Source organism: Mycobacterium sp. Aquia_213, from assembly GCF_026625985.1.
In the GTDB taxonomy this organism is placed as follows: Bacteria; Actinomycetota; Actinomycetes; order Mycobacteriales; family Mycobacteriaceae; genus Mycobacterium.
Window position 1 is genome coordinate 627,137 of sequence record NZ_CP113116.1, and the last position, 111,110, is coordinate 738,246.

At 64.6% G+C, this 111,110-nt stretch carries 119 protein-coding genes, 1 tRNA gene and 2 pseudogenes (2 of these 122 running past the window's edge); 68 read left to right on the plus strand and 54 right to left on the minus strand.

The window, feature by feature from the left end:
- The 7 genes in view from LMQ14_RS02950 to LMQ14_RS02980 are tightly spaced (at most 11 nt apart) and all read left to right on the plus strand, a layout consistent with a single transcriptional unit that may run on beyond the window.
- Window positions 1–115, plus strand: partial view of an MCE family protein gene (locus LMQ14_RS02950; protein ID WP_267733358.1) — the 3' portion only. 938 nt of this gene lie to the left of the window's left edge; 115 of the gene's 1,053 nt are visible here — the last part of the coding sequence; the start codon falls outside the window, past its left edge; its stop codon occupies window positions 113–115.
- The gene (locus LMQ14_RS02955) at window positions 105–1,169 is read left to right on the plus strand and encodes a virulence factor Mce family protein (protein ID WP_267733359.1); all 1,065 of its coding nucleotides are present in this window, start codon (window positions 105–107) and stop codon (window positions 1,167–1,169) included. Before LMQ14_RS02950 ends, LMQ14_RS02955 begins: the two co-directional genes overlap by 11 nt.
- A complete protein-coding gene (locus tag LMQ14_RS02960) occupies window positions 1,166–2,599 on the plus strand; it encodes a virulence factor Mce family protein (protein WP_267733360.1) in 1,434 nt (477 codons plus the stop codon). The genes LMQ14_RS02955 and LMQ14_RS02960 overlap by 4 nt, the downstream gene beginning before the upstream one ends.
- The gene (locus LMQ14_RS02965) at window positions 2,596–3,753 is read left to right on the plus strand and encodes a virulence factor Mce family protein (protein ID WP_267733361.1); all 1,158 of its coding nucleotides are present in this window, start codon (window positions 2,596–2,598) and stop codon (window positions 3,751–3,753) included. Before LMQ14_RS02960 ends, LMQ14_RS02965 begins: the two co-directional genes overlap by 4 nt.
- An 11-nt stretch (window positions 3,754–3,764) precedes the next feature.
- Entirely contained in the window at window positions 3,765–5,438 is a 1,674-nt protein-coding gene (locus tag LMQ14_RS02970) for a virulence factor Mce family protein (RefSeq protein ID WP_267733362.1), read from the plus strand.
- Window positions 5,438–6,148, plus strand: coding sequence for a mammalian cell entry protein (locus tag LMQ14_RS02975; RefSeq protein ID WP_267733363.1), 711 nt, complete (start codon window positions 5,438–5,440; stop codon window positions 6,146–6,148). Before LMQ14_RS02970 ends, LMQ14_RS02975 begins: the two co-directional genes overlap by 1 nt.
- On the plus strand, window positions 6,148–6,639 hold the full coding sequence (locus LMQ14_RS02980) for a mammalian cell entry protein (RefSeq protein WP_267733364.1): 492 nt from the start codon (window positions 6,148–6,150) through the stop codon (window positions 6,637–6,639). Before LMQ14_RS02975 ends, LMQ14_RS02980 begins: the two co-directional genes overlap by 1 nt.
- A gap of 3 nt (window positions 6,640–6,642) precedes the next feature.
- Here the strand turns inward: LMQ14_RS02980 and LMQ14_RS02985 are convergent, their stop codons facing one another.
- The 3 genes from LMQ14_RS02985 to LMQ14_RS02995 all read right to left on the minus strand — a co-directional run bounded on the left by LMQ14_RS02985 (window position 6,643) and on the right by LMQ14_RS02995 (window position 8,949).
- A complete protein-coding gene (locus LMQ14_RS02985) occupies window positions 6,643–7,221 on the minus strand; it encodes a hypothetical protein (protein ID WP_267733365.1) in 579 nt (192 codons plus the stop codon).
- 81 nt (window positions 7,222–7,302) lie between these two features.
- A complete protein-coding gene (locus tag LMQ14_RS02990) occupies window positions 7,303–8,784 on the minus strand; it encodes an alpha,alpha-trehalose-phosphate synthase (UDP-forming) (RefSeq protein WP_267733366.1) in 1,482 nt (493 codons plus the stop codon).
- Entirely contained in the window at window positions 8,785–8,949 is a 165-nt protein-coding gene (locus LMQ14_RS02995) for a hypothetical protein (RefSeq protein ID WP_090607062.1), read from the minus strand.
- Between the two features lie 594 nt (window positions 8,950–9,543).
- On the opposite strand from LMQ14_RS02995, the gene LMQ14_RS03000 reads away from it, so the two are divergent.
- The 4 genes from LMQ14_RS03000 to LMQ14_RS03015 all read left to right on the plus strand — a co-directional run bounded on the left by LMQ14_RS03000 (window position 9,544) and on the right by LMQ14_RS03015 (window position 13,381).
- Window positions 9,544–10,512, plus strand: a complete 969-nt coding sequence (locus LMQ14_RS03000; RefSeq protein WP_267733367.1) for a DivIVA domain-containing protein — start codon at window positions 9,544–9,546, stop codon at window positions 10,510–10,512.
- A gap of 109 nt (window positions 10,513–10,621) precedes the next feature.
- Window positions 10,622–11,557, plus strand: a complete 936-nt coding sequence (locus tag LMQ14_RS03005; RefSeq protein ID WP_267733368.1) for an enoyl-CoA hydratase — start codon at window positions 10,622–10,624, stop codon at window positions 11,555–11,557.
- A 172-nt stretch (window positions 11,558–11,729) separates the two neighbouring features.
- Window positions 11,730–12,575 carry an SDR family oxidoreductase gene (locus LMQ14_RS03010; protein ID WP_267733369.1) on the plus strand — a complete coding sequence of 282 codons (846 nt, stop codon included), beginning with the start codon at window positions 11,730–11,732 and terminating at the stop codon, window positions 12,573–12,575.
- A gap of 14 nt (window positions 12,576–12,589) precedes the next feature.
- The gene (locus LMQ14_RS03015) at window positions 12,590–13,381 is read left to right on the plus strand and encodes an SDR family NAD(P)-dependent oxidoreductase (RefSeq protein ID WP_267733370.1); all 792 of its coding nucleotides are present in this window, start codon (window positions 12,590–12,592) and stop codon (window positions 13,379–13,381) included.
- A 106-nt stretch (window positions 13,382–13,487) separates the two neighbouring features.
- On the opposite strand, the gene LMQ14_RS03020 is transcribed toward LMQ14_RS03015, so the two are convergent.
- Window positions 13,488–15,065, minus strand: a complete 1,578-nt coding sequence (locus tag LMQ14_RS03020; protein ID WP_267733371.1) for an LCP family protein — start codon at window positions 15,063–15,065, stop codon at window positions 13,488–13,490.
- A gap of 266 nt (window positions 15,066–15,331) precedes the next feature.
- Here LMQ14_RS03020 and LMQ14_RS03025 point away from each other — a divergent pair, with 266 nt between their 5' ends.
- Complete coding sequence (locus LMQ14_RS03025; RefSeq protein ID WP_267733372.1) at window positions 15,332–15,982, plus strand: DUF2510 domain-containing protein; 651 nt, start codon at window positions 15,332–15,334, stop codon at window positions 15,980–15,982.
- Window positions 15,983–16,004: 22 nt separating this feature from the next.
- Here LMQ14_RS03025 and LMQ14_RS03030 read toward each other — a convergent pair whose 3' ends face one another.
- Complete coding sequence (locus LMQ14_RS03030; protein ID WP_267735323.1) at window positions 16,005–16,247, minus strand: hypothetical protein; 243 nt, start codon at window positions 16,245–16,247, stop codon at window positions 16,005–16,007.
- Between the two features lie 85 nt (window positions 16,248–16,332).
- Here LMQ14_RS03030 and LMQ14_RS03035 point away from each other — a divergent pair, with 85 nt between their 5' ends.
- The gene (locus LMQ14_RS03035; RefSeq protein WP_267733373.1) at window positions 16,333–17,484 is read left to right on the plus strand and encodes a TDT family transporter; all 1,152 of its coding nucleotides are present in this window, start codon (window positions 16,333–16,335) and stop codon (window positions 17,482–17,484) included.
- A 457-nt stretch (window positions 17,485–17,941) separates the two neighbouring features.
- Here the strand turns inward: LMQ14_RS03035 and LMQ14_RS03040 are convergent, their stop codons facing one another.
- A complete protein-coding gene (locus LMQ14_RS03040; protein ID WP_324291098.1) occupies window positions 17,942–19,567 on the minus strand; it encodes a flavin monoamine oxidase family protein in 1,626 nt (541 codons plus the stop codon).
- A 25-nt stretch (window positions 19,568–19,592) separates the two neighbouring features.
- Here LMQ14_RS03040 and LMQ14_RS03045 point away from each other — a divergent pair, with 25 nt between their 5' ends.
- The 7 genes from LMQ14_RS03045 (at window position 19,593) to LMQ14_RS03075 (ending at window position 25,701) form a co-directional block, all read left to right on the plus strand.
- Window positions 19,593–20,468: an alpha/beta fold hydrolase gene (locus tag LMQ14_RS03045; protein ID WP_267733375.1), complete on the plus strand. Its 876-nt coding sequence runs from the start codon at window positions 19,593–19,595 to the stop codon at window positions 20,466–20,468.
- Window positions 20,469–20,591: 123 nt separating this feature from the next.
- Entirely contained in the window at window positions 20,592–20,807 is a 216-nt protein-coding gene (locus tag LMQ14_RS03050; protein WP_267733376.1) for a nuclear transport factor 2 family protein, read from the plus strand.
- Between the two features lie 79 nt (window positions 20,808–20,886).
- Window positions 20,887–21,531: a S1 family peptidase gene (locus LMQ14_RS03055; protein ID WP_267733377.1), complete on the plus strand. Its 645-nt coding sequence runs from the start codon at window positions 20,887–20,889 to the stop codon at window positions 21,529–21,531.
- Window positions 21,532–21,699: 168 nt separating this feature from the next.
- Window positions 21,700–22,164: a lipoprotein LpqH gene (locus LMQ14_RS03060; protein WP_267733378.1), complete on the plus strand. Its 465-nt coding sequence runs from the start codon at window positions 21,700–21,702 to the stop codon at window positions 22,162–22,164.
- Between the two features lie 50 nt (window positions 22,165–22,214).
- On the plus strand, window positions 22,215–23,147 hold the full coding sequence (locus tag LMQ14_RS03065) for an MAP_0585 family protein (RefSeq protein ID WP_267733379.1): 933 nt from the start codon (window positions 22,215–22,217) through the stop codon (window positions 23,145–23,147).
- A gap of 22 nt (window positions 23,148–23,169) precedes the next feature.
- Window positions 23,170–23,940, plus strand: a complete 771-nt coding sequence (locus LMQ14_RS03070) for an enoyl-CoA hydratase (RefSeq protein WP_267733380.1) — start codon at window positions 23,170–23,172, stop codon at window positions 23,938–23,940.
- A 126-nt stretch (window positions 23,941–24,066) separates the two neighbouring features.
- On the plus strand, window positions 24,067–25,701 hold the full coding sequence (locus tag LMQ14_RS03075; RefSeq protein WP_267733381.1) for a diflavin oxidoreductase: 1,635 nt from the start codon (window positions 24,067–24,069) through the stop codon (window positions 25,699–25,701).
- On the opposite strand, the gene LMQ14_RS03080 is transcribed toward LMQ14_RS03075, so the two are convergent.
- Complete coding sequence (locus tag LMQ14_RS03080) at window positions 25,702–26,307, minus strand: TetR/AcrR family transcriptional regulator (protein ID WP_267733382.1); 606 nt, start codon at window positions 26,305–26,307, stop codon at window positions 25,702–25,704.
- Window positions 26,308–26,378: 71 nt separating this feature from the next.
- Between LMQ14_RS03080 and LMQ14_RS03085 the strand changes: the two genes are divergently transcribed.
- The gene (locus tag LMQ14_RS03085) at window positions 26,379–27,794 is read left to right on the plus strand and encodes an ABC1 kinase family protein (RefSeq protein ID WP_267733383.1); all 1,416 of its coding nucleotides are present in this window, start codon (window positions 26,379–26,381) and stop codon (window positions 27,792–27,794) included.
- Window positions 27,781–28,980 carry a cytochrome P450 gene (locus LMQ14_RS03090; RefSeq protein ID WP_267733384.1) on the plus strand — a complete coding sequence of 400 codons (1,200 nt, stop codon included), beginning with the start codon at window positions 27,781–27,783 and terminating at the stop codon, window positions 28,978–28,980. The genes LMQ14_RS03085 and LMQ14_RS03090 overlap by 14 nt, the downstream gene beginning before the upstream one ends.
- A gap of 28 nt (window positions 28,981–29,008) precedes the next feature.
- Here the strand turns inward: LMQ14_RS03090 and LMQ14_RS03095 are convergent, their stop codons facing one another.
- The 4 genes from LMQ14_RS03095 to LMQ14_RS03110 form a co-directional block, all read right to left on the minus strand.
- Entirely contained in the window at window positions 29,009–29,416 is a 408-nt protein-coding gene (locus tag LMQ14_RS03095; protein ID WP_420714655.1) for an ATP-binding protein, read from the minus strand.
- 130 nt (window positions 29,417–29,546) lie between these two features.
- Window positions 29,547–29,987, minus strand: a complete 441-nt coding sequence (locus tag LMQ14_RS03100; RefSeq protein WP_267733386.1) for a response regulator — start codon at window positions 29,985–29,987, stop codon at window positions 29,547–29,549.
- 115 nt (window positions 29,988–30,102) lie between these two features.
- Window positions 30,103–30,564, minus strand: a complete 462-nt coding sequence (locus LMQ14_RS03105) for a hypothetical protein (protein ID WP_267733387.1) — start codon at window positions 30,562–30,564, stop codon at window positions 30,103–30,105.
- Window positions 30,565–30,681: 117 nt separating this feature from the next.
- Complete coding sequence (locus LMQ14_RS03110) at window positions 30,682–30,996, minus strand: hypothetical protein (protein ID WP_267733388.1); 315 nt, start codon at window positions 30,994–30,996, stop codon at window positions 30,682–30,684.
- Between the two features lie 244 nt (window positions 30,997–31,240).
- On the opposite strand from LMQ14_RS03110, the gene LMQ14_RS03115 reads away from it, so the two are divergent.
- Window positions 31,241–32,041 (plus strand): DUF732 domain-containing protein, encoded by an 801-nt coding sequence (locus tag LMQ14_RS03115; RefSeq protein WP_267733389.1) that lies wholly within the window; start codon window positions 31,241–31,243, stop codon window positions 32,039–32,041.
- Window positions 32,042–32,229: 188 nt separating this feature from the next.
- Here LMQ14_RS03115 and LMQ14_RS03120 read toward each other — a convergent pair whose 3' ends face one another.
- Window positions 32,230–32,673: a hypothetical protein gene (locus LMQ14_RS03120; RefSeq protein ID WP_267733390.1), complete on the minus strand. Its 444-nt coding sequence runs from the start codon at window positions 32,671–32,673 to the stop codon at window positions 32,230–32,232.
- A gap of 113 nt (window positions 32,674–32,786) precedes the next feature.
- Window positions 32,787–33,272, minus strand: a complete 486-nt coding sequence (locus LMQ14_RS03125) for a redoxin domain-containing protein (RefSeq protein WP_267733391.1) — start codon at window positions 33,270–33,272, stop codon at window positions 32,787–32,789.
- A 90-nt stretch (window positions 33,273–33,362) separates the two neighbouring features.
- Between LMQ14_RS03125 and LMQ14_RS03130 the strand changes: the two genes are divergently transcribed.
- The 6 genes from LMQ14_RS03130 (at window position 33,363) to LMQ14_RS03155 (ending at window position 38,042) form a co-directional block, all read left to right on the plus strand.
- Window positions 33,363–33,995, plus strand: coding sequence for a TetR/AcrR family transcriptional regulator (locus LMQ14_RS03130; RefSeq protein ID WP_267733392.1), 633 nt, complete (start codon window positions 33,363–33,365; stop codon window positions 33,993–33,995).
- Between the two features lie 332 nt (window positions 33,996–34,327).
- Complete coding sequence (locus LMQ14_RS03135; RefSeq protein WP_267733393.1) at window positions 34,328–34,819, plus strand: hypothetical protein; 492 nt, start codon at window positions 34,328–34,330, stop codon at window positions 34,817–34,819.
- Window positions 34,820–34,860: 41 nt separating this feature from the next.
- Window positions 34,861–35,301, plus strand: a complete 441-nt coding sequence (locus tag LMQ14_RS03140; RefSeq protein WP_267733394.1) for a hypothetical protein — start codon at window positions 34,861–34,863, stop codon at window positions 35,299–35,301.
- A 91-nt stretch (window positions 35,302–35,392) separates the two neighbouring features.
- On the plus strand, window positions 35,393–36,256 hold the full coding sequence (locus LMQ14_RS03145) for a deaminase (protein ID WP_267733395.1): 864 nt from the start codon (window positions 35,393–35,395) through the stop codon (window positions 36,254–36,256).
- A 173-nt stretch (window positions 36,257–36,429) separates the two neighbouring features.
- A complete protein-coding gene (locus tag LMQ14_RS03150; RefSeq protein WP_267733396.1) occupies window positions 36,430–37,041 on the plus strand; it encodes a hypothetical protein in 612 nt (203 codons plus the stop codon).
- On the plus strand, window positions 37,041–38,042 hold the full coding sequence (locus tag LMQ14_RS03155) for a nucleotidyl transferase AbiEii/AbiGii toxin family protein (RefSeq protein WP_267733397.1): 1,002 nt from the start codon (window positions 37,041–37,043) through the stop codon (window positions 38,040–38,042). Before LMQ14_RS03150 ends, LMQ14_RS03155 begins: the two co-directional genes overlap by 1 nt.
- 136 nt (window positions 38,043–38,178) lie before the next feature.
- On the opposite strand, the gene LMQ14_RS03160 is transcribed toward LMQ14_RS03155, so the two are convergent.
- The 4 genes from LMQ14_RS03160 to LMQ14_RS03175 all read right to left on the minus strand — a co-directional run bounded on the left by LMQ14_RS03160 (window position 38,179) and on the right by LMQ14_RS03175 (window position 40,564).
- The gene (locus LMQ14_RS03160) at window positions 38,179–39,129 is read right to left on the minus strand and encodes a hypothetical protein (protein WP_267733398.1); all 951 of its coding nucleotides are present in this window, start codon (window positions 39,127–39,129) and stop codon (window positions 38,179–38,181) included.
- Window positions 39,126–39,485, minus strand: a complete 360-nt coding sequence (locus tag LMQ14_RS28125; protein WP_324291099.1) for a helix-turn-helix domain-containing protein — start codon at window positions 39,483–39,485, stop codon at window positions 39,126–39,128. Before LMQ14_RS28125 ends, LMQ14_RS03160 begins: the two co-directional genes overlap by 4 nt.
- Window positions 39,486–39,667: 182 nt before the next feature.
- Window positions 39,668–40,159 carry a helix-turn-helix domain-containing protein gene (locus tag LMQ14_RS28130; protein WP_324291100.1) on the minus strand — a complete coding sequence of 164 codons (492 nt, stop codon included), beginning with the start codon at window positions 40,157–40,159 and terminating at the stop codon, window positions 39,668–39,670.
- A 36-nt stretch (window positions 40,160–40,195) separates the two neighbouring features.
- Window positions 40,196–40,564, minus strand: coding sequence for a helix-turn-helix domain-containing protein (locus LMQ14_RS03175; protein WP_267733399.1), 369 nt, complete (start codon window positions 40,562–40,564; stop codon window positions 40,196–40,198).
- Window positions 40,565–40,859: 295 nt separating this feature from the next.
- Here LMQ14_RS03175 and LMQ14_RS03180 point away from each other — a divergent pair, with 295 nt between their 5' ends.
- From LMQ14_RS03180 to LMQ14_RS03195, 4 genes are all read left to right on the plus strand, one after another.
- Complete coding sequence (locus tag LMQ14_RS03180) at window positions 40,860–41,261, plus strand: hypothetical protein (RefSeq protein ID WP_267733400.1); 402 nt, start codon at window positions 40,860–40,862, stop codon at window positions 41,259–41,261.
- Window positions 41,262–41,277: 16 nt separating this feature from the next.
- Window positions 41,278–42,483 carry a PfkB family carbohydrate kinase gene (locus tag LMQ14_RS03185; RefSeq protein ID WP_267733401.1) on the plus strand — a complete coding sequence of 402 codons (1,206 nt, stop codon included), beginning with the start codon at window positions 41,278–41,280 and terminating at the stop codon, window positions 42,481–42,483.
- A gap of 4 nt (window positions 42,484–42,487) precedes the next feature.
- A complete protein-coding gene (locus LMQ14_RS03190; RefSeq protein ID WP_267733402.1) occupies window positions 42,488–43,141 on the plus strand; it encodes a 7-cyano-7-deazaguanine synthase in 654 nt (217 codons plus the stop codon).
- 149 nt (window positions 43,142–43,290) lie between these two features.
- Window positions 43,291–43,926, plus strand: coding sequence for a nitroreductase family protein (locus LMQ14_RS03195; protein ID WP_267733403.1), 636 nt, complete (start codon window positions 43,291–43,293; stop codon window positions 43,924–43,926).
- A gap of 71 nt (window positions 43,927–43,997) precedes the next feature.
- Here LMQ14_RS03195 and LMQ14_RS03200 read toward each other — a convergent pair whose 3' ends face one another.
- Entirely contained in the window at window positions 43,998–44,768 is a 771-nt protein-coding gene (locus tag LMQ14_RS03200) for a hypothetical protein (protein ID WP_267733404.1), read from the minus strand.
- Between the two features lie 34 nt (window positions 44,769–44,802).
- On the opposite strand from LMQ14_RS03200, the gene LMQ14_RS03205 reads away from it, so the two are divergent.
- From LMQ14_RS03205 to LMQ14_RS03220, 4 genes are all read left to right on the plus strand, one after another.
- Window positions 44,803–45,210, plus strand: coding sequence for a TetR/AcrR family transcriptional regulator (locus LMQ14_RS03205; protein WP_267733405.1), 408 nt, complete (start codon window positions 44,803–44,805; stop codon window positions 45,208–45,210).
- Between the two features lie 73 nt (window positions 45,211–45,283).
- The gene (queD, locus tag LMQ14_RS03210) at window positions 45,284–45,685 is read left to right on the plus strand and encodes a 6-carboxytetrahydropterin synthase QueD (protein ID WP_267733406.1); all 402 of its coding nucleotides are present in this window, start codon (window positions 45,284–45,286) and stop codon (window positions 45,683–45,685) included.
- 2 nt (window positions 45,686–45,687) lie between these two features.
- Window positions 45,688–46,449, plus strand: coding sequence for a 7-carboxy-7-deazaguanine synthase QueE (locus LMQ14_RS03215; RefSeq protein ID WP_267733407.1), 762 nt, complete (start codon window positions 45,688–45,690; stop codon window positions 46,447–46,449).
- A gap of 55 nt (window positions 46,450–46,504) precedes the next feature.
- A complete protein-coding gene (locus LMQ14_RS03220; RefSeq protein ID WP_267733408.1) occupies window positions 46,505–46,678 on the plus strand; it encodes a hypothetical protein in 174 nt (57 codons plus the stop codon).
- Window positions 46,679–46,907: 229 nt separating this feature from the next.
- On the opposite strand, the gene LMQ14_RS03225 is transcribed toward LMQ14_RS03220, so the two are convergent.
- The 4 genes from LMQ14_RS03225 to LMQ14_RS03240 all read right to left on the minus strand — a co-directional run bounded on the left by LMQ14_RS03225 (window position 46,908) and on the right by LMQ14_RS03240 (window position 49,005).
- Window positions 46,908–47,336: a hypothetical protein gene (locus LMQ14_RS03225; protein WP_267733409.1), complete on the minus strand. Its 429-nt coding sequence runs from the start codon at window positions 47,334–47,336 to the stop codon at window positions 46,908–46,910.
- Window positions 47,337–47,593: 257 nt separating this feature from the next.
- The gene (locus tag LMQ14_RS03230) at window positions 47,594–47,818 is read right to left on the minus strand and encodes a hypothetical protein (RefSeq protein WP_267733410.1); all 225 of its coding nucleotides are present in this window, start codon (window positions 47,816–47,818) and stop codon (window positions 47,594–47,596) included.
- Between the two features lie 31 nt (window positions 47,819–47,849).
- On the minus strand, window positions 47,850–48,080 hold the full coding sequence (locus LMQ14_RS03235; protein WP_267733411.1) for a hypothetical protein: 231 nt from the start codon (window positions 48,078–48,080) through the stop codon (window positions 47,850–47,852).
- A 163-nt stretch (window positions 48,081–48,243) separates the two neighbouring features.
- On the minus strand, window positions 48,244–49,005 hold the full coding sequence (locus tag LMQ14_RS03240; RefSeq protein WP_267733412.1) for a YfbU family protein: 762 nt from the start codon (window positions 49,003–49,005) through the stop codon (window positions 48,244–48,246).
- 323 nt (window positions 49,006–49,328) lie between these two features.
- Between LMQ14_RS03240 and LMQ14_RS28135 the strand changes: the two genes are divergently transcribed.
- From LMQ14_RS28135 to LMQ14_RS03255, 3 genes are all read left to right on the plus strand, one after another.
- The gene (locus LMQ14_RS28135) at window positions 49,329–50,213 is read left to right on the plus strand and encodes an anti-anti-sigma factor (RefSeq protein WP_324291101.1); all 885 of its coding nucleotides are present in this window, start codon (window positions 49,329–49,331) and stop codon (window positions 50,211–50,213) included.
- Between the two features lie 99 nt (window positions 50,214–50,312).
- On the plus strand, window positions 50,313–50,714 hold the full coding sequence (locus LMQ14_RS03250; protein WP_267733413.1) for a hypothetical protein: 402 nt from the start codon (window positions 50,313–50,315) through the stop codon (window positions 50,712–50,714).
- 307 nt (window positions 50,715–51,021) lie between these two features.
- On the plus strand, window positions 51,022–51,612 hold the full coding sequence (locus LMQ14_RS03255; RefSeq protein WP_267733414.1) for a recombinase family protein: 591 nt from the start codon (window positions 51,022–51,024) through the stop codon (window positions 51,610–51,612).
- Between the two features lie 547 nt (window positions 51,613–52,159).
- On the opposite strand, the gene LMQ14_RS03260 is transcribed toward LMQ14_RS03255, so the two are convergent.
- Window positions 52,160–52,450: a hypothetical protein gene (locus LMQ14_RS03260; RefSeq protein WP_267733415.1), complete on the minus strand. Its 291-nt coding sequence runs from the start codon at window positions 52,448–52,450 to the stop codon at window positions 52,160–52,162.
- A gap of 219 nt (window positions 52,451–52,669) precedes the next feature.
- Window positions 52,670–52,933, minus strand: a complete 264-nt coding sequence (locus LMQ14_RS28250) for a hypothetical protein (protein ID WP_420714656.1) — start codon at window positions 52,931–52,933, stop codon at window positions 52,670–52,672.
- A 189-nt stretch (window positions 52,934–53,122) separates the two neighbouring features.
- Here LMQ14_RS28250 and LMQ14_RS03265 point away from each other — a divergent pair, with 189 nt between their 5' ends.
- Window positions 53,123–53,818, plus strand: coding sequence for a hypothetical protein (locus LMQ14_RS03265; RefSeq protein WP_267733416.1), 696 nt, complete (start codon window positions 53,123–53,125; stop codon window positions 53,816–53,818).
- A 159-nt stretch (window positions 53,819–53,977) separates the two neighbouring features.
- A complete protein-coding gene (locus LMQ14_RS03270) occupies window positions 53,978–54,223 on the plus strand; it encodes a hypothetical protein (RefSeq protein ID WP_267733417.1) in 246 nt (81 codons plus the stop codon).
- Between the two features lie 490 nt (window positions 54,224–54,713).
- Here the strand turns inward: LMQ14_RS03270 and LMQ14_RS03275 are convergent, their stop codons facing one another.
- Complete coding sequence (locus LMQ14_RS03275; RefSeq protein ID WP_267733418.1) at window positions 54,714–56,540, minus strand: hypothetical protein; 1,827 nt, start codon at window positions 56,538–56,540, stop codon at window positions 54,714–54,716.
- Window positions 56,541–56,794: 254 nt separating this feature from the next.
- Here LMQ14_RS03275 and LMQ14_RS03280 point away from each other — a divergent pair, with 254 nt between their 5' ends.
- Window positions 56,795–58,237: a hypothetical protein gene (locus LMQ14_RS03280; RefSeq protein WP_267733419.1), complete on the plus strand. Its 1,443-nt coding sequence runs from the start codon at window positions 56,795–56,797 to the stop codon at window positions 58,235–58,237.
- A gap of 329 nt (window positions 58,238–58,566) precedes the next feature.
- On the opposite strand, the gene LMQ14_RS03285 is transcribed toward LMQ14_RS03280, so the two are convergent.
- From LMQ14_RS03285 to LMQ14_RS03310, 6 genes are all read right to left on the minus strand, one after another.
- Entirely contained in the window at window positions 58,567–60,315 is a 1,749-nt protein-coding gene (locus LMQ14_RS03285; protein ID WP_267733420.1) for a phospholipase D-like domain-containing protein, read from the minus strand.
- A gap of 2,217 nt (window positions 60,316–62,532) precedes the next feature.
- Window positions 62,533–63,735 carry a hypothetical protein gene (locus LMQ14_RS03290; protein WP_267733421.1) on the minus strand — a complete coding sequence of 401 codons (1,203 nt, stop codon included), beginning with the start codon at window positions 63,733–63,735 and terminating at the stop codon, window positions 62,533–62,535.
- A gap of 80 nt (window positions 63,736–63,815) precedes the next feature.
- On the minus strand, window positions 63,816–64,217 hold the full coding sequence (locus LMQ14_RS03295; RefSeq protein ID WP_267733422.1) for a DUF2510 domain-containing protein: 402 nt from the start codon (window positions 64,215–64,217) through the stop codon (window positions 63,816–63,818).
- Window positions 64,214–64,603, minus strand: coding sequence for a DUF732 domain-containing protein (locus tag LMQ14_RS03300; protein WP_267733423.1), 390 nt, complete (start codon window positions 64,601–64,603; stop codon window positions 64,214–64,216). The genes LMQ14_RS03295 and LMQ14_RS03300 overlap by 4 nt, the downstream gene beginning before the upstream one ends.
- 57 nt (window positions 64,604–64,660) lie before the next feature.
- Complete coding sequence (locus LMQ14_RS03305) at window positions 64,661–64,876, minus strand: hypothetical protein (RefSeq protein ID WP_267733424.1); 216 nt, start codon at window positions 64,874–64,876, stop codon at window positions 64,661–64,663.
- Window positions 64,877–64,938: 62 nt separating this feature from the next.
- Complete coding sequence (locus LMQ14_RS03310; RefSeq protein WP_267733425.1) at window positions 64,939–65,211, minus strand: hypothetical protein; 273 nt, start codon at window positions 65,209–65,211, stop codon at window positions 64,939–64,941.
- A gap of 143 nt (window positions 65,212–65,354) precedes the next feature.
- On the opposite strand from LMQ14_RS03310, the gene LMQ14_RS03315 reads away from it, so the two are divergent.
- The 4 genes from LMQ14_RS03315 (at window position 65,355) to LMQ14_RS03330 (ending at window position 68,767) form a co-directional block, all read left to right on the plus strand.
- A complete protein-coding gene (locus LMQ14_RS03315; protein WP_267733426.1) occupies window positions 65,355–65,606 on the plus strand; it encodes a helix-turn-helix domain-containing protein in 252 nt (83 codons plus the stop codon).
- Window positions 65,607–66,069: 463 nt separating this feature from the next.
- Complete coding sequence (locus LMQ14_RS03320) at window positions 66,070–66,384, plus strand: DUF2563 family protein (protein ID WP_267733427.1); 315 nt, start codon at window positions 66,070–66,072, stop codon at window positions 66,382–66,384.
- Window positions 66,366–68,132: an alpha/beta hydrolase gene (locus LMQ14_RS03325; protein ID WP_267733428.1), complete on the plus strand. Its 1,767-nt coding sequence runs from the start codon at window positions 66,366–66,368 to the stop codon at window positions 68,130–68,132. Before LMQ14_RS03320 ends, LMQ14_RS03325 begins: the two co-directional genes overlap by 19 nt.
- Before the next feature lie 143 nt (window positions 68,133–68,275).
- The gene (locus LMQ14_RS03330) at window positions 68,276–68,767 is read left to right on the plus strand and encodes a hypothetical protein (RefSeq protein ID WP_267733429.1); all 492 of its coding nucleotides are present in this window, start codon (window positions 68,276–68,278) and stop codon (window positions 68,765–68,767) included.
- A 366-nt stretch (window positions 68,768–69,133) separates the two neighbouring features.
- Here LMQ14_RS03330 and LMQ14_RS03335 read toward each other — a convergent pair whose 3' ends face one another.
- Both LMQ14_RS03335 and LMQ14_RS03340 read right to left on the minus strand, forming a co-directional pair.
- Window positions 69,134–70,291 (minus strand): hypothetical protein, encoded by a 1,158-nt coding sequence (locus LMQ14_RS03335; RefSeq protein ID WP_267733430.1) that lies wholly within the window; start codon window positions 70,289–70,291, stop codon window positions 69,134–69,136.
- Window positions 70,292–70,681: 390 nt separating this feature from the next.
- Window positions 70,682–71,041 (minus strand): hypothetical protein, encoded by a 360-nt coding sequence (locus LMQ14_RS03340; RefSeq protein ID WP_267733431.1) that lies wholly within the window; start codon window positions 71,039–71,041, stop codon window positions 70,682–70,684.
- A gap of 386 nt (window positions 71,042–71,427) precedes the next feature.
- Between LMQ14_RS03340 and LMQ14_RS03350 the strand changes: the two genes are divergently transcribed.
- Window positions 71,428–72,117, plus strand: a complete 690-nt coding sequence (locus LMQ14_RS03350) for a helix-turn-helix domain-containing protein (RefSeq protein ID WP_267733433.1) — start codon at window positions 71,428–71,430, stop codon at window positions 72,115–72,117.
- A complete protein-coding gene (locus tag LMQ14_RS03355; RefSeq protein ID WP_267733434.1) occupies window positions 72,101–73,276 on the plus strand; it encodes a tyrosine-type recombinase/integrase in 1,176 nt (391 codons plus the stop codon). The genes LMQ14_RS03350 and LMQ14_RS03355 overlap by 17 nt, the downstream gene beginning before the upstream one ends.
- Here LMQ14_RS03355 and LMQ14_RS03360 read toward each other — a convergent pair.
- Together LMQ14_RS03360 and LMQ14_RS03365 are read right to left on the minus strand one after the other, a co-directional pair.
- A tRNA-Thr gene (locus LMQ14_RS03360) sits at window positions 73,253–73,324 on the minus strand. The genes LMQ14_RS03355 and LMQ14_RS03360 overlap by 24 nt on opposite strands.
- 28 nt (window positions 73,325–73,352) lie before the next feature.
- A complete protein-coding gene (locus tag LMQ14_RS03365; protein WP_267733435.1) occupies window positions 73,353–74,078 on the minus strand; it encodes a hypothetical protein in 726 nt (241 codons plus the stop codon).
- A 157-nt stretch (window positions 74,079–74,235) separates the two neighbouring features.
- Here LMQ14_RS03365 and phoP point away from each other — a divergent pair, with 157 nt between their 5' ends.
- On the plus strand, window positions 74,236–74,955 hold the full coding sequence (phoP, locus tag LMQ14_RS03370; RefSeq protein WP_267733436.1) for a two-component system response regulator PhoP: 720 nt from the start codon (window positions 74,236–74,238) through the stop codon (window positions 74,953–74,955).
- A 35-nt stretch (window positions 74,956–74,990) separates the two neighbouring features.
- Window positions 74,991–76,467, plus strand: a pseudogene (locus tag LMQ14_RS03375) (sensor histidine kinase).
- 130 nt (window positions 76,468–76,597) lie between these two features.
- Here the strand turns inward: LMQ14_RS03375 and LMQ14_RS03380 are convergent.
- From LMQ14_RS03380 to LMQ14_RS03420, 9 genes and pseudogenes are all read right to left on the minus strand, one after another.
- Window positions 76,598–76,843 (minus strand): annotated as a pseudogene (locus LMQ14_RS03380) (HIT family protein); the annotation flags it as partial.
- Between the two features lie 17 nt (window positions 76,844–76,860).
- A complete protein-coding gene (locus LMQ14_RS03385; protein WP_267733437.1) occupies window positions 76,861–77,277 on the minus strand; it encodes a ketosteroid isomerase family protein in 417 nt (138 codons plus the stop codon).
- Window positions 77,278–77,299: 22 nt separating this feature from the next.
- A complete protein-coding gene (locus LMQ14_RS03390) occupies window positions 77,300–78,427 on the minus strand; it encodes an NDMA-dependent alcohol dehydrogenase (protein ID WP_267733438.1) in 1,128 nt (375 codons plus the stop codon).
- Between the two features lie 154 nt (window positions 78,428–78,581).
- Entirely contained in the window at window positions 78,582–79,124 is a 543-nt protein-coding gene (locus tag LMQ14_RS03395; protein WP_267733439.1) for a nuclear transport factor 2 family protein, read from the minus strand.
- Window positions 79,125–79,129: 5 nt separating this feature from the next.
- Window positions 79,130–79,345, minus strand: a complete 216-nt coding sequence (locus tag LMQ14_RS03400) for a ferredoxin (protein ID WP_267733440.1) — start codon at window positions 79,343–79,345, stop codon at window positions 79,130–79,132.
- A 14-nt stretch (window positions 79,346–79,359) separates the two neighbouring features.
- Window positions 79,360–80,712, minus strand: a complete 1,353-nt coding sequence (locus LMQ14_RS03405) for a cytochrome P450 (RefSeq protein WP_267733441.1) — start codon at window positions 80,710–80,712, stop codon at window positions 79,360–79,362.
- Window positions 80,713–80,766: 54 nt separating this feature from the next.
- Window positions 80,767–81,591: an SDR family oxidoreductase gene (locus LMQ14_RS03410; protein WP_267733442.1), complete on the minus strand. Its 825-nt coding sequence runs from the start codon at window positions 81,589–81,591 to the stop codon at window positions 80,767–80,769.
- Window positions 81,591–82,811: a cytochrome P450 gene (locus LMQ14_RS03415; protein ID WP_267733443.1), complete on the minus strand. Its 1,221-nt coding sequence runs from the start codon at window positions 82,809–82,811 to the stop codon at window positions 81,591–81,593. The genes LMQ14_RS03410 and LMQ14_RS03415 overlap by 1 nt, the downstream gene beginning before the upstream one ends.
- Window positions 82,812–83,447 (minus strand): TetR/AcrR family transcriptional regulator, encoded by a 636-nt coding sequence (locus tag LMQ14_RS03420; protein ID WP_267733444.1) that lies wholly within the window; start codon window positions 83,445–83,447, stop codon window positions 82,812–82,814.
- Window positions 83,448–83,670: 223 nt separating this feature from the next.
- Between LMQ14_RS03420 and LMQ14_RS03425 the strand changes: the two genes are divergently transcribed.
- Genes LMQ14_RS03425 through LMQ14_RS03440 form a run of 4 tightly spaced genes read left to right on the plus strand, consistent with a single transcriptional unit; the run spans window position 83,671 to window position 87,197 of the window.
- Window positions 83,671–85,137: an aldehyde dehydrogenase gene (locus LMQ14_RS03425; RefSeq protein ID WP_267733445.1), complete on the plus strand. Its 1,467-nt coding sequence runs from the start codon at window positions 83,671–83,673 to the stop codon at window positions 85,135–85,137.
- An 18-nt stretch (window positions 85,138–85,155) separates the two neighbouring features.
- Window positions 85,156–85,905, plus strand: a complete 750-nt coding sequence (locus LMQ14_RS03430; protein WP_267733446.1) for an SDR family oxidoreductase — start codon at window positions 85,156–85,158, stop codon at window positions 85,903–85,905.
- Window positions 85,902–86,759 carry an NAD(P)-dependent oxidoreductase gene (locus LMQ14_RS03435; protein WP_267733447.1) on the plus strand — a complete coding sequence of 286 codons (858 nt, stop codon included), beginning with the start codon at window positions 85,902–85,904 and terminating at the stop codon, window positions 86,757–86,759. The genes LMQ14_RS03430 and LMQ14_RS03435 overlap by 4 nt, the downstream gene beginning before the upstream one ends.
- Window positions 86,760–87,197, plus strand: a complete 438-nt coding sequence (locus tag LMQ14_RS03440) for a carboxymuconolactone decarboxylase family protein (protein ID WP_267733448.1) — start codon at window positions 86,760–86,762, stop codon at window positions 87,195–87,197. It begins immediately after the preceding gene.
- 9 nt (window positions 87,198–87,206) lie between these two features.
- On the opposite strand, the gene LMQ14_RS03445 is transcribed toward LMQ14_RS03440, so the two are convergent.
- Window positions 87,207–88,301, minus strand: coding sequence for an aldo/keto reductase (locus LMQ14_RS03445; RefSeq protein WP_420714603.1), 1,095 nt, complete (start codon window positions 88,299–88,301; stop codon window positions 87,207–87,209).
- A gap of 73 nt (window positions 88,302–88,374) precedes the next feature.
- Between LMQ14_RS03445 and LMQ14_RS03450 the strand changes: the two genes are divergently transcribed.
- Both LMQ14_RS03450 and purD read left to right on the plus strand, forming a co-directional pair.
- Window positions 88,375–88,782, plus strand: a complete 408-nt coding sequence (locus LMQ14_RS03450) for a MarR family winged helix-turn-helix transcriptional regulator (RefSeq protein ID WP_267733450.1) — start codon at window positions 88,375–88,377, stop codon at window positions 88,780–88,782.
- A gap of 25 nt (window positions 88,783–88,807) precedes the next feature.
- A complete protein-coding gene (gene purD, locus LMQ14_RS03455; RefSeq protein ID WP_267733451.1) occupies window positions 88,808–90,076 on the plus strand; it encodes a phosphoribosylamine--glycine ligase in 1,269 nt (422 codons plus the stop codon).
- Here the strand turns inward: purD and LMQ14_RS03460 are convergent.
- Window positions 90,073–91,656, minus strand: a complete 1,584-nt coding sequence (locus LMQ14_RS03460; RefSeq protein WP_267733452.1) for a gamma-glutamyltransferase family protein — start codon at window positions 91,654–91,656, stop codon at window positions 90,073–90,075. The genes purD and LMQ14_RS03460 overlap by 4 nt on opposite strands.
- Window positions 91,657–91,684: 28 nt before the next feature.
- Window positions 91,685–92,602 carry an alpha/beta hydrolase-fold protein gene (locus tag LMQ14_RS03465; protein ID WP_267735325.1) on the minus strand — a complete coding sequence of 306 codons (918 nt, stop codon included), beginning with the start codon at window positions 92,600–92,602 and terminating at the stop codon, window positions 91,685–91,687.
- Window positions 92,603–92,663: 61 nt separating this feature from the next.
- Between LMQ14_RS03465 and LMQ14_RS03470 the strand changes: the two genes are divergently transcribed.
- Window positions 92,664–93,281: a TetR/AcrR family transcriptional regulator gene (locus LMQ14_RS03470; RefSeq protein ID WP_420714604.1), complete on the plus strand. Its 618-nt coding sequence runs from the start codon at window positions 92,664–92,666 to the stop codon at window positions 93,279–93,281.
- 4 nt (window positions 93,282–93,285) lie between these two features.
- Here LMQ14_RS03470 and LMQ14_RS03475 read toward each other — a convergent pair whose 3' ends face one another.
- Window positions 93,286–94,032: a DUF429 domain-containing protein gene (locus LMQ14_RS03475; protein WP_267733453.1), complete on the minus strand. Its 747-nt coding sequence runs from the start codon at window positions 94,030–94,032 to the stop codon at window positions 93,286–93,288.
- A gap of 80 nt (window positions 94,033–94,112) precedes the next feature.
- On the opposite strand from LMQ14_RS03475, the gene purB reads away from it, so the two are divergent.
- Both purB and LMQ14_RS03485 read left to right on the plus strand, forming a co-directional pair.
- On the plus strand, window positions 94,113–95,531 hold the full coding sequence (gene purB, locus LMQ14_RS03480) for an adenylosuccinate lyase (protein ID WP_267733454.1): 1,419 nt from the start codon (window positions 94,113–94,115) through the stop codon (window positions 95,529–95,531).
- A complete protein-coding gene (locus LMQ14_RS03485) occupies window positions 95,528–96,787 on the plus strand; it encodes a cytochrome P450 (RefSeq protein ID WP_267733455.1) in 1,260 nt (419 codons plus the stop codon). Before purB ends, LMQ14_RS03485 begins: the two co-directional genes overlap by 4 nt.
- Window positions 96,788–96,796: 9 nt before the next feature.
- Here LMQ14_RS03485 and LMQ14_RS03490 read toward each other — a convergent pair whose 3' ends face one another.
- Window positions 96,797–97,414 (minus strand): hypothetical protein, encoded by a 618-nt coding sequence (locus LMQ14_RS03490; protein WP_267733456.1) that lies wholly within the window; start codon window positions 97,412–97,414, stop codon window positions 96,797–96,799.
- A 57-nt stretch (window positions 97,415–97,471) separates the two neighbouring features.
- Between LMQ14_RS03490 and LMQ14_RS03495 the strand changes: the two genes are divergently transcribed.
- Both LMQ14_RS03495 and LMQ14_RS03500 read left to right on the plus strand, forming a co-directional pair.
- Entirely contained in the window at window positions 97,472–98,365 is an 894-nt protein-coding gene (locus LMQ14_RS03495; RefSeq protein ID WP_267733457.1) for a phosphoribosylaminoimidazolesuccinocarboxamide synthase, read from the plus strand.
- Window positions 98,362–100,512, plus strand: coding sequence for a S9 family peptidase (locus LMQ14_RS03500; protein WP_267733458.1), 2,151 nt, complete (start codon window positions 98,362–98,364; stop codon window positions 100,510–100,512). The genes LMQ14_RS03495 and LMQ14_RS03500 overlap by 4 nt, the downstream gene beginning before the upstream one ends.
- On the opposite strand, the gene LMQ14_RS03505 is transcribed toward LMQ14_RS03500, so the two are convergent.
- A complete protein-coding gene (locus tag LMQ14_RS03505; RefSeq protein ID WP_267733459.1) occupies window positions 100,441–100,887 on the minus strand; it encodes a DoxX family protein in 447 nt (148 codons plus the stop codon). The genes LMQ14_RS03500 and LMQ14_RS03505 overlap by 72 nt on opposite strands.
- A gap of 93 nt (window positions 100,888–100,980) precedes the next feature.
- On the opposite strand from LMQ14_RS03505, the gene LMQ14_RS03510 reads away from it, so the two are divergent.
- Complete coding sequence (locus LMQ14_RS03510) at window positions 100,981–101,544, plus strand: TetR/AcrR family transcriptional regulator (protein WP_267733460.1); 564 nt, start codon at window positions 100,981–100,983, stop codon at window positions 101,542–101,544.
- Between the two features lie 6 nt (window positions 101,545–101,550).
- Here the strand turns inward: LMQ14_RS03510 and LMQ14_RS03515 are convergent, their stop codons facing one another.
- Window positions 101,551–103,191 (minus strand): DHA2 family efflux MFS transporter permease subunit, encoded by a 1,641-nt coding sequence (locus tag LMQ14_RS03515; RefSeq protein WP_267733461.1) that lies wholly within the window; start codon window positions 103,189–103,191, stop codon window positions 101,551–101,553.
- 226 nt (window positions 103,192–103,417) lie between these two features.
- On the minus strand, window positions 103,418–105,037 hold the full coding sequence (locus LMQ14_RS03520) for a DHA2 family efflux MFS transporter permease subunit (protein ID WP_267733462.1): 1,620 nt from the start codon (window positions 105,035–105,037) through the stop codon (window positions 103,418–103,420).
- Window positions 105,038–105,267: 230 nt separating this feature from the next.
- On the opposite strand from LMQ14_RS03520, the gene LMQ14_RS03525 reads away from it, so the two are divergent.
- Both LMQ14_RS03525 and LMQ14_RS03530 read left to right on the plus strand, forming a co-directional pair.
- Window positions 105,268–105,972, plus strand: coding sequence for a DUF2334 domain-containing protein (locus tag LMQ14_RS03525; RefSeq protein WP_267733463.1), 705 nt, complete (start codon window positions 105,268–105,270; stop codon window positions 105,970–105,972).
- A 49-nt stretch (window positions 105,973–106,021) separates the two neighbouring features.
- A complete protein-coding gene (locus tag LMQ14_RS03530) occupies window positions 106,022–107,689 on the plus strand; it encodes an FAD-binding dehydrogenase (protein WP_267733464.1) in 1,668 nt (555 codons plus the stop codon).
- A gap of 3 nt (window positions 107,690–107,692) precedes the next feature.
- Here LMQ14_RS03530 and LMQ14_RS03535 read toward each other — a convergent pair whose 3' ends face one another.
- Entirely contained in the window at window positions 107,693–108,331 is a 639-nt protein-coding gene (locus tag LMQ14_RS03535; RefSeq protein ID WP_267733465.1) for an MBL fold metallo-hydrolase, read from the minus strand.
- A gap of 32 nt (window positions 108,332–108,363) precedes the next feature.
- Here LMQ14_RS03535 and LMQ14_RS03540 point away from each other — a divergent pair, with 32 nt between their 5' ends.
- The 3 genes from LMQ14_RS03540 to purQ all read left to right on the plus strand — a co-directional run bounded on the left by LMQ14_RS03540 (window position 108,364) and on the right by purQ (window position 110,016).
- The gene (locus LMQ14_RS03540; RefSeq protein ID WP_267733466.1) at window positions 108,364–109,041 is read left to right on the plus strand and encodes an ATPase; all 678 of its coding nucleotides are present in this window, start codon (window positions 108,364–108,366) and stop codon (window positions 109,039–109,041) included.
- Window positions 109,042–109,105: 64 nt separating this feature from the next.
- Window positions 109,106–109,345 (plus strand): phosphoribosylformylglycinamidine synthase subunit PurS, encoded by a 240-nt coding sequence (gene purS / locus LMQ14_RS03545; RefSeq protein ID WP_267733467.1) that lies wholly within the window; start codon window positions 109,106–109,108, stop codon window positions 109,343–109,345.
- A complete protein-coding gene (gene purQ / locus LMQ14_RS03550) occupies window positions 109,342–110,016 on the plus strand; it encodes a phosphoribosylformylglycinamidine synthase subunit PurQ (RefSeq protein WP_267733468.1) in 675 nt (224 codons plus the stop codon). The genes purS and purQ overlap by 4 nt, the downstream gene beginning before the upstream one ends.
- Here purQ and LMQ14_RS03555 read toward each other — a convergent pair.
- A protein-coding gene (locus LMQ14_RS03555; protein WP_267733469.1) for a WS/DGAT/MGAT family O-acyltransferase crosses the window boundary here: on the minus strand, window positions 109,987–111,110 show its 3' portion. Its footprint extends 298 nt past the window's final position; only the last 1,124 of its 1,422 coding nucleotides appear in the window; its start codon lies off the right edge, out of view — the gene reads right to left on this strand; the stop codon is at window positions 109,987–109,989. The two genes, purQ and LMQ14_RS03555, sit on opposite strands and share 30 nt — an antisense overlap.

The window sequence follows — 111,110 nt, forward strand, 5'->3', positions numbered from 1 at the left end:
CATCTACTTCTGCTCCGTGACGATCAAGATCAACGGGCCCGCCGGCAGCGATATCCGTCTGCCCCTGGGGGGCCAGGTGGATCCAAGCGTAGGGAGGTGCGCTTTTGCCAAGTAATGCCAAGCGCGAACGTGACCCGCTGCGCACCGGGGTCTTTGGTGTGGTGCTTGTTTTCTGCGTGGTGTTGCTCGCATTCGGCTACGCCAACCTGCCGTTCTGGCCGCAGGGCAAGGTCTACGACGCTTACTTCAGCGACGCCGGCGGCATCTCGCCCGGCAACTCCGTTTACGTGTCGGGCTTCAAAGTCGGCAAGGTGCAGGCTGTGGGTCTGGCCGGCGACAGCGCGAGGGTGACGTTCTCGGTGGATCGGCATGTCGCGGTTGGTGATCAGTCGCTGGCCGCGATCCGCACCGACACCATCCTTGGTGAGCGCTCGATTGCGGTGAGTCCCGCGGGTCATGGCAAGGCAACCACCATTCCGCTGAGTCGCACGACCACGCCGTACACGCTGGCCGGAGCGCTCGAGGATTTGGGGCAAAGCGCGAATAATCTGAACAAGCCGCAGTTCGAGCAGGCGTTGAACGTTCTCACCGACACGCTGCACGGCGCCACCCCGGAACTGCGCGGCGCGCTGGACGGGGTGACGTCGCTATCCCGCACGCTGAACCGCCGGGACGAGGCGCTGCAAAGCCTGCTGGCCCATGCGAAATCGGTGACTGGTGTGTTGTCGCAACGCGCCGACCAGGTCAACAAGTTGGTCGACGACGGCAACGAGTTGTTCGCCGCGCTCGATGAGCGCCGCGCCGCGCTGGGACAATTGATCTCGGGTATCGGCGGTCTCTCGAGCCAGCTTTCCGGCTTCGTCGCCGACAACCGCAAGGAGTTCGGCCCCGCCCTGAGCAAGCTCAACGATGTACTCAGTAACCTCAACGAGCGCCGCGACTACATCACCGAGGCGATCAAGCGGCTGCCCACCTATGCGACCGAACTCGGCGAGGTGGTTGGTTCCGGGCCCGGATTCAACGTCAATGTCTACGGTGTGATCCCGGCGCCGCTGCTGGCGACGATGTTCGACTTCTTCTATCAGCCGGGCAAGCTGCCGGCCAGCCTCTCCGACTACCTGCGCGGGTTGATCCAGGAACGCTGGACCATCCGACCAAAGTCGCCATGATCCAGCGAATCGCCGGCAGCCGCGGGCTGCGCTACACCACCATCATCGCGCTGGTCGCGGCGCTGGTGGGGGGCGTGTATGTGCTTACGTCGCAAGTCAATAACCGGACCATCGTCGGCTACTTCGCATCCGCGGTCGGGCTGTACCCCGGCGATCAGGTTCGTATCCTCGGCGTCCCGATCGGCAAGATCGACTCGATCGAGCCACGGCCGTCCGACGTCAAAATCACGATGACGCTGCCCAAGGACGTGAAGGTCCCGAAGGACGCCAAGGCCGTGATCATGTCGCCGAACCTGGTGGCGGCGCGGTTCATTCAGCTCGCCCCGGCGTACACCGGCGGAGCGGTGCTGCCCGATGGCGCCAGCCTCGACCTGAACCGCACCGCGGTGCCGGTGGAATGGGACGAGGTCAAGGAAGCGCTGACCCAACTTGCCGTCTCGCTGGGTCCGACGACCGGGTCGATGCAGGGACCGTTGGGCGCGGCGATCAATCAGGCCGCGGACACGTTCGACGGCAAGGGCGAATCGTTCCACAACGCACTGCAGCAGCTTTCGCAAGTCGCTGGGCGACTGGGGGATTCGCGCAGCGATATCTTCGGCACGGTCAAGAACCTGCAGGTCCTGGTCAACGCGCTGTCGGCGAGCAACGACCAGATCGTGCAGTTCGCCGGAAACGTCGCATCGGTATCGCAAGTCCTCGCCGACAGCTCGCGCCATCTGGACAACACCCTGGGCACGCTCAATCAGGCGCTCTCGGACATTCGCGGATTCCTGCACGAGAACAACTCGACATTGATCGATACGGTCAACCAGCTCAACGACTTCAGCAAGACGCTGAGCGACCAGAGCGACAACATCGAACAGGTGCTGCACGTCGCGGGCCCGGGTATCGCCAACTTCTACAACATCTATGACCCGGCGCAGGGCACGCTGAACGGTCTGTTGTCGATACCGGAGTTCGCCAACCCGGTGCAGTTCATCTGCGGCGGCTCTTTCGAAACCGCAGGCGGGCCAAAGGCACCCGACTACTACCGGCGCGCCGAGCTGTGCCGCGAGCGGCTGGGTCCGGTGCTGCGCCGGCTGGCAGTGAACTACCCGCCGGTCATGTTCCACCCGCTGAACACAATCACGGCGTACAAGGGTCAGATCATCTACGACACCCCGGAGACCCAAGCCAAGGCGCAGACGCCGATCCCGCAGCTGACCTGGGTACCGGCTCAGGGTGTCCCGCCGCCGGCCGTCCAGAACCCGGCCGATCTGCAGGCGCTGCTGGTGCCGACGGCCCCGCAGGCCGGCCCGCCGCCGGGGGCACCGGCTGGCGCGCCAGCACCCGCTCCGGGTCCAAGCCCCGGCTCCGCGTTCGGGCCATTGCCGGGTCCGGCGCAGGGACCTTCTGCCGGGCTGCAAAATGGTCAGGGGTCCGGCGGATGAGTCGAATCTTGTTGCGCGGTGGCGCATTGGCGGCGGGCAGCGTGCTGCTGGCCGGCTGTCAATTCGGTGGCCTGAATTCCCTGTCCATGCCGGGCACCGCCGGTCACGGCAGTGGCGCCTTCTCGATCACGGTCGAAATGCCCGACGTGGCGACGTTGCCGCAGAACTCACCGGTCATGGTTGACGATGTCACGGTCGGCAGTGTGGCCGGTATCGCTGCCGAGCAGCGTGCCGACGGATCATTTTATGCCGCAGTGAAATTGGCACTGGACAAGAACGTCGTGCTGCCGGCCAACGCGACCGCGACGGTGGCGCAGACCTCGTTGCTGGGTTCGCTGCACATCGATCTGGCCGCGCCCAAAGGCAAGCCGGCGACCGGCAGGCTCGTCAACGGTTCCAAGATCTCGGAGTCCAACACCGGCCGGTTCCCCACCACCGAAGAGGCTTTCTCGGCCCTCGGTGTCGTGGTCAACAAGGGCAATCTCGGTGCGCTGGAAGAGATCACCGACGAGACCTACCAGGCCGTGGCCGGCCGGCAAGGCCAATTCTCCGGCTTGATCCCCCGGCTGGCGGAATTGACGTCGGGACTCAACCGGCAGGTCGGCGACATCATCAACGCGGTCGACGGTTTGAACCGATTTTCCGCGACGCTGGCGCGCGACAAGGACAACCTGGGCCGGGCGCTGGACTCGCTCCCTGAAGCGCTGAAGGTGCTCAACAAGAACCGGGAACACATTGTCGACGCGTTCGCTGCGCTGAAGAAGTTGGCGACAGTCACCTCGCACGTGCTGTCCAAGACGAAGGTGGACTTCGCCGAAGATCTCAAAGGTCTGTATTCCGCGGTGAAGGCGCTCAACGACAACCGAAAGAATTTCGTCACGTCGCTGCAGATATTGCTGACGTTTCCGTTCCCCAACTACGGCATCAAGCAAGCCGTGCGCGGCGACTACCTCAACGTGTTCACCACGTTCGACCTCACCTTGCGCCGGCTCGGCGAGACGTTCTTCACCACGTCGTATGCACTTGATCCGAACATGATGCACATGGGCGAGATCCTCAACCCGCCCGACTTCTTGACCGGGGAACTGGCGAACCTGTCCGGACAGGCTGCCGACCCCTTCAAGATTCCGCCCGGCACGGCTTCGGGACAGTAGGGGCGGCGCGGATGATTGACAGACTCACCAGGATTCAGCTCTGGATATTCGCCGTGATCACCGTGATCACACTGACCATCATGGCGATCTTCTACCTGCGCCTGCCCGCGACTTTCGGCATCGGGACCTACGTGGCGAATGCCGACTTCGTCGCGGGCGGAGGCCTTTACCAGAATGCCAACGTCACCTACCGGGGCGTCGCGGTCGGCAGGGTGGAGTCGGTGGCGCTGAATCCCAATGGCGTCACCGCCGAAATGCGGCTGAACAGCGGCACTCCCATTCCGTCGAACGTCACCGCCACCGTGAAGAGTGTGTCGGCTGTCGGTGAGCAATACATCGACCTGGTGCCGCCGAAGGATCCGGCATCGACCAAGTTGCACAATGGATCTCGCATTGACCGGGCTAACACCCGGATCGGCCAGGACGTCGCCGATCTGTTGAAGCGGGCCGAGACGCTGGTCAACAGCCTCGGTGACACCAAGTTACGGGAGCTGTTGCACGAGACGTTCCAGGCGGCCAACGGGTCGGGGCCAGAGTTGGCTCGGCTGCTCGAATCGGCCCGATTGCTGGTGGACGAGGCCAACGCCAACTACCCGCAAGTTTCGCAGCTGATCGATCAGGCAGGCCCGTTCCTGCAATCCCAGATCCGCGCCGGCGGCGACATCAAGTCGCTGGCAGATGGGTTGGCGCGGTTCACTTCCGAGGTGCAGCACGCCGACCCGCAGCTTCGTTCGACGCTGGCGACCGCACCGGACGCCATCGACGAGGCCAACACCGCATTCTCCGGCATCCGCCCCAGTTTCCCCGCGCTGGCCGCCAGCCTCGCGAACCTGGGCCGGGTCGGCGTCATCTACCACAAATCGATCGAGCAACTCCTGGTCGTGCTGCCGGCGCTGTTCGCCGCGATCATCACGATGGCGGGCGGCCCACCTCTTGACGAGGGCGGCAAGCTGGACTTCAAGCTTGATCTGAACGACCCGCCGCCGTGCGCCGTCGGCTTCCTGCCGCCACCGCTCATGCGGACGCCGGCGGATGAGACAGTGCGCGAGCTGCCAAGAGACATGTACTGCAAGGTGGCTCAGAACGATCCCAGCACCGTGCGTGGCGCGCGCAACTATCCCTGCCAAGAATTTCCCGGCAAACGGGCACCGACGATTCAGCTATGTCGCGACCCGAAGGGCTATGTCCCGGTCGGCCGTAACCCGTGGCGCGGTCCGCCGGTCCCGTACAACACGCCCCAGACAAACGGGCTGAACACGTTGCCGCCCAACAAGTTCCCATACATTCCGCCGGAAGCGGAACCGGATCCCGGTATTCCGATCGTCGGGCCGCCCCCGCCCGGTGTGGTGCCCGGCCCGGGCCCCCTGCCCAACAAGCAGCCCGCTTTCGATCCGCCGCCGCCGAACGACAGTGGGCCCCCGCCGGGCAACCCGTCATGGATGCCGCCGGGCGTCCCCCCGGTACCGCCCCAGATCCCGTTTCCGAAGTGGCTGCCGCCGCCGGCCGGTGGTGCGCCGGCGCCGGGTCCGCAACCGCAATCCAGCGGCACCGCGTACACCACTTATGACGAAAGCACCGGAGCATTCCGGGATCCGGCAGGAGGCACTGGTATCTTCGCGTCCGGCGCGAACACGTCCAGCGCCGAGAATTGGGTAGACCTGATGCTTGATCCAAGGCCGATGTAGTGGCTTCTGCAGTTGGTGGCGAACAATCCCCGGCACCGCGGGCCCGTCGTCGGGCATCGCGGGCGGCAGGCCCGGCGAAGAGTGAGTCGAGCGCGCCCACCGAGGTTGCGCTCGAGGCTCCAGCGGAGCCCAAGAAGCAACCGGCCAAACGCGTCAAGACCCTCAAGTCGATCAAGCCGCCACCGCGGCGCCGGCCGAATGGGCGCCTGGTCGGCTGGATTTCGTTCGCCGCCGCGCTGCTGGCGATTGGTGCGCTGGCCGGCTGCCTGACCGCCCTGGTCGTTTCGCAAAGCCACGCCGAGGCGGGGCAGGCCCGCGATCAACGCTTCGTCGACACCGCCACGCAGACGGTGCAAAACATGTTCAGCTACAAGCAGGACAACGTCGATGACAGCGTGAACCGGTTTTACAACGGCACCAGCGGCCCGCTGCGCGGCATGCTCGGCGCCAACAACAACATCGAAAACCTCAAGGCCCTGTTCCGCTCCACCAACGCGACATCCGAGGCAGTGATCAACGGCGCGGCTCTGGAAGGCATTGACACGGTTACCGATAACGCCTCGGTGCTGGTGTCGGTGCGTGTCACGGTGGCCGACATCGACGGTGTGCACAAGCCGTCCATGCCGTACCGGCTGCGGGTCATCGTGCACGAAGATGAGCACGGGCACATGACGGGTTACGACCTGAAATACCCCGACGGGGGCAACTGATGCGGTGGCGGCGGTGGCTGATCGCCGCCGCGGGATATCTCGCGGTCGTCGGCGTTGTCGGGTTATCCGCGGCGGCCGGCTGGTTCTACTGGGAACGGGTGGAGATCCGCGGCGAGCAGACGGCACGGGCGGTGCTACCGCAGCTGGCCGCCAGAGAGGTGCCCGCGGTCTTCGCCTACGACTACCAGACCGTCGAACGCAGCCTGGCCGATGCGTATCCGATGCTGACGCCCGACTATCGCCAAGAATTTCAGAAGAGCGCCAACGCGCAGATCATTCCGGAGGCCAAGAAGCGCGAGGTGGTCGTCCAGGCCAATGTCGTTGGGGTCGGGGTCATGTCGGCCAAGCGGGAATCGGCGTCGGTGATGGTGTACATGAACCGGACGGTTACCGATAAATCACGGCAGCCGCTCTACGACGGCAGCCGGTTGCGGGTGGACTTCAAGAAGATCGGCGACAAATGGCTGATCTCTTACATCACGCCGATCTAGCCGTCAGTAGCAGATCGCAATGTTGTTGCACTGCATGGGATAACGCTGGATCGGGCTGGGTGGCGGCCCGGTCATCTGCAGCGAGAACGGTGTCTTTTTCATCGTCGGTTCCAGGCCGCAGACCGCACCGTGCATCGTGGTGTGGGTGCCGCTCATTGTTTCGTCGCTGAAGGCCCAGGTTTCGGTGGTGGGTGCGGTGCCGCCGCCCGGACAGGAGACACCGTCTGCCTTGTCGACGCCGAATTTCCATAGCATGCTGGACATCCGGGCTCGGCCGCTGAAGTTCTGCAACTTGTCGGCGGCGGATATCTTCTGATCCGTCGCACTCACGACGTTGAGCGCACATTGCATCGCGAAAACGATCGGGTCGGAATAGTCGTTCATGTTCCGGGTTCCCGACGGCTGATCGCATATTGCCGTGACGGTCCAGGTAACCCCCGAGACACCCGCCTCGTTGTAGGCGTAGTTGCCGTCCGCCGGCGGTCCGATCGCGCGCGCCGGATTGCCCGACTCCAGCGCGATTCCTATTGCGACAGCTGAGAAGACGCCGGCTCCTGCGGCCAGCGCGCGACGCATTTTCACAGTGCCCTCCCTTCCGGCCTTCTCTTGACGCTGCATCGAGTATCACAGCGTTTCGGCGCCAACACCATGGGTCGGTCGCCGCTATTTCGTGCCCGGCGGGTGCGCCTCGACGAGGGCATCGAGGAATGACCGCGCCCAGCGGTCGACGTCGTGAGCGAGCACCTGGCGCCGCAACGACCGCATCCGGCGGCGGCCCTCGTCAACCGGTTGGTTGAGCGCCGCCTCGATCGTGTCCTTGACGCCCTCCAGGTCGTGCGGGTTGACCAGGTAGGCCTGCCGCAATTCGGCTGCGGCGCCGGTGAATTCGGATAGAACGAGCGCACCGCCGAGATCGCTGCGGCAGGCGACGTACTCCTTGGCCACCAGGTTCATGCCGTCCCGCAGCGGGGTAACCAGCATGACGTCGCTGGCCACGAAGAACGCGATGAGTTCGTCGCGGGGAACCGCGCGATGGATGTAATGCACCACCGCGTGGCCGACTTCGGCGTATTCGCCGTTGATGTGGCCGACTTGGCGTTCGATGTCGTTGCGCAGAATCTGGTAGCTCTCCACGCGTTCGCGGCTGGGCGTGGCCAGTTGGACCAGCACGGTGTCGTCGCGTTTGACGCGCCCCTCGGCGAGCAGCTCGGAAAAGGCTTTCAACCGAACGTCGATGCCCTTGGTGTAGTCGAGCCGGTCGACGCCGAGCAGGATCTTGCGCGGGTTGCCCAACTCCGCGCGAATCTCTTTGGCGTGGCGCCGGATATCGCGGCCGCGGGCGGTCTGATCGAGCGCACCGGAATCGATGGAGATGGGAAACGCGCCCACCCGCACCCGGCGATCCTTCAGCTCGACCTCGCCGAACCGCGACCGCACGCCGACGGCTCCGCGCGAGGTGTTGGCGCCGATCAGTTGTCGGGCCAGGAACAGGAAATTCTGCGCGCCACCGACCAGATGGAATCCGACCAGATCGGCACCGAGCAAGCCTTCGATGATCTCGGTGCGCCAGGGCAACTGCATGAACAGCTCTACCGGCGGGAACGGGATGTGCAGGAAGAAACCGATGGTCAGGTCCGGCCGCAGGGTGCGCAGCATCTTCGGGACCAGCTGCAACTGGTAGTCCTGCACCCACACCGTCGCACCCTGGGCGGCGGCGCGGGAGGTGGCCTCGGCGAAGCGTTGGTTGACCTCGACGTAGCGATCCCACCATTCGCGGTGGTAGATCGGCTTGACGATCACGTCGTGGTACAGCGGCCACAGCGTCGCGTTGGAGAAGCCCTCGTAGTACTGAGCGACGTCGTCGGCCGACAGGCGCACCGGGTAGAGATCCAGTTCGTCTTGGGTGATGGGCTCGTCGTCGACGTCGACTTCCTCGTCGACAACCCCCGGCCAGCCAACCCATGCGCCACGGCGGCGGCGCAGCAGCGGCTCCAAGGCCGTCACCAACCCCCCGGGGCTGCGCTTCCAGGTTGTGGAGCCGTCGGGAAGCCGTTCCAAATCAACCGGTAGCCGATTGGCGACCACCACAAAGTCGGAATTCCCGAAGTGTGCGGTCTTCGAGCTTTGGCCTCCCCTGGGAGCCATTTATGCGTCGAGTTTCGCCGGTCCAATACCGAGCATGGACAAGAAAACGCGGCACTCGTCGGCGTCGTTCGCGTAGGCGGCGACGACTCGCCTGGCCTGGTTAGCGGTGCTGTCGGCAAGCGGCTCGACATCGCCGATTTCGCCAGGATCAGATTTTGTAGGCATAGGACAACTCTATGCGACGCCGATATTCGCCCGCAGCCGTCCGCTGCGGCGCGGGGTTGGCCCGGCCCCGGAACCCGGTTTGTCCGTTCCGCGCACCTGGCCGAAACCCAGGCGCGGTCAGTTGTTCATGCAAAGAACTGGAATTGTTAACAAATGCCGAATTTTCCCGCGGTTGAGATGGGGTCGCCGGCATCGCGCCCTATGGCCAAGCAGACCGTGGATTTAAATCGAAGATTCCCATTCGGCGGACTCCCTGTGGTGATTCCGTGGGGCGTCCTGGCGAACGTTTGCGGTGGCCCCGGCGCCGGGCGTCCGGTGGGGTCGGTGCCACTCCCAATTCAATGGTCGGGTAACGCCTCTAGATGGGTCAACGGCACGGTGATCATGGTTGCGACGTGGAAAGACGCCATTACCCGGTGGTGCCAGGGGGTCGCTTCGGGGTAGCCTGCTGGGGGCCGCACCTGTCTGTCTACTGACTGATGTCCAGTTGTTCAAAGGCAAACCAGGATGTCATCGCGACAAAGGCATTATCCTAAGCCGCAGTGCGCCGTGTTTTGGCGTTGCGCTGACGTCTAAGACTTCGGGAGAAGAACAATGGCTCTCACGCCGGCCGATGTTCACAATGTCGCGTTCTCCAGGGCGCGCATTGGTAAACGTGGCTACAGCGAGCAAGAAGTCGACCTGTTCATCGACCTGGTTGAGCAAGAGCTGATTCGCCACATCGAAGAGGACGCCGAGCTCCGTCACCGCAACGCCGAGCTGCGCAACCGGGATGGTGGGCTTAAGAAGCGGGAAGCCGAACTTGCCCAGCGGGAGGCCGTCCTGCACGAGCACGAAAGCGAAGTCCGCAGGCACGAAGTGGAAATTCGCAAGCACGAAGACCAGATTCGCCACCAGGAAGCCCAGCTCGCCCACCGGGGAACGCCCCTTCCGCAGCAGGTCGCTCAGCTTCGCCATCGGGAAGCCCAGGTCGCGCAGCGCGAGGCCCAATTCGCCCAGCACGAGGCCGAGGTCGCCCAGCACGAAGCCCAGCTCGCCCAGCGGGAGTCCGAGCTGCGCCGCCGGGAGGCCGAGCTCAACCAGTGGCATTCCGAGCTTCGTCAGCAGGAAGGCGAGCTCGAACAGCACGAAGCCCAGCTAGCCGAGCGGGAAGCGGAGATCGAACACCACGAGGCCGAACTGCACCAGCTGCTGGACCAGCCGCACGCGGTGGCCTCCGGCGCGGAGGCCTCGAGCGGCCAGGTGGCGCGACAGCAATTGCGCGCAGTGCCGCCGGTCGCGGTCAACGGGGCCGCCCACCTGGAGGAGACGCGGACGGTCGCCGCGGTGCACGGGCGCCATGACATGGAGCGGATGGCGATCCGCGCGGTCACCGACACGCTCGGCAATACGCTGACCGAGACCGTGCACGAGCGGACCCGCCGCGACGCCACCGCGGCCGTGGCCTCCGAGGAGCCCACCGAACTCGATCGGTTGAAGGAAGAGAACGCGGAACTGGCCCGTTCCCTGGGCTTGCTCAAGTCCGCCGCCGCGCTCCTCGCGGCCGCACTCGAACGGCCCTAACTCGGCCGGCTGTAGCCCGGCCCGCGGCGACCAACCCAACTCGAAGCCGCTTACACACTCGCCGTAATGTGTAAACAAGGCGGATTCAACGACGAGCGAGGTAGGCCGAATGACAGTGTCCAAGGAAGCCGACGCCGCGGCGGCCAATGCCAGCGCCAACGAGCTGGTGGCCTACGAGACCCTCGATGAGGGTCGCATCGCGCGGATTTGGCTGAACCGGCCCGAGGCCCACAATGCGCAGAGCCGCGGCCTGCTGGTTCAGCTCGACGAGGCGTTCGGGCGGGCGGAGGCCGACGACACCGTGCGCGTGGTGATCCTGGCGGCGCGCGGCAGGAACTTCTCCGCCGGCCACGATCTCGGCTCCGAGCAGGCGCTGGCCGAACGCGCGCCCGGGCCGGGGCAACACCCGAGCTTCCGTTCGCACGGCGCGACCTACGAACCGATCATGGAAAAGCTGTACCACCAGGAGTGGCACTTCTTCTTCGAAAACACTTGCCGCTGGCGCGATCTGCGCAAGATCACGATCGCCCAGGTGCAGGGCAACGCGATCTCGGCGGGCCTGATGCTGATCTGGGCGTGCGATCTGATCGTCGCCGCCGACAACGCGAAGTTCAGCGACGTAGTCGCGGTCCGGCTCGGCATGCCGGGCGTCGAATACTATGCTCACCCTTGGGAATTCGGGCCGCGTAAGGCCAAAGAGCTACTGCTGACCGGTGATTCGATCGACGCGGACGAAGCACATCGGCTGGGTATGGTTTCCAAGGTCTTTCCGGTCGACGAATTAGAGGAAAAGACACTGGAATTCGCGCGGCGCGTTGCCGAGCGGCCCACGATGGCTTCGCTGTTGATCAAGGATTCGGTCAATGCCGCTTCCGACGCGATGGGTTACACCGAGGCGCTGCGGCACGCATTCCACGTCCACCTGCTGGGCCACGCACACTGGGCGGCGTTCAACGAGAACAGGTGGCCGGTCGGTCAGCCGCCGCACGTCGAGGACTGGCGCGACGCGAAGCCGACGAAGGTCGCTCGCCGCGATACGCCGTAGCCGACCCCTGCCCGGGCGATCGCCAATCTGCCCGCCCCCAGCGATAAGACCCGATTGTCGCTGAGAGGCGGGCACTTCGGTGTCCCGCCTAACGAGACTGGGGGTAGCGATATTCGGGCCGGGGTCGCATGCTTCTATAGCTAGAACCTGTTCCAGTTTGAGAGGGTCTCGCGTGCAGCTATCTTTCGAAGACCGGACGTATGTGATCACCGGCGGCGGCAGTGGCATCGGTAAGGGTGTGGCCGCCGGGCTGGTCGCGGCCGGGGCCTCCGTCATGATCGTCGGTCGCAATGCCGACCGCTTGGCGGGCGCCGTCGAGGAGATCGAGCCGCTGGCCGCCAAAGCCGGTAAAGGCGGCGCGATCCGCTACGAGCCCGCCGACGTCACCAACGAGGACGAGGTGTCCCGGGCGGTCGACGCCGCGACGGCCTGGCACGGGCGGCTGCACGGCGCGGTGCACTGCGCGGGCGGCTCGCTGACCGTCGGGCCGATCACCCACACCGACTCGGAGGCGTGGCGCAACACCGTCGACCTCAACGTCAACGGCACCATGTACGTGCTCAAGCACGTCGGGCGTGAATTGGTGCGCGGCGGTGGCGGATCGTTTATCGGGATCTCGTCGATCGCGGCCAGCAACACCCACCGGTGGTTCGGGCCCTACGGCGTCACTAAGTCCGCGATCGACCACATGATGATGCTGGCCGCCGATGAACTCGGGCCGTCGTGGGTGCGGGTCAACAGCATCCGCCCGGGCTTGATTCGCACCGATTTGGTGGACGCCGCGGTGCTTCAGTCGCCGGAGATCAGTGGCGACTACGCCCTTTGCACGCCGCTACCCCGCGCCGGGGAGGTCGAGGACGTCGCCAACCTGGCCATGTTCTTGCTCAGCGACGCGGCCACCTGGATCACCGGACAGTGCATCAACGTCGACGGCGGCCACATCTTGCGCCGCGGCCCGGACTACTCCTCGATGATGGTGCAGATGTTCGGCGAGGACGCGCTACGCGGAGTGGTCTAACCCAGGAGAAGCAGATGAACAGACTCGAGGGCAAGCGGATCCTGGTGACGGGCGCCGCATCGGGGATCGGCCAGGCCACCGCGTTGCGGTTGCTGAGCGAGGGCGCCAGCGTCGTGGCCGCCGATATCTCGGCCGACGGTCTGAGTAACACCCAGGCCAGCGCCGACGCGGCAGCGACAGCGCAGCGGCTCACCACGATGCCGCTCGACGTCGGCAATGAGGATTCGGTGATCGACGGCGTGTCCTTGGCGGTCGAGCAGCTCGGTGGCCTGGATTCCCTGGTCAACGCGGCAGGCATCCTGCGCTCCTGGCACACCCACCAGACCACCCTCGACCAGTGGAATCAGATCATCAACGTCAACCTGACCGGTACGTTCCTCGTGGTCCGCGAAGCGCTGCCGTCGCTATTGGCGAATTCGCGCAGTGCGATCGTGAACTTCAGCTCGACCTCGGCGTCTTTCGCCCACCCTTATATGGCGGCCTACGCCGCGAGCAAGGGCGGAATCCAGGCCTTCACCCATTCCCTGGCGCTGGAATATGCGAAGGAAGGTCTGCGGGCGGCGTGTGTGGCGCCGGGCAGCATCAAGTCCGGGATCACCGATGCCACCGGCGGATATATCCCGAAGGATGCGGATTGGTCGCTGTTTCCCCGGCTGATGCCGATCCTGCCGACCACGACGGAATCCAGCGGTGCGGGGATGGCCGGACCCGAAGCGGTCGCCGGCGTGATCGCGATGCTGGTGTCCGACGACGGAGCCTGGATCACGGGCACCGAGATTCGGATGGACGGCGGCACGCACGCCTAGTTGGACGGCGGCGACCCTCTGCGCCCGGCTTCGCCGCGCTTGAGATCGCCGCTAGTTGGACGGCGGCGACCCTCTGCGCCCGGCTTCGCCGCGCTTGAGATCGCCGCTAGTTAACGCAGGGCACCCCGCCACCGTCGATCGGTTTGCCCTGATCGGGTGTCGGGTAGGTGCTGGTGCCGTAGCCCGAATAGGTGCCGCTGCTCTTGCTCGACGTCGTGGTGGTTGACGACGAAGACGTTGAGTAATCGTCCATGGATGCGTCGATCGTCGGCATCGAGTAGTTGGTGTCGACGGTCACGCGGATGTGCCCGGGCTGCAGACTGGAATCCGGTTGTTTGGGTGTATCCAGGCCGAGCAGGCCAGCGATGTTCTGGGCGTCGGATTCTGCGCCCGCGCCGTACTGGATGGTCGAGGTGTTCGGATCAAACCAGGTACGGTCGCGGGCTTGAACCGAGGTGTAGCCGTACTTTTTCAGCGCGTGCGACACCTGGCTGGCCAGACCGCTTATGCTGCCGACGTTGACCACGTCGACGTCGGTGGACGGATTCGGCTTGGCGGCCGTCGTCGGCGACGAGCTTGTCGAACTGTCGACGCCGATCGCCGATGCGACCTCGGCCTTGATCGCGACAGGGTCGATGATGTTGACGTCTTGACCGTTGATGTTGTCGTAGCGGACCACCGGCAGCGTCCGGAACTCCACTTGGTTTGCCGCCGCGCTACCGGCGATTTCGCCGATCCGGCGGAACATGTTCTCGTCCCAACCGCCCGACAGCACAACGTCTTTGCGCGCCACCGCCATCAGGCTCTTCATCTTGTCCAGGTTGGTGAAGGTGCCCGCATCTTGCAGCTCACGCATGACCGACGAAATGAATGCCTGCTGCCGATGGGTGCGGTCCAGGTCGCCGTTGTCCAGGCCATGACGTTGCCGGACGAAGGCCAGTGCCTCCGAGGCATCCAGCCGTTGCGGCCCGGCGGGGAAATCGGCGCCGGAGTAGGAGTCATAGACGGCGTGGTTGAGGCAGACGTTCACCCCGCCCAGGCTTTGCGCCAGATCGTAGAAGCCCGCCAAGTTGACCTCAGCGAAGTAGTCGATCGGAACCCCGGTCAGGCTGCGCACCGCGCGCAAGGTCGCCGCCCGGGCCGCTTCGCGGCCTTTCGTCTCGAGTTCTTTTTGAGTGCTCGCGCCCTGATTGGCGAGCTTCTGGGCGACGTACTGCTTGGTGAGGCCGTACGCCTCCTTGATCTTGATGTGGTTGTACCCCGGAACACCGTTGAACGGCACCCAGTCGTCGCGGGGGATCGAGAAGGCGACGACTTTGTTGTCGGCACCGACGTGCACGAGTATCAGCGTGTTGGTGTTGTAGCCGCCGTCATCGGAGTCGCCGGCGTGCAGCTGCTTGAGGATCGAATTGGGGAGGTCGTTGCCGTCCTGGTCTTTTCGCGAGTCCAGCCCGATCAGCAGGATGTTCATGTTGTCGCCGCTGGATCGCGGATCGTCGGGGCTCAAGGCTTCCGAGACGGTGATGCCGCCCAGCGCCCCGTGCGCGACGTAGTACCCCGCGCCGGTCATCAACACCGCCGCGGTGGACACCAGCGTCATGAACGCCCGCGTCACCCCTCGGCGGAGTGGCGACGGTTGGCGAACCGCTCGATGGCGGCGATGCGCGCCGCCGGAACGTGCCATCAGAAACCTTGACCCTTCACCCGCGCACCACTGCGCACCGCATCAGCGGTTTGCGGTGATGGGGCGAAAAGCATGAGGTCAAGTATGCGGTAGCTTGCTGTGAAGCCCCCAATTAGGACCGCTGCGAACGGCTCAGTGTGGCCCTTCTCACGCCGGGGAATCGCCCGAATCGCCACCCGCAATCTTCCCTCTACCAGCATGTTTTGGCTAGGATGCCCCGAGCTTGGGGTCCGCGGGCGTCGCGGACCTCCTCTCAGGAGGAGAACATGGCCGACGAGATCGATTCCGACTCGTCACCGGACGGAGACAAACACGCGGACAATCCCGATCCGCAGGTGCCTGAGCACGGCTTACGGCGGGCCTGGCAGCAGATCCCACCAGGCCTACGGACGGTAATTCCCCTGGTTTTGCTGGTGGCCGCCGTGATCGTCGGCTTCTACAACTGGGTGCGGCCGTCGGGCGACGATTGGTCGCACCTGCCGAGCCGACTTGTTTGCCAGGTGCAATCCGGAACCAGGCCGCCGCCCGCGATCACCGTCGCCTCGGTCGGTGTCACTCATCCCCGGACCAACGTGCTCCAGCTCGAGGCGCACTTCGCTCAACCGCTGCCGGCGTCGCCGGGCTTCCAAATGACTTACCGCCTCGCAAACAACGGCACGGCGTTTGCCGTGCTGAACCAGCGACAGGACAGCGACGACTTGGCGATCCGCAACGTCCGGGGTGACGGTGCGGACATCCGGACGGATCTCGGCACGCACGCCCGGCGGACGGCGCCCGACACCATCGAGATGACGCTGAACCTATCGAAATTCGGTTTCGACAAAGACTTCGTGAATCCAGCGCTCACGGTTTCATCTCAGCTCGACGTGCCGCCCGCCGAGCCCGTGACCTACGCGTTGCAGATTTGCCACGGCTAACGAAAGTTGTTGCGGCAGAGGGTTAGTTGACCCGTTCGAGGTCTTCGCCCGAATGGTAGTAGATCCGGATATTCGATCCGGTGACGATTTCTGCGAGGTATACGCCGAGCGGTTCAACCTCGTAGTAAAAGTGAACGTAGCCCTGCTTATCCAATGTTGTGGCACAGGTGAGGCCCGGCGCACCGCACCGTTGCTTGGTCGGAAGCGCGAGCACACCGATTGCCAGCATGACGATGATCCCGATCACGATTGGGGCTTTGTTCAAGGTGCGCCTCGTTTGCACGGAATACGTCACCGAAGGAGTGTAAGCGCAACATTGAGCAATCCCGGGGAAGTAGGGTCTGTCAGCTATGACGCGTGCAACCCCTGACAACCCACCGCGGTCGCATACTCGGGTCGAGGTGCTCGGCAATATCGGGCCCAACTGGTTTGCCTCGGTAATGGGAACGGGAATCGTTGCTATCGGCGGTGCGACGCTGCCGTTCCACGTGGTGGGGCTGCGCGCGTTCGCGGAAGTGGTGTGGGTGATCGCCGCCGTGCTGCTGGCGGTGCTGATCGTCTTGGTGGGTAGTCACTGGCTACGCCACCCGACGGTCGCGCGCGGCCATGCCCGCAATCCGCAGATGGCCCATTTTTATGGCGCCGCACCCATGGCGCTGATGACCGTCGGCGGCGGAGCGATGGTGGTCGGCCGGGATCTGATCGGCGCGCGCATTGCCGTCGACCTGGACTGGGTGCTGTGGACCGCGGGCACTCTCGGCGGGCTGTTCACCGCGGTCTCCATTCCGTTTCTGATGTTCACCCAGCACGACGTCGAACCCGACGCGGCATTCGGCGGCTGGCTGATGCCCGTCGTTCCGCCGATGGTGACCGCGGCGATGGGAGCGCTGTTGCTGCCGCACATAGCCGCGGGCACCGGCCGTCAAACCATGCTCTATTTCTGTTACGCGATGTTCGGGTTGTCGTTGCTGGCCTCGTTCAACATCATCGCGATGATCTGGAGCCGACTCGTGCTGTACGGCACCTCGGGCACCGCGCGGGTGCCGACGCTGTGGATCGTGTTGGGTCCGCTGGGCCAATCCATCACGGCCGCAGGACTTCTCGGGACGGCCGCGGCGCACGGCTCCATCGACCACGACGTGGCCGAGGACATGAACACATTCTCGATCCTGTACGGAGTTCCGGTGTGGGGCTTCGCGGTGTTGTGGATCGCATTGGCCACCGCGCTCACCGTGCGCACCCTGCGCCGCGGGATGCCGTTCGCCCTGACGTGGTGGAGCCTGACGTTCCCGGTCGGCACCTTCGTGACCGGGACTTCGCAGCTTGCCGCTCACACGCACCTGCCCGCCTTCAGAGTGGCCGCGGCCATCGCCTACGCCGGTCTGCTCTTCACCTGGTTGCTGGTGGCCATCCGTACCACGCGGGGCAGCCTGCGCGGCAATCTGCTCAAGCTGCCGCCGAGTAGTACGCCAATCAAGGCCCACAAGGAGCAGGTGTCCTGAGGTTCAGGGACTTCCATCAGGTTTCGCGGGCGCCAGTTGTTGGCGATGAAACTTCTTGCGGTGAGCCCGTTTCCGGGCGGCGAAGTCGATCCATCAACCGGCGCCACTGGTTTCGCAGCCACCGCCGCACCCGGCTAAGGCGGAAGCGATCGGGGTAGGCGACCCCGAGGACGATGATGGCTAGGGCGAACACGCCTTCCACGATCAGGGGATGGCCCAGTCGCTGCTCAGCCAGTAGAGATGCTTGCCTACGAAGCCTGAATCTTTACTCTCCTTATCGCCGAACAGCCATATAGCCACGCACTTCATTGACGGTGCAATCGCCAGCAGGACAACGGCCAGCGATAGCCGGGCAAAAACCAACGTGCGTACTGCAAAGGTGTCACCGGACCCCGCATCGAACTGGTGAGCGCGTGATGAAACCGTTCATCGAATACTGGTAGTCGACGGCCGGAACCTATTCGGCTGCAAGCACTTCGGCGGCTGCGCGCTCGCCCGATTGCGCCGCGCCGCTGACACAGTGATACGAGTACGTGGACGTATCGACACCCGCCCAGTGCACGCGTCCAACCGGCTCGCGTACCGCCGGGCCGAATCCGGACCCCGTCCAAACGCCCGGCCCCATGCAACCGGCGAAATCCCCGCGCGTCCATTCGTCCATCGACCAGTTGAACTCGAAGTAGGAATCGGGCTCCGGGTTCTGCGGCAATACCGCCGGGAACGTGATCCGCTCCGAGAGCTGCGCGCCGTCCGCTCCGAATCGATGCGACATTTCCTTTAGCACTTGCGCTTTGCGCTCCGCCCGGGTCAACCGATTGAAGTCGCGCGCCTTGTCGCCGGCAATGAAAACGCTCATCAGTCCGGGCTTGTCGCTGGTCTCGTCGAATGCGCTTTCCCGCGCATTGGGGCTGTAATCGCCGGCGTAGATGGAGATCGATTCGCCGACCAGCCCACGCTTGCGCCAGAACGCCTCGTCGTAAACGAGCCAGATCTTCCAGAAGGAACCCGTCGGCACCCGGTGCTGCAACTGAGCGCGGTCCGGCGGCAGTATCGGATCGAAACCGATGAAGTTCGTCATCGAGATATTCGTCGCGACGACGACGCGGCGCGCCCGCACGCTGACGTTCTCCGCGCTGACCGTGACTCCGCTTGCGTCCTGGGTGATCTGGCGGACCGGCGACCCGGTGTGGACGCTATCCGGATCCAGCTTGGCCACGATCCGATCGGCTATCTGCCGCATTCCGCCGCGGACCCGATATTGCTGCGCTTGTCCCGGGGCCTGGCCACTCATGTTGAACAGCTTGCTCCGGTAGGTTTTCAGCACGAAAAGCCAATGCAGGAGCGAACATGCACCGAGTTCGACACCCGTGTATCCGACGATGGCGGCACCCAGGAGCGCCTTTGCGTCCTTGGTGATGATGTTCAGGTCGAACCACGACTGAACGGTCATCTGGTCGGCTTCACGCGTCGTGCCGGGTCCCAGACTGACCGTGAACGGAAACTTGATGTCGTCCCACGGTGCCTCGGGATCGACGACCTCGGACATCTTTTCCATGCTGAGGATGGCCTTGCCCAAATCCAATTTCGCGGGCATGGATATCGGAGGCAACGCTTTGAGCGGATTGGAATCGTGGGCGTCGTACTCGTGGACCTTGTTCGAGGAATCCACAAATATCGTCTTGCCTTGGTCGTATTGCGCGTACACCTCGACGTCGAGTTCGTCCATCAGCCGCCGGATATCGGGCTGCGCCTGCGCGTCGGCCACCCATTGCCCGCCGATCTCGAACAAGGTGCCGTCCGAGAGCTGTGCACTCCAGGTGCGACCGCCGATGCGCGGCGAGGCCTCGAGCACCGTCACGGAGTGGCCTGCTCGATGAAGGCGGTATGCCGCGGTTAGCCCGGCGTATCCCGCACCGACGACACAGAATTCGGATTCAAGCTCAGACATCGCTGTCCTCTCGCCGCTTGAGGGTCGACCGGAAAACTGTACGCGGACCAGGTGGTTAGCGGATGAAGTTTGCGAGTGTTCCCGACAAACGCTGACGCGGGCGTAAATGCGAGTATCCCCAGGCGGCAACGACATAGCGAGGTCGTCTTATCATCTCCTGATGACGACGGCTCCTGAACAGTTCTCCACCTCGGGGATGGGCGGCATTCGTATCGCCGCTGACCGGCAGGGCGATCCGCTTTCGCGGGCGGTGGTGTTCCTGCACGGCGGGGGGCAGACCCGGCGTTCCTGGGGCCGTGCGGCGGCCGCGGTCGCCAATCGCGGCTGGCAAGCCGTCACGATCGATTTGCGCGGTCATGGCGAGTCGGACTGGTCCAGCGAAGGCGACTATCGCGTCGTCAGCTTCGCCGCCGATGTCCAAGAGGTGCTGCGGGGCCTGCCCCCGAAACCGGTGCTGGTGGGCGCCTCGCTGGGCGGATTCACTTCGATGCTGCTGGCGGGGGAGATCTCGCCCGGCATCGCCAGTGCCGTCGTTCTTGTCGACATCGTTCCCAACATGGAGCAATCGGGGGCGAATCGCATTCACAGCTTCATGTCCGACCGGGTGGAATCCGGCTTCGCCTCACTTGAGGAAGTCGCCGACGCGATCGCCGAATACAACCCCCACCGCCCCCGGCCGACCGATCTCGACGGCTTGACCACCAACCTGCGCCGTCGCGGCGATCGCTGGTATTGGCACTGGGATCCCCAATTCATCAGTGGCACCGCGGCTTTCCCGCCATTCGAGGTCACCGACGCCGATCGCATGCACACCGCCGTCGAGGCGATCCTGCGCAGCGGTGTGCCCATGCTCCTGGTTCGTGGCCAAGTGAGCGACCTGGTCAGCCAGGAGCGCGCCGACGAATTTTTGGCGCGCTTTCCTGAGGTCGAGTTCACCGATGTCCACGGTGCGGGGCATATGGTCGCCGGCGATCGCAACGACGTGTTCGCCGGAGCCGTGCTGGATTTCCTGTCCCGCCACGTCGACGCGGGATAACTTCGCTGCCGTTTGAGAAGTGCGCCCGGCCATTGCGAACCTCCTGTTACGGTCCCTAATATTTGTTCCGAAGAATCGCCGTCGGCGTCACTGGATCGTCGGCACAACCGAATGGGATGGCCGATGACGACCGACGCCGAACTGCGTGACCGGGTGGCCCGCCTGGAAGCCCGAGCCGAGATCTTCGACTGCGTGCAGCGCTACGCACGGGGCATCGATCGACGTGATCGGGAGCTGCTGCGCTCGGCTTATCACGACGATGCGGTCGCCGCGCACGACCGCAGAGATCCGCCCTATGACCGGCCACTGTCGGCGACCCGGGGGGGCGCAAACCCGTAACGGCGGTCCGCCGCCCCTCTGACCAGCTACAAGTCGCCTTCGGCTGGTAGCATCCTGGCCCGACATAGAGGAGAGCGGCGTGGTTATAGCGCGGTTGCAGGGGTTGGGGTTGTCCGTTGCCTTGATGGCGGCGGCGACGATGTTCGCGAATACGGCTGCGGCAGAGGCGCCGCCGACGCCGGGCGTGCAGCTCGAAGATGAAAGCGGAAAGTGCACAGCGGGTTTCGCGGCCCAGGGCGATGATGGCAGCTATTACTTGCTGACCAGCGGGCACTGCGACGCGCACGACGGTTCGACGTGGACCTACGGCGCGAGCGTCCCGCTCGGAACGATCACCGCCAGTGAGAAAGAAGGCGACAAGCGCGACGCCGCCATCATCCGCCTCAACCCTGCCGTCGGTGTGCCGACCGGTGGTGTCGGCGGTTTGATGGTGCGAGATGTGTTGGGCAGCAGCCAACTTAAGGTGGGTACGCCCTTTTGCAAGCTGGGGGCGGTTACGGGGGAGACCTGCGGCACGATCACCAGCATCGACGGCGACGTGGTCGAAGCCAGCGTGTTTAGTCTGGGGGGCGACAGCGGCAGTCCCGGCTACGTGAAGAACGACGACGGCAGCGTGAGCGCGGTCGGCATCTTGATGTCCTCGCCCGAGGGTGACGACAACACCACGTACTTCACCCTCGTGCAGCCGCTGCTGGGCAAGTGGGGAATCCACCTCCTGCCCTGACGGGTGCCGCGCCGTCGGCCGCGGGAAACCACGGTTTCGCCGAGCTCGGTAGTGGGTACAAGCCGGACCGGTGTCTTGCGTACGGACCGGCCCTGCCCGGTAGGGTCCGTAGGTGTTGACAGCGGCGAACGTGAAGGTAGCGGCACCAGCAACACGAAGGAGTGGGCGGTGAAACGTGAGATCGTGATCGGCGCGGCGGGCGTGGCCATGGTGGTCGCAAGCTGTGTCGGCTGTTCGAGCAACAAGTCCAACACCGGTGCATCGGGTACGGCAGCGGCACCGGCCGGCCCCCAGGTCATCGTGGACGGCCAAAAGCAGAACGTCACCGGCGCGGTCACTTGTACGCCGGCCGGTGACAACATCAACATCGGCATCGGTGATGCCTCCGCGGGCGTGGGCGCGGTGATCAGCACCGCCAACCCGCCCATCGTGCACGCGGTCGGGCTGGGCAACGTCAACGGCATCGCCCTCGGCTATTCCGATGCCGCGCCGAACCAGGCCAGCAACGCCGGGGCCGCGGTGGACGGCAAGACCTACGCGATCAAGGGCACCGCAACCGGGACCGACATGACGAACCCGGATCAGCCGCAGACGATAACCAAGCCTTTTGAGATGGACCTGACCTGCCCGTAGCGCGGGCCAATGAGACGTCGTCGGGGCCGAACCCCAGAGGAGACGCAGCTATGTCTAAGAAGCGTGTCAGCGCGATAGCGCTCGCGGCGGGGCTCAGTATCTCGGCGTTGAACCCGGGATTCGCGAGTGCCTTCCCACTCGACCCACCGCCGCCGTGCCCGGGCGGCAACTGCCACGGTGGTCCCGGCGGGCCCGGTGGTGGACCGCACAGCCCGGAAGCGCCGGCAACCTCTGTCGCGCCGGCATCCACGGCGGTTCCGCAGACCACCGCCGCGCCGCAGACCACGGCCGCCCCTCAGACGACGGCCGCGCCGCAGACCACCGAGCAGCCGAGTCCGCACACCACCGCGCCGCAAACAACCGCGAGTGCGCCGACCACGACCGCACCTGCCACGCAGACCACGACGCCGCCGGTCACCCAAACGACGACGCCGGCCGAACAGACCACAACGCCGCCGAGCTCACACACGACGACGCCGGCCGAACAAACGACCACTGCCCCGAGCTCCCAAACCACGACGCCGGCGGGCAGCCAAACCACCTCGCCGTCCGGACAGCGGCCCACCCGGACCGTGGTCGCGCCGAGCACTCAACCTCCGCACGAGCCCTACCAGCCGCGTGGCACCTACCTGACGGCCACCGCCGAGATCGGCGGTCCGATGGACTCGTCCGTCGGCTTCAGCATCGTCGGCCACGGGGCACCGCCTCCGCCGCCGCCGCGGGGCTGGGGCTGGAACGATGGTCCGCCTCCGGGCCACCCGCCGCCACACTGGCAAGGCCCGCCGCCTCCGGGTGGCTGGGACGGACCGCCGCCTGCCGGTGGCTGGAACCGCCCGTGGGCCGGGCCGCCGCGTGACGTGGTGTATGCCCGCTCCAACTTCTCGCCGTTCGCCTACAACACCTTCACCGTCGTTCCGGTCTTCAACTGGCAGTTCGGCGGCTGGGGTTACTGGTTCTTCGGCGTGTGGATTCCGCTTTACTGACGACCACAGCGAAATCCCGTAGTTGGAACGACGATTCGTCAGGCTGGGCCGCGACGGCGGCCTGGTCACCGTCGAGCTGATCAATTCCAAGACGCTCAACATCTTGGGTAGCGGGGCCATCGAGGAACTGACCCAGGCATTCCGCTTGATCGGCCACGACGGCGACGTCCGGGTCGTGGTGTTGCGCGGAGCGGGTGAGCAGGCATTCATCGGCGGGGCCGACATCAACGAGATGGTCGATCTGGATCGGTCCACCGGCGAGGTTTTCATCCGGCGCCTCGCGGGCTTGTGTGAGGCGATTCGCGAATGCCCGGTGCCCGTCGTCGCCCGGCTCGCGGGTTGGTGCCTCGGCGGCGGCCTGGAGGTCGCGATCTCCTGCGATCTGCGAATCGCGGAGTCGGGGGCTAAATTCGGGATGCCGGAAGTGGCCGTCGGGATCCCATCGGTTATCCACTCGGCCTTGTTGCCCGCGCTGATCGGGGCCTCGCATGCGGGCTGGCTATTGCTGACCGGCGAGACGATCGACGCGGAGACGGCGGCCGGTTGGGGGCTTGTCCATGAGGTCGTCGCCCCCGAAGAACTCGACCGTCGCATCGCCGACCTCACGACGAAACTCAGTGGCTTCGGCACGTCCGCGGTCCGCCAACAAAAGCGCCTGCTCAACAAATGGTTCGACATGACCGTTCATGGGGCGATCGAGGACAGCGTCGAGCAGTTCGGTCTGGCATTCCTGACCGGCGAGCCCCAGCAGCACATGCGGGCGTTCCTCTCCCGCAAGCGCGACAAGAGTTAGTCCCCGCGTCCGCTGACCGTGGGTGTGCCGTGGTCAAGGTTGTTGCGGCACTCGTTCCGAAAAACTAAGGTAAGCCTAAGCTTATGGAGACGGTGAGTCTCGCGCGCGACGACAACGGGAGCGATCATGACTTCTCAACCGGAATTCTCGCTGGTTGTCGGCTACGGCAGTGACATGGGCAATGCCGAGGATGCCGCCATGACGTTTGCCGAAGCGGTCGAAGAGGCCCTCGGCATCAGCGCCGCCGCAATCGAACTCAACCAGGTCGAGCCGGCCGACCTGCAGTCGGCGACTCACTTCGTCGTCGTGTGTTCGACGTGGGGCGAGGGCGAGTTCCCGGACAACGCCTCGTTGTTCTGGGAGGCGATCAGCGCCGAGGGGGCCGAGCGGCTTGAGCATTTGAGGTTCGCGGTGCTTGCCCTCGGTGACACCGGATACGAGCAGTTCTGCAACGCTGGGCGGCTCCTCGACGAGCAACTGGGCGCCCTGGGCGGCATCCGGCTGATGGACCGAGTCGATGTCGACGGCGTCTATGTGGCCGAGGCCGAGGCGTGGACGAACGATCTCGTCAAGCTGCTGGTGGCCGGCCGCACCGATCCCGCCCCCGCGGTGGTCGTCAGCGTGCCGGAGGTGCTCCCGGCCGACAATGCCGAACAGGCCCGCCGCGATCGCAGTCAACCGCTTTTTGATGCGCGCATCGTGGTCAACCGACTGCTCACCACAGCCGAGTCCGACAAGGAGGTCCGCCACTACGAGGTGGACCTGTTCGGTTCCGGGATCGCTTACGACACAGGCGATTCCATCGCTGTGCATGCCAGCAACGATCCGATCCTCGTCAACGCGATCCTGAGCGAGCTCGGCGTGGGCGCCGACCATGCCGTCATGGGCTATGACGAGCGGCTCGGGACGCTGCTCGCCGATCACCTGGAGATCCGGACACCGTCGCGAGCGCTGCAGACATTGGTCGCCTCCCGAACTCCGGACGCGGCCAGCGCGCTGGGCCCCGAAGCCGTTGCCGGGCCGGGCTCTTGGTGGTACGGCAAGGACGTGCTCGACCTGATCAGGCTGGGCGAGCTGACCGTCGATGAAGTCGTCGACACCCTGCGCCCACTTCAGTCGCGCGACTATTCGATCGCGTCGAGCCCGCTGGTGCATCCCGACCAGGTGCACCTGACGGTGGCGTCGGTGCGCTACACGGTCGGAGATCGCCGGCATGGCGGCGTGGCCTCGACTTTCCTGGCGGACCGCGGCGACACGGTACGGGTTCACCTGCGGCCCAACCATTCCTTCCGCCTGCCCGCGGCCGACGTGCCCATCATCATGATCGGTCCGGGCACCGGCATTGCACCGTTTCGCGGGTTCCTGCAGGAACGGCAGGCCGTCGGCGCGTCGGGCCGCGCGTGGTTGTTCTTCGGGGACCGCCGGCGCGGCTGCGATTACCTCTACGGCGACGAGCTCGACGCGTTCGTCGCGTCCGGCACCCTCACCCGACTCGACTGCGCGTTCTCCCGTGACGGGGCGGCCGGAGACCCGAAACAGTATGTGCAGCACCGCATGTGGGAGAACTCAGCGGATATCTTCAGCTGGCTACAGGACGGCGCATACGTGTACGTGTGCGGGGACGCCGAACGAATGGCCAAGGACGTCGACGCGGCCCTGCGCGGCATTGTGGCCCGCGGCGGCGGAATGGACGACGCCGCCGCGCACGCGTATGTCAACGAGCTGATGAAGAACCATCGCTATCTGCGCGACGTTTACTGATCAGTCGCCGCTGAGCGCCCGGATGCGCGCGGCCAGCACCTCGGTCCACTCGGCGAGGTAGTGATCGTCGGGCACTCGCGTCTCGGACTGATGAAACAGGCAGGTCGCGAAGCGGGCACCGAGGACACCGTTCACGCCGAGCGCGGCCAAAATCTTGGCCTGTTGTTGCGCGATCGTGGGTGCCCAGGCGGTAATCCACTCTGCCAGTTCGGCATTGAGGGTATCGACGAGGGCGGCATAGGCGGTGTCCAGGCGGGCGGATCGACCCGCGGAGGTGCGCGCTGCGATCTGCAGGAGTTCGATTTCTTCGTCGATGACCGAGAGCAAGTACCTGCCCAGGACGGTCAACTCGGCGTGCATGTCGCCGAGGCCCGCGAAAAGGCTGCGAATGTCGTGCATGGCGTGGCGGCGGTCCAGCTGGCGATCGATGCCGGCGTTCAGCAGCTCTTCTTTGGATTTGAAATGGTGATACAGGGCTCCAGAGCCGGCTGCCAAGCCGGCGGCGGCTTCAATCTGGGAGACACTGGTCGCATCGAATCCCTTGGCACTGAAAAGCCGCATGGCCTCGCCGACCAGCCGGTCCCGTGTTGACGCGGGTGTCGTCATTGACCCCTCCAAAGTGATCACTTACCTTGTACAAGGTACCACTTTAATAGCCAGGATTGGGTGAAGGCCGAATGCCGCATCACGACGGCCCGCTCCCGCAGGGCAGGATCCACCGCACCATGCCGTTGGTGGGCTTCACCGCGAGGGCCGCCGGCGGCCGACTTGTCGCGGGATTGCGAGAGCGCGCGGGGGACGACGGCGCGGTCGAACGGTTCCACGAACGCACCGCCGAGCGCTACACCGAATTACTCGGGCATTCCAAGGGTGTCCTGATGAAGCTCGGCCAGATCATGTCGATGATCGACACCCGTGCGCTGGGCACGGGCGGGTTCTGGCCATATCAGAGAGCCATGAGCCGGCTGCAGGCCGACGCTCCGCCGATGCATCCCGACCTGGTTCGTGAAGTCCTCGACGCCGAACTCGGTTCAGCCGTCCACCAGTTCGCGGACTTCACCGATGAGCCGATCGCTGCCGCGTCGATCGGTCAAGTGCACCGCGCGGTCTTGCACGACGGTCGCCAGGTTGCCGTCAAGATCCAGTACCCCGGTGTGGGTCAGGCAATCCGCGATGATCTGGCCAATACGGAGTTGCTGGCGACGTTTGTGCGGTTCTTCACGTCGGCGTCGGGAGTGAAGCCGGATGTGCGGTCGGTGGCGCGCGAGGCGGCGCGGCGGATTTCCGAAGAGATCGACTATCGTCACGAGGCAGCCAGCATTGCGGCGTTCGGTGAACTCTATCGGGGCCACCCGTTTATCCGAGTTCCCGACGTCATTCCCGGCGCGTCCACCGATCGGGTGCTGACGATGACCTACCTCGACGGGATGGACTGGGCGCAAGCACAACAGGCCGATCAGGATCTGAAAAACAGCTGGGCAGAGGCCATCCTGCGTTTCAGCCAAGGAAATTTCCGGCACGCGAACCTGCTGCACGCCGACCCCCACCCAGGGAACTACCGATTCAGCAATGATGGCACCGTCGGTTTCGTCGACTACGGCTGCGTGAAGGTCCTGCCCGAACGGCAGCGCTGGCTCTGGGTCGCCATGATGCGCGCCTTGATCGAGCGCCGCAAACTCGACTACCGCGACCTCATGGTGCAGGCCGGCTTCCTCACCGCCGACTCCGACCTGACCGCTGATGAGCTACATCTCTGGCAGTCGGAAATGCTCTATGAGGTCATCGCGGCGCCCCAGCCGGCCACCTACACGCCCGAGACGATGGCACGCACCATGCACGGCTTGCTCGACCTGCGTAACGTCGACCATCCCCTGAACCGCATGCGCGCGCCCGACGATTACGTGTTCAGCCCACGCCTCCAACTCGCCATCTTCAGTGTGTGCGTTGGCCTGCGTGCGACCCTGCCGGCCCGGTCGATCATCGACGACATGGACGGCGTAGCGAAGCCGGTGACTGAAATGGGCAAGCTGCACCACGCCTGGGTCCGCGAGCGCCGTCTCCCGTCGGCATTGGGCCGCCATGACCATCCCTGACATCCCTGACATCCCGGCGACGGCACGGTTGCCGTGGGACGCGGCGGACCCTTTCTCATACTACGAACACCGACGACGCCGTGAGGGCGACGTGGTCTGGGAACACGGGATGAGGGCGTGGCTAGTCCTCGGCTATCAGCCCGTGCAACAGATCCTCTCCGGTGCCGGCTGGACGAGTAGCCCGTTGGCGAACGCCAACACCCGGGATGTCCTTCCGGCCGTCGATCGAGATACGTTGCGCAGCAACATCTTATTCAACGACGGCGCGGATCATCAGCGGCTGCGCGATTCGGTTCGCGACGTCTTCACTCCCGCATTTATCGCTGGTCTCCACGAAGGCATCGAAGCGATCGCGACGGAAACGATCGACCTCATACCCGCCGGAGTCGAGTTCGACTTCATGACCGAAATCGCATCACCGCTACCGATCGCTGTCGTCGCGGCCTGGATGGGTCTCGATGTCGACACGGCGCGGCTGCTCGGTGAAGAATCGCCGGCGATCAGCCGGATGATCAATGACGTCGGGGACACCAGCGCCGTCGAAGCCGGAACAGCGGCCTTCGCGGCGCTGCTCGCCGAGCTTCTCCCGCTGGCGGCCGACCGCCGTACCCACCGCCGCGACGACCTGCTCGGTTATATCGCGGCCGACCCGAACCTCGAACTCGACGACGTCGTCACCACCGCGGCGATCATCGGTGTCGCCGGACATCAGACAACAGCAAACCTGCTGGGCGCAGCCATGATTCGCCTCTTGAAGCCCAGGCCCAACGGTGTGCGTCCGGTCGACACCATCGACACGGTCGACGATCGACTTGTCAGCGAGTTGCTGCGCCTTGACGGACCCGTGCAAGCGGTGGCGCGCACCGCCACGCTTGACCAGATTGTGGGCGGTGTTGCCATCCATGCCGGCGAACCGGCCGTCGCCGTCATCGCCGCTGCGAACCGCGATCCGGAGGTATTTAGCTGGCCCACCAGGCTTCAAGTGGACCGTCCCGGACCCGCGCCGCTGACGTTCGGCTTCGGATCGCACTACTGCCTGGGCGCCGCGCTCGCCCGACTGGAAATTGCCGTTGCGCTGCAACATATCCTGGCGCGCCGCCCGGTGCTTTGTGGCGATCCGATTTGGCAGGCCACCCCGGGTCTTCGCGGACCAGTACGCGTGTCGATTGCCTTCGAGGACGGCTAAAACCTGTGTGCTGTCGCCGGCGTCGAAGTCAATGTTCTTGAAGTGCAGAATAATTGAGGCACACGGTGGTGCCGTCAGGGTCAGCGTTGATGGTGCAGTGGTCCGCCAAGGCATGCATCAACATGATGCCGCGCGACGCGCGAGGGTCCCGAGGTTGATGCGGCGAAGGGCGATGCCAGGTTCCGCGATCGCTGACGCACACGCTGATGGTCTGTGCGGCGGGGTCGTAGCCGGCCTGAAGTCTCATGGTGCCGACCGCATGCTGGGCGCTGTAGGCGTGTTCAACGCAGTTGGCCAGAGCTTCGTTGACGCCGAGAATGATGTCCCCGCTGACCTCTGGCGACGCGTGTGGCAGCTCCCGCAACCAGCTTTGCAGGGTATGGCGCAACTGGCACGCGGTCGCGGCATCAGCCGCGCCCGCACAACTCAGTTGCACCGCGGAAACCGGGGGAACCTCAACGCTCATAAGCCCTCGCATACCCCGTCGATCCCGGAAAAAACCAAGGCCGCGTATCGCTTTCACCACAGATGAATAGACGCGCTGAGACCCGTTGGAAATCGCAAGGCTAGCGACGTGGTGGGAGCTGCACGATCCGGACGAAGAAGTTGTCGATCTGGCGGATAGCGGCCATGTACTGGTCGAGGTCGACAGGCTTGGTGACGTAGGCATTGGCGTGCAGGTTGTAGCTGTGCAAGACATCTTCTTGCTCCGACGACGTGGTGAGTACGACGATCGGGATGTCTTGCAGGTCAGGGTCTGATTTGACGGTTTGCAAGACCTGGCGGCCGTTGAATTTGGGCAGGTTGAGATCCAACAAGATGAGATCGGGCCTTGGCGCGTCGCGGAATTCGCCACGCCGGTAGAGGAAATCCAATCCCTCGGCCCCATCACGGGCGACGTGGAGATTGTTGGCGATCTTGTGATGCTCGAACGCTTCTCGCGTGATCAACTCATCGCCGGGGTCGTCTTCGACGAGCAGGACGTCTATCGGATGAGGCGATGTCATCGGGGGGATCCACCTTCCGGGCGGGCGACGTTCAAGGAACGTGTCTTGAAAGGTGGAGTACCCCTTGGCAATAGGTACTAATCAGGCTGTAGCGCGTTGCTCATGTGACGTTAACCTACTGTCCGGCAACAGCATCCATCGGCGGTCCATCACCGTGTGCAACGTTGCGATGGGCCAGGCTGGTCGCGAGTGCTTTATTGCCCTGGACGGTCCCAACGATATCCACCGCATCGTTGACCGTGAAATGTGAAGTGACAGTGAGGGGTTTGCTGCCGTTTCCGGTGATCACGGTGGTGTCCGGGGTGAGCAAATAGGTTTGGGTGTACCCGCTGGCGCTGCGCGCGGTTACCGAGTCCGCCGACACCGCGATTAGGATTCCCTCCTGGCTCACCGGCTGCGGGGCCGATTCGTGAGCCTCCTCGGAGATCATATGGCTTGGTGCGCTTGAATTTTCGATGTCAATTCCGGTAATCGCCAGCGCCGCGAAGCTCGCCGCACACAACAGTGAAATGGGCGCGGCGACACCCAGTGATCGGGGTCGCTTGAGCGATCCGGTCATTCGGTGCTTGGCGCCCACGATCAGTCCTTCTTTCGCGGTCCGGCGCAGACGGTTCTCGACGCCTCCCGAGGCAGATCCGTTGAGTGGTAGTTACCCGACGCGCCGAGCGGGTAAACCCGGGCGCACCGAAGGGGGTCAGCTCGCGTTGAGCGTCGGACAGTCTTGGTAGCGCGCCGCGTCGATGAATGCGTCGGCACGTTCGGCGGCCTCGTCGTCATCCACACCGGTCAGGTCCGAATTGTTGGCCTTTTCGGCCGTACTGACGATCTGCTGGCGTGTCCAGCCTTGTGACAGGGCGGCGCATATCGTCTTTTCCGTCTGGTTTCGATGGTTCGGCCAGTCGGGCAGGAAGGTGACCTGGTCGGCGTGAGCCCTGGCGACGGTGTCAGGCATCGCGGCCACACCTATCAGCGGAATCATCAGCGAAACTCCGCACAGCAACTTCTTCATGGCCGCCGACCGTACGTACGTTAACCGGGAGTTTGCTGTGCTGTCACTGTGTGGCCAGCTGCGTTCTTTGCCTGGCAGAGTCGACGCAAGAAATGACAGCCGTCGCCTTTTGCATCAACCCCACCGGGGTTGTGGTGCTGGATTGAGCCGACGACCGCGGCGCGGCCAGCGGAAACGCAGCCGGCATGTCCGCCGCCATCCGGCGGTGTTGACCGAAACTTGCGACACTCGCAAACTGGTTGATATGCGCGACCGCGAGACGATCGACTCCGAATTGCGGCGCGCCGCGCTAAGGCGTCAATCGCTCCGCCGGCAGGGCCGTCAACCGTCGTCGCGAGAGGCCGACGAACTGCTCGACGAACTCCTGGCCCACAGCTCAGGGGCGCCGCACGCCGACGCCGTGACGGCGCCGGAAATCGAGTTGTTCGTCCCCGACACCTGGTTGCGCGAAACCCCCACCCGCACCGCGCCTCGCCGACGCAAGGGTGGGCTGCACCGCGTGGGCCTGCTCGCGGCATTGCCGCTATCCCTGGTCGCCGTTTTCGCCGCGGTGGTGATGATGTTCGGTGTGCACCACCAGGATTCATCGGCGCAGCAGCCGGATGGGCAGCAAACCGATAACCCGCCGTCGGCCGCTGCGCCCAAGTCGTTAGCGCCGAAAGCGCCCGCTGCGCGGGTCGACGTTGCCGACGCGGTGCTCGTTGATGCGTTGAAGCACGAAGGCGTGCCGGTTCCCAGTCAGGAATACGTGACGGCCCAAGGCCATGCCGTCTGCGACTTCCTGGCCCAGCATCGCAGTTTCGCGGATGCGGTCGGATTCGTGCAGCGATCGTCGATTTGGGACGCCAACCAAAGCGCCGACGTCACCGCGGGTGCCATCGTCGCGTACTGCCCGCAGTCTCAACCCTCCACCGCGGACCAGCTGCAGCCGGCCTATCAGAACACGCTCTCCGATCTGCAGGCGATCGAAGGAAAACTGCAAGGCATCCAAGACGATCTGCACGGTATCCAGGGCGGTCTGGACGCCATCCCGGGCCACTCGTAAACCGGGTCATCGCCGACAGCAATACTGCGTCGAGCCTCCTGTCAGGATTGAACTCACCCGACGGGCCCGCGGGCGGGTGGCAAAAACCCGTCCTAGCTGCGAAAGCGCATCACTCGAGGTGCCCGCAGATGTCTGCAACCGTCGGCGAATTGTGGGCACAAAGGATTGCCTCGACATCCTGGCGATCATCAAATGGGCCGCAAGGATCGTCGCTTACGGCCTCGATAGAGCTGATATAGATTCACTGCCGCTAAGAACATAACGAACAATGGAATAAATGGAGGTTTTATCCCTAGGGGCAGTACGTTTGCCGGCACTTCCGGCCGCAAATGCACGTAACTCGCAATCCCCATATTGACGATCAGTCCGGCTGAGGCGACGAACACGATCGGCGTATAAAGATTCGGGATCCGCTGTCTGAAGCAGGACGCCAAAAGCAGGCCGAGGCCAATGGACATTTCTCCGGCTTTACCCATTGGGATGCTGAATCGCGGCAGGCCACTCTTGGTTATCTGGACATCGAACATCGTACGAAAAGGCTCAAATAATTTCAAGAACCCAAATAAGAACATGAACACACCCAGAAACATCGAATTATATTTTAAGATCTCGTTTTCTTTGGTTTGCTTCACAAGTTCCTCTCTTTGTGTCGGCTCTATTTCTGCCGAGGTGCATCCATGCCGTCTAGCTGGTTCGGTTCGGCCACACCACGTCCAACGTTGGGCGCGGCATGGTGCGGCGTCGCTCACCGTGCTTCCGGGTGGTCGGTCAGATACCTGATGAAGCCGACCACGTCGTCGGGAACGAGCCGTCCGATCGCCCCGGTCGAGTAGACGGCGAGGCGCACCGTCCCATCCGGTGCCAGGATGACGCCGGTCGATTGCAAATAGTGCGGATCGTCGTTGACGTAGGCACCTATTGCCGCGGCGATCTTGTCGGCGTCGGCGCTGTGGCCGACCGGAAAGCGCAGCTTGCGCTTGGCGACCAGCGCTGCGGAGGTGTCCTCATGATCGACGGATAAGGCGACGACCTTGACGCTGAGCTCGCTCAGGGTGTCGAGTGCACGCGAGAATGCGCCGAGCTGCGCGTTGCAGTAGGGGCACCACGAGCCGCGGTAGATCAGGATGACGCCGTAGGAGCCGGCGAGGTCGCCCGGCAGGCTGATCGTGCCGCCACCGACGGCGGGAACGTCGAGTGGGGGGAACGGCTGGCCATAGTTGAGGCGCGACATCGGCGTCCTTCCACGGTGGTTCGTTGGCTACTCGGCCATAATGCTGGGGCAAAACTGGACTGACAATTCCAATTCGGATAGCGTCCGGTCGTGGCGTCAAAGGAGGGTCGGCCTGCCGCGCGGCTCACGGCGCGCGGCGCGGTAACCAAAGCCCGCATCGTGGCTGCAGCGGCCGCACTGGTCCGGGAGCGCGGGGTGGCAGGGACGAGCCTGGACGCCGTCATGACCGCCACCGGCACCAGCAGGTCGCAGCTGTATCACTACTTCGTCAACAAAGACGCGCTCATCGGCGAGGTGATCAAGGCCCAACTCGGCCGCGTCATCGCCGCTCAGGAGCCGTCCCTACGCGAGGTCTCGTCGTGGGACGGGCTGCAGCGGTGGTGCGATCATCTCGTGACCATGACCCGCGAGACGCAAGGTGTTGGCGGCTGCCCACTCGGTTCGCTCGTGAGCGAACTCGCCGACCGATCCGACTCGGCGCGACATGAACTTGTGCGGTCCTTTGCCGAATGGCAGTCATACCTATCCAACGGCTTCGCAGTCATGCGCGACAACGGCGAACTCGTCCCAGAAGCCGACGTGGACGAACTCGCGCTAACGATGATGAGTGGATTGCAGGGCGGACTCCTCATGGCGCAAGCCACGCACAGCGCTCGTCCCCTCGAACTGGCCCTCAACATGGCGCTCGGGCACATCGCCGGATACCGGCGCAGCCCGAAGTAAAGGCCACCGCCTTGAACAGTGGGGCAACCGCACGATTAATTCACACCGAAAGCGCCCCCAGGAGCACCGACGGGAACCGAAAGCGGGAGCCCCCTGTCAGGATTGAACTCGCCTGGCGGTGCAGCGGGGGAGGGTGAAACCGCGTCCCAGCAGTGAAAGTTCGTTAATGGTGATCATGCGAGATATCTGTAACTGCGGGCGAATTGTGGGCATTTTGTGGGCGTGCTCAGCCCGCCCGGCTACCACTTTGTTGTTGGCCGCGCTCAAAGACGCGGCGGCGTGTCAGGCGCGGACACCGCAAGAGTGTCGGTGGCCGCTGGGACGATGGGCGAGTGGACGCGGGACTGGCGGCATTCCTTGGAGCGATAGCGGGCGCAGCGATTGCGGGCGTGCCGCCAGTGGTCGCCGCGTTCGTTCAACGGGGCACGGCCAAAGCGCAGCGCGAGCACGACAAGGCCGAGAAGGACGCGCAGCGCGAGCACGACAAGGCCGAGACGGACGCGCAGCGCGAGCACGACCGGCTGGCTGCCGCGCGGAGCGGTCGCGGGAAGCAGATCGCCTATTGGCGAGACGGGTTGGCCCGCGCCGCTTTGACGTACCAATCGTGGTCGAACATCTATGACAACGAGCGGCAGCGGGAACAGGCCATCACGGACGGCCACTTCGTTCCTAACGCCGTTCCCGATGCGTGGTTTCAAAGTCTGCGGCCACACCTCGCCTCACGAGAGTTGCACGAAGCGGCAGTGCTGCGCTGCGACGATCACCTAGTGCTGGAACTCGGCAACGAAATCAACCGCCTGCAACGCGAGTGGGCAGAGGAATGATCGGGCCGACGAGTCCGCCGCTGGGGAGTCGTCCGACCCTTGTGAGCCTGTTTCAGAGCGGCGACGAAATCGCGCTGCCCATACAGCGCAACGGCGTTGGCCCCGTGGAGTATCACTTGGCGACGATCACAGCCCTAGAAGACGACGAGCCGAACCGGCGCATCCGCATGACGTTTAATATTCCGGCGTTCGACCGGATCGGTACCCAAGACGTCAGACCCGGCGACTTGATGCACCGCATGACCGCGACCGACGACTCGCGCGATCCGGTATACGTTGCCGCCAGGGATCTTTGGAAATGGGAAGGCTTGATGATCAGCGACCCTGACGGCAACGGGCGGGTCCGAATCCTCCGAACGGAGCGCGGCCCGCACCCTAGTGACAGTCACGAAATCCTAGCGCTCGTCGTGGAGGACGAGCAGCACCAGCGCCGACCGATATTCGTAGAAATGACCGGTGGGCTGTTCTGCGAGTGGTACTAGACCTGAAGAGGTTGACGTACCGGCACACGACGAAGAGCCGATCCTCGCCCAGGGGCCAGCATACGAGGCGCTCAATGGGAGAATGCATTACATGACCGATCAAGCGTTCTCGGAGAGCGACTTGCGTCGGTGGATGCGCACAGCAGTTGATCTGGGGAAGCAGAGCGTGGCCGAACAAGGCAAGGTGACCCCTTACGTCGGCGCTGTCGTCGTAAAGGATGGCGAAGTAGTCGGTTCCGGGTATCGGGGGAAGACGGGTGCGGGCAATCACGCCGAGTACGGCGTACTTAAAGGTCTGGCGGACACCGACCTCACCGGCGCACAGGTTTTCTCGACGCTTGAGCCATGTTCAAAACGCGGTCCCGACAGAATCCCATGTGCGCGAAGGCTTGCTGAGGCTCGGGTGAGCGATGTGTGGATTGGACTCTACGATCAGAATCCGGTCATCGACCGCCGAGGATGGAAAATCCTGCGTGACGCTGGCGTCACGGTGCACGACTTCCCATCGGATCTGCGAGACGAAATCGCGCTCGACAACAGTCAATTCATGGGCCAGTACAAGGTGGCGACCGGCGAATCGGGCCAGGTGACATTCGACGGCAGCGCAACAGCGGGCGGCATACTGGTGCGGAGTTCGATTGGAGACATTCAGATCCGAACCAGCCCGATGGGCGCCCGCGGCGTGTGGCTCATCGAACACGGCCACAACGTCGCCGCAATTCCGTACGGGCGTGAGTTCGAGGAGATCGACGATCCGGCGACTTTGCGTTTCGGTCACAGCCACTTCGCCCAGCTTGGACCAAGCGAGATGGCATGCCTGCGTAGCGAGCGCGGCTACCTGCTGTTGAAGAATGTGTCCAAGCGCGAGCCCAATGTCATCGACCTGCTTTATCAGGTACGGGGTCGTCCTGTATCGCCCGAGCCAACTAAATCTGTATCCGACACGACGGTGTAGCGGCGGCACCGAGCACAGCTAGCAGGTGGCCGGTCGGCTCGGCTAGCCGTAGGCCAAGTGAACGCTTAGAACGAGTGGGCGCTCGTGCGATCAGCGTCGTAGATACTCAACGTTATGCCTGGTCAGCAACTTCCTCTTTCTTATATGACAGAATCTCGGTACACTTTGGTGTCATGAACGACGTTCGGACCCCAGGGGCGGCCCTCGCTGAGGTACCCGTGGGTAGCTTCGTGCGAGTCGATGACCTGCCCGGCAGCCGCGCCGCTGCCAGCTGTGCGGTGTCACGCGCCCACAAAGCGGGTTACCTGGTACCGATCGTCAAGGGCCTGTACTTCAAGGGCGCCAAGAGTCGGTACGGGATGACGCGGCCGACGGCCGAGCAGATCGCAGTGCAGGTGCTCGGAACCGTCGGCGCTGGACCAGTGGGCGTCTCGGCTGCCCGGACATTCGGGCTGACCACTCAGATCCCAGCAGAACCGGCGTTCAGCGTCGCTGGTCCCGTACCCACGGTGCACGGACTGAAGGTGTCCAAGCGCAACAACATGCGCCGCCGCGACCTGAGATGGACAGAGGTCGCGCTGCTCGAGTTGCTACGCGGCGACTGGGAACAGACCGTCGACGACGGCTGGAACGCGCTCGTCGACGCCGCCGATGACGCGGTCCGCAATGGCCGCGTTCGCCTAGAACAGGTCGGCGACGCGGTTGACGGAGAACGGTCACCGGCTGCGAGGACGCACTTCAGCCACCTCGTCGAGGACCTGCGTGGCCGCGGCGTGGCCGCTTAATGGCGCTGCTGCGTGACCACCCTGACGATCTTCAGGGCCTCATCGGTGCCGCGGCCGCTACCCGCGCCCTGGACCAGACTTTCCTAGAGAAAGATTTCTGGGTCACCGAAGTGCTGCGCGCCGCGACCGTGCCCCGCATGCTGACAGCCAGAGACGGAACGAAGCACCCGATTGGCACGATCTTCAAGGGCGGCACCAGCTTGAGTCGTATCTATGGGCTAATCGAACGGTTCTCCGAGGACGTCGATTTGCTGGTGCGGTTCCCCGATGTGGACGCAAGCCCTGGGGCCAAAGACAAGGTTCTCAAGGGCATTCGTGACGACGTGGCCAACCATCTGAGGTTGGACGCCACACAGTTGACGCTCGAGGCAGCCACCACCGGTGTCAAACGCAACGTGCGATACCACTATCCCGGTTCAAGCGTGCCCGCCCACGGCCCCGTGAGTTCCGGCGTGCTGTTGGAAATGGGCTGCCGTGGCGGCACATACCCTACTCAACAGCACCAGTTGCGTTCGATGGTCGCCGATTACGCGATCCACCAGCTCGACGAATCCCAGGACACCTGGGACGAATTCGCCCCCGTCGCCGTCGAGGTCCTGGCTCCGGTTCGGACACTTCTGGAGAAGCTCGCGTTGCTGCACGACGCAGCATCGCGATACGAACAGGAAGGTGACGGTCGGCTACTCAAGGCAGGCCGGCACATCTACGACGTCCACCAGATGCTCGTCTGCCCCGACGTCATAGCAGAACTCGAGGCGATCGGGACCGACGGGGTCAAGCGGTTGTGCGCCGATATCGACGAACACAGCCACGCCGCTGACTTCACCTTCACTCCCCGTCCCGACGATGGGTACGGTCGCAGCCCGTTGGTGGATCCGTCGCACCCCAGCCGGGCGGTCCTGAATCGGGGCTACAACCAAGTGATGGGACTGGTGTATGGCACCCGCCCTGCCTTCGACAATTGCATCGCCGCCATTGGCGCGCGTGCAGCATTGCTCTGAAGCCGCTCGGGGAACGTCCGTAATCGACTGATAGTTCGGCTAGCGAAGCCCGTCAAAGACACACAGAATTCGGTGCACCGTTCTTATCGCTCGACCCGCTTGGTCGAGAGATGACAGGCGGGGCGGAGCCTTTTGCTCAATCTTCGATTGGAAGGTTCCTCAGCTGTTCCCGCAGCTGCGCAGCATCGGACTCGAGCTTTTGTAAACGCCGTTCCAGCGACGTGCGCGACGGCGGCCTGGTTTTCAGCGGCTTGATGGGCTTTGGCCTGGGCGAAACCCAATCGATCGGTTCATAGGCCACCAGCCTCCGCACCACAGAGCACATGTAGCACTCGTGGAAGGGGGCGGGGCGAGGCCAGTCGGCGTCCAGCAGGTGCCTGTGCCACCTACCTAGCTCCGCCCTCTCGGCCCGCATTTCCTTAAGCCGCTCGGGCGTGGGATGGGTCGGGCTGTCTTCAGGCTTCCAATCAACGTCGGTAACCACGTCGGCGAAGTGCCCACAATCCAGCAAGGTTTTCCAGAACGCGGATTCGTGCGGCTCGGGGTGTCGGATGACTGCCCATATGTCGGGGTGGTCGGCCCACGTCTGTGGCGGCTCGACCGGATCGGCCGGAAACTTCCGCACCTCGCAGTAGCCCCAATCGGCAACGTTGCGTATTGGCTTGAGCCGCTTTCTGTGCTTGCCGCCGCACAGAAACTCGCCCGGTGGCAACCTTTCCCGGGCCAACCCGTCAAAATCGGACGACGCGACGATGGTGCTACCCGGTTTGACTCTGCCCTCGGCGCAATATGAGTTCTTCAGCCGTTCTTCGATGCATCCGCAATCGAGTTCGATACGCCACCGGAATACGTCGCTGGGGTCGGGCGCCCAGAACCTCCAAAGCGGAGGCTGGATGCGTTCCCGGCGTTTCCTGTTGTGGCTCCCATATTCGGCAAGGACTTCGTCGGCTGGCCGTGGCTTACCGGGCAGGCGGCGTTGCTTTGCCTCTATCGCTGGTGGTCGTTGTTCGACGGTGCGGCGGTTTGAGGTGCCGGGCAGAACCTTGTCGAGGTATTTCTGCATCGCCTCGGTGCCCTGGTCCCTCATCGTGCACCGTCCACCTGCGTAGCCAGCCACTGCTCGACGTCGGCGCGGCGGTACATCACCCGCCGACCGAGCTTGAACGACTTCGGTCCACCGTGGCCCGCCGCTCGCCACCACCGCAATGTGGACGGCTGTTGTCGTGTCATCTCCGCCACTTCGGCGAGGGTAAGAATCTCGCCGTTGGGCGCCGCGACTTCTGGCTCCGGGCGCAGTGCTGCCGATCGCCGGCTGACTGGCAACTGCCGCGCGAGGCTTTCCGCGATCGACAGCAGGGTGTAGGCACTCGCCAACTTCCACGGCGTTGTGTGGGCGGTGTCGATCCGGTTGGCGGCCTGGACCGCTTTCTCATACCAATCCATATCAGCCACCTCAACTTTCGTTGCCGCTTTCGCCCGTCGATACTTGCCCTGCACGAACTTGGCGCAGTCGCAACCTATGGCCACGCAATCCCCCGTGGCGGGTGGCCCACCGCGCCCGCCGTTGTGGGAAACGGGATGGTGACCCCCGTTCTGGCAGCGCACCATGGGGCGTCCGTCCCACGTCATCCGTGACGCTTTTTTGGTGCGCGCCTGGCTCGTTCGGTGTCCTCGTCGAACTGTTTGCATTCGCAATTCCAGCATCTGTACCTCGGCTCGGGCGGTCTAACGCCCGGCCCATAGGTTGTTCGCATGCCGTGAGCCCCGTCTCCGTGGCCGCACTTGCACCACAGCGTCACTCGTCTCGGCTTGCGCTCAGAGGCCTTCTTGACCGTCAGGGACTCCTCGACCCTTGTGACTGCGGTTGACCGATCTGGCGCGGGTTTATTGTTGGTGCGCTTGCGGGGCCTCGCCGAGGGATCGTTCCAGTACGGTCCGAGGGGCTGCATGAGCTTTTCGTCAATCTCGTCCAGGTCGACCCTGATCGTGCGATGGCGTGCATAGCTGCCGATGCGGTAGCCCTTGATCTCGCCTTCTGCGATTAGCCTTCGCACGAATGCCGTACTGATGCCCAGGTATTCGGCGGCCTCGGGGATGCTGATGTAACGGCGGCTCATGACCGATACCGGCCGGGTCGGGCCTGCGCGCGCAGCTTACTGGTGGCGAGAAGCGCCATTTCGCTTTCTCCTGAAGAAATCCTCGAGGTCTTCCGCGTGGACAAAGGATCGGCGGCCGATCTTGACGAGCGACAGTTCGCCTCCTTTGACCAGCGCGTAGAACGTCGCGGGGCTGATGCCGCCTAGCTGCTGCCGGACTTCCTTGACCGGCATGAGGTGGCGCGTATTTCTCTTGCTGCACCACGGGCACTGATCTGAGTCTTCCTCTTGCACCGTGGGACGCTCAACGGCTGGTTCGGGCGGTGGCGTAGAGCGCTCCCGCTCGACTGCTGCCTGAACGGCCTCGTTGACGATGTCGCGGATCGCGTGGGCCAGCCGCTCAGCCGCGTCATTCCGTTGCTGCATAACCGATTCCAGGTGGAACGCGCCAGACTCAGTTCTATAGTTTCATCGCCAATTCTCGAGCATTGGCGATGAAAAAACGATGGGTCAAGTGAAGCGATATCTCGCCCGTCTGGGGGTCGCGAACCTGCAGTGCGGGATGCCCTGCCCATCGCCTCGGCGATGTGGCACCAATTTCGGATTACTTGCGCCGCACGCCAAAGCTAGGTCAAACGGTCACGATCTGTCCGCACGCACCCGTACCGTAGTCGGAGCGCGCCTGTCGGCAGGCGCCCTGTCTTGGGTGCGGAGGTTTGTCATGAGCGGTGGTGGTGGCGACGGCGGGAGCCACTTCTCGTCGAATCCTTGGACCAGTCCGGCGCGCGAGGGCGGCGACCAGTCCGATCAGCCGGCGTCGAGCGCAGGTCAGGAGGCATGCGAGGCGCTGCAGTTCGAGGCACGGCTGCGCAACGTTGACGCTGACGAACTCGCGCTCGTGTCCGAAGGGGACGTTCTGCCAGTCGTCTTCCAGGAGGCGCCGTCGCGGAGGGTAGCAGTGGTCAGGGTGCAGGCAGACGGGTCGCTGTCGGAAACTCCGGTCGGCGTTCTGCTGGACCGACTCTCGGAGCTGCTGCCGTGTCTCGAGATTCTGTCGTTCGAAGCCGAGGTGATCGATATCGACGGCGGCAATACCCGAGTACTTGTGCGGCCGGCGGCATGACTCATCGGGCGAAGTCGTGAGGATCGTCGGCGGCGCCTACCGGGAGCGGTGCGCGAACCCTCGGCATGACGCCCTGATTGGTTCGGGTATGCGCGCGGCCGCGTCTTTGGCCGAGTCGGGCGGCGATGTGGAGTTGACGACCGCAGTACACGAGTCTGAGCAGCTGGAGGCGGGAGTCGTTGCGGACACGTTGGGCGTGACTGTCGACATGGTCGAGCGGACCCGTCCAGTGTCGTTCGCGTATTTCACCCCGTTGAATGCGCCGGTCATTGGCGGGCTCGGTTCTCGGATAAGCAATGACATCAGCGTCGAGGGCGACGCAGTGTTGTTGTTCGGTCTAATCGAGAGCGGTCAGGTTAGGGCCAAGGGCCAACGGGTCGTCGTCGATCCGCAGCGGCCTCGAAACCTGACCGAGGAGGATCTTCCTGAGGTCGAAGCTGACGAGCAGGCATGGGTACTCAACGAGCGTGAGACGACGCAGCTTGCCGGCGTTCAGGACGTTTTCGCGGCGGCGCGTCGGCTGGTGGAAGCTCGCGGATTGTCCGTTGTGGTAACGAAGCGCGGCCCGCAGGGTGCACTCGTCACGACGGCCGATGGCCATCAAGTCAACGTCGGAGCATGCGTCACCGAATCTGTTTTCCCCATCGGTTCCGGTGATGTATTCGCCGGAACATTTGCCTGGGCGTGGGCCGACAAGCACCTCGACCCCGTGGACGCGGCCAACATCGCGTCCAACGCTGCCGCGCACTGGTGCGAGACGAAGGATTTCGCGACGCCTGCTTACGTGCTCGATGGCACCTTCACCCGCGAGCTCGTGCCGACCATTAAAGCCAGGCCGGTTTACCTCGCCGGCCCGTTCTTCAATTTGCAACAGAGGTGGCTAGTCGACGTCGTGAACGCGTCTCTGGCACCGCATGTGTGGTCACCGTCGCACGAAATTGGTGCTGGCGGGATTGAGGTCGCGAGGCAGGATCTCGACGGACTGGAGCTGTGCGATTCGGTGCTTGCGCTGCTAGACGACAACGACCAGGGCACCGTATTCGAGGTCGGGTACGCGACCAAGATGGACATCCCAGTTGTCATGTACACCGAGCATGTGGACGCCGAAGGCTCCAAGATGCTCCTCGGAACAGGCACTACACACTACGAAGACCTGTCGACTGCTGTTTACAAATCGCAGTGGGCGGCCGCATTCCGCGCCGCAGCGCGCGAGAGCGGCTGAACTTGTGAATCCCCCCGTTCACTCTGGTCGCTCGTTGCTGCTGTTGTCTGGCGGGCACGACTCCATCGCGCTCGCAGCGTGGCTTCGGCCTGAGGGTTGCCTGACAATTCACTACGGGCAGCGGCCCGTTGAAGGCGAGATGCGGGCGTCCAAGGCGGCTGCCGACAGCCTTGGGCTGCCCTGGCACACGTTGCGCGTGGATCTGACCCCGGTTGGGTCCGGACTCTTGCATGACGACGGGGCTACCGGCAGTGCCGCGATGGCAAAACGCGCTGAGCAGGCCGAGGTAGCGCCGAGCCCGGAATGGTGGCCTTATCGGAATCAGCTGCTCGTGTCGCTGGCTGCGGCTTGGGCGCTGCCGCGGGGATACGAGGAGCTGCTCGTCGGGTCCGTCGGACCGGACGGCGCCCGGCACCGGGATGGCACCGCTGGATTCTACGAACGCCTGAACGAAGTACTGGTCTACCAGGAGGGTTGTCTGCGAGTGACCGCGCCCGCTGTAGGGATGACGACGGTCGAACTGATCGAGGTCAGCGGCGTGGACGATTCCGTCCTCGGATACGCGCACTCGTGCCACACCGCCGCATACCCGTGTGACATGTGCCCCGGGTGCCGTAAGCACCACGATGTCATCAGCGGTTCCGGGAGATTCCAGTGACGAACAAGCCACAGGCACCAACAAACGACGGAGTGCCGGTGACTGATTCGGCCTACGCCGCGTTTACAGAGGCGGCTACCATGCGGCCATCTCCTGATCCGGCGACCGGGCCTGGCTCTACCGAATTTTCGACTCCACGCTCGCTGAGCGTGGTCGACATCGACGAGTTGCTCCCTGTCACCAGGGCGCAGCCACCTCAACACTCGTTCATCGACGTGCTCAGTCGGCGTCGTAGCATCCGTAGCTACGGTCCACTCACCGCCGCTAGTCTCGCCCGGCTCCTTGACCTCGTGTTCGCCCTCCAGTGGTCCGCACCCGCCGATGATGGTGGCATGCGCCGCTTCCGGCCGGTGCCGTCTGCCGGTGCGCGGCATCCGCTTGCGCCACTGATCCTCATCGAGAAAGTCGTCAGCCTCGACGCTGGCTTGTGGCGATTCGACCCGGACGCACGACAATTGCATCTAGTGACAAATATCTGCGACTCCCTCACGCGACCTTGGCAAGCCGCTTGCGACGCCGGAACGTTGGAGACGCGGCCACCCGCCATCATCGTGCTCGCCGCAAAGTTCGACGCCACTCTTGCGCGCTACCCGGCAGGCTCCGCGCTTGTTTGGCGCGATGCGGGGGTCGCTTTAGGGACGCTTCACCTAGCAGCAACCGACCTGGGCCTAGCTTCCTGCATCCTCGGTACCGCGGGCATCCTCGATGGCGATCTCCTGGAGGCGTGCGGGGTCATCGGAAATCTCGTCGGAGACGTTGGCTCGCTTGCCCTCGGGGGATCCTGACTTCACCCAATTTCGCGGCAGTGGAAACCAGATGACCCGGCCGCGCGTGAACTTCGACTGGTGCACAGCGCCTAGTGGCCGAGCACCATGATCCGCCCTCGTCGCCCCAGGGCAGACAACATGCGCCAGATCGCGGCGTCCAGGTCTGCGGCGGACACCGCACCCTGGTTCGCCCACGACAAGAACGCGTTTTCGAAAAGCTCGTAATGACGGGGCAGCGCCCAGTCTGGACAGAAGACTCCGGCGTTAATACCCGCGCGGCGGATGTGGATATCGATGATGGCGACTGCGTCGCTGTCGCGGTGGTTCCGCACAATCCATGAAGCCGTCTTCGGGCCGACCCCCGGTAGGTGCATGAGCCGGTTGCGCAACTCAGTGTCGCTGTCCGCATCCGACTCGTGCTCCCACCCCGCTAGTTCGGCGAGTGCAGCGGCCAGGCGGCGTGGTCGTTGGAGATAGAACCGGTACCGAGTCCGGCGGCCATGACCGAGGTCCAGCGGCTGCGCCAGCACATGAGTCATTGCAGCTGCGACCGTTTCCTCGTCCAAGTCCGGCGTGAGTAGTCCCGCGGTTCGGAGTGCGACGAAAGCTGCGTTCCCGACCGGCCCCGGGACGCCGTATCCGCCGAGCATGCACACTGCAACCTCCTCGCGGAGGTTCCGACCGAGCCGATGACGGCCTTCGCCGGAGGGAAACTCGGCGGCCTGCTGGGCCCAGAACGCAGCACTCCCGAGCTGCCATGGCTCGCCCCACGGTGTCTCCGCGCAGTTGCCGCAGTCCCGGCGCAACGTCGTTGGTGGTGCTGGGTGTTTGAAGTCCGGGGGCGTAGTGATTGGAGCCACGGGTGCATCCTCTCAAATATTGTAGCGTTGTTATATGAGCGTGGAGGCGCGGCGTCGTCGCGCCTCGTCAGAGGCAACGCGGACGAGACTGATATCGGCCGCCCGCGACCTGTTCCTCGTTGGCGGATATGAGGCGACGCCCGTCCGAAAAATCGCTGACGAGGCCGGAGTCACCATCGGTGCGTTCTACGGCCACTTCGGGTCGAAGCGGACAGTTCTGTTCAGGGTCGTCAGGGACATGAACGCGTCCAGGAAAGGCCAACGACAGCGGTTCCCGACGCCGGCACATCGCGCACTGGTGCTCACCGTCGCGTCTTTCGCACACGAGGATCCAGAAGCTGCGAGGGTGCTTGCGGAGGTCCTTCAGGTGATTGCCGTTGGCGCTGGCGAAGCACTAGATGCCGCGAAGGCAGGGGGGCTGCTTGTGGACCTCGCCCGGTGAACTCGAGCGCTTGCAGGTTCCAGCCAGCTGACATCCGGGTTTTGGCCTCCAATTCTGTGCAGAATAGGGCGGTATGAACGAGGTACCCCTTGTCGCTGGCTCACACGCCAGCCGGCGGCTCGCCACATCGGTGACCCGTAAATTCTCGTTCGAAGCCGCCCACCAGCTTCAGTGGCACCAAGGAAAGTGCGCCAGCCTGCACGGACATTCGTACCGCTTCGATGTCACCGTTGCCGGCAACCTGAGCCAGGACGGCATAGTTGTCGATTTCGCGGACATTAAGACTGCGGTCGATAAGCACGTTCTAGGCGACTACGACCATGCCTACCTCAACGACTTCCTCCCGAATCCGACCGCTGAGCTCATAGCCGCCGACATCGCAGACCGTCTCCTCGCGGCTGGCCTCGCAGTGAACACAGTGACGGTGTATGAGACGGCGTCCTGCTCGGCGACGGTCCAGGTCATTGGCGGCTGATCATGGCCGACGAGACGGTCTCACATCGACTGGGAACGCACGCCGTTCTACGGATCGTGGAAGTGTTCGGCCCCACGATCCAGGGCGAAGGCCCCGCCGTCGGCCGCGCCGCTTACTTGCTTCGGCTCGCTGGATGCAATCTGACCTGCGACTGGTGTGATACTGCATTTAGCTGGGACCCTGACCGCGAAGACCCGGAGCGACCGCCGCGCGATATCACGGCTGCTGCGGTGCTGGCCTTGCTCGACCCGCGGACCAACGACTCGTCCGCGCCTCCGCCATCGGTCAGGAGACTCGTCGTCACTGGCGGTGAACCGCTGCTGCAGGCGGCCCAGCTGGTCGATGTACTCTCATCGCTCGTCGCCCTCGGGTGGGTGGTGGAGGTCGAGACGTCCGGCAGCGTGTCGCCCGGGCCGCTCGCCGTGCTCGTAGACCAATTCAATGTGTCGCCTAAGCTTGCTCACAGCGGAGTTTCCGAACGGGCACGCCTGCGGCTAAGGGTCCTCGATGAGTTTGCCCGCCTGCCGTCTGCGTCGTTCAAGTTCGTAGTCGAAGAGTCTGCGGACCTCGATGAGGTGGCCCAACTGCTGGGCCAACTCTGCGTCCCGGTATCGCCGGACCGGGTGTTCGTGATGGCGCAGGGAACGGATCCCGGCTTGCTGTTGAAGCGGAGTAAAGACTTGGCCGATGCAGTGACGTCCCGCGGATGGGGTCTCACGCCGCGATGGCACGCACTGCTGTGGGCGGATGAGCGTGGCCGCTGAGCGTGCCAACCTTCGCCCGTAGCGGCCACACCGCTGCTGGGTTCAGGTCGATAACATGCCCCAGCCGCGGGCGGTCCTGTTTGTCGACGTGCGCGAAGTACGGGCGCAGCAGCATCCCGCAGGAGTGGTGCAGGAGCAGGACGCACTCGGTGCGCACGTAGCGGTCGCGGGCCTGCTTCGATGGGACCGGTACGGCGCCGCGGCGAAAGACGCCGACGGCCCGCTCTGAGGCGTACGCGGACGCCAGGGCTTCCGCTCGCGCGAGCATCAAGGTGACGGCCTCGATCTTGGTCAACAGGTACTCGCTTGGGGCGTCCTCGTAGAAGGTCGCGTTCAGTTCAGAGAACAGTTCGTGCGCTAGCCGCGGGCTGGGCCGGAGCCGCGGCCTTCGGCGTGCGGGGACCTACTCCGGTTACGCGTGATCAGCACGGCTTAGGACGGGCCACCGACAGGGCAACCTACTCGGCCTCAAGCACCGGTTCGGGCGGCTCCCCGAATCGGCGGCGCCAGAGGTCTCCCACCTCGTCTGCGAATTGGATGTCGGCGTGTACCTCGAGGGCGTCGGCGAGGTACACCACTTCCGCGGACTGACCGGCGGGAACAACCCGCGGGAATCGATCGACCATCTGCTGGTGCAGGCCTCGAAGAAGCGCCGAGAACTGCGGCGTGCCCACAAGATGGTTGGCCATCATCGGGCCATAGGAGCCGAGCTGCCCGAGCTGTGAGAGCTGGCCAGCCAACCGCATGCCCTGCGGCAGTTCCGAGTACGTCGACTGGGCATGTTGGCCGGCGGCGCCCAGTGCCCCACTGAGGCCCTCGGTGAATAGCTGACGTGTGAGGTCCTCTATCGAGAAGTTCCCCTTGGCGGGCAGGCATCTGCCCGCCAAGCGGCCGGACTCGTCAACGACATAGACGTCGACCTCGAGGTCAGTGATGGGTCCGGTGGTGCCGTTGTTGACCGCGATCTTCCACAGGTCCTGTCCGATCGGGATCCTCTCGGCCGAGACGGTGACCGCCCGGATGCGGCCGCCACTGTTTCCAGCTGCGGCTCCAGCGCCGATCGTGACGTGTGTGATGTTGTCGCGGCCGACGTTGACGTTCCGCTGGGTCGAGTTGAAGGTCTGCGCGGAAGCAAGCTCGCTGGCTACTGCTCCCGCGCCACCGGAGGGTGGGGCGGCTCCTGAGGGCCGCGGGCCGACACACCGCTGACTCGCAGCGAGCCGTCCGCGGTGATGTCCTCGGCGACGACTCCGCTGCCGCCCTCGACCACGACGTCGGCGATCTCGATGTCGCCGCCGACAGATGCGCGCCGCAACACCACGCCCACCGTCGCAGGCGCGTCGGGCTCCTGCTCCTCGACCAAGGTCAACAGGGTCTGCGCGAGGCCGCGGAGTTCCCCGTCATCGTTGGCGCCTGGCCGCGGCGAGCTTCTTGGCCAGAAGAGCGCGTCGCAGCTCTTCCTCCGGTTCCTGCTCGAGGCCCGTGACCTCGGCGGCCACAGAGCCGTACCTACTGGTCAGCCAGCTTTTCAGCGCGGCGTACGCATCGGTGATCGCCTCCTTGGCCGTTTTGCGCACACCATCAGACGCTCCGATCGCGACCGCCGCCGCAATCATCGTGACCGGCTCCATGACCGGCTCCATCTACCACCTCCGACTCGTCGGTCCGCCTCGCGCGCTGGACCCCGTATTCAACCTAGCCCGCAACACCGACACCTCCTGGCGGAGAGCAGTGGTGTCCCGAGGGGCCGGCACTTCCTGGTCGCCGTCACCGTGCCCGAGGACCGCACCCGGGCTACCCGCGGTGCGACGGGTGGACCCGAGCCGCAGCGATCTGCTCCAGCTCGTCCGAAGACAGCAGGTAGTCGTCCGGGTCGAAACCCCGGCTGCGGGCGTCCATGATGCGGCGGTATTCGGCGAGCATCCGCATGTAGGTGTCGAGCATCCGGTGATGGGAGTTCCCGTCGTCGTTGCGTTTCAGCTGCGGCCGCAATTCACTCCAGCGGTGGCCATCGGCCATCAGGTGCTCGACGTAGCTGGCCATGTGGCGCTCGAGCCCGTCGTTGTGGTCGAAGCCCCGGAACTCGAGCCCGTACGCCGCGTCCTCGTTGACCTCGGTCCCCTGCTCCTCCAGCCGCCTTACGCTGAACGTGATCGCGCGGAACATGTCGAGGATGTCCAGTACGCGGCCGCAGTCGCGCTTGGACAGCTCTGTGCGGAACCCAGCGACTTCCCGCCAGTACTCCCCGGTGAAGCCCGCCTCGATCACCCGCGCACGCTCCAGCTGGTCATCCGCGTCCCCGTCATCGCCATTGGCGCTCTGGGGCAGTACACGGGCGAGGATGCGGTGGAGCATCGAGAGCATCTGCCGGTCGGCGATCCGCATGGTTTCCGGCGCCGGCTCGTCTCCATGCTTCACCGGCTGCTCGTACACGGGGACGACCGCCGCCATGACCAGATCGCGGACGAACTCGCTGAGTGTGACTCCCTCGGCGTCTGCCATCTCCTTGAGCTGATCGCGGATCCGGTCTTCCACGCGGATGTTCAGGACGGCCATACGAGCTCCTCGGTAGTTGTGTATGACGCCAATTGTAGCATCGTCATACACGGTGCTCGGGCAACGCATTCCAGTCGCCACTGCGGCGATCCCCAGGGAGGGCAACGTGGACCACGGTCTCGCTTCTAAAAAGGCGGTGATCAATTCCCGTCTCAGACGGGTCGGTTGAGATGGCGATGGTCGTGTTGCCGAGTTGCCACCGCATTGCGGCTTGACTCAGAGGAGGATTAGTTGAGCAGGTTTTCCGGGGCGTCCCGCCAAGCTACGCTCGACTTCGAGAGAGCGACTCGCGCTAATCCATGAGTGGAGGCGAGGAGACGACGATGAGCGAATCGAGCGATTTTGCGGTCAGCGAGGCTGCGCAGGCAGCCATGTCCAGCGAGGGTCTGCTGCCGCAGCTAGTGCAGCATTTGCGGCAGAACCGGACCGTTTTGCGTGAGGAGTGGGCGCGCAGGATCACCGAGGCCGAACTGCTCACGGCGATGACCCCGGAGGAGCTGTTCTCCGAGGCGACTGCCGTCTACGACAACTACGTCGAGGTGCTCGAGACCGGTAGCGTCGAGGCGCTGCAGGCCTACGCGCGCGACCTGTCGGAACGCATTATCCCGCGAGGCGTGGAGACCGACGAGGTGCTGGGCATCGTGCTGCTGCTGCGTGACGTGCTGGCTCGCTCGCTCTTCGAGAAGTATCAGACCGACGTCGAGATGCTCAACCGGGTGCTGGACGCCTACGAGCCGGCGGCCAACCGCATCGCCAACACCGTGGTTGTCAGCTTCGTCCAAGCTCGCGAGCGCATTATCCGCCAGCAGCAGGAAGCGATCCGCGAGCTGTCCACGTCGACCGCGCGGCCGCCCTCAGAAGCCGCGCTTCCGAGTAGCCAGCCGCCCGAGCGGCCCACGGATGCCCTGTCGACGGCGGTAACAACGCGCGCAGGGAATTCGGTGCCTGGGATCGTGGGTTCTAACCCAGTCGGATTTCTGATCGTGCTGGCGTTCATGGCGTTCGTGTTCGTTTACGCCCTGGCCGGCGCGGGGGCAGCCGCGATCGCCTTCTGGGCCGTCGTGCTGGGTCTGCCGGCATTGCTGGTTGTGGTGTCGGCTCTAGGGGCAGCGTGGAGAAGCAGCCGGCGCGCCGAGGCACTGGAGATTGCCAGCTTCGTTGTGCAATCGACCACGCCTCCGTCATCGCCCCGCAGACCGACATCCTAGGAACAACCGACTGTGGCTGAGGAGAAGGACACAGACAAGCCGTCCCTCAAGGACCTATGGGAAAGTGCGAGAACCCCCGCTGATTACGCATCAATCGTCGTGGGCGGGACTGTCGGGCTGGCACTCGACGCAGTGGTGTTCGTACACAGTGGGATTTCGACACCGACAGCGACCGTACTCGGCGCCGGCGGCCTGTATTCGATCAAGAAGTCATGGGACGCCGGCCGCGACGCCGGGAAGCGGAGAAAACAAGCGCGCACGGCCAGGAAGAAAGCGCAGAAACTCATCGCGCAGTTCGGGGCCGCGGGATATGTCAGCGGCGCCGCGGCCCTACAAGCCCAGCTGGATATGTGTGAAGAAGGCGACATTGACGACCAATACCGGTTGGGCCGGGCTCTCGAGTCCGCGCGAACGGACTTTGTGGCTTGGGTGAAGGCATCGCAAGCACACAATGACCGGCCGGAACCGGACTCGCGAAATCCAACGCAGGGCGGCGAGTAGCGGCGAAAAGCGCTGTCTGCTGAATGGAAGGGTGATCCCACCTCGCCCAACATCGAGCCGCCTGTGGATACAACGTCATCGCCGCCCACTACTCAGCTACAGGTATTGGCCGAAGACCACAAGCAAAGCGCGGCAGGTTGGCTGTACGATCTCGTTTCTAAAGATCTGCGACAACGCGCGCCCTCGACGGCGAGCATCAGATCGGCGCAGGCCGCCGAGTCCGATTTCCTAGTGTCACAACGCGAGTCCGACTTCCGCGAGATCTGACATCGAACTAAATGTCGGGCTCCGGTGGTTCATTGTGACCATGAGCACCGCCGCGTACCTCCGGGTGTCCACCGGGCAGCAGTCCGTCGATCAGCAGCACGACGCAATCGCCGCTGCAGGGATCATGCCCGACCGGATCTTCAGCGACACCGCCTCCGGGCGCGCTGGCAGCGACCGGCCGGGCTGGAGCGAGTGCATGGGCTGGCTCCGCGAAGGCGATCACCTCGTCGTCGTCGCCGTGGACCGACTCGGACGATCCGTTCGGGAAGTCGCCACCGCCCTGCACGAGCTGACCACCCGCGGCGTCCACGTACGGTCGCTGCGCGAGGGGGTGGACACGAGCACCGCGACGGGGCGTGCCGTCACGAGCATCATGGCCACGATCGCGGAACTGGAACTCGAACTCGGAAAGGAGCGGCGCGCCGCATCCCGCGAGGCTCGGCTCGCCCGTGGTCTGGCCGCCACCAAGCCCATGAAGCTCGACGCGGCCCAGCAGAAGCGACTCCTCCGCCTATATCAGCAGGGCGAACCGGTGAGCGAGTTGACCTCGATGTTCGGAATCAGTCGCAGCACGGTGTTCAGGACCCTGAAGGTCTTGAAGAAGCAGGACGCCGCGGTACAGAAGGTTTAGCAACCACAGCACCACGGTGGAGCCTCAACACTGTCCCGCTGGTGCAGTTCGTTCTACCGGCCCGATAAACGCCTGGGCAACGACGATCAACGCGCTGGCCGCCGAGCCGAGGGCATCCCAGCGGCATACCGAGCGGCGATCCGGAGGGACTGCACGTCCGTCCGCTGCGGCGCATTAGGTACCAGGTGGTCAGGATTCGTTAAGCGCGTCAAGCACTTCCGGTACTCGGAGCGTCCACACCGCTGCCACGCCCATGTCCAGCCGTGCGCGGCGGCAGGGCCGGCGCCCAATTGCTTAACCACTTCGGCACTCCGCAACTTCGATCAAGGTGGGGCCTTCTGCGATTTCTGGTCATCATCATTATCGCCCGGTTCCGTGGGAACTCCGGTCCAGCAGGGCACCGATAGAGCCGCCGAGAGGCGACCCCACGCGGTTCGGCAATAGGTCACATTTGAGACCGTCCGGGTCGCACATAGCGCGTGTGCTGCCCACAACGCTTCCTGTTTTTCAGCTGTGCCAACTCCGCGCGGCTAATGTCGCATCCCTGTCATGTTTGTCCCAACCTCTCTCGCGCCTTTCTCACCAGATCATCGCTAAAGAGGTTTGCGTAATTCAGCACCAACTGCTCACTGGTCAGGTCCGGACGGCGAGGCACCATGTCCCACGCCAGCTTGACGAACCCCTCGGCGGGATAACGGGTGTCGACAACCATCCTGGTGGCCTCCACGGCTCCGTATTGCTTCACCATCTGGATAAAGCGGGTTGGGTTGTAGCCAAGCCGCTTTGATTCTTCAATCCCGGCCCACAGGTCGGCCTCGAAACGCTCAACATCCGTCACTTGTCATCACCTCGCGAACGTTCGGGTGCCTAGTTCTTTTCCTTATTGTTGCGGTTCTTGTTCTTCGACTCGACGAGGCCGGGTCTCGGCCAGGGTTCGAATATGGGAGCGCGACCAGGCCCTTCGCCTACGCGCAGTCGTCGCATACTCCCGTCGCTGGCGGGCCACCTTCAGGATGCTAGCGGTTCATGCCAACTCGAACAGTCGCTCCTCGCTGGATCAACCAAGTACGTCCGTCAGATGTACCCGGTTACCGTTCGGGTCTGTAGTCCGGAGCCGCCTCACACCGGGGATCTCGTAACCGATACCGAGGCGCGTGAGGTCCGCTGCGACTGTGGCGATGTTGGTTACGCGGAATCCGATCTGCACCTTTGTGATTGGTTTGTCGCTTGCAGGAAAGAGTTGGAGAACGGTACCGGTATCGCCGATATGACCGTCGACCAAGTGTGGTCGGCCTCGTTGGTCGTCGTTGAAGAGAGTGATTCCTATCGCGCGGTAGAACGCTGCGGACTCGTCGACGTCGCGGACGAAAAGGGTGAGCTCTAGCAGCGAGTGCGTCGGCATGGGGGGAGTATGCCCGGACCGTCTGACAATTCGCCTACTTCGAAATGGCCGTGGGCAGGAACAAACGAAAAGCACCGGGCTGTTGAAGGCAGGTGCCAGAATCGCCCCATGGAAGACGATCAGACCTCATCAGCCGCCCAGGTTCCCTCTCAGGCCCTTCGCGAACTTGAAGACGGCCTGGCCTTCTGGGACAGCCGCCGAGCGTGGGGACACGACCTCGGTAACGCAGACTATGAGGCCTGGGCCAATGAAAATCCCCGCGGGGCTTTCACGCTCGACTGGTGGAAACCTTTCCTCGGTCGCCTAAACCGCTGGAGGGCCACCCGTGGCCCGGACAGCGGAGAGGTCCTCACGTCCCGCTTTATGTCCTGTGCGGCAGACCTCGGTCGCGCGTGGGCCGACAGCTGTGAACCCTTCATCGACGTCGACATCACCGCCGTAAATTGGGACCAGGTCTCCGCGTTTCCGACCCTCGTGGCCACGATCAAGCCCACCCGCTCCAGGTCACCCGTCTTCGCGTCCAAGTTCTGTCACTTCCTACTGCCGCGCGTGTTTCCCGTTGTCGATAACGAGGGTCTGGGGAACCGCTGGCTTACTTATGAGAAGTACTTCCGACACGTCCAAGATGAGTGGGCGAGCACCAACGAGGCGGACAGGTCTGCCATGATCATGGCGATCACCGATCGGATTGAGAAGACGGGGGCAACTGTTTTTTCTGGCTACCCATACGCCACCAAATTGGTCGAACTCAGACTGATCGGTCGTCAGCATCCAAGCTGGGATAGGCCAACGCTCACATCATGAGTTCGGGCACCCAACGGGCGCAGCTGCGTCTCCCAGCGTCTGTTTGCACCAGGGGTCCGGCACACCTCAAATCCCTAATCAATAAAGGTACGTACGAGGGGAAACCCGGAGCCACCCTGCAGCACTGATGCGTCGGTGTCCGTGTGTACGGTGCCGCCCGTGGAATCCGACGACATTGTTGATCCTGGTGACGCTGCGATCCAAGCCCTTCTGGCCCTCACCGCCGGGAACGCCCATGACGACGAGAAACGGGACATGCTGATTGACGGCATACTGACCGTCCGATCGCTGGCAGAGTGGCCGCCGGAATGGCGCGAAATGCTCTTAGAGACTTGTCAATTCATCAAGACCCTCGCCGAAGATCTCAGACAGAGGGGCGAGAGCGGTGACGTTGCAGGCATGTAGATTTCTTCAACCGGACCGTCAAGTCCAGTTGCGATGACAGCGTCGGAGGACGGGATATCGACTCCGGCAAGCGCATCCGAGTTCCGCTGCCGCCGCATGCCGGGGGCGCATGGATGGCACAGACGTTCTGGCCGTTCTCGACTCCGGGGCGGCTTGCGCCTGCTAGACCTCGAGACGTGCAAGTGGACGATTCCGCCTGTCGAGATGTGGACCGGGACGGCGCACTTCGCGACCGTGCGGGTTTGGAATCCCAGAACCGGGTGCAACATCACAGAGTTGCGACTCGGCACCCGGGTCGACGGCATCGGCGTGCGCAACACCGCCGACGGCAGGCTTTTGATTGCGGTCAGCGGGCCTGGCCTCGTGCTGACCGAACTGTGGGAACGTTGACCGTGCTGGCACGTCTCGTGACTTCTGAACGAAGTTTTGAGGGCCTCATATGTGCTCCCTTTTGAGCCACCGCTTGCGGTCAATAGGAGCATCGCGGCGCTCACCCCGTCTGTGTTTGGTCCTTCGTTTCCATGACAGGGTCATCGGCTGTGTCGGCGTTGAGGCTCTTTCCGAAAAGCAAACGCTGCCAATCGAAGTCTGGATCGTGGTCACCAGACAACAATCGCTCTTCCCACGCCATCAGGTTCACGTTGCCGGGAACCTCTTCGACCGCGTTGGCGGCGAAAACGATCGCCTCGTCGTGACGACCGGCAACTTCCAGCTGATCCGCGGCCTGAAGCTGGATGAATGCGTCGATCGTCGCTGGCAGCTGCGACTCCTTACCCTTGCACCTCGCAGCATGGCGGCTCGACGCCATTTCGGCCCACTCGTCGGGGGTCCAAGCCGGAGGTCTTCGATTGGAGAGGACCCCGACAGTGAAGGCCATCGGCGAAGGCAGATCAAGGCAAGACCCGTATTGCTCGATGAACTTTTCGGCGCTACCGCGATGATCTTCCGGGCGAAGCCACTCGTGCCAGAGCACGTGGATCGCGACCATGGCGGTCTTCGCCTCCCCGTCCGGTAGCTGTGGCACCAGTAGCTCGATCTTCTCGATGACTCCGGTCAGGTTGAAGCCGTCCTTATTGTCCCCAGAGAGCCACGAAATTAGGGCCTCGGCACCCCCGTTGAACCACTGCGACGCCGTGTTGACACCGAACCCTTCCGCCTGCCCGATCCAGTACTGCGGCGCAAGTTGCACCTGGATTTGACCAGGTAGCGCACCTCGGTAGTCCCACGGTTCGGGTTGGGTCTTGGGGGCATCGGCAACGAAGCGGCATACGACGTGCCGGGTCAGTCGCCACAGACCTGCCAAGGTAAGGATGCGTTCGAAGTTAGCTTCGAACGTCGTCTCAGCGCCGTCGGTGAAAACCCAAGCTTCGCCTCCTAGGTCTTGCAGGACGTGGCTTCGTCGGGAACGAATGTCGTAGGCGATACTCAACATCCGTTCAAGTTCGGCCGCGCGTGGTGGGCGCACGTTCTCCACGGCCTCTTCGCGGAAGTACGTGGGAGACACGTGGGCGAGCGTGGACGCGACGAAGCGGCGCTTCAGGCCAGTCCTGTCCGCTTCGAGGATCGCATCTCTCACCCTCGTGGCGACGTCGGCGTCCATGCCCTCGAGCGCGGCGTCCATGATCTTGCGCTTAGCCGGGTCGTAGCGGTCCCACGTCGTTGAGGAAGTGGTGCTGCCCTCGCCGAGTGATTCGAGTGCGGCAACGATGTCTGTATAGGCGCCAGTCGGGTCTTCCATGGCCGTTCGCGTCGCACCGACCGTGTTGCGGATTACCCGCATGACGCGGGCGAAATCCTCGCGGTGCAGTGCTAGCAGGTCGCTCATGAACGCTCTCAACGTGTCCCATTCCGCCTCGTGAACGACCTGGACGGGCTTGAACAGCTGAGGAAACAAACTGGCCGCGGTGTGACGACGACTGGGGAGACCAGCGGCGGGGACGAGACGGTGCACCTGATCGTGATCGCGGCAGAACGTGCGATTGAGTACGAACGACGCCACATATGCGATGTCGTCGATCAGTTCATCGCCACCTGTCGCGACGAGAAACTCGTCGGTGCCATCCCATCTCTGCGCTTCCAGTCGGTCCATCGCTTCGAACGTCACCGTCGACACATCGGCTGGCTCGGTCGACCCGGTGAGCGTGCCGACGGGCAGGTCGATAGGCCTTGGGTCGAGAAACCACGCGTTGGTGTAAACGGTGCGACGGTGGAGACGTTCGTTGATCTCAATACCCGAGCGGAAGAACCGGCCTGCGGATATCTGCAGCATAAGCTGGCCGCGAAGTTGAAGGGGTGTCTTGGCTTTTCTCTTGACCATCAGTACCCGTCAGTCTGAGACCCTCATGGCAGGCAATTGTGACAACCGAAAGACCGGAGGAAATGACGGACGCTGAATACCCGCGACCGACGCTCGCCACGGTACGTGAGTTGTACGGGTCTGCGTTTCGCTGCGCGCATCCAGAGTGCAACCGGCCGTTGTACAAGCTCTCGGACGATACGGGCGACCGGGTGCTGAATAGTCGAGTGGCCCACATTCATGCACGGCGGAAGGGAGGGCCGCGGTGGATCGACATGCCCGCCGAGGAGAACCGGGCTGTCGGCAATCTGGTCCTGCTGTGCATCGAGCACTCCTACGAGATCGACGACGCCCCGGATCTGTTCTCGCCTGACACGCTTCGCGAGTGGAAGGCGGCGCAGGTCGCGGAATACGACCGTCTTCAACGTAGCTGGCCGATCAGCGACGATGAGGCGACCGAAGTCCTCGTCACGTCCGAGTCGTTTGATGTCCTTCACGCACCGGCAACCCTTGAGTTGGTTCGGCGGGTCGAGGGGCTTCGGCTTGTCGCCGAGCGGACTCGCCGCGGCCCTCGCTCTTGGTCCCGCAGATGGCAAGAGGTGAGACAGAAAACGCGGAGCTCCCTCGTCGCGTGGGACAAAGACGGCAACGCCGTTCACGCTGAGCCCTCGGAGATGGATCTTCGCCCGATACGAGAAGGCTTCCGGTCCGCTCTGACCGCAGCACTCGATGAAGTGACCCCGGCGGCGGAAGCGGCTCGGATCGAACTCGCAGCAGTCCGCGCGACACGAACGCAGGTAGCGCCCTGGTGCGACGCCCTGGATCGTGCGATCACCCACGCGATCGACACGGCGTCGACCTGGACGGCGGGCCCCGATCCGGGAGCGGACACCGCATTCGACACCGCATTGGCTGATCTCCAGCGATCCGTCACCGACCTGGTTCGCGCATCGCGTGGCGAACAGGTGGACATGCCGGAGCCCCCACAAGTCGTCAGTGAGCACGAGGACGTAGACCCACTCGCGGAACACCGGGACTTACTCGATGAAGCCCGGCCGTTTTCTCGAGTCGATCATCGTCCGTACGACCCTGAGCTCCGCGAGCGTGTCGCTGAGGCAACCCGCGAAGCGGCAACGATCCCGCCGACCCTGCATTTTCTCGCGATCGGCCTGGACGCCGCGGCCCGCCTTGCTATTGCCGTGGGGCGCAACGCGAGCGAGGGCGAGCAGCTCGAACTAGTCGAGCGCGACCGAGGACGGCTTCCGATCTGCGCCGCGGTCGCGCTGCTCCAGGTCGCCGCTCGTCATGGCGACGGGCAGACGGCTCCAGCCATTGCCGCACGCGAGGAGCTACGCAGATTGTGGTCGGAAACAGACTGGGCGAGCGAGACCTCGTGGGTCGGCAACGATACGTACGGTCGGTCGATGATGCAGACATTCGCCAACGTGACCTCGAATGAGGAGGTGCATGATCGCTTGGCCCAAGCTCTAGAGACGGAACCCGAGTTGCTGGGGCCTCTCATCGTCTCCTGCGCAGGCTGGGTGGAAGAGCACGACTTCCAAAGGTCGAACCTCGTCCGCGAATACGGGGAGATTCCTGCGTGGCTACCCATCGAGGCCATCAAGGCGCTGGCGATAGACGTGCTCGGCGACGACCACAGCCTCGATGACAGGGGGATCCTGGAGGCGCTCCTGAAACACGCCAGCAGCGGAAGCTAGGTCGCCGACGTCAAGCGCAGCTGTAAATCGCATCCTGACTGGATGCGTCGCGACACTTTGGTGAGTGTGAACTTGTCGGGACCGTACGTCTGAGGCGGGTCGCCACACACCCCGGCTGTGCTTGAGGTAGTACTCGTGCCGGTAAGCGTTGCAGCGTCGACCGAAATGGTGACCGTCGCCGGAGCCAGGGTGCCATCCTTGCAGTGCACGGCGTCTGGTGGATTAACCGTGGCGACCCGTCTCTTTCGAGACAGCGGAAGAGACCGGTTTCAGCTTTGGTCTGGCGCCCTAAGGTACCGCCCGAGTCGCGTCCCGGTGCGGGATCGTGTTCAGCGTCGGGAGAACGTGATGCGGTCTAGTTCGCGCTGGCTGCCTTGCTCGTAGAACTTCGCGAACCACGGCTGCTCGGCACCGGAGATCGCGATCGGTTTCTGTAGTTGCAGCGTCTCCCTTTTCGCCCCTGCCGCCGCGGGCTTCGGCTGATCGGCTACCTTCATCCGGTCCCGGAAGTTGAGGTGGTCGAACAGGGTCAGCGCGTCAATCGCATACGCGGTGGCCACCCGCTGGTCTTCGATGGAGATCAGGTGATCGCCGTTTGCTTCTTCGCCTGACGGCGCGAAATTGCTGGAACCGGTGTAGACCTTGGCGCCGGGCTGATCGAAGTCGACGACGGCGAACTTGTTGTGAATGTTGATGCCTGCACCGCCGGACCACTCCGATTTGAACGGCTCGGGAGCGTGCTTGGACAAGTAGGCAAAGTCGACCAGGCCGATCTCACCGTCGGGCTTGTGGATCTCCATTCCAGTGGCTTCATTGACGATGCCGTAGCTGAACACCGGGCGACCCATCAGATTGTCCAACGCTTCTCGCACGGGCCCCGACTTCGTTTGGTTCATGAAGGCAAACGAGTAGAACACGCTGGACGTCGCCTGCTGGATCGCCCCACCGACCGGTGCTAGCGACAGATTCGACGACTTGTGCGGCGAAAAGCACACCTTGACCGTCGGCTGCCCGGGCTTTTTGACGGCGTACCACTTGGCGGCCACGGCGTCCCCAGAAAAGCCCGCCATATCAGCGAAGGCTTCGTCGAACATGTCGGCGAACACCCCAGCCACATCCGGGTCGGTGAACACGTACATGTTGTTGGCTTGGATGTAGAGGCCGCGGAAGGAGAAGTTCGTCGATCCACCGAGCACCCGCAGCGGTGATCCGTCGCTGATTCGGCGGGCGATGAGCAGCTTGTTGTGCTGCAGGTTTTCGAAGTGGCCCCGGTGAACGTTATCTTCGCCCGCGCTGGCCGCTAGCTGGGCCGCCGCCTGGCTCTCTGCGGTGCCTGGGCCGCCGTGCCCCTTGGAGTCGTCGATGATGATGCGCAACCGGTCTCCTAGGGCTTCGAGCTGCGCGAGGATGTCGGGTTCGTTGAAGTCGTAGGCCATCGCGTCGATGCGCACGGTCTCGTCTTTGGCGGCCCAGTCGAGGAAGTCGAACAGCAGCCGATATGCCTCGAATCCCAACCATGCGTAGATATCGAATTTCTTGGTGATCTCGGCCTTGTGCTCGGCGAAGTCCAATCCCTGGGCGGGCTTGGCCGGGATGATGTCGTTGCCGAAACCATAACGGGCCTTCTTGTCCTCGAAGGCCTGCGAGGACGCGAAGTTTCGGGTGAATCCCACGTCCAGGAAGCCTGGAATGGTCACTGGCCCTAGCTCGATGGGCAACTCGATCGACAGTCCCTTCGTCAGGGCGGCGTTATCCGCTGGCATATGCATCTTGGTCACCCGGTAGGTGTAGGTGCCGGTCTTGGATTCCCACGGAAAGTGCACCCAGCGAAAGGTCTGTAGCGGTGCCTCCAAGGTGGGGAAATTGCGGAAGCCGTCGACCGCGTCAGGGGCACCGAACGAGAGCCGGTTGGACAGATTCTGAAAGTCGGTGCTGTCCGGGTCCCGGAACTCTACGGCGAATCCGACGAAATCGTCTTCGGGCTCGTCGACGTCGAAGCCGAGCAGACACGCAGACTCGCCGCGCCACAGTTTGACCCGAAACCCGTCAACCTCATCGAAGACTGCGAAGTCGCTCATGACTACTACCTTCCTTCGGGCGGTGTGCTTGAAAAGCGGTCTGCCTAGTGCCGAACAACACCAGATGCATTGCAGTGGAGGGGATCTTGCCCTGGCCGGGCCCACCGTGGTCGACAGGCATTCCGGCCATCCCTTGGCCGCAAGGGTCCCCGCTGGGGAACCTCTGATATGCGGTGGTCGAAGCGCTGCAGACGGTTAACGACTCGTGGGCATCCCGTTTGCCGCAATGCGGAATGTCGGTGTCGACGAGCGGCATAGGTGCCCTCCCGAGAGCATGACCAATCGCATATAGCATCGTTTGCCCGGCGAACGCGCCACAAGAGTAGTCGGGTACCTAACGATGCACCCGTCGCCCGGTGGGTTCGGGCACGAGGTCAATAAAAGTTTGACCGTTTGTCAACGGCAGGGACGAATCCTAGGGGGCTCCATGAAAAGCGTTGGTGCCGTTGATCGCCGCGCGGGTGGCGCACCAATCGAGACAGATTTTCGGGACCCTCATATCTCGTCAGATTCGCGACACGAGCTCACGGTGCATCGGAACGCATGGGACAGCGGGGGGGGGGGGCGCTATCCGAGTTTGGTTACAGGCATAATCGTCGGACTCAACCGCCCCGACGCCGGACTTGGCGCCATACCGCGCTCCGCAAAGCCTTCCTGCGTCGATCTAACCCAATTACAAGCGCCTGAATTGCGGCAATTGCTGCGGCACCGGCAACACCGAAGAAGACACCCGCAACGAAAAGGCGCGTCGCGTCATTGTCTGATACCACACTATTGGCACCGGTGATCGGCGGCGGGTTCCAGTGACTTGTCCCTTCGTATAAGGGGTATGCCCAACCTACTGAGTCCGTATCTGCCGGTGGCTCAGCCGGATTGGGCAATCTTGGACCTCCGGCCTGAAGTCCATTACCAGGAAGCTGTGACCATCTCACGGTGCTCGCGTCCTTGAACACTGCTTCCGTAACGACGTCAATCGCGTACTGCGGCTCAGACGCTTCCTGGCCTGCCGGTGGTGGCGCAAGAGCAACCATAGGATAGCGAACCACTGCTCGAGTCCTAGATTCGACGAAATTCATCCCTTTGACGCCAGTTAAATCGGCAACGACTATCACTGCGTTGCCCTTATCGCCTGGGACAAAGGTGGACTCCACTGCTACAACCTGTTCCGATCGTCCGGCCTGCTGATGAGGACTTGGCTGCTGAACGCAATGCGGAATTGGCAGACCTCGACACAGGGCTAGGGTGGCGCCACCGGGCAGGTCAAAATTGACGCTCACCGTCGTACCCTCGGGGAGTTGATCAGCGAACCTTAACGAAAGCATGACACGCACAGTGTCCTGTGACGGTTTGGAGGGCATACCCAGCTGCGCAGGTTCGTAGCCTGCAATCCTTTGACCATGGGCCTCGATCCAGGCAACCCCATTAATCGGCACACTCGTTGAGCCATCTCCGGCGGACGGGGGTACTTCCACGACCAGATTGCCGGGAAACGAAGGGTCGGCGCTAGCGGGTGGCTTGTAGAGGAAGCCCAGAAATGTCCCGACAACAAACAGAACAACTAGGACGACAACTTGTGGCCATGTCCTCTCCTGGTCTTGCTCCCAGGGGCAGGTTTTTCCGTTGTCGTTGGCTACAGATCGCGGAGGGTGCGGACCGACCGCACCACCAACTTCTTGTGTTGTCGTGCTTGTCGGACGATCGTTGGCACTTGCAGTCTCAGCGGTCTTCTCGGCGGCGATGCGACTCGAACGCGGTCCCTGCCCAGGCCTAGGCCGCCGCCGCCCTCTGCTCACCGCTCGAATGGTAGTGCACCTGACCTACGACGGACTTACTCGCGGGCTTGGGGTGGTACGTAGAAGTCGCTGCCGTCGTGTCGCGACCGACGCTAACCCCAAGCGCTATCGATAGTTTCGATTTCGCCCACAGGTTAGGGAAACATGCGTTCGTAAAATCGCCCAGCTCGGGAAGTTCTGACAATGTCGAATCTCGTCTTGAGTGCAACCAGTCAGCGCATCACTGCAGCCCGATGATGTGTCGATGGAGGTGGGTGTGGGTCCGGTTGGGTTTGACGTCGAACAGCAAGCGCTGATTTGGGCGATGTGGCGGCGTGGTGATGCGATCCGCGAGATGGAGCGCACGCTGGGTGAGACGCTGCCGAGGATCCGACGCTACTTGCGCGGTGCTACCTGGCAAGACGATTCGCCATCGCCGCCGTACTTACTCGCCGTGTGCGCGCCGCACAACACCCTTCCAGAAATTGGGATAGGGGTAGCAGGTGTCGAGTTGGTCCCCGGATAAAACCAACGCCCATGCGAGCAACACCGCTGCCGCAGCGGGGGCGGCAGGAAGGGCGTGCGGAGGAACTGGAAGCGGGATCGGCAGGTACCACAAATGTCCAACCCCCGGCGACAAAAGCTTTATCGGCCCTAACCACTTTTTGTTGGACTTCTCCAGCTTTCCGAGCCGGGCGCCTCGTTTGTTGCGCTCCGATTTCTTCAGGGGCTGGCCTGGAGGGTCGAATGCCGCTTCGCCGCGTTCTATCACGTCGCCCGTGTCGTAGACCCAGACCAGCGTTTGGGAAATAAAGTCCGTGGTTTTAGTAGTTGCGCCCTTGGCTAGCAATTTATCGAGGGCTTCGAAGCGCTGCTCGCCAAGAACCTTTTTCAGCAACTGGGTGGCCTTCCCGAGCGCCCACTGGCACCACTTAGAAATACCTCGTGGCAGTTCATTGACCGCTTTCTCCACTGCCCAGGAGCCCGGCTCCTCCAAGAGATCGCGCAAGACGTCCACGAGTTCCTTATTGGCCGGAAGTGGGATGGCGTCCATGAACGGGACGGCGGTTAGTCCGACAAACACACTGGTGATCGATTCCGCCGTCTGGCGTCGAATGACGCGGATCGCGTGGCCCACAGCATCGCCATAGAGTTGCCCGGGGGGTTCGGGGGTTGGATCGTCGTCGGTGCCGACCTGAAGCAGTCTTATCAGGCCCTCGTCTGGAGCTCCTGGGGGCCCGAAAGCGGTCGCCTCAAGCACGGCGCGCGCTTCCGTCGGCCAGTCGGGGATGTTGGCGAGTTTGCGGTTCCCGTCGAGTGTTTCGAGTGGCTGCGCGAGAGCAATTTCAGTCGAAACCCCGGCGTCCAGTACCGACAGCGCCCCAAGGGCTAAGTTGATCTCCGACTTGAAGGCGGGCTGATCGTTCAATGTCGCATCAAGTGCGGCGACGAAATCCTCGTGGACCGCAGCCCAGTTCCGCATCGCCTCCTCAATACCTTCGCGGGCCTGCTCGACGCTCAAACCGCTATCTGGATCTCGCTCGTCAGTGCGCCTGTCGTAACGTGCCGCACGGACGGCGCCGATCACACCCTCGAGCGCCTTTTCGATAGGGACAACGTGGGGTTCTAAGGCTTGCGGAAGCGACATTGGACTAGCTAAGCAGACGCGATGGAGATGCAGTGTGCGCTTTGAGGCCGACCTTTTAGTCCCTCATATCCCGGCTCTGCTTAATTGCGTGGCGGCAGATCACTCCACGCTTTGCCGTTCCAATAACGCTCCTTGCCGGTGCCCGCTGGATCGGGGTACCAGCCACGCTTCGTTGCACCGGAAGGCGGCGGCAGAGTCCTCGTGGGCGACGGCGCGGGCGGGTTGGCACGGTGGAGGACCAAAGAGCTGATAAGTAGTCCCACGCCCAGGACGATAAAGACGGTCGCCCACAGCTGATGCTCGGAGAGTAGGGGCGCGCACGCCGTCTCCACGTACGGGTCGAGCGTGCCCGACCCGCCGCCGAACGCAGACCCGCAAGAGATTCCCTGCGCCGAGGCGAGCGAGATGTTGGTGTTTCCGATGACGAGGCCCGCGATGATCGCGACGATGCCGAGCGGCAACACAATTCTCAGGGCGGTCATCGGTCGCCTCCTGCGTACCCGGCTCTCACTGCGCGTACTTCGGGTGCCTGGACCGCGTGGGCCAGTTCCTGGATCTGCCAGCCCTGCGCCGGGCACAGCCACCGAATTGCGGCACCGATTTCGTAGGCCGTCTCCAGGAAGGGCAGCCCCGAGGGGCCTACCGAGTTGGCTGCGACGTCGGCCCACGACGGTTGGCGGCTCGCGTCGAGTGCGTGGCACATCACGTAGCCGTTGTTGAGCAGCTGGTCGCTTGTTCCCGGGATGCCGTGGGCCTGCAGCTGGTTGACGTAGCCCGCCTGCGCGGCGTCGGCGTGGGCGCTGCCCGACGCGGATAACGGCGACAAGGCAAGGAAAGCTGCAGCAAGGGCCGCCCCGATAACCCTCATCAGATTGGTCGCTCCTTCAAGACAAGCAGGTAGTGGAGTAGCAATCGCAGACTGGGCTCAGTTCCACAGCCCCGGGCAGAATCGGGGGTCGACGCTGTTACAAGGCGGGAAGTGTCCGTTGGGCGGCGGTGGTGGCTCCGGCGGGTAGCACCCCATTTGGTACGGCCAGGTCGACGACGGCTTGGCCACCCAGTTCGCAGGGCATCCCTGCGGCGCCTGGGGCGCCCCGACCAAGGCCAACGCGACAGCCACCGCCGCGATGATCTTCAGCATCGTTTGCCTTTCGATTCGTTCTAGGTCACGGCGTCTGGGCCTAGCGAGGCCACCGCAACGCGTCAGCGGGCAAGGGCATCAAGGCAGCCAGCCAGGTAGTCTCCGGCGCTGTACGGCTCCGGATTCCACACGTTGCTGTTTATGGCTTGCGTTTGGCACGCGGTTTCAGCCGACGTCCCGGCCCTCATCAGGCTTCGCGCGTACGGCGCACCCTCGTGGTAGCCAGCCTGGTAGGACCGCTCGTCGCGCGACGGTGCTGTGCTCCAGTGGACAAGGACGGCGGTTGCCAGAACGGCGACGACGATTGCCGCGGTTATAGCAAACTTCTTGTTCATCCCCGTTCCTCATCTGCGTAGCGGAGTCGACTTCGATGCCTTGCGACTTGGGCGGCAGAGATGCACGCAACAGGAACTGCGCATGCACAGAGTACTACTAGTAGGGCAGACAGTTCGCGGGTTTTGGCTGACTACTGGGACGCGTGCCCACGCGACCCAGTCAGAACGATCCCGAACGGGTCGCCGCCTGGGAACTCCGCCGTCGTGAAGTCGGAGAGCGGATCCGGACGCTTCGCACCGAGCGGGGCCTCACGCAGGAGGCCCTCGCCCTCCGGTCAGGCGTCACGCGCAACGTATTGATCGACGTAGAACTTGGCCGACGAGGCTTGCTCTACGAGCGGCTATTCGACATCGCCGAGGCGCTGCAGGTGCCCGCTGGGCAGCTCTTGGGGTAAACCCTTAGTCCGCCAGGCCAACGCCGCACTGTCGGTTCCGGTCAACATCGTTCGATATTCAGCGCCATTCGGCCCGAACCGTGTCGTCGCCCAGCTCGATAACGCCAATAGCGCCATGGAGAAGATCGCCTAGGTCGTGTGCCAAGGTCCTGTCGCACTACCCGAAGTGCGAACCCAAACTGCGAATTGGGTCGTACTTGGTGGCCACAGATTTGATAGAGATTTGATGATTCCCGCACTGTTCCGACATAAACGTGCTGGTCGCAAGCGTGCTCGGGAGTGTCTCGCCCGCGTCAACGAGGTCAAGACGGTCGTAGTTGCGATGTGTTTGTCTGCGGCGCCTACTGCTCTAGCGACCCTCGTTGGGATGCGGTTGTTCCTGCCTCGGCAGGTCCGTGTTCAGGGTGAATTGACGCCCAGGTTCGCGTGGATAGGCTTGCCACCAGCATGGGAGGGGTGCCGGATGTTCGTCGATCCTGGCTTGCTGCACTCGGGGGGCGACCAGTCGCGCCGCGCTGGCGGGCACGCCCGGGAGGGTGCCGACCAGCTGTCGCGCGGGCCGTTGCTGCCGGGGATGTTCGGTCAGTACGCGGCGGCCGAGGAGTTCCACGAGGCGGTCGGCGTGGCCCACGGCGACCACGTGCGTGCCTTGCGGGCCCACGAGGAGGCGCTGACGGCGGTCGGCGGGAAGGCACACCGGGCCGCGGCGGGGTTCACCGACATGGAGGAACGCAACGCCGCCAAACTGCGGACTGTGCGGTGCAACTCCGCTACATAAGCATCCCTCTGCTGATCGGCGAAGCCGGTGGCGATCCGTGGGAGATCAACCAAACCCTGCAAGCGGGGCGCCCGGCCCAAATCTCGGACTTGGCCGAGGCCTTCCACGCCGCGGGCCGGTGCACCGCCGAATCCAACAACGCCTTCGCGGACGCCCGTCAGCGCTTCGCGGCGGCGTGGAATAGAGAGGACCGCGGCGAGCACCCGATCAACGACTCTGCCGAAGTGCAGAAGGCAACGAAGTCGCTCGGCGCGCAGTCACTGCAGTTACCCAAGATCGGCGTCACCTTGGAGAACGTCGCCGCCTCCCTGGCCCAGGCGCAAAAGGCTGGAACGGCAGAAATCACCGCCCTGGAAAGCCAGTTGCAGGTCCTCGACAACATGATCGGCCAGGCGGTCGAGATGGAAAAAGATCCCGCCCTCACCGCTGCAGACCGGCAAGCCCTCGACGCGTTCATCACCGGCCGTGAAGACGACGCGATCAACGACACCAAGGCCGCGCTGGGCAGGGTGAAGGCGACGCGCGACGGCTACTCCTACACGTTGCAGAGCGCGCTGGGGGCACTGCGCGCCGAGGGCTATGACCCTGCGGGCATCCGGGCCCAAGAGGGCCCACTGCCGCCGGTGCCGCCGCTGCCCGACGACCCCAAACAGTTCGCGCAAGCCTGGAACTCGCTCACGAAGGAGCAGAAGGACGCCGCCTACGACCACGATCGGTTTATCGGCAACCACGGGGGGATGCCCGCCGTGGACCGCGACCACTACAACCGGATGCACCTCGACGAGCTGCAGGCGGCCAACCAAGCCGACCTGGACCGCCTGCGTGCCCTACATCCGGACTGGGCGAACGGGGACCGGCCTTTCCTGTCGTCCAAGGAGTACCGGGATTGGCAACAGCAATGGGACGCGGCCAACCGGGCCCACGACGGCTACGCGGACGTGAAGAGGACAATCGGGCCGCCGCCGAGCGAGATCGACCCGTCCTCGGGCAAGCTGCCCCAGTACCTCTTGGTCGTCGACGACAAGGGCCACGCCGCGTCGTCGATCAACAACCCCGACACGGCGAAGCGCAACGCCACGTTCGTGCCCGGCACCGGCCAGGACACCACCCGGTACAGCGGAAGCGCGGACAAGTCCCAGAGGATGTACTGGGCCGCCCGGGCAGCGGACCGAACGCTGCAGCCCGGCGACGTGTCGGTCACCACCTGGATGGGGTATGACCGGCCGATGAACCTCCTTCAGGCGGCCGACCCGGGCTACGCCCGCAACGGGGCCACCGCGCTCGACGACTTCCAGGCCGGGATCCGCGCCTCCCACAACGACGCCGCGGCGGGTGGCCCGTCCATCAACACCGTCATCGGACACAGCTACGGGTCGACCGAACTAGGGGCGGCGGCGCTAGGCGGGCACCACCTCGACGCCAACAACGTCATCGCCGTGGGCAGCCCCGGGGTCCTGGCCGGACATGCCAGCGACCTCAACCTCGACCCCGGCGCGCACGTGTTCGCGACCCGGGCCGAGAACGACGTCATCGGCGTGGTCACCGGCATGACGCTCGGTCCCGACCCGATGAGCTCGCGCTTCGGGGGCATCCCGTTCGAAGCATCGCCCGGACCCGGCTGGCCGCTGGGCCTGCCGACGGTGGCCGCGCACAGCAGCTACTGGGACCCGGGTAACCCGGCCCTGACCAACATGGGCCGTATCATCGCAGGCAGGGTCGATGTCACCCCACCCTCCTTCACGCCATGACCGCCACCAGCCGATCGTCCCGATGCCTCGCAGCCCTCGCCGCGGTCGCGGTGCTCGTGGGCGCGTGCTCGTCCACCAAGCCAGCCGCACCGCTCGGCCCGAGAACCCCTTCGGGCGCCACACCCATCCCTCCAGGAGGCCCGATGGACCACACCCCCGTCGCCCAGTCGCCGAAGGTTCCGAACAGCCAGCAAGAGGCGCAAGACACCGTCCTTCAGTACCTGCAGAAGACGGTCAACGGGCTGCCGCCGGGCACCGTGCTGGACGGCAGCGACGCCCAGGGCGGAAGCAACCTCGGTTGCGACGACAACTACACCGGCCCCGGCCCAGGGCCCACCGAGTACACCGCCGCCCTGCACGTCATCGGCCCCCAGGGCATGCCGCCCGCAGACCTGATCACCCGCACCGGCCAGCTCTGGCAGAGCTGGAACCTCACCGTGATGGAGCGCGACGGGTTCGAGAAGCCCAACCGCTTCGCCTACGCGCCGGACGGGTACCGCCTCCAAATCGAGGCGGCCTACCCCGCGAACTACTCACCCACCCTGACGGTCATCTCCCCATGCTTCCCCGGCAACCTGCGCAAAGACGACATCCCGTTCCCTAAGGTGATCCACCAAAGCCCGCCCGGGAGCTAGCTCCTTCGCGACATTTACCGCAACGCAATGGCCTCGCGGTCGGCAGCTGCTGGGTCGTTGGGGGCCATGGAGTTGGCCAAGGTCGTGAACTGCTCTGAGTGAGCCGCAAGGGGCCGCGTACGAGGAGCCGGTCAGGGTTGACCTCGCAATCGAGAGGGAAGTGGTCAGCTGCTCGTTGACCTGCACGATCCTGAAACCCAGCGTGGCAAGGTCGCGTCAACTAGGGGCAAACGGCGTGATGGTGGTCATCGCTCTCGTGCCCCCTGCCAGGCCGCTGTGCTTCTTCTTCCTCCCTCCCCTCCCTCTCTCGTATTGAAGGTAACTGGCCGTGAACTGCACCGATAGGGAGCGCTCGGCTGGGTGGAATCAGGGGTGCCTGGAGTCTTTGAGGTGCACCCGAACGCCATGCTCGCTGGCCACTTCGATCATGGTTCGGCCGAGGATGTCGGCATCGGATTCGGCTACCAAGAAGGAGTCGTGCACCGGTAGGGGGCACCGCCCGGTGCTGTCGAGCATCCTGGTCAGGACCTCGATGGCCATGTCGGAGTCCTTGCGCTGGAACGACGCCCCACAGTCTGAACCAAAGTAGTCCTTGATCGCGGAATGCTTGCTTTCGATCGCGGCCACGACCCGTTTGGCCAGCGCGCGACATGGTGTCGGGTCGGTCGAGGTCAGGCCGCTCGCCGCCCGCAGTTTGGGTTTGTTGAGCAGCTCCTTGGTGACCGCGAGAACCCCTTTGTGGGTGGTGGGGGCGTTGAAGAGCGTGTTCACCGCCACCTTGACCAGCTCTCTGTCGAATCCCTGGATGGCGTATTGGTCGCCGGGCTGCAGCCGCCTACCGGCCTTGCAGTAGGCCATGCTGATGTGGAGGTTGCCGTAGTCGAGCTCGACCACCGGAACTCCCGCACCGTCAATGACCACCGTGATCTTCCGGCGCTGCTTGGCCGACATGTTCTGGTACGAGGCGCCGTGGCAGTAGAAGCGCCCGCCGCGGTCGAAGGACCCGTTGAAGATCCTCCGCAGAGGTGGGACTTCGAGCCGGTCTCCCCGGTGGCGCAGCTCGAGCAGCGCGACCGCGTCGTTGATAACGCGCAGCTGCTCTCGCATCGTCGTCGTCTCCGCCGTCTCGACGTAGTCGACATCGGCCTTGTCGGCACGGTCACGCAAGACGATGGTTTCCACGCGCTCGGGCATGCCCCGGGGCTCGGAGGCGTCGACCAACGGCCCGACCAGGGCCATGAGGGTCTCGGTCGCCCAAGCGACCGACTGGCATCCCTTGGTGCGCGGGCGCCAAACCCCTACCCTGTGCTCGATGAGACCGGCGCCGAGAAGGGCGTCCATCGCGCCCGTGACGAAGTACCAGGTGAAAAGGGGGTCGCCGTCCCGATACCGCGCGGGCGTGCCGTAAGGGCCCTTCGCCCGCGCGTAATGCACCCCGCGGTCGGTCAGCGCTTTCTCGACCACTATCGACCGCGCGACACTCGCCACGGCGTACCGCACCCGATCGGTCGCGTTATCTGACACGAACGAGCGAAGTGGTTCGACCAACGGCTCTAGCTGGTCGTCGTGCCACCTCAGGACCAGGGGGCTGTGGTTTCCCCAGAGGGGATCGGCAAAGAGGCTCTCGCTGAGCATCGCAACCTTCTGCGTTACCGGTCGATTTCTTGCGGCACGTCGTCGTCGAATTGGTCATCCACGAGGTCGGGGTGCGCGACGTAATAGATAGATCACGCCCTCATCGCCGGTGTCGCAAAAGTGCAAGCACGTGCTGTATTGCTGGTTTCGTCGCGAGCTGGGGGTCTGTCCCTGGCCGCGGCTCCATCCGAATTCGGGTCACTACCGTGCGAGTGCGGTGCACAGGAGAACCGTCGGAAGCCGCAGAGGTCCGGGGGACGTGGTCGACAACCGGAGTGTCTATGCGTCTTGACTCTGGCCGTCATGGGGCACAACCCCCAGTTCCACCAGCAGCCGCCGGAACTCCGCTTCCGCCTTAAACGCCATCCCGAGGACCACGTCTAAGTCGCAGGTGCTCAGATCCCAGGTCCCTAGGTCGATCTCGTGTCCGCCGCCGAGCTGACAGACCATTCCCAAAGGCAGCGGGCGGCTGCGGTCCCGCCCTGCGGAGGGTTCACTTGCGTGTGACACTTCGGGCGTGAGGACTACCTTGTCCTCGCTCAGTTCGATGTGCTGGTCGAGAATGGTCGCATCCTCTAGAGCCGCCACACATTCGACTTTGGTCAGATCCCCGACGGGGATCTCGGTGCTAACCGTCATGGATTACTAGTCCGTTCTGTTGTTGGTGTAGGGAAGGTGTTCGTCCAACGGCCAGCGACCGACCTAATGCAAGTAAGCACGAGGTCGACACGCTAGGAGTCGGTGCGAACGTGCAGGGACTCGTTGAGCCACTGCTCAACGTCGACCCACCGGTACAGCACGCGCCGACGCCCGGCACGCACAAACCTTGGTCCATCGCCTCGGTATCGCATCTGCGCGAGGCTCGCGGACGTAGTGCGCAGGGCGTTCGCAACCTCGGCCGGTGTGGCCAGCTCGGAGATCATTCGGAGGCTCCCGTCAAGCTTCTGGGTTTCTGGAGGGCTGATACCTTGATACGCCTCAAGTAGCTCGGTGTCAACTCTCCTGTTTTCTAGTAAGCTGTGACCGTGGATACTCCGGCTCCCGAACCTGGCGGCGGCGTTGCCATTCGGCTGGCCGAGGTGATCGGCGTGAACGCCCATCGGTTGAGAAAAGCCGCAGGATTGACGCTCGATCAGGTGAGCATCGCGGCACGCAAGCGAGGGCTCAATTGGTCGGAATCTCGTGTCGCGGACTTCGAATCCGGACGGGTTGCGCCGAACCTCGCGACGCTCGTCGCCCTTTGCCTAGCGTTGGAGGATGCGGGCTGCGCCGATGCCGCACTGCCCGAGCTGCTTCGCTCCGAAGCCCCCATCCAGCTCAACGAATCGCTGCTGCTGTCGAGTGAGCAGATCGTCGACCTGGTCACCTATCAGCCAGGCTTCAGGGGGCTGCCGTCACCCGAGTGGGTAACCGCCGCCATAGCCGCTGGCTGGGAGGCCAGTAAAGAGTCGATATTCGGGGGAGCGTCGTTGATCGCCGGAGGGATAACCGATGCCCCTGGCGCAACTGAGGAGCGGACGAGGAAGGCTCTTGGTATCTCGCGGGCGGAGCTGAAGGAATGGTCGGCAAAGCTGTGGAAGAAGAGTTTCTCGGAGGAACGCGATCGACGAGCCGGTGCCGAGGCGAACGCCCAGAAGCGTGGTCAAGTCAGCCGTGAGCTGCGGAAAGAGCTCCAGGCTGCAATAGAGGCGGCGACTCGTGGCGACGATAAGTAGTTACAACACTGCACACGGAAAGCGGTATCGCGTCCGGTACCGCACGCCCGACCGCAGACAGACAGACAAGCGCGGTTTCAGGACCAAGCGGGAGGCCGAGCAATTCGCCGCGACCGTGGAAGTGACCAAGCTGCGCGGAGAGTACATTTCACCGACGCTGGGTCGCGTCACCATAGGGGAACTCGGCCCGGCGTGGCTGGAGCGCCGCCAGGGCCACATGAAGCCGTCGGGCTTCCGGTCGTATGAAAGCGCCTGGCGGGTCCACGTCGAGCCAGCCTGGGGGCGGAGCCGGGTGTCCGAGATCCGCTTCACCGCGGTGCAGGGGTGGGTCTCGCAGCTTGCGATAACCCGAGGTCCGGTCGTTGTGCAGACGGCCTACTCGGTACTGGCACGGATACTCGACGACGCGGTACAGGACCGCCTGCTCGCGTCAAACCCCGCCCGCGGCGTGAAGCTGCCCAAGCGCCCCCCGCGGCGCAACGTGTATCTGACCGCAGGCCAGCTAAACAGGCTTGCCGACGAGTCGGGGCGCTACCGCTCGCTTGTGCTTCTACTTGGCGTGGGAGGACTGCGCTGGGGCGAGGCGGCGGCGCTACGGGTTGGCGACGTCAACTTTTTGCGTCGACGCATCGACCTGCACCGCAATGCCGTGCAGGTGGGTACCAGGATCGTCGTCGGCACCCTGAAGTCGAATCAGAACCGGGCTGTGGTCTTGCCTGAGTTCGTAATCGAAGCACTCGCGGAGGTCGCCCGGGGCAAGGGCCGCGACGATCTGTTCTGGCCGACGTCGTCCGGCCGCTACATGGGGCCGCCCGCGTCAAAGGACTCCTGGCTATCCGGCGCGGTCGCGCGGTGCCGCAAGGCCGATCCCACGTTTCCCCGCGTCACGGCTCACGCCCTGCGGCACACGGCCGCGTCGCTCGCGATCAGCGCCGGGGCGAATCCGAAGGTGGTGCAACGGATGTTGGGGCACGCCAGCGCCGCGATGACCCTCGACGTGTACGCCGATTTGTTCGACTCAGATCTCTCATCTGTTGCAGAGAGTGTGGGCAAACTGTGGGCAAGAACGTCGCAATCGCACGATTGTTCGACGGCGAGAACGCCTCTACCAGCACCGACGGGGACGGAAAGTCGGAGCCTCCTGTCAGGATTGAACTGACGACCTTTCGCTTACAAGGCGAGTGCTCTACCACTGAGCTAAGGAGGCCGGGTAAATCGGCTGCCAGCTTAGCCGTTCAGGAGTCGCCCTCGATGATGCGCTGCGAGGGCACCGGCCGCGCAGATACGGGGCGACGGGGCCGGCGGCCGGGCAGCGGGATGCGGTCGGCGATGCTGCTCAGCGGGTTGACGACCATGGTGAGCGCGCTGACGGCGTCCTGCAGTGTGGCGATGGCCGGCTCGAGCGCCTCCATGCCGGGCGTCAGCCGGGCGAGGGTATCGGCTACGTCGGCAAGCTGGTCCAGCGGACCATGTTTGGCGGTCAGCTTGTCGACCAGGCCGCCCTCGGCCAGCAGCCGATCCGCGAACCCATCCTCGGACAGCACCCGTTCGATCAACCCGTCTTCGGACAGCAGCTGATCGGCCAGCCCGCCCGGCTGCAGCGCCCGTTGTAGGCCGCCGCCCTGCGCGGTCAGGCGGTCGACCAAACCGCCCTCCGACATCAACAGATCGACCACCCCGCCCGGCCGCAGCAAGCGGTCGACCGGCCCGTCGGGCGCCATCGCCCGGCCCAGCGGGGCGTCGTCGTCCATCAGTTTGGCCAGGCGATTGGCGCGGGTGATGGCGTCGTCGATGCCCAGCATCGACGTCATGGCGTTGGTCCCGCGTGTTCCGCTTTCCCCCAGCGATCGCTTCGCCACTCCGACCGCCGCGCTGGCCAGCGTCAGGCTCGCCTCCGCAGCGGCGAGGCCGACCCGCGCGGGCGCCGTCGCGGCGGAAACCATGCTCTTGGCGAGATCCATGGTCCGAGTCTATGCACGACGCGCGCTCAAAAACCGGGTACCGGTCCAAGCTGATGCGATGATTCCTGGCAGACTACTAGCAGAAGCCTGGCACCGAGCTCACAGGAATCGCACAACAACTCCAAAGGCAACGTTCAACCAAGAATGGATCGAACAGATGACAGCGGCACCCCAAGGCGACACCAAACCGGAAGCACGCGTCCTCGTCGTTGACGACGAGGTCAATATCGTCGAGTTGCTTTCGGTGAGTCTCAAGTTCCAGGGGTTCGAGGTCTCCACCGCGACCAATGGGGCCCAGGCGCTGGACCGCGCGCGTGAGGCGCGGCCCGACGCGGTGATCCTCGACGTGATGATGCCCGGAATGGACGGCTTCGGTGTGCTGCGCAGGCTGCGGGCCGACGGCATCGATGCCCCGGCGTTGTTCCTGACGGCCCGCGACTCCTTGCAGGACAAGATCGCGGGTCTGACGCTGGGCGGCGACGACTACGTGACCAAGCCGTTCAGCCTGGAGGAGGTCGTGGCCCGGCTGCGGGTCATCTTGCGGCGCGCCGGCAAGGGTGGCGCGGAGACGCACAATGCCCGACTGACTTTCGCCGACATCGAGCTCGACGAAGAAACCCACGAAGTGTGGAAGGCCGGCGAACCGGTGTCGCTGTCGCCGACCGAATTCACGCTGCTGCGATACTTCGTGATCAATGCGGGCACGGTGCTGAGCAAGCCGAAAATCCTTGACCACGTTTGGCGTTACGACTTCGGCGGCGACGTCAATGTCGTCGAGTCCTATGTGTCGTATCTGCGTCGCAAGATCGATACTGGGGAGAAGCGGCTGCTGCACACCCTGCGCGGGGTCGGCTATGTTCTTCGGGAACCGCGCTGAGCCCGCGCTGGGCCATTCGGCGAAAGTAGCGATTGGTGGCGAAGAAGACGGAAACGGCCACGCACGTTCGACGTGGATTGCCCCTGCGGGTGGGCCTGGTTGCGGCAACGCTCGTTTTGGTGGCTTGCGGTTTGGCGGCCTCGGGCATCATGGTCACCTCGATCCTGCGGCACAGTCTGGTCAGCCGGATCGATCAGACGCTGCTCGAGGCGTCGCGCGGTTGGGCGCTATCCCCCCGGCGGCAGTTGACGGCGTCCTCCTTCGAAGGCCCGGACCCGGGCCGTCCGCCGTCGAAGTATTACGTGCGGGGTGTGGGCACCGACGGCAAACCCTTCACGGCCATCAATGACCGCAACGCAGAGCCGGCACTGCCGCCCGACAACGACGTCGGCCCCAATCCGACGACGCTGCCCTCGGTAAACGGCTCCGATATTCAGTGGCGAGCGGTGTCCGTGCACGGGCCCAACGGCCTGACGACCGTCGCGATCGATCTTTCCGATGTCCAGCACACGGTGCGCTCGCTGGTGTGGTTGCAGTTCGGCATCGGGGTCGCGGTGCTGGTGGTGGTCGGCATCGCCGGCTTCGCGGTCGTGCACCGCAGCCTGCGCCCGCTGCTCGAAGTGGAACAAACCGCCGCCGCGATCGCCGCGGGGCAACTGGATCGTCGTGTTCCGGAACGGGATCCCCGCACCGAAGTGGGCCGACTTTCGTTGGCGCTCAACGGAATGCTCACCCAGATTCAGCAGGCGGTGGCTTCCTCGGAGTCCTCGGCCGAGACCGCCCGCGGCTCGGAGGATCGGATGCGACGGTTTATCACCGACGCCAGTCACGAACTGCGCACCCCGCTCACCACCATTCGCGGATTCGCGGAACTGTATCGACAGGGCGCGGCCCGCGACGTGGCGATGTTGCTGTCCCGCATCGAAAGCGAAGCCAGCCGGATGGGCTTGCTGGTCGACGACCTGCTGCTGCTGGCACGGCTCGACGTGCAACGACCGCTGGAACACCATCGCGTCGACTTGCTGGCGCTGGCCAGTGACGCCGTGCACGACGGGCAGGCGATCGACCCCAAGCGCTCGATCACGATGGAAGTTCTCGACGGCCCCGGCACCCCGGAAGTGCTCGGCGACGAGCCCCGGATTCGCCAGGTGCTGAGCAACCTCGTCGCGAATGCCTTGCAGCACACCCCGACAAGTGCCGACGTCGTTCTTCGGGTCGGCACCGACGGCGACGACGCGGTGATCGAAGTGGCCGATCGGGGGCCCGGCATGAGTCAGCAGGATGCGTCGCGGGTGTTCGAGCGGTTCTATCGCACCGACTCGTCGCGCGCGCGAGCCAGCGGCGGTACCGGCCTGGGGCTGTCCATCGTCGACTCGCTGGTCTACGCACACGGCGGCAAAGTCACCGTGCAAACCGCGCCCGGCGAGGGGTGTTGCTTCCGCGTCACCCTGCCGCGCGTCAGCGATGTACCCGCGCAAGTGAGCTAAGCGAGTTGCTCCAGGGCCGCCTTGATCCTGGCCTGTGCCTGATCGAGGGATTCCGGCGACGGGTTGCGGTCGACGTTGGCGAAGCCGAAGTCGCTGAGGCTGCGGGTGGGGAACACGTGAACGTGCAGATGCGGCACTTCCAGTCCCGCGATGATCAGCCCGGCACGTTCGGCCCGGAACGCCTTGCACACGGCCTTGCCGATCAGCTGGCTCACCGACATCACGCGAGCGAACGCGGGACTGTCGACGTCCTGCCACTGATCGATCTCGGCGCGCGGCACCACCAGCGTGTGGCCTTGCGTCATCGGTTCAATCGTCAGGAATGCGACGACGTCGTCGTCCTCGTAAACGAATCGGCCGGGTAGTTCACGGTTGATGATCTTGGTGAAGATCGACGCCATGGCCCCAGCATATGGGGCTACTCCTGGCCGAACTCCATCACGTCGAGGTTCCAGTAGCCCCGCATGTTGGTGATCAGCCCCGCCTCGTTGACCTTGTAGGTGAACACGCCGCGCACCTTGCTGGTCATGCCGCCCTCAAACTTGCTCTGCAGCACCAGAATATGAGCGATCTCGTCGGGCGAGCTCGACGGGAACGTTTCCTCGCAGGTGATGGTCAGCTGGTTCTGGGCGATGTTGTTGTCGAAGAACTCGCCGACGGCCGCCTTGCCACGCACACCGGTGCCATCCGGGTTGGTGACGGACTTGCCGATCGGGTCCTCGATGACGACGTCGTCGGTCATCAGCGCGAGCCAGCCGTCCCGGTCCTTGCCTTGGGCGCAGCGCCACGACGATTGCGACGCGGTCAGTGCGGGGGATTGGGCGGTTTGGGTCATGGTCCGAGCCCCTCTTGTCGGCTTACCGGTCGGCGTCGGTGTAGCGGATGACACCGCGAATGTTCTTGCCGTCCAGCATGTCCTGGTAGCCGTCGTTGATCTGCTCCAGCCGGTACTGGCGGGTGATCATGTCGTCCAGGTTGAGCTTGCCGGCCTTGTACATCGACAGCAGCTGCGGGATGTCGTACTGCGGGTTGCCGCCACCGAAGATGGTGCCCTGCAGGTTCTTCTGCATCAGGGTCAGCATCGCCAGGTTCAGGGTCACATTCGTGTCCAGCAGGCTACCGATGGCGGTCAGCACGCAGGTGCCGCCCTTTTGGGTGATGTTGAGGTAACTGTCGATGTCGGCGCCGAGCAGCTCACCGACGGTGACCACCACCTTGTGCGCCATCAGGCCGTAGGTCACCTCGGCCATGCCCATCAGGGCGGCGTTGATGTCGGGGTAGACGTGGGTGGCGCCGAACTTCAGCGCCTGATCGCGCTTCCACTCCACCGGGTCGATCGCGAACACGTAGCGCGCGCCCGCGTTGACCGCACCCTGCAGCGCGGCCATGCCGACGCCGCCGACGCCCACGATCGCGACGTCTTCACCGGGCCGGACGTTGGCGGTCCGGACCGACGAACCGTAGCCGGTGGTGACACCGCAACCGACCAGCGCGGCCACCTCGAACGGCACCGACGGGTCGATCTTCACAACCGAGCTGCGGTGCACGACCATGTACGGCGAGAACGTGCCCAGCAACGTCATGGGGAAGACGTTCTGGCCGCGCGCCTGGATGCGGAACGTGCCATCGGAGACCGCGGCACCGCCCAGCAGGCCCGCCCCCAGGTCACACAGGTTGCGCAGGCCGGCCTGACAGGTCGGACATTGCCCACAGGACGGGATGAACGACAGCACCACGTGATCGCCCGGGGCGATGTCCTCCACACCGGGGCCGACCTCGGTGACGATGCCCGCACCCTCGTGCCCGCCGAGCACCGGGAAGCCCGCCATCGGGATGCCACCGGTGACTAGATGGTGATCCGAATGGCACATCCCGGCCGCTTCCATCTGGATCTTGACCTCGTGCGCTTGCGGGTCGCCGATTTCGATGTCCTCGATGGACCACGGCTGGTTGAATTCCCAGATCAGCGCGCCTTTTGTCTTCATGAAGGTCCTCCACTTACGTGCCCTGACCCGAGTGTCGGCGAAAGGGACCGGCCGGGGCCGGATGGCAATTTAGAACGTGTTCTCATTCGCAGACCATTATGACGCGCATCACCGGGCTGTAAACAAGCGGGGGACCACCAACCGGTCGGGAGATTCACCAGATCGGGGAAGGCGCCTCGCCGATCGGGTAGTAGCCCGGCAGTTTCTCGCCGGCGATGCTGCGTTCGATGCGCTTCTGCATTCCCGTGCTGAGATCGCCGGACTCGATGAGCTTCCCGAACATCTTCGCGACATGACCGAAGTCGAAGAAGTCCCGTTGCCACTCGATCAGCCCGTCGCTGTTCAGGCGGAACCAGCTGCCGCCGATGCCGTAGATCTCGTCCTGGGTGCCGTCGGTCTTGTTGACGATCTGCTTCCAGAAGCCGACGATCTCGCCCTGCTTCTCGTCGATGAGCACCTTCTGGTACTCGTAGACCCAGTTCTCCAGGCCCTCCATCTCCAGGCCGAGCGCGACGTCGCGGATCTCGTCGACGCCCACGCACATCACGTCTTCCTTCGGGCCGATGTTCCAGCCATAGGTGGCGTCTTTGGTGTAGAAGTCGGCCAGCGGCTTCCAGTCGCCGGCCTTCTCGCAATCCTTGTTGGCCTGCAGCCAGCGGTCGACCCATGCCTCGAGATCTGCGCGTGAGTGTGACATCGTTGTCAATCTTCTTTCTCTTTGATGAATAACGCTTGCGTGGGGCACATATCGACCGCGCGCTGAACTTCATCGCGGGCGTCTTCGGGCGGTTCGGGGTCGATGATCTCGACCTTGCCCCGCTTGGGCACCCGGAAGTAGTCCGGCGCCTCCAGTTCGCACATGGCGTGGCCCTGACACAAATCCAGATCGACTTCGATTCTGAATCCCTCTGAGCCCATGAGTATTTACTCCCTTACGCGCTGCGCTTGCGGTAGCGCGCCTTGGCCGGCCGGGCCAGCTGCACGACCATTTTGGAGTGGTCGTTGTGGTAGCTTTCTGCGGGCTGTGCCATCTCAAACTCGTACTCGCGCAACAGAACCGAGAAGATTGCCTTGATCTGCATCTGCGCGAACGCGGCGCCGACGCAGCGGTGCCGCCCGGCGCCGAACGGAATCCACGTCCACCGGTTGACGATGTCGGCCTGCTCGGGCTTGTTGTAGCGGTCCGGGTTGAAGGCGTCCGGGTCGGGGAAGTCCTCCGGGATCCGGTTCGAGATTGCCGGGGAGGCGGCGACGAAGTCGCCCTTGTGTATCGGGAAGCCCTGGACCTCGAACTCACCCTGTGCGACGCGCATCAGGATGATCAGCGGCGGGTGCAGGCGCAACGTCTCCTTGACTACGTTGTCCAGCTTCGGGATCTGGCGCAGGGCGTGGAAACTGACTTCCTGGCCGTCGGCGTAGAGCTCGTCGAGCTCGTCGCGCACCTCGGCGTAGACCTCGGGGTGACGGATCAATTCGATCAGCGTCCACGCCGAGGTGCCGGAGCTGGTGTGGTGACCGGCGAACATCAGTGAAATGAACATGCCGGTGACCTCGTCGGCCGAGAACCGCGGGTTGCCGTCTTCGTCTTTGATGGACACCAGCACGTCGAGCATGTCGCGGTCGGCCTTGTCCTCTGGCGGGTTGGCCAACCGTTGGTTCATGATCTCCTGAACCAGCGCAACGAGTTTGATGCGTGATTCGTCGCGTAGCCGGAAGCTCTCAATGTCCAGGTAGGGGTCGACGTAGCAGAGCGGATCGGTGCCGCGCTCCAGATCGTGGTAGTACTCGGCGAAGCGGTGGTCGAGCTGGTTGCGGAACTTCTCGCCGATCAGGCAAGCCGTCGAGGTGTAGATGGTCAATTCGGCGAAGAAGTCGAGCAGGTCGATCTCGCCCTGGGGTCCCCAGTCGGCGATCATCCCCTGGACCTGACGCTCGATGGTGGCCGCGTGGCCCTTCATCTGCTCACCACGCAGCGCCGAGTTGTGCAGCATCTCCTTGCGGCGCTCGGGGCTGGCATCGAAGACGACGCCCTTGCCGAAGATCGGCGTCATGAACGGGTAGGCCTCGGCCTGGTCGAGATCCTCGTCGGCAGAACGGAAGAAGAACTCGTTGGCTTCGGCGCCCGACAGGAAGATGACGTGCTTGTCGACCAGCTGGAACCAGCCGACGTCGCCGCATTCGTCCCGGATGCGCTGCATCAGTCCGATCGGGTCGGTGCGGAATTCCTCGAGATGGCCGTGTTCTTCTTCGCCGCCGGAAACCCGCGGCACAATCGCTGTGGTCATTTGCTCACTCCTCATAGGCGCGCGTGCCGCGCGCCGCATCGTCGTTTCGCGAAGTCATGAAGGTATCCCCTCTTCGCCGAGTGCAAGCTTCTGGCGATCCTTGTTGTCGGCCAACGGCGCTTCGGGCTGAAGCTCCATGTTCGCGATGAAGCCACCGCGCGGTGTCTCGGCGACGAACGTGATGGCTCGTCCCAGGTCCGCGGCGCGCAGGAAGTAGTCGTGGCGCGCCTGGCCCCACTTGGCCCAGTCCTCGAGCGCGGGGCCGATCTTGTCGGCAGGCAGGCTCCAGCCCATCGACGTCTTCGTCGGGCCGGGGTGCACGATCGAGGCGCGGACGCCGGTGCCCTCGAGCTCCATCTGGAAGTTGGTGACCATTGCGACGAGCGCTGCCTTGGCCGCCCCGTAGGCGCCCATGTGCGGCCGCTGGCGAAGTGCGACATCGGAGCCCACGAAAATCAGGTCGCCGCGCTGGCGCTCGAGCATGCCCGGTAGTACCGCGGTGGCCAGCCGGTTGGCGCCGACGAGGTGGATCTGCAGCTGCGAGTCGAAGTCGTCGGTGGTGATCTCGGCGAGCTTGCCGAAGTAGGTGTCGCCGGCGCCGGCGACCAGCACCTCGATGTCGCCGAGTGCGTCGACCGATTGTGCGACAAAGGATTTAACCGAGTTCGGGTCGGTGACATCGAGGTGGAATCCGACCGCCTCGCCGCCGTCGGCGTTGATCTTGCCGACGATGTCGTCGAGCTTCTCGACCCGGCGGGCACCCAGCGCGACCGGGAAGCCGTGCGCCGCGAGTTCGATCGCGGTGGCCTCTCCGATACCGGAGGAGGCGCCGGCCACGATCGCCGGCCGACGTTCGGGAAGGGGGGCAAAGCGAGGCATCAGCGGGTCTCCACGGTGATGGGTAGGTGAGCGAATCCGCGGACATTGCTGGAGTGGACGCGGACGGCGTTGGCCTCGTCGACTTGATATCCGCGGATTCGCTTGAACAACTCGGTGAGCGCCACGCGGGCTTCCATCCGGGCCAGGTGGGCACCCAGACAGAAGTGCGCGCCGCTACCGAAACTCATGAGCTTGGAACCGATTTCGCGCCCGATCAGGTAGTCGTCCGGGTTGTCGAACACCCGCTCGTCGCGATGAGCGGAACCGGGAAGCAGCAGCAGTACGTCCCCGTCGGGGATCGTGGTGTCGTAGAGGGTGAGCTCGCCGACCACGGTGCGGGCCAGGATCTGGCTGGATGTGTCGTACCGCAGCGTCTCCTCGACCCACGGCGTCACCAGTTCTGCGTCGTCGTAGACAGGCGCCAGCTGGTCAGGGTTCTTGTATCCCCAAAATGCAGCGTTGGCAAGCAATTTGGTGGTGGTCTCGTTTCCGGCGATCACCATCAGGAACATGAACCCGAGCACTTCGTCGTCGGTGAGCCGGTCACCGTCAATCTCGGCTTCCAGCAGCGCGGTCGTCAGATCGTCGGTGGGCTTGCTGCGCCGCTCGGCGACCATCTGCTGGTAGTAGACGATCAGGTTGATGGAGGCCTCGACGGCCTCGGGCGGCACGTCGGTGACGCCCTCGTCGCGGTGCATCACACCGTCGGCCCAGGCGCGCACCTCAACCCGGTCCGCCTCGGGTACACCCATCAGCTCGGAGATCACGTCCATCGGCAGCTTGCCCGCGAACTCGTCCACGTAGTCGACGAGCGAGCCGGATGCCGCCTTTTCGAGCATCGTGTCGAGATGCTTGACCGCGATCTCGGTGACGCGCGGCTCGAGCTCACGGATGCGGCGCGGCGTGAAACCCTTCGACACCAGCGTGCGCAGCCGAAGGTGGCCCGGATCGTCCATCGCGAGGAAGCTCATCGTCTTGCTGGCATGCGGGCCACGCGAGGCCGGGTCCAGCGAGACGCCGAACTTGTTGGAAAGCGTTGTGCTGTTCCGGAATCCCTGCAGTACGTCCTGATGCCGCGACAGCGCCCAGAACTTCAGTTCCTCATTGCGATACAGCGGAGCCGCGTCACGCAGCCGCTTGTAGTACGGATACGGATCTTCGTGGAAGTCATAGTCGTAAGGATCGAGGACCAACTCGTGGTCTCCAACGTGCACGGTCATTTAAGTTCTTGTCTCCTGGCTCGTCTCCCCGGTGCCGGCCAGCAGGAGGCTGACAACATACGTGAGCCGGTCGGCGATTTCGTGGTACGTGAATTGGCCGCTGGCGGCTTGAACCAGCGCGCCGAAGAACGTCATCTCGAGTGCGGACACCGTGTTGGCGTCGGCGCCGGGCCCGATGGCCGTCGCGATGCGGCGGTGGATCTCCGCGCCGATCCGATCGCGCGCGGCGGCCACCGCGGGATCGGCGCCCCCGCCGAGCAGCGCGATGGTGCACGCCGCCCCGACCTCGGGTTCATCGGCGACCACCAATGCCAGATGGCGCAACACCTTGTCCACCCGAACCGGCATGGGGTCGTTGACATCGGTGAAGAACGGGACCTGTTGAACCAGGTCCAGGTACACCTCGGCGATCAAATGGTTTTTCGACGAGAAGTAGGTATAGGCGGTGGCCGGAGCGACTTTGGCGCGTGCCGCGACGGCGCGCACCGTCAGGTCGGCATACGACTTCTCGCGCAGGGTCTCGATGCCGGCGGCTAGCACCTTGCGGAAGGTCTCCTCTTGGCGGCGATTGCGCGGCGCCTGACCGGTTGGTTGCTCGGTCTGGGCTGTGACCGTAACCAGGGCATCGCTGGACACATGTCCAAGCTATCGGACAGAGGGGATACGAAGCAAGCCCGTCAGATGAACATGCTGGTTAATGAGCAGTTATGCCGCGGCCTCGCCCCGGTTTCGAGATCGGCTCTTGCACCGCGGATGACCCGAAGGCTATGGTGCCATGGGACATTATCGGACAACTGTCCATTCGAATCGGCGTGCGGATTCGCCCCTTGGATTTGCCACGCGTAGACGGGAGCGAGAGATGGCCTTGTTGGCCGACGGCGTGAGTGAACTCTTCATCGACGGCAAGATGTCGGCCGGCGGTGCCGGCACCTTCCCGACCATCAATCCGGCGACGGAAGAAGTGCTGGGAGTCGCGGCCGACGCCGACGCGGACGACATGAGCCGCGCGATCGATGCCGCGCGCCGCGCCTTCGACGAGACGGACTGGTCGCGCAACACCGAACTGCGAGTGCGGTGTGTACGCCAGCTGCGCGAGGCGATGCAGCAGCACCTCGAAGAACTGCGGGACATGACTATCGCGGAAGTCGGCGCGCCGCGGATGCTCACCGGGATCGCTCAGCTTGAAGTTCCGGTCAACGACTTGGCGTTCGCGGCGGACACCGCCGAATCGTATGAATACAGCCAGGATCTCGGCGAGGCGAAGCCGATGGGTATCCCCACCCGGCGCACCATCGCCCGTGAGGCTGTCGGCGTCGTCGGCGCCATCACGCCGTGGAACTTTCCCCACCAGATCAACCTGGCGAAGATCGGGCCCGCCCTGGCCGCGGGCAACACCGTCGTCTTGAAGCCCGCACCCGACACGCCATGGTGCGCCGCCGTGCTGGGCGAACTGATCGCCGAGCACACCGACTTTCCGCCCGGCGTGATCAACATCGTCACCTCCAGCGACCACAGCGTCGGCGCCATGCTGTCCAAAGACCCTCGGGTGGACATGGTTTCGTTCACCGGATCGACCGCCACCGGCCGCGCCGTGATGGCCGACGGCGCCGCGACCATCAAGAAGGTCTTCCTCGAGCTGGGCGGCAAGTCGGCGTTCATCGTGCTCGACGATGCCGACCTGAGCGGCGCGGTGGGTGTCGCGGGCTTCTCGGTGTGCATGCACGCCGGACAAGGATGCGCGATCACCACCCGGCTGGTGGTGCCGCGGGCGCGGTACGACGAAGCCGTCTCCATCGCGGCCGCGACGATGGGCGGCATCAAGGCCGGCGATCCCACCGACCCCGGAACCATTTGCGGTCCAGTCATTTCCGCGCGCCAGCGTGACCGGATACAGGGCTACCTCGACTCGGCGATCGCCGAGGGCGGGACGTTCGCGACCGGCGGCGGCCGGCCGGCCGGCCGGGACGTCGGCTTCTTCATCGAGCCCACCGTGATCGCGGGGCTGGGCAACGACGCCCGAGTGGCGCAGGAGGAGATCTTCGGCCCGGTCCTGACCGTGATTCCGCACGACGGCGACGACGACGCGGTCCGCATCGCCAACGACTCGGCATACGGCTTGTCGGGCACGGTGTTCGGCACCGACCCGGAGCGGGCGGCACGGGCCGCCGCGCGGGTGCGCGCCGGCACGATCAATGTCAATGGCGGCGTGTGGTATTCGGCCGATGCGCCGTTCGGCGGATACAAGCAATCCGGAAACGGCCGCGAGATGGGTCTGGCCGGGTTCGAGGAGTACTTGGAAACCAAGACCATTGCGACAGCGGTTTAACCAGAGGGGCTCGGAATTATGAGATTCGAAAACAAGGTCGCCATCGTCACCGGAGCGGGCGGTGGCATCGGCCAGGCTTACGCCGAGGCACTGGCCCGGGAGGGCGCGGCGGTTGTCGTCGCCGATATCAACGTGGCGGGCGCCGAGAAGGTGGCCGACGCGATCAAGGGCGAGGGCGGCAACGCGCTGGCCCTGCCCGTCGACGTGTCGGATCCGGCGTCTGCCAAGGAGATGGCCGACCGGACGCTGGCCGAGTTCGGCGGCATCGACTACCTCGTCAACAATGCCGCGATCTTCGGCGGCATGAAGCTCGACTTTCTGATCACCGTCGACCCCGAGTACTACAAGAAGTTCATGAGCGTCAATCTCGATGGCGCACTGTGGTGTACGCGCGCGGTGTACAAGAAGATGGCCAATCGTGGCGGCGGAGCGATCATCAACCAGTCGTCCACCGCGGCCTGGTTGTACTCGAACTTCTACGGGTTGGCCAAGGTCGGGATCAACGGACTGACCCAGCAGCTGGCCACCGAACTCGGCGGCCAGAACATCCGGATCAATGCCATCGCGCCGGGCCCCATCGATACCGAAGCCAATCGGAACACCACCCCGCAGGAGATGGTCGCCGACATCGTCAAGGGAATTCCGTTGTCGCGCATGGGACAGCCCGAAGATCTTGTCGGCATGTGCCTGTTCTTGCTGTCGGATGAGGCGTCCTGGATCACCGGGCAGATTTTCAATGTCGACGGCGGACAGATCTTCCGGTCATGAGTCAGGACCTGAAGCTCGGGTACATCGGGCTGGGCAATATGGGTGCCCCGATGGCCACCAAGATGACCGAATGGCCCGGCGGGGTAACGGTTTACGATATCCGGACCGAGGCGATGACGCCGCTGATCGAGAAGGGCGCCGGCATCGCCGACAGCGTTGCTGACATTGCCGTCGCCGACATCGTGCATATCACCGTGCTCAACGACGCCCAGGTCCGTGAGGTCGTTGGCGAGCTGGCCGCCCACGCGAAGCCCGGCACCGTCATCGCGATCCACTCGACGATCAGCGACACCACCGCTGTCGAATTGGCGGCCGAACTCAAGCCACAAGGCATCCACATCGTCGACGCGCCCGTCAGCGGTGGGGCAGCCGCCGCGGCGGAGGGCAAGCTCGCCACCATGGTCGGTGCCGATCGCGAGGTGTACGAGCGGATCAAGCCGGCGTTCAAACACTGGGCGGCGATGGTCGTGCATGCCGGCGAGCCGGGTGCGGGCACCCGAATGAAGTTGGCCCGCAACATGTTGACGTTCACCTCGTACGTGGCGGCCTGTGAAGCCATGAAGCTCGCCGAGGCGGCCGGGCTGGACCTGCAGGCGCTGGGCCGGGTGGTGCGCCACACCGATGCGCTCACCAGCGGGCCCGGAGCGATCATGGTTCGCGAGGACATGAAAGACCTGCAGCCGGACAACTTCCTCTACCAATCGTTCTTGCACGCCCGCGGTCTGGGGGAGAAGGATCTGAGTCTGGCGTTGGGGTTGGGCGAGGCGGTGTCCGTCGACCTGCCGCTGGCGCGACTCGCGTATGAGGGGCTGGCGGCGGGTCTCGGGGTACCGCACAAAGAGAAAGAGTCGTAAATGGACGAGCAGCGCCGCAAGGGCCTCGAAAAAATGAACGAGGTCTACGGCTGGGAGATGCCGAACATCGAGGGCGACCCGTACTTCGACCTGACCGTCGATCATCTCTTCGGCGACATCTGGAACCGGCCGGGATTGTCGATGCGCGACAAGCGCATCATGACGCTGACGGCGGTCACTGCGGTGGGAAGCCGCGACCTGGCCGAGATCCAGATCAACGCGGCACTGCTCAACGGGGAACTCTCCGAAGACGAGCTCAAGGAGATGGCCGTCTTCCTCACCCACTATCTCGGCTTCCCACTGGGCTCCGCGCTCAACGGGGCGGTCGGGGCCGTCGTGGCAAAGCGCAAGAAGGCCGCGGCCAAGGGCGCCGGAGAAGACAAAAAGGCCAATGTGGAAGCCGCCCTGAAGATGAACTCGGGTAAGGCCGACGCCTAGGGCCGCAACTCAGTAAGGCCGGCCGCCTTCGGGCATCACGTATTCCGACGGCGGTCCAAAGACACCGTTGATCGTTGTGCCGCCATTGATCATGCCTGCGGCCATGTCCAGCATGCTCTGCGGGAAACCCAATCGCGGCCTGGTCAGCTTGTCGAGCCGGGTGACTTCCTCGGCGGACAGATTCACGTCGACGGCGCGCACGTTGTCCTCGAGCTGCGAAAGCCTGCGGGCCCCAATGATGATCGACGAGACGGCGGGCTGTGCATGCACCCATGCCAGCGCAACGGCGGCAACGTTCGTCTCGTGTGCCTTGGCGATGATCTCGAGTTCGTCGATGACCGCATAGGTTTTCTCGTTGAGGAAGCTCTCCACGAGCACGCCACGACCGGCATTGTGCTGCCCGGCATTTCGCCGGGTGTACTTGCCACTGAGCGCACCGCTTTTCAGCGGCGACCACGGTGTGATGCCGAGGCCGAATTCGCTGGCCATCGGCACCAGCTCCTGCTCGACGGTGCGTTCCAGCAGTGAGTACTCGATCTGCAGGCCGATGAATGCCGGCCAGCCACGGAATCGCGCGATCAGGTTGGCCTCGACGATCTTCCACGCCGGGGTGTCCGAAACGCCGATGTAGCGGACCTTGCCGGCCGAAACCAGGTCGTCGAGTGCCGCCATCGTCTCCTCGATGGGGGTGTTCGCGTCCCACATGTGTAGCCAGTACAGGTCGATGTAGTCGGTTTGCAGGCGGCGCAGTGAGTTTTCGCATGCGTTGACCAGCGATTTACGGCCCGCGCCGCCACCATTGGGATCGCCGGGGTACAGGTTGCCGCTGAACTTGGTCGCGATCACCAGGCGATCGCGCCGGGCCGCGTGGCGCCCGACGTGGTCGCCGATGATCTTCTCGGAGTGGCTCCGGGTGTAGAAGTTGGCGGTGTCGATGAAGTTGCCGCCGAGTTCGGTGTAGCGATCGATGATCTGTTGAGACTCCTCGACGCTGGTGCCCCAGCCGAGGTCTTCGCCGAACGTCATCGCGCCCAGGCACAGGGGGCTGACGCGCAAGCCGGACCGTCCGAGTGTCACGTATTGATCCAGAGGCATGATGGCCACTTCCTGGTAGATTGTTCGGATATGAGGTTGTTCATTACTAAACTAGTTCACAGCTGAACGATCTGGCAAGTCGATGTCTGCGAATGACGCGGCCAAGATCTGGTCACTGAACTATCGGGTGCTGCTTTCGGTCATATCGTGCGCCGAGGCCGACATCTGCATGCTCGGGCTCGAGTCCAAGGAGCTGTTCCTGCTCGCCGAGATCAACGAGCATCCCTACCCCGCCGAGTTGGCCGCGGCCTTGAGCATGCCCAAGGCGACGGTGACGCTGTATCTGAAACGACTTGAGGCAGCCGGGTTCGTGCGCCGGGAGATCGACCCGTCCGATCTGCGGCGGCATCGGCTGATGCTGACCCCGGCCGGGCGCCAAGCCGCCGCGAAAGGCCTGGCGCTGCTGTCCGCCGAGTTCAACAAGCGGCTGGGACGTCTGACGGCAGCGCAGCAAAAGGACCTCAAAAACCTGCTCGAGAAAATTCTGTAACGCGGTGCCGCTAGTCTGACCTGTCGTGCGCGTTCTGGTGATCGGCTCCGGTGCCCGTGAACATGCCCTGCTGCTGGCTCTCAGTAGAGATCCGCAGGTCACGGGGCTCGCTATTGCGCCCGGCAACGCCGGCACCACCCGGCTCGCCGAGCAACACGACGTCGACATCACCGCCGGTGCGGACGTCGTCGCGCTGGCCCGCGAGGTCCGGGCCGACCTTGTCGTCATCGGTCCCGAAGTCCCCTTGGTGCTCGGGGTGGCCGACACCGTGCGCGCCGCCGGTATTGCCTGCTTCGGACCCGGCAAGGACGCGGCTCGCATCGAGGGGTCGAAGGCATTCGCCAAGGAGGTCATGGCGGCCGCCGGGGTGCGGACCGCTGCCAGCGAAATCGTGGACAGTCCCGCGCATTTGGATGCGGCCCTCGATCGCTTCGGGCCGCCCGCCGGAGACCCGGCCTGGGTGGTCAAGGACGACTCGCTGGCGGCCGGCAAGGGTGTGGTGGTGACCCCGGATCGCGCCGCCGCCCGTGCCCATGGCGCGAGTCTGCTCGAGGCCGGCCACCCCGTGTTGCTGGAGTCTTTCCTCGACGGCCCCGAGGTATCGCTGTTCTGCGTGGTCGACGGCGAAACGGTGGTGCCGCTGCTCCCGGCACAGGATTTCAAGCGGGTGGGTGACGGCGACGCCGGCCCGAACACCGGTGGTATGGGCGCCTACGCGCCGTTGCCGTGGCTTCCCGGCGACGTTTACCGCGAAATCGTCAGCGGCATCGTCGAACCCGTTGCGGCCGAGATGGTTCGGCGCGGCAGCCCATTCTCCGGATTGCTCTATGTCGGACTCGCGATCACCGCGAAGGGGCCCGCGGTGGTCGAATTCAATTGCCGCTTCGGCGATCCGGAGACCCAGGCCGTGCTGGCCCTGCTGGATTCACCGCTCGGTCAGCTGCTGTATGCGGCCGGGACGGGCGCGCTGGCCGGCTTCGGCGAGTTGAGCTGGCGAGACGGGGCCGCGGTGACCGTGGTGCTGGCCGCCGAAAACTATCCCGGACGACCTCGGGTCGGCGACGTGATCGCCGGATCGGAAGCCGACGGAGTGCTGCATGCCGGGACAGCACGGCGCGACGACGGCGCGATCGTCTCATCGGGCGGACGGGTGCTGTCGGTGGTCGGCACCGGCGCCGACCTGACCGGTGCGCGTGCCGATGCGTATCGGATCCTCGGGTCAATTCGGCTGCCGGGCAGCCACTTCCGCAGCGACATCGGGTTGCTGGCGCAAGAGGGCAAAATCCGCGTCTAGAAAGCCACGGCTTGGCCGTCGCGGCGCGGGTCACTCGCCGCGAGATACCCGTCGTCGAGGCGCCAGATCGCTTGGCAGCTGCCGAACGCGTTGTAGTCGTCCACGGTGAGCAGGTCGTGTCCGCGTCGCCGCAACTCGTCGAGCGTCGACGGCGGGAAACCCTGCTCGCAACTGACCTGCATGCCCTGCACCCAGCGAAACCGCGGGCCGTCGCAGGCCGCCTGCGGATTCTGGCCATAGTCGGAGATTCGGACCAATACCTGCACGTGGCCCTGCGGTTGCATCGGACCGCCCATCACCCCGAAGCTCATCACGGGTGCGCCGTCCTTGGTCACAAAGCCCGGGATGATCGTCTGGTAAGGCCGCTTATTCGGCCCGACCCGATTCGGATGTCCCTGAGTCGCAACGAAACCCGCTCCGCGATTTTGCAATGAGATGCCGGTGCCCGGTACCACCACACCGGACCCGAATCCCAGGTAGTTCGACTGGATCATCGACACCATCAGTCCCGTTGCGTCGGCCGCGGTGAGATAGACGGTGCCCCCGGTCGGGGTACCCGCCGACGCAGGCTTGGCCTGATTTCGGTCGATCAGCGCGGCCCGCTGCTTCAGGTACTCGGCGTCCAGCAGGTCCTCGGGGCGTACCGTCATGTGGTCGAGGTCGGCGACGTAGGCCTGCGCGTCCGCGAACGCCAGCTTGAGCGCTTCGATCTGCAGGTGCACACTGTCGGCGGAATCGACTGGCAGCGAGGACATGTCGAACTGCGCAAGGATTCCGAGCGCAATCAACGCCACGATGCCTTGGCCGTTGGGCGGTATCTCGTGGACGGTGTACCCCCGGTAGGTTCCGCTGATCGTGCCCACCCAATCGGCCCGGTGGGCGGCGAGGTCGCCGGCCCGCAGCACGCCGCCGTTGGCCGCTGCATGAGCTTCGAGGTGGGCCGCCAGCTCCCCGCGGTAGAACGACTCGCCGTTGGTCGCGGCGATCTTTTCCAGCGTCGCCGCATGCCCGGGAAAGCGAAAGCGCTCACCGGGTTTCGGTGCCCGCCCGTCGGGCAGGAAAGCTTCGGCGAAGCCCGGCTGCGATTCGAACAGCGGCACCTGGGCCGCCCATTGCTGCGCGATCGTCGGGGAGACTGGAAAGCCGTTGCGGCCGTAGGAGATCGCCGGCTCGAAGAGCCGCTCGAACGGAAGCTTGCCGAACTTGGCGTGCAACTGGACCCATGCCGACACCGCTCCGGGCACCGTCACCGAATTCCAGCCCAGCCCGGGAACATCGTTGCCGCCGAAGTACTCTGGCGTCCACGCCGCCGGCGAACGGCCAGATGCGTTCAGTCCGTGTAGCTGCTTGCCGTCCCAGACGATGGCGAAGGCATCCGAGCCGATGCCGTTGGATACCGGCTCCACCACTGTCAGCGTGATGGCGGTCGCGACGGCCGCGTCGGCGGCACTGCCGCCCTCGGCGAGCATCCGAAGGCCCGCTTGGGCGGCCAGCGGTTGCGATGTGGCGACGATGTTTGATCCCAGGACGGGCTTTCGTGGCCAGGCGTACGGAAATTTCCAGTCGAACGGTGCGCTCACCCACGCGAGCGTAATGCTCGCGACCTAGCTAGGTCGTCAGCAGCGGTGCCATCCAGGTCAGTTCGGCCGGCAGCTGCGAGCTCCAGAACGCGGGGTTGTGCCCGCCGGGCGAGAAACCACCCGCGGGCGGATTGGGCAGCGCAGCGATGAACTGCTTGGTCGCGTCGTAGAACGGATCGCTGTCGCCGCAGTCGATCCGGATCGGAATCGACGCCAGCGCCGGCATTCCGAACACCGAATTCGCCGCGAAGTCGTCGGGGCCGTCGAAAGCCCCGGGTGCGGCCGCCCCGGACGACATCCAGAGCGCCGGGCTCACCGCACAGATCGCCGCGGTGCGTGCCGGTCCCAGCCGGCCGCCGAGCAGCAGTGCGCCGTAGCCGCCCATCGACCAACCCAAGAACGCCACCCGCGAGGTGTCCAGCCGCTGGCTGTCCAGCATCGGAATCAGCTCGTTCAGCACCATCGCGCCGGCGTCTTCACCCGAAGAGCGCTTGTGCCAATAGCCGCCGCCGCCGTCGACGGCGACGACCGCGAATGGCGGCAGCCCCGCATTGACGGCCTGAGCCAGGCCCTGCTCGACACCGCCGGCCATCACGGTGGCCGCATCACTGCCCTTGCCGTGCAGCGCGATCACCGGGCGCAGCGCCTTGGTCTGCCCCGGCGGCCGGGCGATCGCCCATTTGGTCGATATCCCGCCGCGTGCCGCCGAGACGAAGGAACCGGTCGTCATCGTCGGTGCCGGGTCTGCCGGGGGAGCGGGCTCGAGGGGGGCGCTGGGCGGCGGCGCCAACGGCGCCTGGGTGCTGGCCCTCGACACCGGAATGCTGCGAGATGGTCTGGCGTGTAACAGGTTGTCGAGCGCAAACACGCCGGTCGCACCTATTGCCGCGCTGGCACCAAGACCGAGCACGGCGCGGCGGCTCAAGTCGGGCATGCGGGCCATCATGCCATGGCCGTTTGGCGGAAATGGCAATGCAGTACCACTTTGACTGGCACGATGGCTACTCGTGACTGCAGCGGTTACTCCGAAAGGAGAACGTCGACGGTATGCGCTAGTGAGCGCTGCCGCCGAGCTGCTTGCCGAAGGCGGGTTCGAAGCGGTGCGGCACCGGGCGGTTGCGCAGCGGGCCGGTCTGCCATTGGCGTCGACTACTTATTACTTCTCGTCTCTTGACGACTTGATCGCCCGTGCGGTCGAACACATCGCGATGATCGAGGTGGCGCAGCTGCGAGCCCGGGTCAACGCGCTGTCCCGCCGCCGCCGGGGCCCCGAGACCAGCGCGGAGGTGCTGGTCGACCTGCTGGTGGGGGACCTCTCCGATCAGACGCTCGTCGAGCAGCTGATCTCGCGATACGAGCGAAACATCGCCTGCACCCGCCTGACCGCGTTGCGCGAGACCATGCGCCGCAGCCTGCGGCAGCGTGCCGATGCCGTTGCCGAGGCCATCGAGCGATCCGGCCGAGCCGTGCGTATCGAGCTGATCTGCACCCTGATCTGCGCGGTCGATGGTTCGGTGGTCTCCGCGCTGGTCGAGGGTCGCGACCCCCGCACCGCCGCAATGGGAACGGTGATCGACATCATCGACGTGCTCGCACCCATCGACGAGCGACCGGTACGGATCTGACCCGTCACGGCCCGGTCAGGTCGGCAGGCAGCGCCGGCGTCACGATGCACCCGCTGGCCAAGTCCCCGTAAATCGTGATGCGGCCTGGGCAGCGCTGGGCGTAGAGCGCCACATAGGCGCAGACCACGGCGTCGACGGGGTCCTCGGCGCGACGCAGATCGCTCTTGCGCTGCGCCGTCGCCACCTGTTTGCGCAGCCCAACCCAGTCGGGATGATCGGCGACGCGCACCGGAACGTCGGTGTCGGCGAGCCGCTCGACGCCGTCCATCAGCAGCAATAGCTCCGATTTGAGGCGCTCGAGGGTGCGGCCGGGCTTGGCCTTGTATTTCAAGGTCCGCTCCAGCCGGAACAGCGCGACGGTCGCCGCGTGCGGGTAGACCTCGATCGCACGCCGCACGATGGCCGAGCGTGGATCCATGTCGAGGCCCAGCGCCTCGGCCAGCCGCGCCCCGCGCGGACCGTTGGCGAACTCGGGCTTGCCGGTGTTGGCCGGATGGGCTCCGGCCTCGAACCTGCGGAAGTCGCGGTTGAGTGCGGTCTCGGCCGGACGCTGACCAGTGGGATTGTTCACCACCAGCGGTGCGTCGAACCCGACCACGCACTCCCCGTGCACGTAAGGGCGCAGTGCCGCCAGGATTTCGTCGTCGTCGCGGACGGCGCCGGCGCTCACCAGGCAACCGTCGGAGTCGACGACGGCGACCCCGGTCGGGTTGCGGATGCCCCACGCGAGGTCGACGCCGGCGTAGTACATGCCGCGAAACTGTAACCACCGACGTCCGAACTCGGGAAATGCGTTGCCAGTCGCAGTCTCGCGGTCGATAAGCTGACCCGGTGAGCATTCCGAATGTGCTGGCCGCCCGGTATGCCAGCGCCGAGATGGTCGGGATCTGGTCGCCGGAGGCCAAGGTCGTCGCGGAGCGGCGGCTGTGGCTGGCCGTGTTGCGGGCGCAGACCGAACTCGGTGTTCCGCTACCCCAGGACGCGGTCGCCGACTACGAGCGAGTGCTCGAGGACGTGGACTTGGCCTCGATCGCGGCACGCGAGCGGGTGCTGCGGCATGACGTCAAGGCCCGTATCGAGGAATTCAACGCCCTGGCCGGTCACGAGCATGTGCACAAGGGGATGACCAGTCGCGATCTGACCGAGAACGTCGAGCAGCTGCAGATCCGGCGGTCGCTGGAACTGGTTTTCTCGCACGGGGTGGCGGTGGTGGCACGGCTTGCCGAGCGGGCCGTGGCGTATCGCGATCTGGTGATGGCCGGACGCAGCCACAACGTCGCCGCCCAAGCCACCACGCTGGGCAAGCGGTTCGCGTCCGCGGCCCAGGAGACGCTGATCGCGTTGACCAGGTTGCGCGAGTTGATCGATCGCTATCCGCTGCGCGGTATCAAGGGCCCGATGGGCACCTCGCAAGACATGCTCGACCTGCTGGACGGCGACGCGGTCAAACTGGCCGAACTCGAGCGGCGCATTGCTGAATTCCTCGGTTTCGCAACGGTTTTGACCAGCGTCGGGCAGGTCTATCCGCGTTCGCTGGATCACGACGTGCTCTCCGCGCTGGTGCAGCTGGGTGCCGGGCCGTCGTCGATGGCCCACACCATCCGGCTGATGGCCGGGCACGAACTCGTGACGGAAGGGTTTGCGGAGGGACAGGTTGGCTCCTCGGCGATGCCGCACAAGATGAACACCCGCAGCTGCGAACGGGTCAACGGCCTGCAGGTGGTGCTGCGTGGTTACGCCTCGATGGCCGCCGAGCTCGCCGGCGCGCAGTGGAACGAGGGCGACGTGTTCTGCTCGGTGGTACGCCGAGTTGCCTTGCCGGACAGCTTCTTTGCCATTGACGGCCAGATCGAGACTTTTTTGACGGTGCTCGACGAGTTCGGCGCCTACCCGGCGGTGATCGAGCGGGAGTTGGATCGCTACTTGCCCTTCCTGGCCACCACGAAGGTGTTGATCGCGGCCGTGCGGGCCGGCATGGGACGCGAGGCCGCGCATCACGTGATCCGGGAACACGCGGTGGCAACGGCATTGGCGATGCGGGAACGCGGCGCCGAGCCCGATCTGCTGGACCGGTTGGCCGCCGACGAGCGGCTGCCGCTGGACCGCGCGGCGCTGGACGCCGCGCTGGCCGACAAGAAGGCGTTCACCGGCGCCGCCGGTGATCAGGTCGATAAGGTTGCGGCGCAAGTCGATTCGCTAGTGGGCCGCTACCCGGACGCGGCCAAGTACGCTCCGGGTGCGATCCTGTGACCCTCGCCGGCGCGCTGTCGGGGATCGACTTCACCGATCTGGAAAACTTCGCCAAAGGTTTTCCGCACGAGTTGTTCGCCGTGCACCGCCGCGAGGCGCCGGTCTATTGGCATGAGCCGACCGACAACACCCCGGACGCCGAGGGCTTCTGGTCGGTTGCAACCTACGCGGAAAACCTTGCCGTACTCAAAGACCCGGTGACGTACTCGTCGGTGACCGGCGGCGCTCGACCGTTCGGCGGGACGCTGCTGCAGGACCTGTCGATCGCGGGTCAGGTGCTCAACATGATGGACGACCCGCGGCACTCGCAGATTCGGCGACTGGTCAGCTCCGGGCTGACGCCGCGGATGATCCGTCGCGTCGAGGACGATCTACGGGCCCGGGCGCGACGGCTGGTGGACGACGTGGTGCCCGGCGAACCGTTCGACTTCCTCGTCGACATCGCCGCCGAACTGCCAATGCAGATGATCTGCATTCTGCTGGGAGTGCCCGAATCCGAACGGCATTGGCTGTTCGAGGCCATTGAGCCGCAGTTCGACTTCGGGGGCTCGCGCAAGGCCAAATTATCGCAGCTGTCGCCGCGAACGTCCGCCGAAGAGGCCGGGTCGCGGATGTACAACTACGGCCAAGAGCTGATCGCCTCGAAGCGTGCCAATCCGACCGACGACATGTTGTCGGTGGTCGCCAACGCGACGGTCAACGAGGTGGACGGACCAGTCCCGTCCGATCTTGAGGTGTATCTGTTCTTCAGCCTGCTGTTCAGCGCCGGCGCCGAGACGACTCGCAACGCGGTTGCCGGCGGGCTGTTGTCGCTGGCCCAGCACCCGGACCAATTACGCACGCTGCGTGCTGATTTCGGCCTGCTTCCAACGGCGGTCGAGGAGATGGTGCGGTGGACGTCGCCGTCGCCGTCCAAACGGCGCACCGCCACCCGCGACGTCGTCCTCGGCGGCCAGTCGATCGAAGCCGGACAGAAGGTACAGATCTGGGAAGGCTCGGCCAACCGCGATGCCGGCGTCTTCGACCGCGCAGATGAGTTCGACATCGACCGAAAACCCAATCCGCACTTGGGCTTCGGTCAAGGTGTGCATTACTGCCTGGGGGCCAACCTGGCGCGCCTGGAGCTGCGGGTCCTGTACGAGGAGCTGCTGTCGCGCTTCGGCTCCGTACGGGTGGTCCGGCCCGTCGAATGGACGCGAAGCAACCGGCACACCGGCATCCGGCATCTGGTCGTGGAGCTACGCGAGGAACAGTGACGTTCCGGCTCACCGACGGATCGTGATCCCCGCCGATCGCAGTTCGAGGGCGGCCAGCGCGCGAATCGTAAAGGGATCCTCGTGACGCCAGCCACCCACCGGATCCGGACTGATCGCGGCTAGTTTCGCCGGCGAGCGATTCGTCAAAGCCCGCAGTGCCAGCAGCTGTTCGCCGGCCGGCGTCGCGGCCAATGCGGTCACGGTCAATTTGCGCCGGAAGAACCGGAGCCGCAGGTAAAGCCACGGCATGGCCGCGACAAGGATCGGGGGAGCGACGACGGCCAGTGCCAGCAGCACAGCGAGCCAGCCGGCCGTGGTATCCAGTTCGTGCAGGGCGCCCGCGATTTCTGCGGCGGCGTCGCTAGCCGAGCTCAGCGGTTTGCTGACGGTATCGCCGACGACCGGAATATGTTGTGCGCCATGACCTGCCGAGGCCAGGTTCCCCGCGATGCTGTGGGTGCCGTCCTCGACTTGTCGGCCGGCGTCGGCGATCGTCGAGATGGCGTCGTAGACGGCGATGCCGACGAACAACCAGATCGCCGTCCACACGACGATGACGGCATCGCTGAACAGCTGGGCCAGCAATCGGCCGGGCGTGGTGGCGTAGGGCAAAAAGCGCGATCTCATACCCTCGATCCCAGCACAGCTCCAGGCCCCGGGTGGGCTTCCCGATAGGCTGGCCCGATGCGCCCTGCACTGTCCGACTACCAGCATCTGGCCAGCGGCAAGGTCCGCGAGCTGTACCGCGTCGACGAAGACCACCTGCTGCTGGTCGCCAGCGACCGGATCTCGGCGTACGACTTCGTCCTGGACAGCACGATCCCGGACAAAGGCCGCATCCTGACCGCGATGAGCGTGTTTTTCTTCGGCCTGGTCGACGCCCCCAACCATCTGGCCGGACCGCCCGACGACCCACGCATCCCCGACGAGGTGCTGGGCCGCGCGCTGGTGGTGGGTCAGCTGGAGATGATGCCGGTGGAGTGCGTGGCCCGCGGCTATCTGACCGGCTCGGGACTGCTGGACTATCAGGCGACCGGCAAGGTCTGCGGCATCACGCTGCCGCCGGGGCTGGTCGAGGCCAGCAAGTTCGCCCAGCCACTGTTCACCCCGGCGACCAAAGCCGCACTGGGCGATCACGACGAGAACATTTCCTTCAACCGGGTGATCGAGATGGTGGGCGGGGTACGGGCCAACCAGCTGCGCGACCGCACGCTGCAGATCTATGTGCAGGCCGCCGATCACGCCTCGACGACGGGAATCATCATCGCCGACACCAAGTTCGAATTCGGCACCGACCGCGACGGCAACCTGCTGCTGGCCGACGAGATCTTCACCCCGGACTCGTCGCGGTACTGGCCCGCCGAGGATTACCGCGTCGGTGTCGTCCAGACCAGTTTCGACAAGCAGTTCGTCCGCAATTGGCTCACCAGTCCCGAATCCGGCTGGGATCGGCACGGCTCGCAACCCCCACCACCGCTGCCGGCCGACATCATCGACGCCACCCGTGCCCGTTATATCAATGCCTACGAGCGGATTTCCGGTTTGAGCTTCGGTGACTGGATCGGCCCGGCCGCATGACGGAGCCTGTCACCCCACCTGTCGCGAAACGGGTGGAGACCACCCGCGAGCACCACGGCGATGTGTTCGTCGATCCGTACGAGTGGCTGCGCGAAAAGTCGAATCCCGAAGTCATCGACTACCTCGAGGCCGAGAACGACTACGTCGACCAGACCCTTGCCCACCTGGAACCGCTGCGGCAGAAGATCTTCGACGAGATCAAGGCGCGTACCAAGGAAACCGACTTGTCGGTGCCGACCAGGCAAGGCGACTGGTGGTACTACTCACGCACCTTCGAGGGAAAGCAGTATCGCGTCCAGTGTCGTTGCCCGGTCGCGGATCCCGATGACTGGGATCCCCCGGTTCTGGACGAGAACACCGAGATACCGGGCGAGCAGGTGCTGCTCGATTCGAACGAAGAAGCCGACGGTCACGACTTCTTTTCCCTCGGCGCCGCCCTGGTCAGCTTGGATGCGAATCTGCTCGCGTACTCCGTTGACATCATCGGCGACGAGCGGTACACGCTGCGGTTCAAGGACTTACGTACCGGCGAGAAATACCCCGACGAAATAGCCGATATCGCCGGCGGAGTGACGTGGGCGGCCGACAACCGGACCGTGTACTACCTCACCCTGGACGACGCCCATCGCCCGGACAAGGTGTGGCGGTATCGGCTGGGCTCGACAGAGCCGTCGGAATTGGTGTATCACGAAGCCGACGAACGGTTCTGGCTCGGAGCGGGCCTGAGCCGAAGCGAGGCGTACGTGTTCATTGCGTCGGGATCGTCGATCACCTCCGAGTTGCGCTACGCCGACGCCGCCGACCCGCAGGCCGAGTTCACTGTTGTGCTGCCACGCCGCGAAGGTGTCGAGTACTCGGCGGAGCACGCCGTGGTCGGGGGACAGGATCGGTTCCTGATCCTGCACAATGACGGAGCGGTGAACTTCACGCTCACCGAGGCCCCGGTCAGCGATCCCACGCAACAGCGCACCCTGATCCCGCACCGCGACGACGTTCGGCTCGAAGCTGCGGATGCCTTTGCCGGTCACCTGGTGATCAGTTACCGGCGTGCCGCGTTGCCACGAATCCAGTTGTGGCCCATTGATTCCGATGGCGACTACGGTGAGCCCGAGGAGATCGCCTTCGATTCCGAGCTGATGTCGTCGGGCTTGGGCGCCAATCCGAACTGGGTTTCACCCAAGCTGCGGATCAGGGCGGGATCCCTGGTGACGCCGTTACGGGTCTACGACGTCGACCTGGCTAGCGGCGAGCGCACCTTGTTGCGTGAGCAACCCGTACTCGGTGACTACCGCCCAAGCGATTACGTCGAGCGGCGCGACTGGGCGCTCGCCACCGATGGCACCCGCATCCCGGTGTCGATCGTGCACCGTGCGGGCGTCGAATTCCCGGCGCCCACGCTCATCTACGGCTACGGCGCCTACGAAATATGCACGGATCCAACCTTTTCCATTGCGCGACTGTCGCTGCTGGACCGGGGCATGGTGTTCGTGATCGCCCATGTCCGCGGCGGGGGAGAGATGGGCCGGCTGTGGTACGAGCACGGAAAGCTGTTGGAGAAGAAGAACACCTTTACCGACTTCGTCGCGGCGGCACAGCATTTGGTGGACGCGGGAGTGACGCGTCCGCACGAGCTGGTGGCGTTGGGCGGCAGTGCGGGCGGGCTGCTGATGGGTGCGGTAGCCAACCTGGCGCCCGAACTGTTCGCCGGGATCCTCGCTCAGGTCCCGTTCGTCGATCCGCTGACCACGATCTTGGATCCTTCGTTGCCGCTGACCGTAACCGAGTGGGACGAATGGGGAAATCCCTTGAACGACAGCGAAGTCTACGCGTACATGAAGTCATACTCGCCCTACGAGAACGTTGAGACGAAGCAGTATCCCGCCATTCTGGCGATGACATCACTGAACGACACCAGGGTCTACTATGTGGAGCCGGCCAAGTGGGTCGCCGCGTTGCGGCGCGCCAACCCCGGCGGCAACCCGGTGCTGCTCAAAACGCAGATGGCGGCGGGTCATGGCGGGGTCAGTGGTCGCTACCGGGGATGGCAGGAGACCGCATTCCAGTACGCGTGGCTACTAGCCGCTGCCGACGGCGACCGCTACGCCGGCGGCGAGGAAAACAATCTCGGTGGCGGTGCGCAGGGGTAGCCGCGTCGTCATCGACCGGGGTGGATTCGGCATCCGCGACGCATAGACGTTGGCCGGGAACATGGCCAGCATCAGCAGCAAGAGGCAGGTGGCCGCCGCGGTCCGGGTGCCGGGAATCAGCAGCCCCGCCGCACCCACCAGCTCCAGCACGCCGGTAACGGTGACGAGCAGGCCGGGCGCGGGCAGCCCTGGCGGCACGATCGCGATCAGGTCGCGACGCATCGGCGGCGCGAAGTGTGCGATTCCGGTCAGGACGAACATGGCGGCCAATCCGACGGCGATCGCCGCAGTCCAGCCGGCGAGGTAACCAACGCCCAGCAAGCCGGCGACCCGGGCGACGATGCTGCCCAACAGCAGGGTGATCAGCGGAGCCATCTCAGGTTCCAATCTAGACAGTGACAAGATCCACTTTACTCAGCGTATTCGATATCTAGTCGGTGTCAAGATATCGTCGGTATGCTGTTCGTCGTGGCTCGTCCGAATTACCACCACGGTGACCTGCGCGCGGTGATCCTGAGCGAAGCCGCGCGCTTGGTGGCCGAACGCGGTGCGGACGGGGTGTCGTTGCGCGAGCTGGCCCGCAGCGCGGGCGTATCGCATGCCGCGCCGGCCCACCACTTCGTCGATCGGCGCGGCCTGTTCACCGCGCTGGCCGCGGAGGGCTTTCGGCTGCTGGCCGATGCGCTGAAAAGCGCTCGCGGTCACTTCGCCGATGCGGCCCTGGCCTACGTGCGATTCGCCCTGGGCCATCCGGGCCACTATCAGGTGATGTTCGACAAGTCGCTGTTGGACGTCGCGGACCCCGAACTGGTCGCCGCGGAAGCCGCTGCGGGTGCCGAGTTGTCGCGTGGCGTGGCGACGCTGCGCGATGCCCATGCGCAGTCCGACCCCGCGGGCGCGCAGTTGGCGGCATGGTCACTGGTGCACGGGTTTTCGACGCTTTGGCTCAATGACGCGGTCAATGCTCAGGTCAAAGCGGCCGACCCGATGGAAACCGTGCTGCGGATCGCGACGATCCTCTTCGAGGGGTAAGCCGGATCAGTCAGCCAGCGCGGCAGCGGGCTCCGGGTCTTCCTCCGGTTCCGGGCGCTTCATCGGAAGAAACGCCGCCGGGATGATCGTCAACACCAGCAAGGCGACGGCCACCACGAACACCGCCGTGTAGGCGTGTGACAGGCCGAGCGACACGCTGTTCGCGAAATCGGGGCCAAGGTCTTTCCATGCGGAGGCCGAGGCCTCTACCGGCACACGTTGCCCATTGGCCTCTTGTTGCGCCGCGAGAAGCTTGTTCGCCGCGACCAGGGTTTCGTTGTGATTGAACAACTGGGTCAGGATAACGCCCAACAACGCCGCCCCGATCGAGCCGCTCACCTGCTGGTTGACGGTGACAAGTGTGGTGCCGCGCGCGACCTGATGCGGGGCCAGCGCCTGCAGCACCGCCGCAGACAACGGCGTCGTCGTGCAGCCGACGCCCAGGCCCATGACCGCAAGTCCGATCAACAGGGTCGGGTTATAGGCGGCCTGCGTGGCGACGCCGTAGGTGAAGATGCCCAGACCCGCCGCCATCACCGGCAGGCCGATCATCACGATCTTGCCGGGTCCGTGTTTGTCCATGAATATCCCGGCGAGCGGCATCGTGATGACCGCACCGAGTCCGACCGGCACCAGCAGCAACCCGGACTGCATCGGCGTTTTGTGCATCACGAGTTGGAAATAGCTCGGGACCAGCAGGCCGAGGCCGACGAAGGGGGCACCGAAAACCAGCAGGGCCAGATTGGCCTGGCTCACCACGCGGTTCTGGAAAAGTCGCAGGTCGATCAGCGGGTGGTCGGTGCGGAAGGAGTGGAAGACGAAGGCGGCGATCAACACCACCCCGGCAATCGTCGGCACCAACACCAGGTGATCGGCGAACGTGCCCCGCGCCGGGATCGACGACACTCCGGCCAGGAATAACGTGACGCCGGGCGGCAGCAGGAACAGGCTGACGATGTCGAGGGCTTCAGCCGGGGCCGGGCGGTCTTTGGGAAAGGTGATCGCCGCCAGGACCAGCGAGATCAGCCCGATCGGCAGATTGATCAGGAAGATCCACTGCCAGCCGTAGGCACCCACCAGCCAGCCGCCCAGGACTGGCCCACCGATCGGACCGAGCAGGATCGGAAGTCCCCCGATCGCCATCAAGCGACCAACCCGGTGCGGGCCCGCCTCGTGCGTCAGGATCACGAAGCTCAGCGGCATCAACATACCGCCGCCGATACCTTGTATCACCCGAAATGCGATGAGCAGCATGATGTTTGGCGCTATCGCACACAGCAGCGAGCCCAGCATGAAAAACAGAACCGATCCGATGAAGAGCCGTTTGGTGCCGAACCGGTCGGCCGCCCACCCCGTTATCGGGATCACGGTGGCAAACGCGAGCATGTAGCCGGCCACCGTCCAGGAAACGACGGCTTGGGTGGTCTTGAACTCGGTGACGAAGGTGCCCTGGGCGACCGCGACGACGGTGCTGTCCAGCACTGCCATCACGGCGGCCAGCCCGCACACGAAGACGACGCGCAGCAGTTTGGCATCGACCTTGTCGGGATACTCACGATCGCCCGCGGCTGCGCGCCTGGTGGAAATCAGGGGGACCGCGACGTTGGGAGCTGCGGGGCGCGCTCCTTCCACGGCGTCGCTGAGCATGTGTCCGAGCATATCGAGACGATTGCGCGATTTTGGCGCTTTGCCGGTATTCCAGGTCTGTAAGCGGAGGCCGACGGGGCGTTATGCGCGCTCGCCGTCTGCGTGGCTGTCATCTTCTAGACACCCGCGGATGTGAATTCGACGCGCGGGCGAATCAATGCTCACGATCAATTCGGCGACACCGTGCCGCAGATAACGTCGGTGCAGTTCACAGCGACGATCGGGGTTATTCGACTGCCGTTTGGACGGCCGGTTTCTTCGGTAGAAATGACGCCGGAATGATGGTAAATGCCACCAATACCATCGCGACTACGAATACGGATGTATAGGCGCGCGAAAGGTCGTGCAACAGATTCGCGGCAAATTCGGGGGCCAGTGACTGGTGTGGTATTTGTGACGGATCAACCGGCACACCGCTGATCGTGGCCTGCTGCTGCAACGCCGCAAGTTTGTTCGCGGCCGTGATGTCGTCGCTCCGGTTGAACTGGTTGGTCAGGATCACCGCCATCAGCGCGGTTCCCATCGAGCCGCCCACCTGATGGCTGACGCTCATCAGCGTGGTGCCGCGGGCGATCTGGTGCGGTGCCAATGCCTGCACCGATGCCACCGAGAGCGGCATCATGGTGCACCCCATCCCCAGGCCCATGATCGTCAACGCGATCAGCAGTGTGGGTGCATACGCGGCGTGCCTGGCCACACCGTAAGCGAACGCGCCCAGGCCGGCGATGATCATCGCGATACCGGCCAGCACGTATTTGCCCGGTCCATGTCGGTCCACGAGTGGACCGGCCAATCGCATGGTCAGCATCGCGCCGAGGCCCTGCGGGATCAGGTGCACCCCGGCTTGCATCGGCGTCTGGTGCAGCACCTGCTGGAAATAGCTCGGGAGCAGCAGGCCGGCGCCGAAGAAGGCGCCGGCGAACAGCAGCATCGTCACATTGGCCCGGGTGAGAACCGGGTTCTGGAACAGATGCAGATCGATCAGTGGGTGATCCGCGCGGTGCAACGCGTGCACGACGAACGCGGCGATCAGCACCAGGCCGATGGCCGCGGGTATCAAGACGCGATGATCGGCGACGGTCCCGCGGCGCGGAATCGACGACACCGCGAACAGAAACGTCGCCAGCCCGGGCGAGAGCAGCAGCCCGCCGATGACGTCGAACGTCTCCGACCGAGCGGGGTGGTCTCGGGGGAACACGATCCACGCGAGGATGAACGTGGCCAGTCCGATCGGCAGATTGATCAGGAAGATCCACTTCCAACTGGAGGTGTCGATCAGCCAGCCGCCCAGGATCGGGCCGGCGATCGGGGCGAGCAACATCGGAATGCTCAAAATTGACATCAAGCGCCCGAGCCGCCCGGGGCCCGCTTCGCGCGTCATGATCATGAATCCCAGCGGCATCAGCATGCCGCCGCTGACGCCCTGCACGATGCGAAATATGATGAGCTGCACGATCGTTGACGCCAGCGCGCACAACAGCGAGCCGAGCACGAACGCCACCACCGAGCCCATGAAGAGCCGTTTGGTGCCGAACCGGTCGGCGGCCCAGCCGGTCAATGGGATTACGGTCGCCAGCCCGAGCGTGTAGCCGGTCATCGTCCACGCGACGACGGCCTGATTCGACCCGAACTCCGCGATGAAGGTGCGTTGCGCGACGGTGACGACGGTGACGTCCAGGATCGCCATGATTGTGGCCAGCAGACACACGCCGGAGATCCGCAACAGCGGGACGTCCAGTTTGTCCGGATAAACATGTTCCTCGGCGCCCAACAGCCCGGCGGGGGCGAGGGGCAGCGCGGCATCGCCCGCTGCGGAACGGGCCTTCTCCATGGCGTTGCTTAGCATATCGAACCGTTTTCCGATCCCGGCGCTGGTTCGCGTTTGTTCAACAACGCGTCAATATGGCCGTCGCCCGGCAGTGCGCCGCACCGCGCGACGGTCGGAATAAACGGCCCAACTCCGTTGCGCGAAAGCCGTATCGGAGCCGGGAGTGACATCTGGCATACGCGTCGATATACGCCTGTAGTCTGCGTGTCCTTCACCATCCCGAAACCTGCGCTCGTCAAACTGCGGTTGTGTCTGGAAAATTGATCGTCTCGGTCTCAGGGATAGGCGAGCGCACCCTGGACGACGTCGAGGCGTTCTGCGCACAAATGGATTCCCGCAAGGTGCCGGTTTCGTTGCTGGTGGCTCCGCGCCTGTCCGGCGACTACCGGCTTGACCACGACCCGCGCACCGTCGAGTGGCTGACCGCCCGGCGCGCCGGCGGCGATGCCATCGTGTTGCACGGCTACGACGACCCCGCCACCAAGAAGCGGCGTGGCGAGTTCGCCATGCTGCGGGCACACGAGGCCAATCTGCGGCTGATGGCCGCCGACCGGGTGCTCGAGCATCTCGGACTACGCACCCGGCTTTTTGCCGCACCGGGCTGGACCGTCTCACCGGGCGTCGTTAAGGCCTTGCCGGGCAATGGGTTCCGGCTGTTGGCTGATTTGCACGGGGTCACCGACCTGGTCCGCCACACCACCGAGCGCTCCCGCGTACTCGGCATCGGAGAGGGATTCCTCACCGAACCGTGGTGGTGCCGCATGGTGGTGCTGTCCGCCGAGCGCATTGCCCGTCGCGGCGGGATGGTGCGGGTGGCGGTCGCGGCTCGTCAGTTGCGCAAGCCGGGGCCGCTGCAGGCGATGGTGGACGCCGTCGACCTCGCTTCGATGCACGGCTGCACGCCGACGGTCTACCGCTGGCGACCCGACAAGGCGATTTCCGACGCGGCCTGACTCGGCCGTCTGATTAATCGCTTGGTTGCGGGCATTACCCTGGTCCGACATGAGCGATTCTTCAGCCGCAGGCTTCGCCGCTGACGCGATTGTTGTCGGGGCGGGACTATCCGGTCTGGTGGCCGCGTGTGAGTTGGTGGACCGTGGCTTGCGGGTGCTGATCCTCGACCAGGAGAACAGCGCCAACCTCGGTGGTCAGGCCTTCTGGTCGTTCGGTGGTCTGTTCTTTGTCGACAGCCCCGAACAGCGTCGGCTGGGCATTCGGGACAGTCATGAGCTCGCGCTGCAGGACTGGTTGGGCACAGCGGCTTTCGATCGCGAAGAGGACTACTGGCCACGGCAATGGGCACACGCCTATGTGGATTTCGCGGCCGGGGAGAAGCGGAGCTGGCTGCGCGAGCGGGGTCTGAAAATCTTTCCGCTGGTGGGCTGGGCCGAACGCGGTGGGTACAACGCGCAGGGACACGGCAACTCGGTTCCCCGGTTCCACATCACCTGGGGCACCGGGCCTGCCCTGGTCGACATCTTCGCGCGTCAGCTACGGGATCGCTCGACGGTCCGCTTCGCGCACCGGCACCAGGTCGACGAATTGATCGTGGAGGGCGACGCGGTGACCGGCGTTCGGGGCACCGTACTGGAGCCGTCGACCGAAGCACGCGGCGTCCCGTCGTCGCGAAAAGCAGCGGGGCAATTCGAATTTCGTGCATCCGCGGTGCTCGTCACCAGCGGTGGGATCGGCGGCAACCACGATCTGGTGCGCAAGAACTGGCCAAAGCGAATGGGGCGCGTGCCCGAGCAGTTGCTAAGCGGGGTGCCGGCCCATGTGGACGGCAGGATGATCGACATTTCCCGGCAGGCCGGAGCCCGCGTGATCAACCCGGACCGGATGTGGCACTACACCGAGGGCATCACCAACTACGACCCGATTTGGCCGCTGCACGGGATCCGGATCATCCCGGGCCCCTCGTCGCTGTGGCTGGACGCGGCGGGTAACCGGTTGCCGGTTCCGCTGTATCCCGGGTTCGACACGCTGGGCACGTTGGAATACATCACCAAATCCGGGTATGACTACACCTGGTTTATCTTGAACGCCAAGATCATTGAGAAGGAATTCGCTCTCTCCGGGCAGGAGCAGAACCCGGATCTGACCGGGCAGAGCGTGCGCCAGCTGGTGCGTAACCGGGCTAGTTCCGGGCCGCCCGGGCCGGTCCAGGCGTTTATCGATCGCGGTGTCGACTTCGTCAGCGCAGATTCGTTGGGCGAGTTGGTGACCGGCATGAACAAGCTGCCCGATGTGGCCCCGCTGGACTATGCGACGGTGGAGGCCGAGGTGACGGCCCGCGATCGCGAGGTCGCCAACAAGTTCACCAAAGACGGTCAGATCACCGCGATCCGCGCTGCCCGCGGATACCTGGGCGACCGGCTGGGCCGGGTGGTGGCGCCGCACCGGTTGACCGATCCGAAAGCCGGCCCGATGATCGCGGTCAAGCTGCACATCGTGACGCGAAAAACGTTGGGCGGCATCGAGACTGACTTGGGTGGGCGGGTTCTCGGCGACGACGGCACCCCGCTGACCGGACTGTATGCGGCCGGCGAGGTGGCGGGGTTCGGCGGTGGCGGCGTGCACGGTTACCGGGCCCTGGAGGGCACCTTCCTGGGCGGCTGCATCTTCAGCGGCCGGGCCGCGGGCCGCGGCGCCGCCGACGACATCAGCTGACCGCTAGAAGGTGACCACGCTTTCTTCGGGCAACACCTGGAAGTCGGTGTCGGTCATCTCGGTGAACCGGCCGTAGTAGATGCCCCGCGCCTCGGGGGCGACGATGCCTTGGTGAATGGGCACGGCGCGCGTCGGGGACACCGCGCGCAGGTAGTCGATGGCCTCGGAGATTCGCATCCACGGCGCGGCCGCCGGGGCGGCCAATACGTCTACCGGCTCGTCGGGCACGAACAACGCGTCACCGGGATGCATCAGCCGCGCGCGGTGGTCGCCGTCGCCCACCAGATACGAAAGGTTCTCTATCACAGGGATTTCCGGGTGAATCACCGCGTGCTTTCCGCCGAGCGCCCGAATCGTCAGTTCGCCGACCGTCAGCTCGTCGCCGGCGTGAACCGCTTGGAAGGGCGCGTCGAGCTGTGCCGCGGTTTGCGAGTCGGTGTAGAGCGCCGCATTGGGGTTGGCCTCGATCAGCGCCGGCAGCCGGGCCGGGTCGACATGATCCGGGTGCTGGTGGGTGATCAGGATCGCGTCCAGTCCGGTGATTCCCTCGAACCCATGCGCGAAGGTCCCGGGGTCAAAGAGCACGCTAGTGTGGTCGAACTCGGCAAGTAGGCAGGAATGCCCGAAATGCGTCAGTTGCATGTTTACGATTGTGCCCTGACGGGGGTGGTCGTGTGCGGGTAGTTTTCGCGACGATACTGGTCGCCGGTGGCCTGGTGGCCGCCCTTATCCTGGCGGTCCCCGTATCCGCCGAACCGGAGACCTGCCCGCCCGTCTGCGACCAGATCCCGGCCACCGCGTGGATGCAGCAGCGCTCGGTGCCGCTGAATTCGACCTACAACTGGCCCGCGCTGGCGGGTCTGGCCGCGCAAACAACCGGGGCCGGGGTGGGGCCGCGGTTCCGGTTCGAGGAGCTGTGCGCCGCGCGGCCGCCGGCGCAGGACCCACGCACCTGGGCGGTCGCGGCCCGTGTGACGGTGGCCCACCCGGCCGACCAATGGCAGCTGAAGGCCCAGATCGTGCACTGGCGCGGTGACACGGCCCGCGGCGGAGCGATCGCCTCGTCGGTGTTCGGCAATGCCGTCGCGGTGCTGCGGGGCTGTCAGATGGGGGCGCCGTTGCAGTCGCCATCGATCACCACCGACGAACCCAACCGGATGGCCGCGGTCATCAGCGGCCCGGTGATCATGCATACCTACCTGGTCGCACACGTCGCGAGCAGCACGATCAGCGAGCTGACGCTGTGGTCTACCGCGCCGCCGGAGGTGCCTTGGCCCTCGCTTGCGGACAACCAGGTGCTGGACTCGATGACGTCGCCGCTGTGCGAGGCCTATATCGCCTCGTGCCCGTGAGCCGCGCCCGGCAACGGCCGCCGGTAGAGTTGGCGCCGACAGCGACTCGTCAGGAGGAACGCCGGTGGCGCGGGTGATCGTTCATGTGATGCCCAAAGCGGAGATTCTCGACCCGCAGGGTCAGGCGATTGTCGGCGCGTTGGGCCGACTCGGACATCCGGGGATCTCAAATGTCCGTCAGGGCAAGAGGTTTGAGCTCGAAGTCGACGATACCGTCGACGATTCCGCGCTCGCCGAGATCGCGGAATCACTGTTGGCCAACACCGTGATCGAGGACTGGACGATCAGCCGGGAAGTGCTGTGACGGCACGCATCGGCGTCATCACCTTTCCCGGGACGCTCGACGACGTGGACGCCGCCCGTGCGGTGCGCCGCGTCGGTGCGGAGGCGGTGAGCCTGTGGCACGCCGACGCCGACCTCAAGGCGGTCGACGCGGTCGTGGTGCCGGGCGGGTTCTCCTACGGTGACTATCTGCGGTGCGGTGCGATCGCGCGCTTTGCCCCGGTGATGTCCGAAGTGGTCTACGCGGCGAGCCGCGGCATGCCGGTGTTGGGTATTTGCAACGGTTTTCAGGTGCTGTGTGAAACCAGGCTGCTGCCGGGGGTGCTGACTCGCAACGCGGGCCTGCACTTTATCTGCCGCGACGTGTGGCTTCGGGTGGCATCGAACTCGACGGCGTGGACGTCGCGCTTCGAGTCCGACGCCGACCTGCTGGTTCCGCTGAAATCTGGTGAGGGGCGCTATGTGGCGCCCGAGAACGTGCTCGACGAACTCGAGGGCGAGGGGCGCGTGGTGTTTCGGTACCACGACAACATCAACGGCTCGATGCGTGGCATCGCCGGCATCAGCTCGGCCAACGGCCGGGTCGTCGGGCTGATGCCACACCCCGAACATGCCATCGAAGCGTTGACCGGCCCCTCCGACGACGGGCTGGGCTTGTTCTACTCAGCGCTCGACGCTGTGCTCGCCGCCTGACGTCGTCGGCGCGGGAATACCTGCAGCACTGCGTAATTCAGCGAAAGACTTGGTCATCGCGTCGGTCGCTTCATGCGGGTCTTTGAACGTCAGGTCGTCGGTCAGCACCGCGATCCCGAGCCCGTCGACGTAGCTCCACACGGTGATGTTGACCGGTGCGCCCGGCGAAAGCACCCCGGTGGAGTAGATCTCGGTCACGGCGGCGCCGCCGAAATGCCCGCGCTCGCGCGGTCCCACCACACAGGAGACCGCCACGTTCATCAGCTTGTTCGGCACGTCGCGACGGCCGAGCCACCGGAACGCGGCCGGGGCGAATGCCGTCGGTAGATACGCCATCATCCGCCCGTAGAGTTCGGGGCCCATGATTTCGTGGTCTTCCTTGGCGATCCGGGTCGCCAGCGAGACCAGCCGCGCCCGCTCGGTGGGGTCGGCGACGTGCACCGGCAGCGAAATCATCAGACCGCTGATCTCGTTGCCGGTGACCCGGTCCGACTTGTCGGTGGCGGTGGGCACCGAAGCAATGATCGGGCGCTGCGCTTCGCCGTCATAGTTCAACAGCAGCGTGCGCAATCCGCCGGTGGCTATTGCCAGCACCATGTCGTTGACGGTGATGCCCAACGCTTTCGCAGCCGCTTTGACCTCGGCCAAGGGCAGCGTCGCGCTGGCGAACCGCCGCTGCGGGGACACCACGTGGTTCAGGAAGGTCGGTGGTGCGTCGAAGGCATCGGCCATATCCGGGTGATCCCCGCGCTGTTTGGACCGGCGTCGCACCCGGCTCATTCCCAGCGCGGCGTTGCTGACCAGCCCGGGCAGCTCGGCAATCTGCCGGGCATGGTCTCGCGCGGCCGCCCGCAGGAGTTCACCTTTCGTCGCGGTGCTGCCCGCCTCGTCAAGGTCGCGCTCGTTCTGCACCGGGCCGACGAGATCCATCGCACGGGCGAGCAGGTTGACCGAGGCGATGCCGTCGGCCAAGGCGTGATGCACCTTGCCGATCAACGCGAATCGACCGCCGGAAAGCCCTTCGGCGAAATGAAACTCCCATAGCGGGCGGCTGCGATCCAGCGGCGTGGACGCGACCCGTCCGATCACCTCGT

Excerpts from the sequence above, each read along its gene's own strand:
- LMQ14_RS03400 (WP_267733440.1), bottom strand. The coding sequence starts at position 79,345 with ATGGGCTCAGAGGGATTCAGAATCGAAGTCGATCTGGATTTGTGTCAG.
- LMQ14_RS02965 (WP_267733361.1), top strand. The coding sequence starts at position 2,596 with ATGAGTCGAATCTTGTTGCGCGGTGGCGCATTGGCGGCGGGCAGCGTG.
- LMQ14_RS03310 (WP_267733425.1), bottom strand. The coding sequence starts at position 65,211 with ATGAACAAGAAGTTTGCTATAACCGCGGCAATCGTCGTCGCCGTTCTG.
- LMQ14_RS03080 (WP_267733382.1), bottom strand. The coding sequence starts at position 26,307 with ATGACGACACCCGCGTCAACACGGGACCGGCTGGTCGGCGAGGCCATG.
- LMQ14_RS03435 (WP_267733447.1), top strand. The coding sequence starts at position 85,902 with ATGAGTCAGGACCTGAAGCTCGGGTACATCGGGCTGGGCAATATGGGT.
- LMQ14_RS02970 (WP_267733362.1), top strand. The coding sequence starts at position 3,765 with ATGATTGACAGACTCACCAGGATTCAGCTCTGGATATTCGCCGTGATC.
- LMQ14_RS03020 (WP_267733371.1), bottom strand. The coding sequence starts at position 15,065 with ATGGCACGTTCCGGCGGCGCGCATCGCCGCCATCGAGCGGTTCGCCAA.
- LMQ14_RS03285 (WP_267733420.1), bottom strand. The coding sequence starts at position 60,315 with ATGAGCGACTTCGCAGTCTTCGATGAGGTTGACGGGTTTCGGGTCAAA.
- LMQ14_RS03450 (WP_267733450.1), top strand. The coding sequence starts at position 88,375 with ATGTCTGCGAATGACGCGGCCAAGATCTGGTCACTGAACTATCGGGTG.
- LMQ14_RS03025 (WP_267733372.1), top strand. The coding sequence starts at position 15,332 with ATGGCCGACGAGATCGATTCCGACTCGTCACCGGACGGAGACAAACAC.
- LMQ14_RS03280 (WP_267733419.1), top strand. The coding sequence starts at position 56,795 with ATGCCCGCCGAGGAGAACCGGGCTGTCGGCAATCTGGTCCTGCTGTGC.
- LMQ14_RS03015 (WP_267733370.1), top strand. The coding sequence starts at position 12,590 with ATGAACAGACTCGAGGGCAAGCGGATCCTGGTGACGGGCGCCGCATCG.
- LMQ14_RS03290 (WP_267733421.1), bottom strand. The coding sequence starts at position 63,735 with ATGTCGCTTCCGCAAGCCTTAGAACCCCACGTTGTCCCTATCGAAAAG.
- LMQ14_RS03125 (WP_267733391.1), bottom strand. The coding sequence starts at position 33,272 with ATGTCGCGCCTCAACTATGGCCAGCCGTTCCCCCCACTCGACGTTCCC.
- LMQ14_RS03145 (WP_267733395.1), top strand. The coding sequence starts at position 35,393 with ATGACCGATCAAGCGTTCTCGGAGAGCGACTTGCGTCGGTGGATGCGC.
- queD (WP_267733406.1), top strand. The coding sequence starts at position 45,284 with ATGAACGAGGTACCCCTTGTCGCTGGCTCACACGCCAGCCGGCGGCTC.
- LMQ14_RS02990 (WP_267733366.1), bottom strand. The coding sequence starts at position 8,784 with ATGGCTCCCAGGGGAGGCCAAAGCTCGAAGACCGCACACTTCGGGAAT.
- LMQ14_RS03045 (WP_267733375.1), top strand. The coding sequence starts at position 19,593 with ATGACGACGGCTCCTGAACAGTTCTCCACCTCGGGGATGGGCGGCATT.
- LMQ14_RS02980 (WP_267733364.1), top strand. The coding sequence starts at position 6,148 with ATGCGGTGGCGGCGGTGGCTGATCGCCGCCGCGGGATATCTCGCGGTC.
- LMQ14_RS03040 (WP_324291098.1), bottom strand. The coding sequence starts at position 19,567 with ATGTCGTTGCCGCCTGGGGATACTCGCATTTACGCCCGCGTCAGCGTT.
- LMQ14_RS03100 (WP_267733386.1), bottom strand. The coding sequence starts at position 29,987 with ATGACATCGCCTCATCCGATAGACGTCCTGCTCGTCGAAGACGACCCC.
- LMQ14_RS28125 (WP_324291099.1), bottom strand. The coding sequence starts at position 39,485 with ATGGATTGGTATGAGAAAGCGGTCCAGGCCGCCAACCGGATCGACACC.
- LMQ14_RS03005 (WP_267733368.1), top strand. The coding sequence starts at position 10,622 with ATGACAGTGTCCAAGGAAGCCGACGCCGCGGCGGCCAATGCCAGCGCC.
- LMQ14_RS03365 (WP_267733435.1), bottom strand. The coding sequence starts at position 74,078 with ATGGATCTCGCCAAGAGCATGGTTTCCGCCGCGACGGCGCCCGCGCGG.
- LMQ14_RS03295 (WP_267733422.1), bottom strand. The coding sequence starts at position 64,217 with ATGACCGCCCTGAGAATTGTGTTGCCGCTCGGCATCGTCGCGATCATC.
- LMQ14_RS03215 (WP_267733407.1), top strand. The coding sequence starts at position 45,688 with ATGGCCGACGAGACGGTCTCACATCGACTGGGAACGCACGCCGTTCTA.
- LMQ14_RS03275 (WP_267733418.1), bottom strand. The coding sequence starts at position 56,540 with ATGGTCAAGAGAAAAGCCAAGACACCCCTTCAACTTCGCGGCCAGCTT.
- LMQ14_RS03340 (WP_267733431.1), bottom strand. The coding sequence starts at position 71,041 with ATGACGGTTAGCACCGAGATCCCCGTCGGGGATCTGACCAAAGTCGAA.
- LMQ14_RS03050 (WP_267733376.1), top strand. The coding sequence starts at position 20,592 with ATGACGACCGACGCCGAACTGCGTGACCGGGTGGCCCGCCTGGAAGCC.
- LMQ14_RS03535 (WP_267733465.1), bottom strand. The coding sequence starts at position 108,331 with ATGCAACTGACGCATTTCGGGCATTCCTGCCTACTTGCCGAGTTCGAC.
- LMQ14_RS03390 (WP_267733438.1), bottom strand. The coding sequence starts at position 78,427 with ATGAAGACAAAAGGCGCGCTGATCTGGGAATTCAACCAGCCGTGGTCC.
- LMQ14_RS03075 (WP_267733381.1), top strand. The coding sequence starts at position 24,067 with ATGACTTCTCAACCGGAATTCTCGCTGGTTGTCGGCTACGGCAGTGAC.
- LMQ14_RS03180 (WP_267733400.1), top strand. The coding sequence starts at position 40,860 with ATGAGCGGTGGTGGTGGCGACGGCGGGAGCCACTTCTCGTCGAATCCT.
- LMQ14_RS28135 (WP_324291101.1), top strand. The coding sequence starts at position 49,329 with ATGAGCGAATCGAGCGATTTTGCGGTCAGCGAGGCTGCGCAGGCAGCC.
- LMQ14_RS03255 (WP_267733414.1), top strand. The coding sequence starts at position 51,022 with ATGAGCACCGCCGCGTACCTCCGGGTGTCCACCGGGCAGCAGTCCGTC.
- LMQ14_RS03305 (WP_267733424.1), bottom strand. The coding sequence starts at position 64,876 with ATGCTGAAGATCATCGCGGCGGTGGCTGTCGCGTTGGCCTTGGTCGGG.
- LMQ14_RS28130 (WP_324291100.1), bottom strand. The coding sequence starts at position 40,159 with ATGAGCCGCCGTTACATCAGCATCCCCGAGGCCGCCGAATACCTGGGC.
- LMQ14_RS03475 (WP_267733453.1), bottom strand. The coding sequence starts at position 94,032 with ATGTACTACGCCGGCGTCGACCTCGCGTGGGGCATCCGCAACCCGACC.
- LMQ14_RS03035 (WP_267733373.1), top strand. The coding sequence starts at position 16,333 with ATGACGCGTGCAACCCCTGACAACCCACCGCGGTCGCATACTCGGGTC.
- LMQ14_RS03395 (WP_267733439.1), bottom strand. The coding sequence starts at position 79,124 with ATGTCACACTCACGCGCAGATCTCGAGGCATGGGTCGACCGCTGGCTG.
- LMQ14_RS02960 (WP_267733360.1), top strand. The coding sequence starts at position 1,166 with ATGATCCAGCGAATCGCCGGCAGCCGCGGGCTGCGCTACACCACCATC.
- LMQ14_RS03175 (WP_267733399.1), bottom strand. The coding sequence starts at position 40,564 with ATGCAGCAACGGAATGACGCGGCTGAGCGGCTGGCCCACGCGATCCGC.
- LMQ14_RS03000 (WP_267733367.1), top strand. The coding sequence starts at position 9,544 with ATGGCTCTCACGCCGGCCGATGTTCACAATGTCGCGTTCTCCAGGGCG.
- phoP (WP_267733436.1), top strand. The coding sequence starts at position 74,236 with ATGACAGCGGCACCCCAAGGCGACACCAAACCGGAAGCACGCGTCCTC.
- LMQ14_RS02995 (WP_090607062.1), bottom strand. The coding sequence starts at position 8,949 with ATGCCTACAAAATCTGATCCTGGCGAAATCGGCGATGTCGAGCCGCTT.
- LMQ14_RS03515 (WP_267733461.1), bottom strand. The coding sequence starts at position 103,191 with ATGCTCAGCGACGCCGTGGAAGGAGCGCGCCCCGCAGCTCCCAACGTC.
- LMQ14_RS03405 (WP_267733441.1), bottom strand. The coding sequence starts at position 80,712 with ATGACCACAGCGATTGTGCCGCGGGTTTCCGGCGGCGAAGAAGAACAC.
- LMQ14_RS03320 (WP_267733427.1), top strand. The coding sequence starts at position 66,070 with ATGTTCGTCGATCCTGGCTTGCTGCACTCGGGGGGCGACCAGTCGCGC.
- LMQ14_RS03425 (WP_267733445.1), top strand. The coding sequence starts at position 83,671 with ATGGCCTTGTTGGCCGACGGCGTGAGTGAACTCTTCATCGACGGCAAG.
- LMQ14_RS03500 (WP_267733458.1), top strand. The coding sequence starts at position 98,362 with ATGACGGAGCCTGTCACCCCACCTGTCGCGAAACGGGTGGAGACCACC.
- LMQ14_RS03505 (WP_267733459.1), bottom strand. The coding sequence starts at position 100,887 with ATGGCTCCGCTGATCACCCTGCTGTTGGGCAGCATCGTCGCCCGGGTC.
- LMQ14_RS03160 (WP_267733398.1), bottom strand. The coding sequence starts at position 39,129 with ATGAGGGACCAGGGCACCGAGGCGATGCAGAAATACCTCGACAAGGTT.
- LMQ14_RS03265 (WP_267733416.1), top strand. The coding sequence starts at position 53,123 with ATGGAAGACGATCAGACCTCATCAGCCGCCCAGGTTCCCTCTCAGGCC.
- LMQ14_RS03415 (WP_267733443.1), bottom strand. The coding sequence starts at position 82,811 with ATGACCGTGCACGTTGGAGACCACGAGTTGGTCCTCGATCCTTACGAC.
- LMQ14_RS03065 (WP_267733379.1), top strand. The coding sequence starts at position 22,215 with ATGTCTAAGAAGCGTGTCAGCGCGATAGCGCTCGCGGCGGGGCTCAGT.
- LMQ14_RS03520 (WP_267733462.1), bottom strand. The coding sequence starts at position 105,037 with ATGCTAAGCAACGCCATGGAGAAGGCCCGTTCCGCAGCGGGCGATGCC.
- LMQ14_RS03085 (WP_267733383.1), top strand. The coding sequence starts at position 26,379 with ATGCCGCATCACGACGGCCCGCTCCCGCAGGGCAGGATCCACCGCACC.
- LMQ14_RS03430 (WP_267733446.1), top strand. The coding sequence starts at position 85,156 with ATGAGATTCGAAAACAAGGTCGCCATCGTCACCGGAGCGGGCGGTGGC.
- LMQ14_RS03205 (WP_267733405.1), top strand. The coding sequence starts at position 44,803 with ATGAGCGTGGAGGCGCGGCGTCGTCGCGCCTCGTCAGAGGCAACGCGG.
- LMQ14_RS03155 (WP_267733397.1), top strand. The coding sequence starts at position 37,041 with ATGGCGCTGCTGCGTGACCACCCTGACGATCTTCAGGGCCTCATCGGT.
- LMQ14_RS03530 (WP_267733464.1), top strand. The coding sequence starts at position 106,022 with ATGAGCGATTCTTCAGCCGCAGGCTTCGCCGCTGACGCGATTGTTGTC.
- LMQ14_RS03410 (WP_267733442.1), bottom strand. The coding sequence starts at position 81,591 with ATGCCTCGCTTTGCCCCCCTTCCCGAACGTCGGCCGGCGATCGTGGCC.
- LMQ14_RS03490 (WP_267733456.1), bottom strand. The coding sequence starts at position 97,414 with ATGAGATCGCGCTTTTTGCCCTACGCCACCACGCCCGGCCGATTGCTG.
- LMQ14_RS03330 (WP_267733429.1), top strand. The coding sequence starts at position 68,276 with ATGGACCACACCCCCGTCGCCCAGTCGCCGAAGGTTCCGAACAGCCAG.
- LMQ14_RS03235 (WP_267733411.1), bottom strand. The coding sequence starts at position 48,080 with ATGGAGCCGGTCACGATGATTGCGGCGGCGGTCGCGATCGGAGCGTCT.
- LMQ14_RS03240 (WP_267733412.1), bottom strand. The coding sequence starts at position 49,005 with ATGGCCGTCCTGAACATCCGCGTGGAAGACCGGATCCGCGATCAGCTC.
- LMQ14_RS03385 (WP_267733437.1), bottom strand. The coding sequence starts at position 77,277 with ATGACCCAAACCGCCCAATCCCCCGCACTGACCGCGTCGCAATCGTCG.
- LMQ14_RS03220 (WP_267733408.1), top strand. The coding sequence starts at position 46,505 with ATGCCCCAGCCGCGGGCGGTCCTGTTTGTCGACGTGCGCGAAGTACGG.
- LMQ14_RS03115 (WP_267733389.1), top strand. The coding sequence starts at position 31,241 with ATGCGCGACCGCGAGACGATCGACTCCGAATTGCGGCGCGCCGCGCTA.
- LMQ14_RS03090 (WP_267733384.1), top strand. The coding sequence starts at position 27,781 with ATGACCATCCCTGACATCCCTGACATCCCGGCGACGGCACGGTTGCCG.
- LMQ14_RS03465 (WP_267735325.1), bottom strand. The coding sequence starts at position 92,602 with ATGATGGCCCGCATGCCCGACTTGAGCCGCCGCGCCGTGCTCGGTCTT.
- LMQ14_RS03150 (WP_267733396.1), top strand. The coding sequence starts at position 36,430 with ATGAACGACGTTCGGACCCCAGGGGCGGCCCTCGCTGAGGTACCCGTG.
- LMQ14_RS03300 (WP_267733423.1), bottom strand. The coding sequence starts at position 64,603 with ATGAGGGTTATCGGGGCGGCCCTTGCTGCAGCTTTCCTTGCCTTGTCG.
- LMQ14_RS03440 (WP_267733448.1), top strand. The coding sequence starts at position 86,760 with ATGGACGAGCAGCGCCGCAAGGGCCTCGAAAAAATGAACGAGGTCTAC.
- LMQ14_RS03110 (WP_267733388.1), bottom strand. The coding sequence starts at position 30,996 with ATGAAGAAGTTGCTGTGCGGAGTTTCGCTGATGATTCCGCTGATAGGT.
- LMQ14_RS03495 (WP_267733457.1), top strand. The coding sequence starts at position 97,472 with ATGCGCCCTGCACTGTCCGACTACCAGCATCTGGCCAGCGGCAAGGTC.